104 protein-coding genes (2 of these 104 cut by a window edge) are annotated in these 114,862 nt (G+C 72.6%); 56 read left to right on the top strand and 48 right to left on the bottom strand.

Annotated elements, in window-relative coordinates; all coding sequences use genetic code 11:
• The 4 genes from ISU07_RS02145 to mctP form a co-directional block, all read left to right on the top strand.
• A protein-coding gene (locus ISU07_RS02145) for a PadR family transcriptional regulator (RefSeq protein ID WP_194705094.1) crosses the window boundary here: on the top strand, positions 1–101 show its 3' end. It extends 676 nt beyond the left edge of the window; the window shows 101 of its 777 coding nt (coding positions 677–777); the start codon falls outside the window, past its left edge; it ends in the stop codon at positions 99–101.
• Positions 101–583: a DUF1707 SHOCT-like domain-containing protein gene (locus ISU07_RS02140; RefSeq protein WP_194705093.1), complete on the top strand. Its 483-nt coding sequence runs from the start codon at positions 101–103 to the stop codon at positions 581–583. The genes ISU07_RS02145 and ISU07_RS02140 overlap by 1 nt, the downstream gene beginning before the upstream one ends.
• A 130-nt stretch (positions 584–713) precedes the next feature.
• A complete protein-coding gene (locus tag ISU07_RS02135) occupies positions 714–1,028 on the top strand; it encodes a DUF3311 domain-containing protein (protein ID WP_228521084.1) in 315 nt (104 codons plus the stop codon).
• Positions 1,025–2,674, top strand: a complete 1,650-nt coding sequence (gene mctP / locus ISU07_RS02130) for a monocarboxylate uptake permease MctP (protein ID WP_194705092.1) — start codon at positions 1,025–1,027, stop codon at positions 2,672–2,674. The genes ISU07_RS02135 and mctP overlap by 4 nt, the downstream gene beginning before the upstream one ends.
• A 110-nt stretch (positions 2,675–2,784) precedes the next feature.
• On the opposite strand, the gene ISU07_RS02125 is transcribed toward mctP, so the two are convergent.
• Complete coding sequence (locus ISU07_RS02125) at positions 2,785–3,699, bottom strand: GNAT family N-acetyltransferase (RefSeq protein WP_194705091.1); 915 nt, start codon at positions 3,697–3,699, stop codon at positions 2,785–2,787.
• Between the two features lie 124 nt (positions 3,700–3,823).
• Positions 3,824–4,447 carry a YceI family protein gene (locus ISU07_RS02120; protein ID WP_194705090.1) on the bottom strand — a complete coding sequence of 208 codons (624 nt, stop codon included), beginning with the start codon at positions 4,445–4,447 and terminating at the stop codon, positions 3,824–3,826.
• Between the two features lie 122 nt (positions 4,448–4,569).
• On the opposite strand from ISU07_RS02120, the gene ISU07_RS02115 reads away from it, so the two are divergent.
• On the top strand, positions 4,570–6,489 hold the full coding sequence (locus ISU07_RS02115; RefSeq protein ID WP_194705089.1) for a penicillin-binding transpeptidase domain-containing protein: 1,920 nt from the start codon (positions 4,570–4,572) through the stop codon (positions 6,487–6,489).
• A 93-nt stretch (positions 6,490–6,582) separates the two neighbouring features.
• Here the strand turns inward: ISU07_RS02115 and ISU07_RS02110 are convergent, their stop codons facing one another.
• Positions 6,583–8,685 (bottom strand): elongation factor G-like protein EF-G2, encoded by a 2,103-nt coding sequence (locus ISU07_RS02110; RefSeq protein WP_194705088.1) that lies wholly within the window; start codon positions 8,683–8,685, stop codon positions 6,583–6,585.
• A 380-nt stretch (positions 8,686–9,065) separates the two neighbouring features.
• Here ISU07_RS02110 and ISU07_RS02105 point away from each other — a divergent pair, with 380 nt between their 5' ends.
• Positions 9,066–10,535, top strand: a complete 1,470-nt coding sequence (locus tag ISU07_RS02105; protein ID WP_194705087.1) for an NAD-dependent succinate-semialdehyde dehydrogenase — start codon at positions 9,066–9,068, stop codon at positions 10,533–10,535.
• Between the two features lie 18 nt (positions 10,536–10,553).
• Positions 10,554–11,567, top strand: a complete 1,014-nt coding sequence (locus tag ISU07_RS02100) for a DUF2332 domain-containing protein (protein ID WP_194705086.1) — start codon at positions 10,554–10,556, stop codon at positions 11,565–11,567.
• Here ISU07_RS02100 and ISU07_RS02095 read toward each other — a convergent pair.
• The 6 genes from ISU07_RS02095 to ISU07_RS02070 form a co-directional block, all read right to left on the bottom strand.
• A complete protein-coding gene (locus tag ISU07_RS02095) occupies positions 11,558–12,811 on the bottom strand; it encodes a low temperature requirement protein A (RefSeq protein WP_323742373.1) in 1,254 nt (417 codons plus the stop codon). The genes ISU07_RS02100 and ISU07_RS02095 overlap by 10 nt on opposite strands.
• Before the next feature lie 20 nt (positions 12,812–12,831).
• Positions 12,832–13,710, bottom strand: a complete 879-nt coding sequence (locus ISU07_RS02090; RefSeq protein WP_194705085.1) for a helix-turn-helix transcriptional regulator — start codon at positions 13,708–13,710, stop codon at positions 12,832–12,834.
• Between the two features lie 227 nt (positions 13,711–13,937).
• Positions 13,938–14,486, bottom strand: a complete 549-nt coding sequence (locus ISU07_RS02085) for a maleylpyruvate isomerase family mycothiol-dependent enzyme (RefSeq protein WP_194705084.1) — start codon at positions 14,484–14,486, stop codon at positions 13,938–13,940.
• Positions 14,483–15,463 carry a sigma-70 family RNA polymerase sigma factor gene (locus ISU07_RS02080; RefSeq protein ID WP_323742372.1) on the bottom strand — a complete coding sequence of 327 codons (981 nt, stop codon included), beginning with the start codon at positions 15,461–15,463 and terminating at the stop codon, positions 14,483–14,485. The genes ISU07_RS02085 and ISU07_RS02080 overlap by 4 nt, the downstream gene beginning before the upstream one ends.
• Before the next feature lie 172 nt (positions 15,464–15,635).
• A complete protein-coding gene (locus ISU07_RS02075) occupies positions 15,636–17,189 on the bottom strand; it encodes a glycerol-3-phosphate dehydrogenase/oxidase (protein ID WP_194705082.1) in 1,554 nt (517 codons plus the stop codon).
• Positions 17,186–17,791: a TetR/AcrR family transcriptional regulator gene (locus ISU07_RS02070; protein ID WP_194705081.1), complete on the bottom strand. Its 606-nt coding sequence runs from the start codon at positions 17,789–17,791 to the stop codon at positions 17,186–17,188. The genes ISU07_RS02075 and ISU07_RS02070 overlap by 4 nt, the downstream gene beginning before the upstream one ends.
• A 17-nt stretch (positions 17,792–17,808) precedes the next feature.
• Here ISU07_RS02070 and ISU07_RS02065 point away from each other — a divergent pair, with 17 nt between their 5' ends.
• Positions 17,809–19,419 carry an FAD-binding oxidoreductase gene (locus ISU07_RS02065; protein ID WP_228521083.1) on the top strand — a complete coding sequence of 537 codons (1,611 nt, stop codon included), beginning with the start codon at positions 17,809–17,811 and terminating at the stop codon, positions 19,417–19,419.
• 188 nt (positions 19,420–19,607) lie between these two features.
• Positions 19,608–20,981, top strand: coding sequence for a GH1 family beta-glucosidase (locus tag ISU07_RS02060; protein ID WP_194705080.1), 1,374 nt, complete (start codon positions 19,608–19,610; stop codon positions 20,979–20,981).
• A gap of 115 nt (positions 20,982–21,096) precedes the next feature.
• Here the strand turns inward: ISU07_RS02060 and ISU07_RS02055 are convergent, their stop codons facing one another.
• On the bottom strand, positions 21,097–21,831 hold the full coding sequence (locus tag ISU07_RS02055; protein WP_194705079.1) for a sulfotransferase: 735 nt from the start codon (positions 21,829–21,831) through the stop codon (positions 21,097–21,099).
• Positions 21,832–21,969: 138 nt separating this feature from the next.
• Here ISU07_RS02055 and ISU07_RS02050 point away from each other — a divergent pair, with 138 nt between their 5' ends.
• The 4 genes from ISU07_RS02050 to ISU07_RS02035 are packed head-to-tail and all read left to right on the top strand — an operon-like array spanning position 21,970 to position 27,262.
• A complete protein-coding gene (locus ISU07_RS02050) occupies positions 21,970–23,631 on the top strand; it encodes a glycosyltransferase (protein WP_194705078.1) in 1,662 nt (553 codons plus the stop codon).
• An 11-nt stretch (positions 23,632–23,642) separates the two neighbouring features.
• Positions 23,643–24,734 carry a sulfotransferase family protein gene (locus ISU07_RS02045; RefSeq protein ID WP_194705077.1) on the top strand — a complete coding sequence of 364 codons (1,092 nt, stop codon included), beginning with the start codon at positions 23,643–23,645 and terminating at the stop codon, positions 24,732–24,734.
• Between the two features lie 4 nt (positions 24,735–24,738).
• The gene (locus ISU07_RS02040) at positions 24,739–25,668 is read left to right on the top strand and encodes a hypothetical protein (protein ID WP_194705076.1); all 930 of its coding nucleotides are present in this window, start codon (positions 24,739–24,741) and stop codon (positions 25,666–25,668) included.
• On the top strand, positions 25,661–27,262 hold the full coding sequence (locus tag ISU07_RS02035) for a glycosyltransferase (protein WP_194705075.1): 1,602 nt from the start codon (positions 25,661–25,663) through the stop codon (positions 27,260–27,262). Before ISU07_RS02040 ends, ISU07_RS02035 begins: the two co-directional genes overlap by 8 nt.
• 109 nt (positions 27,263–27,371) lie before the next feature.
• On the opposite strand, the gene ISU07_RS02030 is transcribed toward ISU07_RS02035, so the two are convergent.
• Together ISU07_RS02030 and ISU07_RS02025 are read right to left on the bottom strand one after the other, a co-directional pair.
• A complete protein-coding gene (locus ISU07_RS02030; RefSeq protein ID WP_194705074.1) occupies positions 27,372–28,685 on the bottom strand; it encodes a UDP-glucose dehydrogenase family protein in 1,314 nt (437 codons plus the stop codon).
• Between the two features lie 9 nt (positions 28,686–28,694).
• Positions 28,695–29,837 carry a MalY/PatB family protein gene (locus ISU07_RS02025; protein ID WP_194705073.1) on the bottom strand — a complete coding sequence of 381 codons (1,143 nt, stop codon included), beginning with the start codon at positions 29,835–29,837 and terminating at the stop codon, positions 28,695–28,697.
• A 130-nt stretch (positions 29,838–29,967) separates the two neighbouring features.
• Between ISU07_RS02025 and ISU07_RS02020 the strand changes: the two genes are divergently transcribed.
• Positions 29,968–30,864: a hypothetical protein gene (locus ISU07_RS02020; protein ID WP_194705072.1), complete on the top strand. Its 897-nt coding sequence runs from the start codon at positions 29,968–29,970 to the stop codon at positions 30,862–30,864.
• 135 nt (positions 30,865–30,999) lie between these two features.
• Here ISU07_RS02020 and ISU07_RS02015 read toward each other — a convergent pair whose 3' ends face one another.
• Complete coding sequence (locus tag ISU07_RS02015; RefSeq protein WP_323742371.1) at positions 31,000–31,803, bottom strand: alpha/beta hydrolase; 804 nt, start codon at positions 31,801–31,803, stop codon at positions 31,000–31,002.
• A 33-nt stretch (positions 31,804–31,836) separates the two neighbouring features.
• On the bottom strand, positions 31,837–33,861 hold the full coding sequence (locus ISU07_RS02010; RefSeq protein ID WP_323742370.1) for an NADPH-dependent 2,4-dienoyl-CoA reductase: 2,025 nt from the start codon (positions 33,859–33,861) through the stop codon (positions 31,837–31,839).
• 93 nt (positions 33,862–33,954) lie between these two features.
• Here ISU07_RS02010 and ISU07_RS02005 point away from each other — a divergent pair, with 93 nt between their 5' ends.
• Genes ISU07_RS02005 through ISU07_RS01980 form a run of 6 tightly spaced genes read left to right on the top strand, consistent with a single transcriptional unit; the run spans position 33,955 to position 38,345 of the window.
• The gene (locus ISU07_RS02005; protein ID WP_194705069.1) at positions 33,955–34,416 is read left to right on the top strand and encodes a DUF4396 domain-containing protein; all 462 of its coding nucleotides are present in this window, start codon (positions 33,955–33,957) and stop codon (positions 34,414–34,416) included.
• 35 nt (positions 34,417–34,451) lie between these two features.
• A complete protein-coding gene (locus ISU07_RS02000) occupies positions 34,452–35,351 on the top strand; it encodes an ABC transporter substrate-binding protein (RefSeq protein WP_194705068.1) in 900 nt (299 codons plus the stop codon).
• Between the two features lie 3 nt (positions 35,352–35,354).
• Positions 35,355–36,215 carry an amino acid ABC transporter permease gene (locus ISU07_RS01995; RefSeq protein ID WP_194705067.1) on the top strand — a complete coding sequence of 287 codons (861 nt, stop codon included), beginning with the start codon at positions 35,355–35,357 and terminating at the stop codon, positions 36,213–36,215.
• Positions 36,212–36,949, top strand: coding sequence for an amino acid ABC transporter ATP-binding protein (locus tag ISU07_RS01990; protein WP_194705066.1), 738 nt, complete (start codon positions 36,212–36,214; stop codon positions 36,947–36,949). Before ISU07_RS01995 ends, ISU07_RS01990 begins: the two co-directional genes overlap by 4 nt.
• Entirely contained in the window at positions 36,946–38,103 is a 1,158-nt protein-coding gene (locus ISU07_RS01985) for a CaiB/BaiF CoA transferase family protein (protein ID WP_194705065.1), read from the top strand. The genes ISU07_RS01990 and ISU07_RS01985 overlap by 4 nt, the downstream gene beginning before the upstream one ends.
• 47 nt (positions 38,104–38,150) lie before the next feature.
• Positions 38,151–38,345: a CsbD family protein gene (locus tag ISU07_RS01980; protein ID WP_194705064.1), complete on the top strand. Its 195-nt coding sequence runs from the start codon at positions 38,151–38,153 to the stop codon at positions 38,343–38,345.
• Between the two features lie 62 nt (positions 38,346–38,407).
• Here ISU07_RS01980 and ISU07_RS01975 read toward each other — a convergent pair whose 3' ends face one another.
• The 4 genes from ISU07_RS01975 to ISU07_RS01960 all read right to left on the bottom strand — a co-directional run bounded on the left by ISU07_RS01975 (position 38,408) and on the right by ISU07_RS01960 (position 44,891).
• The gene (locus ISU07_RS01975) at positions 38,408–38,929 is read right to left on the bottom strand and encodes a hypothetical protein (RefSeq protein WP_194705063.1); all 522 of its coding nucleotides are present in this window, start codon (positions 38,927–38,929) and stop codon (positions 38,408–38,410) included.
• A 106-nt stretch (positions 38,930–39,035) separates the two neighbouring features.
• Entirely contained in the window at positions 39,036–41,381 is a 2,346-nt protein-coding gene (locus ISU07_RS01970) for an outer membrane protein assembly factor BamB family protein (protein WP_194705062.1), read from the bottom strand.
• 87 nt (positions 41,382–41,468) lie between these two features.
• Positions 41,469–44,039 carry an nSTAND1 domain-containing NTPase gene (locus ISU07_RS01965; RefSeq protein ID WP_194705061.1) on the bottom strand — a complete coding sequence of 857 codons (2,571 nt, stop codon included), beginning with the start codon at positions 44,037–44,039 and terminating at the stop codon, positions 41,469–41,471.
• Positions 44,040–44,153: 114 nt separating this feature from the next.
• Positions 44,154–44,891, bottom strand: a complete 738-nt coding sequence (locus tag ISU07_RS01960; RefSeq protein ID WP_194705060.1) for a MerR family transcriptional regulator — start codon at positions 44,889–44,891, stop codon at positions 44,154–44,156.
• A gap of 27 nt (positions 44,892–44,918) precedes the next feature.
• On the opposite strand from ISU07_RS01960, the gene ISU07_RS01955 reads away from it, so the two are divergent.
• A complete protein-coding gene (locus tag ISU07_RS01955) occupies positions 44,919–46,142 on the top strand; it encodes an acetyl-CoA C-acetyltransferase (protein ID WP_194705059.1) in 1,224 nt (407 codons plus the stop codon).
• Between the two features lie 131 nt (positions 46,143–46,273).
• On the top strand, positions 46,274–48,505 hold the full coding sequence (locus ISU07_RS01950; RefSeq protein WP_194705058.1) for a 3-hydroxyacyl-CoA dehydrogenase NAD-binding domain-containing protein: 2,232 nt from the start codon (positions 46,274–46,276) through the stop codon (positions 48,503–48,505).
• Between the two features lie 3 nt (positions 48,506–48,508).
• On the opposite strand, the gene ISU07_RS01945 is transcribed toward ISU07_RS01950, so the two are convergent.
• On the bottom strand, positions 48,509–49,135 hold the full coding sequence (locus ISU07_RS01945; RefSeq protein ID WP_194705057.1) for a TetR/AcrR family transcriptional regulator: 627 nt from the start codon (positions 49,133–49,135) through the stop codon (positions 48,509–48,511).
• Positions 49,136–49,224: 89 nt separating this feature from the next.
• Here ISU07_RS01945 and ISU07_RS01940 point away from each other — a divergent pair, with 89 nt between their 5' ends.
• The 7 genes from ISU07_RS01940 (at position 49,225) to ISU07_RS01910 (ending at position 55,769) form a co-directional block, all read left to right on the top strand.
• A complete protein-coding gene (locus ISU07_RS01940; RefSeq protein WP_194705056.1) occupies positions 49,225–49,635 on the top strand; it encodes an SgcJ/EcaC family oxidoreductase in 411 nt (136 codons plus the stop codon).
• 73 nt (positions 49,636–49,708) lie between these two features.
• Positions 49,709–50,416 carry an ABC transporter ATP-binding protein gene (locus tag ISU07_RS01935; protein WP_194705055.1) on the top strand — a complete coding sequence of 236 codons (708 nt, stop codon included), beginning with the start codon at positions 49,709–49,711 and terminating at the stop codon, positions 50,414–50,416.
• Entirely contained in the window at positions 50,391–51,953 is a 1,563-nt protein-coding gene (locus ISU07_RS01930) for a hypothetical protein (RefSeq protein ID WP_194705054.1), read from the top strand. The genes ISU07_RS01935 and ISU07_RS01930 overlap by 26 nt, the downstream gene beginning before the upstream one ends.
• 114 nt (positions 51,954–52,067) lie before the next feature.
• Positions 52,068–53,315 carry an acyl-CoA dehydrogenase family protein gene (locus tag ISU07_RS01925; RefSeq protein WP_194705053.1) on the top strand — a complete coding sequence of 416 codons (1,248 nt, stop codon included), beginning with the start codon at positions 52,068–52,070 and terminating at the stop codon, positions 53,313–53,315.
• A complete protein-coding gene (locus ISU07_RS01920; protein ID WP_194705052.1) occupies positions 53,312–54,067 on the top strand; it encodes an SDR family NAD(P)-dependent oxidoreductase in 756 nt (251 codons plus the stop codon). Before ISU07_RS01925 ends, ISU07_RS01920 begins: the two co-directional genes overlap by 4 nt.
• Complete coding sequence (locus ISU07_RS01915; protein ID WP_194705051.1) at positions 54,064–55,140, top strand: phosphotransferase family protein; 1,077 nt, start codon at positions 54,064–54,066, stop codon at positions 55,138–55,140. The genes ISU07_RS01920 and ISU07_RS01915 overlap by 4 nt, the downstream gene beginning before the upstream one ends.
• Positions 55,141–55,142: 2 nt before the next feature.
• A complete protein-coding gene (locus ISU07_RS01910; protein ID WP_194705050.1) occupies positions 55,143–55,769 on the top strand; it encodes a histidine phosphatase family protein in 627 nt (208 codons plus the stop codon).
• Positions 55,770–55,781: 12 nt separating this feature from the next.
• Here ISU07_RS01910 and ISU07_RS01905 read toward each other — a convergent pair whose 3' ends face one another.
• Together ISU07_RS01905 and ISU07_RS01900 are read right to left on the bottom strand one after the other, a co-directional pair.
• A complete protein-coding gene (locus ISU07_RS01905; protein ID WP_194705049.1) occupies positions 55,782–57,425 on the bottom strand; it encodes a hypothetical protein in 1,644 nt (547 codons plus the stop codon).
• A gap of 83 nt (positions 57,426–57,508) precedes the next feature.
• Positions 57,509–58,000, bottom strand: a complete 492-nt coding sequence (locus tag ISU07_RS01900) for a TadE/TadG family type IV pilus assembly protein (RefSeq protein WP_194705048.1) — start codon at positions 57,998–58,000, stop codon at positions 57,509–57,511.
• 213 nt (positions 58,001–58,213) lie between these two features.
• On the opposite strand from ISU07_RS01900, the gene ISU07_RS01895 reads away from it, so the two are divergent.
• The 7 genes from ISU07_RS01895 (at position 58,214) to ISU07_RS01865 (ending at position 67,283) form a co-directional block, all read left to right on the top strand.
• Positions 58,214–58,855 carry a TetR/AcrR family transcriptional regulator gene (locus ISU07_RS01895; RefSeq protein WP_323742369.1) on the top strand — a complete coding sequence of 214 codons (642 nt, stop codon included), beginning with the start codon at positions 58,214–58,216 and terminating at the stop codon, positions 58,853–58,855.
• Positions 58,852–59,640, top strand: a complete 789-nt coding sequence (locus ISU07_RS01890) for a TIGR03084 family metal-binding protein (protein WP_194705047.1) — start codon at positions 58,852–58,854, stop codon at positions 59,638–59,640. Before ISU07_RS01895 ends, ISU07_RS01890 begins: the two co-directional genes overlap by 4 nt.
• Positions 59,633–61,354: an acyclic terpene utilization AtuA family protein gene (locus ISU07_RS01885; protein WP_323742368.1), complete on the top strand. Its 1,722-nt coding sequence runs from the start codon at positions 59,633–59,635 to the stop codon at positions 61,352–61,354. The genes ISU07_RS01890 and ISU07_RS01885 overlap by 8 nt, the downstream gene beginning before the upstream one ends.
• On the top strand, positions 61,351–62,469 hold the full coding sequence (locus ISU07_RS01880) for an acyl-CoA dehydrogenase family protein (RefSeq protein ID WP_194705045.1): 1,119 nt from the start codon (positions 61,351–61,353) through the stop codon (positions 62,467–62,469). The genes ISU07_RS01885 and ISU07_RS01880 overlap by 4 nt, the downstream gene beginning before the upstream one ends.
• Positions 62,470–62,629: 160 nt before the next feature.
• Positions 62,630–64,231 (top strand): acyl-CoA carboxylase subunit beta, encoded by a 1,602-nt coding sequence (locus tag ISU07_RS01875; protein ID WP_194705044.1) that lies wholly within the window; start codon positions 62,630–62,632, stop codon positions 64,229–64,231.
• The gene (locus ISU07_RS01870) at positions 64,228–66,126 is read left to right on the top strand and encodes an acetyl/propionyl/methylcrotonyl-CoA carboxylase subunit alpha (RefSeq protein ID WP_323742367.1); all 1,899 of its coding nucleotides are present in this window, start codon (positions 64,228–64,230) and stop codon (positions 66,124–66,126) included. Before ISU07_RS01875 ends, ISU07_RS01870 begins: the two co-directional genes overlap by 4 nt.
• A complete protein-coding gene (locus ISU07_RS01865; protein ID WP_194705043.1) occupies positions 66,123–67,283 on the top strand; it encodes an acyl-CoA dehydrogenase family protein in 1,161 nt (386 codons plus the stop codon). The genes ISU07_RS01870 and ISU07_RS01865 overlap by 4 nt, the downstream gene beginning before the upstream one ends.
• A gap of 85 nt (positions 67,284–67,368) precedes the next feature.
• Here ISU07_RS01865 and ISU07_RS01860 read toward each other — a convergent pair whose 3' ends face one another.
• The 9 genes from ISU07_RS01860 to ISU07_RS01820 form a co-directional block, all read right to left on the bottom strand.
• Complete coding sequence (locus ISU07_RS01860) at positions 67,369–68,163, bottom strand: MBL fold metallo-hydrolase (protein ID WP_194705042.1); 795 nt, start codon at positions 68,161–68,163, stop codon at positions 67,369–67,371.
• An 8-nt stretch (positions 68,164–68,171) separates the two neighbouring features.
• On the bottom strand, positions 68,172–68,729 hold the full coding sequence (locus ISU07_RS01855; RefSeq protein WP_194705041.1) for a protein-L-isoaspartate O-methyltransferase family protein: 558 nt from the start codon (positions 68,727–68,729) through the stop codon (positions 68,172–68,174).
• A 4-nt stretch (positions 68,730–68,733) separates the two neighbouring features.
• Positions 68,734–69,543, bottom strand: coding sequence for an aldo/keto reductase (locus ISU07_RS01850; RefSeq protein WP_194705040.1), 810 nt, complete (start codon positions 69,541–69,543; stop codon positions 68,734–68,736).
• Positions 69,544–69,602: 59 nt separating this feature from the next.
• Positions 69,603–70,427 carry a DUF1295 domain-containing protein gene (locus tag ISU07_RS01845; RefSeq protein WP_323742366.1) on the bottom strand — a complete coding sequence of 275 codons (825 nt, stop codon included), beginning with the start codon at positions 70,425–70,427 and terminating at the stop codon, positions 69,603–69,605.
• Positions 70,424–71,677: an SAM-dependent methyltransferase gene (locus ISU07_RS01840; protein ID WP_194705039.1), complete on the bottom strand. Its 1,254-nt coding sequence runs from the start codon at positions 71,675–71,677 to the stop codon at positions 70,424–70,426. Before ISU07_RS01840 ends, ISU07_RS01845 begins: the two co-directional genes overlap by 4 nt.
• Entirely contained in the window at positions 71,674–73,779 is a 2,106-nt protein-coding gene (locus ISU07_RS01835; protein WP_194705038.1) for an FAD-dependent oxidoreductase, read from the bottom strand. The genes ISU07_RS01840 and ISU07_RS01835 overlap by 4 nt, the downstream gene beginning before the upstream one ends.
• Positions 73,779–74,498 carry an anti-sigma factor gene (locus ISU07_RS01830; protein ID WP_194705037.1) on the bottom strand — a complete coding sequence of 240 codons (720 nt, stop codon included), beginning with the start codon at positions 74,496–74,498 and terminating at the stop codon, positions 73,779–73,781. Before ISU07_RS01830 ends, ISU07_RS01835 begins: the two co-directional genes overlap by 1 nt.
• Entirely contained in the window at positions 74,491–75,114 is a 624-nt protein-coding gene (sigK, locus tag ISU07_RS01825) for an ECF RNA polymerase sigma factor SigK (RefSeq protein WP_194705036.1), read from the bottom strand. Before sigK ends, ISU07_RS01830 begins: the two co-directional genes overlap by 8 nt.
• A 161-nt stretch (positions 75,115–75,275) precedes the next feature.
• Complete coding sequence (locus ISU07_RS01820; RefSeq protein ID WP_194705035.1) at positions 75,276–75,689, bottom strand: nuclear transport factor 2 family protein; 414 nt, start codon at positions 75,687–75,689, stop codon at positions 75,276–75,278.
• 66 nt (positions 75,690–75,755) lie between these two features.
• On the opposite strand from ISU07_RS01820, the gene ISU07_RS01815 reads away from it, so the two are divergent.
• The 3 genes from ISU07_RS01815 to ISU07_RS01805 all read left to right on the top strand — a co-directional run bounded on the left by ISU07_RS01815 (position 75,756) and on the right by ISU07_RS01805 (position 79,236).
• Complete coding sequence (locus ISU07_RS01815) at positions 75,756–76,199, top strand: MarR family winged helix-turn-helix transcriptional regulator (RefSeq protein ID WP_194705034.1); 444 nt, start codon at positions 75,756–75,758, stop codon at positions 76,197–76,199.
• Positions 76,200–76,227: 28 nt separating this feature from the next.
• Positions 76,228–76,974: an enoyl-CoA hydratase-related protein gene (locus ISU07_RS01810; protein ID WP_194705033.1), complete on the top strand. Its 747-nt coding sequence runs from the start codon at positions 76,228–76,230 to the stop codon at positions 76,972–76,974.
• Between the two features lie 93 nt (positions 76,975–77,067).
• On the top strand, positions 77,068–79,236 hold the full coding sequence (locus tag ISU07_RS01805) for a HelD family protein (RefSeq protein WP_194705032.1): 2,169 nt from the start codon (positions 77,068–77,070) through the stop codon (positions 79,234–79,236).
• A gap of 82 nt (positions 79,237–79,318) precedes the next feature.
• Here the strand turns inward: ISU07_RS01805 and ISU07_RS01800 are convergent, their stop codons facing one another.
• Positions 79,319–80,212, bottom strand: coding sequence for a hypothetical protein (locus tag ISU07_RS01800; RefSeq protein WP_194705031.1), 894 nt, complete (start codon positions 80,210–80,212; stop codon positions 79,319–79,321).
• A gap of 368 nt (positions 80,213–80,580) precedes the next feature.
• Between ISU07_RS01800 and ISU07_RS01795 the strand changes: the two genes are divergently transcribed.
• From ISU07_RS01795 to ISU07_RS01780, 4 genes are all read left to right on the top strand, one after another.
• Positions 80,581–82,497 carry an anthranilate synthase family protein gene (locus ISU07_RS01795; protein ID WP_194705030.1) on the top strand — a complete coding sequence of 639 codons (1,917 nt, stop codon included), beginning with the start codon at positions 80,581–80,583 and terminating at the stop codon, positions 82,495–82,497.
• A 67-nt stretch (positions 82,498–82,564) separates the two neighbouring features.
• On the top strand, positions 82,565–84,298 hold the full coding sequence (locus ISU07_RS01790; protein ID WP_194705029.1) for a sulfatase-like hydrolase/transferase: 1,734 nt from the start codon (positions 82,565–82,567) through the stop codon (positions 84,296–84,298).
• Between the two features lie 4 nt (positions 84,299–84,302).
• Complete coding sequence (locus ISU07_RS01785) at positions 84,303–84,884, top strand: anthranilate synthase component II (protein WP_323742365.1); 582 nt, start codon at positions 84,303–84,305, stop codon at positions 84,882–84,884.
• On the top strand, positions 84,881–86,164 hold the full coding sequence (locus ISU07_RS01780; protein WP_194705028.1) for an anthranilate synthase component I family protein: 1,284 nt from the start codon (positions 84,881–84,883) through the stop codon (positions 86,162–86,164). The genes ISU07_RS01785 and ISU07_RS01780 overlap by 4 nt, the downstream gene beginning before the upstream one ends.
• A 61-nt stretch (positions 86,165–86,225) precedes the next feature.
• Here the strand turns inward: ISU07_RS01780 and ISU07_RS01775 are convergent, their stop codons facing one another.
• From ISU07_RS01775 to ISU07_RS01740, 8 genes are all read right to left on the bottom strand, one after another.
• Entirely contained in the window at positions 86,226–86,852 is a 627-nt protein-coding gene (locus tag ISU07_RS01775) for an ABC transporter substrate-binding protein (RefSeq protein ID WP_194705027.1), read from the bottom strand.
• Between the two features lie 81 nt (positions 86,853–86,933).
• Positions 86,934–88,424: a HAMP domain-containing sensor histidine kinase gene (locus ISU07_RS01770; RefSeq protein WP_323742364.1), complete on the bottom strand. Its 1,491-nt coding sequence runs from the start codon at positions 88,422–88,424 to the stop codon at positions 86,934–86,936.
• Positions 88,421–89,134, bottom strand: coding sequence for a response regulator transcription factor (locus tag ISU07_RS01765; protein ID WP_194705026.1), 714 nt, complete (start codon positions 89,132–89,134; stop codon positions 88,421–88,423). Before ISU07_RS01765 ends, ISU07_RS01770 begins: the two co-directional genes overlap by 4 nt.
• Positions 89,135–89,189: 55 nt before the next feature.
• Positions 89,190–90,050, bottom strand: coding sequence for a LysR family transcriptional regulator (locus ISU07_RS01760; protein ID WP_194705025.1), 861 nt, complete (start codon positions 90,048–90,050; stop codon positions 89,190–89,192).
• 1,212 nt (positions 90,051–91,262) lie between these two features.
• Positions 91,263–92,126 (bottom strand): fructosamine kinase family protein, encoded by an 864-nt coding sequence (locus tag ISU07_RS01755; RefSeq protein WP_194705024.1) that lies wholly within the window; start codon positions 92,124–92,126, stop codon positions 91,263–91,265.
• Positions 92,123–92,617: a low molecular weight protein-tyrosine-phosphatase gene (locus ISU07_RS01750; RefSeq protein ID WP_194705023.1), complete on the bottom strand. Its 495-nt coding sequence runs from the start codon at positions 92,615–92,617 to the stop codon at positions 92,123–92,125. Before ISU07_RS01750 ends, ISU07_RS01755 begins: the two co-directional genes overlap by 4 nt.
• Positions 92,614–93,000 (bottom strand): phage holin family protein, encoded by a 387-nt coding sequence (locus tag ISU07_RS01745; protein WP_194705686.1) that lies wholly within the window; start codon positions 92,998–93,000, stop codon positions 92,614–92,616. The genes ISU07_RS01750 and ISU07_RS01745 overlap by 4 nt, the downstream gene beginning before the upstream one ends.
• A gap of 18 nt (positions 93,001–93,018) precedes the next feature.
• Positions 93,019–93,732 carry a GntR family transcriptional regulator gene (locus tag ISU07_RS01740; RefSeq protein ID WP_194705022.1) on the bottom strand — a complete coding sequence of 238 codons (714 nt, stop codon included), beginning with the start codon at positions 93,730–93,732 and terminating at the stop codon, positions 93,019–93,021.
• 79 nt (positions 93,733–93,811) lie between these two features.
• Here ISU07_RS01740 and ISU07_RS01735 point away from each other — a divergent pair, with 79 nt between their 5' ends.
• From ISU07_RS01735 to ISU07_RS01720, 4 genes are all read left to right on the top strand, one after another.
• Complete coding sequence (locus tag ISU07_RS01735; RefSeq protein ID WP_323742363.1) at positions 93,812–94,747, top strand: dimethylarginine dimethylaminohydrolase family protein; 936 nt, start codon at positions 93,812–93,814, stop codon at positions 94,745–94,747.
• A 10-nt stretch (positions 94,748–94,757) separates the two neighbouring features.
• Entirely contained in the window at positions 94,758–95,309 is a 552-nt protein-coding gene (locus ISU07_RS01730; RefSeq protein WP_194705020.1) for a VanZ family protein, read from the top strand.
• A gap of 82 nt (positions 95,310–95,391) precedes the next feature.
• Complete coding sequence (gene hisC / locus ISU07_RS01725; RefSeq protein ID WP_194705019.1) at positions 95,392–96,477, top strand: histidinol-phosphate transaminase; 1,086 nt, start codon at positions 95,392–95,394, stop codon at positions 96,475–96,477.
• 31 nt (positions 96,478–96,508) lie between these two features.
• Entirely contained in the window at positions 96,509–97,456 is a 948-nt protein-coding gene (locus tag ISU07_RS01720) for a glutathione S-transferase family protein (protein WP_194705018.1), read from the top strand.
• Here ISU07_RS01720 and ISU07_RS01715 read toward each other — a convergent pair.
• Together ISU07_RS01715 and ISU07_RS01710 are read right to left on the bottom strand one after the other, a co-directional pair.
• Positions 97,443–97,817, bottom strand: a complete 375-nt coding sequence (locus tag ISU07_RS01715; protein WP_194705017.1) for a DUF3054 domain-containing protein — start codon at positions 97,815–97,817, stop codon at positions 97,443–97,445. The genes ISU07_RS01720 and ISU07_RS01715 overlap by 14 nt on opposite strands.
• Positions 97,817–99,109: a family 43 glycosylhydrolase gene (locus tag ISU07_RS01710; protein ID WP_194705016.1), complete on the bottom strand. Its 1,293-nt coding sequence runs from the start codon at positions 99,107–99,109 to the stop codon at positions 97,817–97,819. The genes ISU07_RS01715 and ISU07_RS01710 overlap by 1 nt, the downstream gene beginning before the upstream one ends.
• A gap of 19 nt (positions 99,110–99,128) precedes the next feature.
• On the opposite strand from ISU07_RS01710, the gene ISU07_RS01705 reads away from it, so the two are divergent.
• On the top strand, positions 99,129–100,058 hold the full coding sequence (locus ISU07_RS01705; RefSeq protein WP_194705015.1) for a cation diffusion facilitator family transporter: 930 nt from the start codon (positions 99,129–99,131) through the stop codon (positions 100,056–100,058).
• 45 nt (positions 100,059–100,103) lie between these two features.
• Here ISU07_RS01705 and ISU07_RS01700 read toward each other — a convergent pair whose 3' ends face one another.
• Positions 100,104–100,970: an alpha/beta hydrolase family protein gene (locus tag ISU07_RS01700; protein WP_194705014.1), complete on the bottom strand. Its 867-nt coding sequence runs from the start codon at positions 100,968–100,970 to the stop codon at positions 100,104–100,106.
• Positions 100,971–101,018: 48 nt separating this feature from the next.
• Here ISU07_RS01700 and ISU07_RS01695 point away from each other — a divergent pair, with 48 nt between their 5' ends.
• From ISU07_RS01695 to ISU07_RS01680, 4 genes are all read left to right on the top strand, one after another.
• Positions 101,019–101,591, top strand: a complete 573-nt coding sequence (locus ISU07_RS01695) for a TetR/AcrR family transcriptional regulator (protein WP_194705013.1) — start codon at positions 101,019–101,021, stop codon at positions 101,589–101,591.
• 253 nt (positions 101,592–101,844) lie between these two features.
• Positions 101,845–102,999 (top strand): pyruvate dehydrogenase (acetyl-transferring) E1 component subunit alpha, encoded by a 1,155-nt coding sequence (gene pdhA, locus ISU07_RS01690; RefSeq protein WP_228521198.1) that lies wholly within the window; start codon positions 101,845–101,847, stop codon positions 102,997–102,999.
• A gap of 1 nt (position 103,000) precedes the next feature.
• Positions 103,001–103,978 carry an alpha-ketoacid dehydrogenase subunit beta gene (locus tag ISU07_RS01685; RefSeq protein WP_194705011.1) on the top strand — a complete coding sequence of 326 codons (978 nt, stop codon included), beginning with the start codon at positions 103,001–103,003 and terminating at the stop codon, positions 103,976–103,978.
• 17 nt (positions 103,979–103,995) lie between these two features.
• On the top strand, positions 103,996–105,429 hold the full coding sequence (locus ISU07_RS01680) for a dihydrolipoamide acetyltransferase family protein (RefSeq protein ID WP_194705010.1): 1,434 nt from the start codon (positions 103,996–103,998) through the stop codon (positions 105,427–105,429).
• 16 nt (positions 105,430–105,445) lie between these two features.
• Here the strand turns inward: ISU07_RS01680 and ISU07_RS01675 are convergent, their stop codons facing one another.
• The 4 genes from ISU07_RS01675 to ISU07_RS01660 form a co-directional block, all read right to left on the bottom strand.
• On the bottom strand, positions 105,446–106,933 hold the full coding sequence (locus tag ISU07_RS01675) for a carboxyl transferase domain-containing protein (RefSeq protein ID WP_194705009.1): 1,488 nt from the start codon (positions 106,931–106,933) through the stop codon (positions 105,446–105,448).
• A 39-nt stretch (positions 106,934–106,972) separates the two neighbouring features.
• A complete protein-coding gene (locus ISU07_RS01670; protein WP_194705008.1) occupies positions 106,973–107,956 on the bottom strand; it encodes an NAD-dependent epimerase/dehydratase family protein in 984 nt (327 codons plus the stop codon).
• A gap of 87 nt (positions 107,957–108,043) precedes the next feature.
• Positions 108,044–109,513, bottom strand: a complete 1,470-nt coding sequence (locus ISU07_RS01665; RefSeq protein ID WP_194705007.1) for a M1 family metallopeptidase — start codon at positions 109,511–109,513, stop codon at positions 108,044–108,046.
• Positions 109,510–110,067, bottom strand: a complete 558-nt coding sequence (locus tag ISU07_RS01660) for an RNA polymerase sigma factor (protein WP_194705006.1) — start codon at positions 110,065–110,067, stop codon at positions 109,510–109,512. Before ISU07_RS01660 ends, ISU07_RS01665 begins: the two co-directional genes overlap by 4 nt.
• Before the next feature lie 42 nt (positions 110,068–110,109).
• On the opposite strand from ISU07_RS01660, the gene ISU07_RS01655 reads away from it, so the two are divergent.
• A complete protein-coding gene (locus tag ISU07_RS01655) occupies positions 110,110–111,579 on the top strand; it encodes a protein kinase domain-containing protein (protein WP_194705005.1) in 1,470 nt (489 codons plus the stop codon).
• Here the strand turns inward: ISU07_RS01655 and ISU07_RS01650 are convergent.
• The gene (locus ISU07_RS01650) at positions 111,510–112,220 is read right to left on the bottom strand and encodes a hypothetical protein (protein ID WP_194705004.1); all 711 of its coding nucleotides are present in this window, start codon (positions 112,218–112,220) and stop codon (positions 111,510–111,512) included. The two genes, ISU07_RS01655 and ISU07_RS01650, sit on opposite strands and share 70 nt — an antisense overlap.
• 108 nt (positions 112,221–112,328) lie before the next feature.
• On the opposite strand from ISU07_RS01650, the gene ISU07_RS24625 reads away from it, so the two are divergent.
• Both ISU07_RS24625 and ISU07_RS01640 read left to right on the top strand, forming a co-directional pair.
• Complete coding sequence (locus ISU07_RS24625; protein ID WP_194705003.1) at positions 112,329–113,444, top strand: sensor histidine kinase; 1,116 nt, start codon at positions 112,329–112,331, stop codon at positions 113,442–113,444.
• Positions 113,441–114,109 (top strand): response regulator transcription factor, encoded by a 669-nt coding sequence (locus ISU07_RS01640; protein WP_323742362.1) that lies wholly within the window; start codon positions 113,441–113,443, stop codon positions 114,107–114,109. The genes ISU07_RS24625 and ISU07_RS01640 overlap by 4 nt, the downstream gene beginning before the upstream one ends.
• On the opposite strand, the gene ISU07_RS01635 is transcribed toward ISU07_RS01640, so the two are convergent.
• Positions 114,096–114,782: a hypothetical protein gene (locus ISU07_RS01635; protein WP_194705002.1), complete on the bottom strand. Its 687-nt coding sequence runs from the start codon at positions 114,780–114,782 to the stop codon at positions 114,096–114,098. The genes ISU07_RS01640 and ISU07_RS01635 overlap by 14 nt on opposite strands.
• Before the next feature lie 59 nt (positions 114,783–114,841).
• Here ISU07_RS01635 and paaN point away from each other — a divergent pair, with 59 nt between their 5' ends.
• Positions 114,842–114,862: the 5' end (the start) of a phenylacetic acid degradation protein PaaN gene (gene paaN / locus ISU07_RS01630; RefSeq protein WP_194705001.1), read on the top strand. It continues 1,662 nt past the right edge of the window; 21 of the gene's 1,683 nt are visible here — the first part of the coding sequence; it begins with the start codon at positions 114,842–114,844; its stop codon lies off the right edge, out of view.

The following is a 114,862-nucleotide window of genomic DNA, read 5'->3' as shown; positions in this document are numbered from 1 at the left end:
CCGAGGGCGACGACCGGAGCCCGTACGACGACCCGTCGGCGGACCCGATGGTCGAGGGCGAGGAGGACGACTACCAGGGGATGGACGGAGGAGAGCGCTGATGCCCGAGATCAGGATCGGTGACGCCGACCGGACGGCCGCGGCCGAGGAGCTCGGCGAGCACTTCGCGCAGGGTCGGCTGACGGCCGACGAGCACCAGGAGCGACTGGACCGGGTGATGTCCGCGAGGACGGCCTCGGAGCTGACGCCCCTGTTCGCGGACCTGCCCGGCAGCCGCTACCGGGCCCAGCGCGCGTACGCCACGGCGGACCGCCCGGGAGTGGGGAGCGACCGCCCGCGTGGCGGACGCCCGTACCCGGGCCCGCCCTTCGGCCGCCCGCCGTTCGGTCGCCCGCTCGTCACGCGGGGACGTGGCTGGTTCGGGACCTTGCCCTTTCCCCTGAGGCTGCTGCTCGTCCTGATCGTCGCGGCCGTCGTCGTGACGCACCTGCCGTTGATCCTCATCGGCCTGGTCGTCTGGTTCGTGCTGGCGCGCCTCGGCCACGGTCGCCGCCACGACCGCTGGTCGAGGAGGGCCGCGTAGCGGCCCGTCACGAGACCCCGCACCCGGTCGGCGTACCTCTCGCGGGGTCTCGTGACGCGACGTCGTCGCTCCTCGACCTGTGGCGGAGGTGTGAGTAGCCTCACTCGGGCAACCGACTCGGAGGTTTCCCTTGAGTGACTCACGCCCGCCCGCTTCTCCGTCCAGGGGCCAAACACGGGGCCGATCACGGGGCCACACACGGGGCCTGTGGATCGCGATCGTCGTCATCCTGGTCCCGGCGATTGTCATCCCGCTGTGGGTCCCGCTGTACGACAAGGTCGACCCGCGGCTCAACGGCTGGCCGTTCTTCTTCTGGTTCCAGATGGCGATGATCCTGTTCGCCACGTCCTGCACGGTGGTCGCGTTCACGCTGTCGCGGATCGCCGACCGCAAGGACCGTGAGGCCCGCGGCGCGTCTGCCGGCCAGGGGCGGGTGGGCGAGTGAACGCCGTCGCGGTCAGCGTCTTCGTCTTCCTGTTCCTGCTCGTCACCGTGCTGGGCTTCGCCGCGGCCCGTTGGCGCAAGGCCAAGACCCTCGACAACCTCGACGAGTGGGGCCTGGGCGGCCGCGGGTTCGGGTCGTTCATCGCCTGGTTCCTGATCGGCGGCGACCTCTACACGGCGTACACGTTCGTGGCCGTGCCCGCGACCCTGTACGCCGGCAGCGCGGTCGGCTTCTTCGCGGTGCCGTACACGATCGTGGCGTACCCGATCATCTTCCTGTTCCTGCCGAAGCTCTGGTCGGTCTCGCACCGCCACGGGTACGTCACGCCGGCCGACTTCGTGAACGGCCGCTACGACAGCAAGCCTCTTGCGCTGGCGATCGCGGTCACCGGCATCCTCGCGACGATGCCCTACATCGCCCTGCAGCTGGTGGGCATCCAGGTCGTCCTCGACGTGATGGGGATGGGCCAGGACAGCGGCAGCTGGTTCGTCAAGGACATCCCGCTGTTCGTCGCGTTCGCGGTGCTCGCGGCCTACACCTACTCCAGCGGCCTCCGCGCCCCGGCGCTGATCGCGTTCGTCAAGGACATCCTGATCTACGTCGTGATCCTCGTCGCGGTGCTGTACCTGCCCTCGAAGCTCGGTGGCTGGGGCCACATCTTCGACGCCGCCCAGACGTCCTTCGACGGCTTCAACAAGGAGAACGCCGACGCGATCGCGGCCGGGCAGGTGCCGGGCAAGGCGATGATGCCGCCGCCGGTGGCGCAGTGGGCCTACGCCTCGCTGGCCCTCGGGTCGGCGCTGGCCCTCTTCATGTACCCCCACTCGGTCACCGCCGTGCTGTCCACCAAGAACCGCTCGGTGATCCGCCGCAACGCCGCGCTGCTCCCGGCGTACTCCTTCCTGCTCGGCCTCCTCGCCCTCCTCGGCTTCGTGGCCATCGCCGCCGGCGTCTCGGTCGGCGACCCGCCGAACCCCCAGCTGGCGATCCCGCAGCTGTTCGAGAACGAGTTCCCGTCCTGGTTCGCCGGCGTCGCGTTCGCGGCCATCGCCATCGGGGCGCTGGTGCCGGCGGCGATCATGTCGATCGCGGCGGCGAACCTCTGGACCCGCAACATCTACAAGGCGTTCATCAAGCGCGACGCGACCGACGCGCAGGAGGCCAAGCAGAGCAAGGTGGCGTCACTGGTGGTCAAGTTCGGTGCGCTGGTGTTCGTGCTGGCGTTCTCCAAGCAGTACGCCATCAACCTCCAGCTGCTCGGCGGGGTCTGGATCCTGCAGACGATGCCGGCGATCGTGGTCGGGCTCTACACGAGATGGTTCCACCGATGGGCGCTGCTCGCCGGCTGGGCGGTCGGCATGCTCTACGGCACGAAGCTCGCCTACGACGTGCCGCTGCCGGGCGACCCGACCTCGCACTTCGGCGGCCCGCTGACCCTCATCCCCGGCGCGGAGACCACGAAGATCTACATCGCCGCGCTGGCGTTGGTCGCCAACCTCGTCGTGGCCGTGGTGCTGTCGCTGGTGCTCCGCGCGATGAAGGTGCCCGAAGGTACGGACCAGACCAAGCCCGACGACTACTGGGCCGACCTCGGCGACGAGGACGTGGAGCCCGAGCTCGACCCGTACGCCGAGCCCCACCGCTGAGCCGCTGGTCGAGGAGGGACGAAGTCCCGTCACGAGACCCGGTGAGACGACCACGGACCTCTCGCCGGGTCTCGTGACAGGCGCTGGCGCGCCTTCCTCGACCAGCGGAACTACAGCGAGATCCCTCGGTTCACCCAGGTGTCGCTGACGACCATGCCGACCTTCTCGTAGAGGCTCAGCGCGCCCGTCCGCGAGTCGGTGGAGAGGCCGGAGCGCGGGGCGCCGTGCTGCCGGCCCTGCTCGAAGGCGTCGACGAGCAGGGCCTGGGCGAGGCCCCGGCCGCGCTGGTCCTTGCGGACGGCGAGCCGCTCGACGTACGCCTCGGTCAGCTCGCCGCTGGCCCCGTCCTCGGCCATCACCAGCGAGGCCGTGCCGACCACCTCGCCGCTCGGGTCGGAGACCACCCGCAGCATCCACGGCTCGTGCCCGGGGCGCCGGACGACGGTGGCGATGAAGTCCTCGAACGGCTCCCGGTCGCGGACCGACCACTCGAGGAAGGCGTCCTCGACGACGTTCCAGACGGCCTCGTGGTCGTCGGGCGTCGCGGCCCGGATCTCGTAGCCGTCCGGCACGTCGCGGTGCGGGATGGTGGCGCCCGCCGGCACCTGGAGCACCCACGAGGTCCAGCGCACGCCGTACCCGAGCTTCTCCAGCAGCCGGTCGCCGTCCGAGCCCTGGGGGACCGGGCCGCCGATCGCGGTGTACCCGTGCTCGCGGGCGGCGCCCTCCATCCAGCGGGCGAGGGCGGTGCCGATGCCCCGGCGGCGGTACTCCGGGTGCACGCCGACCTCGCCCCGGTTGGCGCCGATCAGCTCGCCGAACGCGACGAGCCGGTCGCCGTCGTACACACCCATCGTCATGCTCGCGAAGTCGAAGCTGGGCCGTGCCCAGTCGGCCTCGAAGTCGGCGCGCTCGACGTCGACCCGGCCGATGTCGTGCTGCTGTTGGGCGGCCGCGACCGCGAAGACGGCGTCCAGGGCCTCGACGGTGTACGGCGCGGCGGTCAGGCCGTCGGGAAGATCCATGCGCGCATTGAACACAGCGCCGCCGAGGAGGTGCACGCGAAATACGACCCCACGTACGACGACGCCCCGCCCGGGGTCACCGGTCGGGGCGTCGTGCTGAGGCGGCGGTTCACCGCACGAGGGCTCAGGCCTCGACGGCAGCGTTCTGGATCGCGCTGATGTCGAACTCGAGCTTGATGCGGTCGGAGACGAGCACGCCGCCGGTCTCGAGCGCGGCGTTCCAGGTCAGACCCCAGTCCTTGCGGTTGATGGCGGTGCTGCCCTCGAACCCGACGCGCAGGTTGCCGAAGGGGTCACGGGCCGAGCCGGTCTGCTCGAACTCGATCGTGACGGGCTTGGTGGTGCCCTTGATGGTCAGGTCGCCGGTGATGACCCAGGTGGTCTGGTCGGCGCGCTCCACCTCGGTGGACACGAAGCTGATCTGCGGGTGGGCCTCGACCTCGAAGAAGTCGGCCGAGGTCAGGTGGCCGTTGCGCTGGTCGTTGCCGGTGTCGACGCTCGTGGCGTCGATGGTCACCTCGACCTTGCTGTTGGCGGGGTTCTGGGTGTCGACGTGGGCGGTGCCGGAGAACTCCTTGAACTGGCCGCGCACGGTGGTCACCATCGCGTGCCGGGCGCTGAAGCCCAGGCGGGTGTGGGTGACGTCCAGCGTGTAGTCGCCGGTGATGTCCTCGATCGTCTGGGTGGCCTGCTCGAAGTCGGCCTCGGTGCCGGCGGGGGCGGTCTTGGTGCGCGAGAAAATGCTCATCGGGTTGCTCATCTCCTGGTGGTTTAGTCCAACTTTCAATGACTGTAACCGGACCACAGTCCTATTTCTTCCGGACGTGTCTGTGGGCTGGGTCACAAGGCGTCGTTTGGTAGACAGGCGGCATGCGACGCGCCCGCCCGGTCCTGGCCGCCGCGGCCCTCCTGCTCGTCACCGGCTGCACCTCGGACGACTCGAGCGGTCCGGGCGACGTGTCCGGGGGCGAGGACGGAGCCTCGCCGGAGGCCGCGGCCCAGGTGTACGCCGACGCACTCGCGTCCGGGGACTTCGCCGACGTCTCCTTCGGGGACGGCGACGACCCGGCGGCCGTGGGGGAGGAGTACGCCACGACCGTCAAGGGCCTGGGCGAGCTGGAACCGACGGTGTCGGTCGCGGACGTGAGCGAGCAGGCCGGTGCCGAGACGCCGACGGCGACCGCGACCTTCGACTGGACGTGGCCGATCGGCCCGGACGGCTGGCAGTACTCCTCGCAGGCCACGCTGACCGAGCTCGACGACGAGTGGCAGGCCACCTGGGACGTCGCCACGATCGAGCCGTCGCTGAGCCCCACGGTCACCCTGGACCTGGTCAGCCTCGGGTCGAGGCGCGGGGACATCCTCGGCGCCGGCGGGCTGGCGCTGGTGACCAACCGGCCGGTCGTCCGGATCGGCATCGATCGGTCCAAGGTGGCCGCGGACAAGGCGGTCGCCGACGCGCGGGCGGTGGCGCGGCTGGTGGACATCGACGTGGCGACGTACGCGAAACGGGTGAAGGCGTCAGGGCCGCTGGCGTTCGTGGAGGCGATCGTCTACCGCCAGGACGAGGTGCCGCGCGGGGTGCTGCACGCGATGCGCGGCATCAAGGGGGGCGCGGTGATCGCCGCCGAGCTCCCGCTCGCCCCGACCAAGGGCTTCGCGGCGGCGATCCTCGGGTCGGTGGGCGAGGTGACCGCCGAGATGATCTCCGAGCACCCCGACCTCTACTCGATCGGCGACGTCGCCGGGCTGTCCGGGCTGCAGGCGCGGTACGACGAGCAGCTGCGCGGCACGCCCGGCCAGGAGGTCAACGCGGTCGGCTCGGACGGCAAGACGCGCGAGATCTTCCGTGTCGACGCGGTCGACGGGCAGCCGCTCCAGCTGACCCTGGACACCGACCTCGAGATCGCGGCGGAGCAGGCGTTGGCGGGCGTTGGGCCGGCGTCGGCGCTGGTGGCGATCCGGCCGTCGACCGGCGAGATCCTGGCCGCGGCGAACGGTCCCGGCAACGCGGGCGCCAACTACGCGACGTACGGGCAGTACGCGCCGGGGTCCACGTTCAAGCAGGTGACCTCGCTGGCGCTGCTGCGCGCGGGCGTCTCGCCGAGCACGGTCGTGCCCTGCACGTCGTCGGTGGTGGTCGACGGCAAGCGGTTCGAGAACTACGACGACTACCCGGCCTCGGCGCTCGGCAACATCCCGCTGCGCACGGCGCTGGCCAACTCGTGCAACACCGCGTTCATCTCCCAGCGCGGCAAGCTCGGCCAGGACTCGCTCGTGGAGGCCGCCGCCTCGCTCGGCATGGGTGTGGACCACGACCTCGGCTTCCCGGCGTACTTCGGCAACGTGGTGCCGCCCGCCGGCGAGACCGAGAAGGCCGCGGACATGATCGGCCAGGGCAAGGTCCTCGCCTCCCCGATGGTGATGGCCACGGTGATCGCGTCCATCCAGGCCGGCAAGCTCGTCGTGCCGTCGCTGGTGACCTCGGTGACCTCACCGGCTCCCGAGGGCGTGTCCGGTCCCGGGCCGGCCGAGGCCGAGGCGCTCCGGTCGATGCTGCGCGGCGTGGTCACCGGCGGCAGCGGCTCGTTCCTCCTCGACGTCCCCGGGCCCCCGGTGATCGCCAAGACGGGTACGGCCGAGTTCGACCAGGGCGGCTCCATCAACACCCACGCCTGGATGGTCGCCGCCCAGGGCGACCTCGCCGTCGCCGTGTTCGTGGACGTCGGTACGTCGGGCTCGGGTACCGCCGGCCCGATCCTGGAGGAGTTCCTGCGGGCCGCTTCCTGACATGTAACGCGGTGTTAGGTGTACTTCCCACGCGTTAGAACGCGTGGGAAGACGGTCTAACACCGCGTTACATGTGACCTCGCGCGCCGAGACCTACGACCGCTCGCGGGGCTCGATGGTGCGCGCCACGTCCTCGGGCATGGGTTCGTAGTGGGCGAAGGTACGGGTGAAGGAGCCGGCGCCGTGGGTGGCGGAGCGGAGGTCGACGGCGTACCGGACCAGCTCGGTCTGCGGTACCTCGGCCTTGATGACGGTGCGGTCCTCGCCGACCTTGTCGGTGCCGAGCAGCCGGCCGCGGCGCGAGGACAGGTCGCTCATGATCGTGCCGACCAGGTCGTCGGGGACGATCACCGAGACGGTGTCGAGCGGCTCGAGCATGGTCACCGTCGTCGCCGCGCCGGCCTCGCGCAGCGCCAGCCCGCCGGCCATCTGGAAGGCCATGTCGGAGGAGTCGACCGCGTGGGCCTTGCCGTCGAACAGCGTCACCCGCAGGTCGACCATCGGGTAGCCGTTGCGGACCCCGCGCTCCATCTGGGCGCGCACGCCCTTCTCGACCGAGGGGATGAAGTTGCGGGGTACGGCGCCGCCGACGACCTTGTCGACGAACTCGAACCCGCCGCCCTCCGGCAGCGGCTCGACCTCGATGTCGCACACGGCGTACTGGCCGTGGCCGCCGGACTGCTTGACGTGCCGGCCGTGCCCCTTGGCCGGGCCGGAGAACGTCTCGCGCAGGGACACCACGAACGGCACCTGGTCGACGTGCACCGAGTACCGCTCGGCCAGCCGCTCCATGATCACCTCGCCGTGGGCCTCGCCCATGCACCAGATGACGAGCTGGTGCGTCTCGCCGTTGTTCTCGACGCGGATGCTCGGGTCCTCGGCGGCCAGCCGGCTCAGGGCCTGCGACAGCTTGTCCTCGTCGGCCTTGCTGGACGCCACGATGGCGATCGGCAGCAGCGGCTCGGGCATCGACCAGGGGCGCAGCACGCGTGCGTCGTCGCAGGACGAGAGCGTGTCGCCGGTCTCCGCGCGGGTCAGCCGGCCGATGGCGCAGAGGTCGCCGGCGACGACGGCGTCGGCGGGCACCAGGGTGCGGCCGAAGGGGTACGACAGGGCGCCGATCTTCTCGTCCTCGTCGTGGTCCTCGTGGCCCTGCTCGGCGCCGAAGAACGACGTGAAGTGTCCGGACACGTGCACCTGCTGCTCGGCGGTGAGGGTGCCGGAGAAGACGCGGACCAGGCTGAGCCGGCCGACGTACGGGTCGCTCGTGGTCTTCACGATCTCCGCGACGAGCACGCCCTTGGGGTCGCACTCGATCCCCTCGGCGGCGGCGCCGGCGGGAGTGAACACGTCGGGCGACGGGTGCTCGGACGGGGACGGGAAGCCGTCGACGGCGAGGTCCAGCAGCTCCGCGCAGCCGACGCCGGTCTGCGAGCAGACCGGGACGACGGGGAAGAACGTCGCCCGCGCGACCGCGGTCTCGAGGTCCTCGATCAGCACCTCCGAGGAGATCTCCTCGCCGCCGAGGTACCGGTCCATCAGCGTCTCGTCCTCGGACTCCTCGATGATCCCCTCGATGAGGGAGCCGCGCAGGTCGTCGTACCTGCCCTCACCCGCGGAGATCAGCCCGGTGACGGACGTGACCTCGTCGCCCGAGCGTTCGGGGACGTACAGCGGCATCACCTTGTCGCCGAACGCCGCCTGCGCCTGGGCCAGCACGCCGTCGTAGTCGGCGCGCGACTGGTCGAGCTTGGTGATGACGACCGCGCGCGGCATGCCGACGTCGGCGCACTCGCGCCACAGCGCGCGGGTGCCGTCGTCGACGCCGTCGTTGGCCGCGATCACGAAGAGCGCGCAGTCCGCGGCCCGCAGCCCGGCGCGTACGTCGCCCACGAAGTCGGCGTACCCGGGGGTGTCGACCAGGTTGATCTTGGTCTCGCGGTGCACGACCGGCGCCACCGCGAGCGAGATCGAGCGGCCGTGCTTCTCCTCGGCGTCGTCGAAGTCGCAGACGGTGGTGCCGTCACGCACCGAACCGGCTCGGGGGATGGCCCCGGCTGAGGCGAGCAGCGTCTCCACCAAGGTGGTCTTGCCCGAGCCTCCCGGCCCGACGAGCACCACGTTGCGGATCCGGTCCGGGCTGCTCGCCCCCAGATCCTGTCCGGCTGGTCTCCGCGCGTTTCCCTTGTCGGCCATGTGGACCACCTCCGCTTCCGACCCAACCCCTCGGCGCGGCCGTTCGCAAGAGTGTCTTCGGTGGTCGAGCCGGGCGGGCCCCTGGGCGAGCCCGTGTCGAGACCCGTCGCCGGGATCTCGACACGGCCATGCGCGCCCCGTCGCTGCGCTCCGGGCAGCGCCGCCGGCTCGATCTTCATCCGGCATCTCGTCCGAGCTCGCAGGCTCGCTCGTCCGAGGGGATGAAGAACCCCTCGCAGCATGGGGTCTGCGAGGGGTCCGACGGTCCGAGAGCAAAGTCGTTGCTGGGCCCTCGAAGCTCCGCGCGAGAAGGTTCCCAGGGCGTCCAGCGACGCGGGCCCTGTTTCCACGAACTTGCCGGTAGTGCCAGGATTTCTTGCATGTCCGGTCTAGATCTGCTGCCGCCCGAGCACCGCCTCCTCTTCATCGGAGGGTCCTGGCGCGAGGCCAACAGCGGCGCCACCTTCGCCGTCCGCGACCCCGCCGACGGATCGGTCATCACCGAGGTCGCCGACGGCGACGTCAACGACGCCGTCGACGCGCTCGACGCGGCCGTCGCCGTCCAGGACGAGTGGGCGCGTACGGCGCCCCGTGAGCGCGGCGAGATCCTGCGGCGGGCCTTCGAGGCGATCACCGCCCGGGCCGACGACTTCGCCGAGCTGATGAGCCTGGAGATGGGGAAGACCGTCAAGGAGGCCAAGGGCGAGGTCGCCTACGGCGCGGAGTTCTTCCGGTGGTTCTCCGAGGAGGCGGTGCGCATCCACGGCCGCTGGATGCAGAACCCCGCCGGCGGCAGCCGGCTGCTGACGATCAAGAAGCCGGTCGGCCCGTGCCTGTTCATCACGCCCTGGAACTTCCCGCTGGCGATGGGCACCCGCAAGATCGGCCCGGCCATCGCGGCCGGCTGCACGATGGTGGTCAAGCCCGCCGAGCTCACGCCGCTGACGATGCTGGCGCTGGCCGCAACGCTCGAGGAGGCCGGGCTCCCGGCCGGCGTCCTCAACATCGTCACGACCTCGGACTCCAAGAGCCTGAGCAAGGCGCTGATGGCCGACGACCGGCTGCGCAAGGTGAGCTTCACCGGCTCCACGACGGTCGGCAAGGTGATCATCCGGCAGTCGGCCGACGAGCTCCAGCGGGTCTCGATGGAGCTGGGCGGCAACGCGCCGTTCATCGTGTTCGAGGACGCCGACGTCGACGCGGCCGTCGAGGGCGCGATGATCGCGAAGATGCGCAACATGGGGGAGGCGTGCACCGCCGCCAACCGCTTCCTCGTGCACGAGTCGGTCGCCGACGAGTTCGCCGACAAGCTCGGCGCGCGCATGGGCGCGCTGGTCGTCGGCCGCGGCCAGACCGAGGGGGTCGACGTCGGCCCGCTCATCGACCAGAACGCCGTCGACTCGGTCAGCCAGCTGGTCACCGACGCCGTGCACGACGGCGCCCGCGTCGTCGTCGGCGGCACGCCGATGGACGGACCGGACCACTCGGGCGGCACGTTCTACCCGCCCACCGTGCTGGTCGACGTACCCGCCGAGGCGGAGATCGTGAAGCAGGAGATCTTCGGGCCGGTCGCCCCGATCACCACGTTCGCCGACGAGGACGAGGCGATCACACGGGCCAACGACACCGAGTACGGCCTGGCGTCGTACGTCTTCACCCGCGACCTGTCCCGCACGATCCGGGTGGCAGAGCGGCTCCAGTTCGGCATGGTCGGCGTCAACTCCGGCCTGATCTCCAACGCCGCCGCGCCGTTCGGGGGCGTGAAGGCCAGCGGGTTCGGTCGCGAGGGCAGCTTCGAGGGCATCGACGAGTACCTCGACACCACGTACGTCGCCCTGCCGGCCACCTAGGAGAGCCCGCCCGGTCAGGTGGAGATCTTCGGGGACACGGCCACGGTCTACCGCGACTTCGCGCGCGAGGCCGTCGGGTCGCCGTGCTTCGAGGCGTGGGCCGACGGCGTCGCCGACGACCCCGAGGTGCTCGCCTGGCTGCAGACGCTCCCGCCCCGCAAGCGGCAGGCGAACCTGGTGTTCGCGGCGGCGCGCTGGCACGGCGTCCCCGCCCCCGGTCCGTACGCCGGCCTGCGCGACGCCCTGCTCGGCGACGACGGCACGATCCGGGGGACGATCCTCGAGCGGTCCACCCAGACCAACGAGGTCGGCCGCCTCGCCTGCCTGGAGCGGGCCTTCGCGATGATCCGGAACAACAAGCCCGGCCACACCGTCGCCCTGCTGGAGGTGGGTGCGAGCGCGGGCCTGTGCCTGTTCCCCGACCGCTACTCCTACCGATGGCACCTGCCGGGCGGCGGGACCATCGAGACCGACATCGAGTCCGACATGGACGCGCCGCTGCTGGAGTGCCGGATCACCTCGGGCGAACCGACGGGGGCGGTCCTGGCACCGGTGACCTGGCGGGCCGGCATCGACCTCTCGCCGGTCGACGTCACCGACGACGAGGCGGTGCGCTGGCTCCAGACGCTGGTCTGGCCCGAGCAGGAGGAGCGTCGCGAGCGGCTCCGGGCCGCCGTGGAGATCGCGCGCAGCCACCCGCCGTACCTCGTGCGGGGCGACCTCTTCGAGGAGCTGCCGGCCCTGATGGCGCAGGCGCCGGTGCAGGCGACGCTGATCGTGTTCCACTCCGCCGTGATCGCCTACCTCGAGGCCGCCGACCGTGAGCGGTTCGCGTCGATGATGGCCGGGCTGGTGGCCGACGGTGAATGCCACTGGGTCAGCAACGAGGGCCCGCGGGTGCTGCCGGGACTCGTGCCCGAGGGGGTGGACGTACCGTTCGGCCGGTTCGTGATGGCGATCGACGGCCGGCCGGTCGCGCTGACGCACGGCCACGGCGCCGAGGCGGACTGGTTGGCCGACCCCTACCGGTGAGGGAGCTGCGGGAGCGCCGCCAGCACCTCGGCGTTGTGGCGGTGTCCGGCGATCTCGTACCCGACCACCGAGACCCACGGGGACAGCGAGAGCACGAGGAGGCTGACGGGCAGGGACGCGCCCGCAGCCGAGAGCGCGACCGATGCCGCCATCACCGCCGCCGTCATGCCGATCAGCCACAGGTGCAGCCGGTCGATGGTGCGCGTCAAGACGCTGTAGAGGCCGAAGACCAAGGCGAAGAAGATGCCCAACGGGACCGCCACACTCAGCAGGGTGGCGGTGGCGGTCAGCGTCGAGTGGTGCTCCAGGGCGAACGCCGCGGCGTGCAGGCCGGCTCCGACGGCGACCACGGCGCCGAACAACGGGATGTGGCCGTAGCCCCAGCCGAACACCCGCGACCGGTAGGCGTGCAGCAGGTCTCCGCTCGGGATGACGAAGTAGATCCACCACATGCCGAACGGCAGCGCGACGCCGGCCAGCCCGAGCAGCGCGGCGTCGAACGTCCAGCCGGTGACGGTGATCAGTGCGCCCAGCGCGGCGGTGGTGCCGAGCAGGCCCTCGCCGAGGGCGATGATCACCATCAGCCCGTACCGCTCGGCGATGTGGTGGGGGTGCCAGGGGGTGCCGCCGCGCACGTGCTCGGCGACGAACGGACCGACGAGCTCGATGACCACCAGCACCACCACGCACGCGAACGTCGCCCCGACGCTGAGGTCGAGGAACAGCAGACCCACCCAGCCGAGCTGGGACACGGTGAGCGTGACGATGAAGATCTTGCAGATCTCGCGCCGCTCGGGGTCCTGGTAGGAGGCCCGCGCCCACTGCGCGAGCATCGGCACCCGCATCACGACGTACCCGAGCACCATCACGCTGTTGTCGAGGTGGTCGCCCTCCTTCAGCGACTCGAACATGTCGTGCACGCCGAGGGCCAGCACGAGCACGCCGACCATCTGGACCATCGTGGTGACGCGGTAGAGCCAGTCGTCGGTGTCGTACGCCGAGGCGAACCACGAGAAGTTGATCCACGCCCACGACACCGCGAACGCCGCGAAGCAGAACCCGATGACGCCGTCCACGACGTGGTCCTCGACGAGGAAGTGCGCCAGCTCGTCGGCCGCCGTCCCGAACGCGACGACGAACGACAGGTCGAACAGCAGCTCCAGCGGGGTCGACGCGCGGCCTCGTTCGTGCGGGTCACGCCCCGCCATGGTGACCGCGGTGTGCCGCAGCGGCGTCTCGCTCACGGGAGCGATGGTAGGAGGAGTCAGGCGCCCAACGCGGTCGCGAGCTCGCCCCGCGAGCGGATGCCGAGCTTGCGGTAGACGTGGGACAGGTGCCACTCGACCGCCTTCACCGACACGCCGAGCAGGTCGGCGATCTCCCGGTTGCGCATCCCGTCCCGGGCCAGCACGGCGACGCGGCGCTGGGTCTGGGTCAGGGTGTCGGCGGCCTCGGCCTCGCCCGGCTTGTGGCCGAGCCGCTCCAGCAGCCGCGCGGCGCGGCCCCAGAGTGGCCAGAGCTGCTCGCGGAACGCGAACGACTCCACCGACACCAGCAGCCGGGTGGCCTCCTCGATGCGCTGCTCGCGGTCGGGGTCGGCCGCGCCGCTGAGCACCAGCAGCCCGGCGAGGTCGGTGTCGATCTGCGCGCGCAGCCGGGCGGCCGGCTGTCCGTCGAGCAGCGTCTTGGCGGAGCGGAGGACGGCGATCCGCTCGGTCGAGTCGGCGACGACCGCGAGGCCCCGGAGGGCCAGCGCCTCGCCGTACGGCGACCCGGCGGCGCGGGCGGCCGCGACCTGGTGCACGGCCATGGTCCTTGCCTTGGCGACCTCGCCGGTGCGCACCAGCGCGAGCGCCAGCGCGCTGCGCCACGGCACGTCCTCGGGGTCCTCCTTGTCGCCCATCGCGGCACCGGCGGCCTCGTACCTGGCGATCGCGATGTCGGCGTCCCCGAGCGCGGCCAGCACGTCGCCGAGCGTCTGGTTGGCGACGCCGCCGACCCGTCCGGTGCGGTGCTGCCACGGCACGACCTCGTCGGTGAGGGCCCGCGCCTGCGCGACCTCCCCGCGCGCCAGCCGGCACTCGACGAGGGTGGCCACCACGAGCGGCGCGGTGTCTCCGAGGTCGGCCAGCGAGCGCGCCAAGGGAGCAAGGGTGTCCAACGCGGACGTCACCTGACCCGCACGCGCATGCGTGCGCCCCAACGTCAGGAGATTGAACTCAGTGCCCCCCGGCAAGCCCGCGACCAGAAAATCTGGTGCGTGCATGCGCTCAAGATAGGGACCACGGGGCGCTAGGGGGAGGGGTTCGCCGGAAACTTGTCCCGATTGTGGATCCGGGAGGCGGTCGTCTGGTCGTCTGGTCGTCCCGGTCACGACCGGCCGAGGAACCCCAGGAGCACGTCGGAGGAGCCGGCGGCCGCCGTCGTCCGGCGCGGGAACGCGAACCGGTCCGGCCGGTCCTCGGGCAGCACGACCGCGTGCGCCACCGGCATCAGCGCCCGGGCCAGGTCCTCGGGGATGTCACGGCCGGCACCCGTCGCCTGGGCGACGTCCCACCCGTGCACGGTGATCTCCAGGGCCGCCGCGGTCACGATCAGCGGCGAGGGAGCAGGGCGGTCGCCGACGTACACCCGTGGCGGCATCCGTCCGCTCCACACGCCGACCAGGGCGCAGGCCTTGGTCTGCAGCGCCGCCACGTCGCCACCCGGACGGCGGGGCACCTCGACGCGGAGCGAGCCGCCGGACGCCTCGAGGAACGCGTCCAGGCCGTCGTCCATGTGCGCGAGCAGGTCCGCGAGGCTCCACCCCGCGCAGGGCGACGGGCCGGTGCGGTCCGGTCCGACGGTCGTGAGCGACTCCCGGGTGTAGGCCAGGGACCGCTCGAGCAGCTGCAGCGCGTGGTGGAGGTCGGGGCTCACCGGCCCGCGGCGCCGGTGGGCGCCGCGTCCGCCGGGAGCCTGGCGGGCAGCCCGAAGGTCTCGAAGAGGTCCTTCTCGAAGAACGCCGCGACGTGCCGCACCCGGTCGCCGTCGAGGTCGAGGACCTGGAGGTGGAAGGGCGTGAAGTCGCCGTCCGAGCCGCGCATGTAGAGGCCGAACGCCGGCTGCCCGTTGGCCGTCGTCGGCAGCATCACCATGTCGTGGACGCCGCCCGGGCACTGGGTGTCGATGAGGTTGCCGATGTTGCGGTCGCCGACGTACCAGCCGGTGAACGGCGGCATCTCCCACACCGCGTCCTGCTTGAGCAGCGCGACGATCCCGTCGATGTCCTTGGCCCAGAACGCCGCGACGTACTTGTCCAGCAGCACCTTCTGCTCGGCGGTCAGGTCGAGGCTGACGGTGTCCGGGTCGGGCTGCTTCTCGGCCATCGCGGCGTGCGCGCGCTGCAGGGCGGAGTTGACCGCGGCGACGGTCGTGTCGAGGGCCTCGGCGACCTCGGCGGCCGACCAGCGCAGCACGTCGCGCAGGATCAGCACGGCCCGCTGCTTGGCCGGCAGGTGCTGGAGCGCGGCGACGAACGCGAGCCGGATGGTGTCCTTCTCGGCGACCACGACGGCCGCGTCGGGGACCGGCTGCAGCCACGGGATCTCGTGGTCGAGCTCGAGGGCGTCGCCGGCCATCTGGTCCTCGGTGCCCAGCCCGGCGGGCAGCGGACGGCGGGGCCGGCCCTCGAGGTTGGTCAGGCAGACGTTGGTGGCGATCCGGTAGAGCCACGTGCGCACCGACGAGCGCCCCTGGAAGGTGTCCTGGGACTTCCAGGCGCGGATCAGCGTCTCCTGGACCAGGTCCTCGGCCTCGTGTACCGAGCCGCTCATCCGGTAGCAGTGCGCGAGCAGCTCGCGCTGGTACCTCTCGGTGAGGGCCGGGAAGTCGTCGAGCTCGGTACTGGTGCTCACCCGAGGCCTTTCGCTCGTACGGTGGTCGGTCACGGTCATGCGCGCCTCCTCAGTGTGCCGTCCGAGTGCAGACCGGCCAACCGTTCGGAACTCATCGAAGGTCGCCGCCGTCGGGATAGTCCGGTGTGAATGGGCTGTCCCAGGGCCGGTTCGACGACCCAAACGCACCGGACTATCCCGGGACGGCGGCGGAGAAGGCGAGGGCGCGAAGGGCGAGGGGCTCGGCGAGGGGGCGGTCGGCGGGGACGAGGGCGACGCGGGTACGCCGCTCCAACAGGTCGTCGACGTCGGCGGCCCCCTCGTGGGTCACCCCGAAGACGAGCTCGGCCAGCGTGACGGGGACGTGCGCGGCGGCCGGGGCCAGCAGCTCGCCGTCGGACAGGCCGGTCACCTCGCGGGCGTTCTGCATCACGAGCGGTGCGTCGGTGCCGAAGCGGCGCACCAGGCGCGGGTCGGCGTCCACGGCGGCGAGCGCGGCCCGGTCGCCGGCGCCGGCGAGCGGGAGCCGGTGGGTGCGGCACGGGCGGGGTGCCTCACCGGCGGCCACGAGCACCGCGTCGACGGCGTCCTGGGCCATCCGGCGGTAGGTCGTCAGCTTGCCGCCGACCACGGTCACCACGCCGTCCTCGCCGGTGAGCACCGCGTGCCTGCGGGAGAGGTCCGAGGTGCTGCCGCCCGGGTCGTCGGGGTGGGCGTCCAGCAGTGGCCGGAGCCCCGCGAACGCCCCGGCCACGTCTGCTCGTGAGAGCGGGTGGGCGAGCGTCGCCGAGACGGTGTCGAGCAGGAACCCGATCTCGGGCTCGGTGGGCTCGGGCACGTCGGGCACGGGTCCGTCGACGGGCTCGTCGGTGAGGCCGACGTACACGGTCCCGTCCGGCTGGGGCAGGGCCATCACGAACCGGCTGGTGCTGCCGGGGACCGGAGCGGTGATGCAGACCCGCAGGCCCGGCAGGGACCCGTCGCGCAGCACGACGTGGGTGCCGCGGCTCGGGCGCAGGCGGACGTCGGCCAGCTCGCCGGCCCAGACGCCGGTGGCGTTGACGACCATCCGCGCGGCGATCTCGGTCTCCGCGCCGGTGAGCTCGTCGCGCAGTGCCACCCGGCCCCCTCCGGCGGACAGCACGCGCGCGTGCGTGCGCACGTGCGCGCCGTGGGCCGCCGCCGTGCGCGCGATGGTGACGACCAGGCGGGCGTCGTCCTCGAGCTGGCCGTCCCAGCCGAGGATGCCGCCCCGGAGCCCGCTCACCCGGAGCGCGGGCGCGAGGCTCAGGGCCTCGGTGGCCGAGACCCGGCGGGGGCGCGGCAGCGTCTCGCGACGCGTGCGGGTCCCGAGACGCAGCAGGTCGCCGGCCGCGAAGCCGGCGCGGGTGACCGCGGCCTGGAGGTGCCCGACCGAGTCGTGCAACGGCACCAGCATCGGCAGGGCGTGGGTGAGGTGCGGGGCGGTCGTCTCCATCAGGATGCGGCGCTCGACCGCGCTCTCGTGGGCGACGCCGACCTGGCCGTGGGCGAGGTACCGCAGGCCGCCGTGCACCAGCTTCGACGACCATCGAGAGGTGCCGAACGCCAGGTCGTGCGCATCCACCGCGAGCACCGACAGCCCCCGGCTGGCCGCGTCGAGCGCGACGCCGGCGCCGGTCACGCCGAGGCCGGCGACCACCAGGTCGACCTGCCGGGGGAGTCCCTCGATGCCCGGGGTGATGGTCGTGGGGGTCGAGGCGCTCATCGCTGGATCGCCCGCGCCAGGACCTGCCGGAGCTCGTCGTCGAGCTGCTCCTCCGAGGCGTGCTCGTCGACCATCGTGTGCGCCGACAGCACGAACCCGTGGGTGGCGAGCAGCAGAGCCCGCGCCAGCACGTCGGGGTCGCCGTCGCGGACCTGCCCGATCAGCTGCCCCTGACGCAGCTGGTCGGCGAGCAGGTCGAGGATGGCCTGCTGGGACCGGCCCCGGCGGGACAGCAGGTACGGCAGCAGCAGCTCGGCGTCCAGCTCGACGATCCGCACGAACAGCTCGTTGTCGCGCAGCGCCCGCACCGCCCGCACCCCGGTGCCGACGATGCGCTCGACGCTGCCGGCCGGGTCGGGGACGTCGGCCGCTTCGGCGACGACCGCGGACCACTCACGCGTCATCAGGTCGCCGAGCAGCTGGGACATGTCGGACCAGGTGCGGTAGATCGTCATCCGGGAGACCCCGGCCCGGCGGGCCACCTCGGTGAGGGTCGTCCGCCGCCAGCCGACGTCGAGGATGCAGTCGCGCGCCGCGTCCAGGTAGGCGTCGCGCGAGGAGGCGACCTCGTCGGGCCGAACGGTGTGACGAAGTGACGTCATGTGTCACACTGTAACGCATGACGCTCGAGATGCACCCCCTTCGCTGGGGCGACCCGGCTCACGCGACCGCGCTGCCCGACGGGGCTCGCGCCCTCGTCGAGGCGGTGTTCGGGCCGGCGCCGGCGACGTCCGCTCACGACGCCACGTCGGAGACCGAGCTCCCGGGCGCGCTACCGCCCCCTGGTCTCTCCGCGAGCCTGCTGTCGTCCCTGGCCGAGGTCGTCGGCGAGCAGCACGTGCGCACCGACGACGAGATCCGCCGCCTGCGCACCCGCGGCAAGTCGACCGCGGACCTCCTCCGAGCCCGTGCGGGTGACCTCGACGACGCCCCCGACGCCGTGGTCCGGCCGGGCAGCCACGACGAGGTCGCCGAGGTGCTGAGGCTGGCGGGCAGCCACCGCGTCGCGGTCGTGCCGTTCGGCGGGGGCACCTGCGTGACCGGCGGGCTGGCCGCCCGCCGCGAGGGCTTCGCCGGCGTGGTCAGCCTCGACCTCGGCCGGCTCGACTCCCTCGTCGACGTCGACCGCACCTCGATGACCGCCACCCTCCAGCCCGGCCTGCGCGGCCCCCGGGCCGAGGCGCTGCTCGCCGAGCACGGGCTGACCATCGGCCACTTCCCACAGTCGTTCGAGCACGCCTCGATCGGCGGGTTCGCCGCGACGCGGTCGAGCGGGCAGGCGTCGGCCGGCTACGGCCGCTTCGACGCCCTCGTCGTCGGCCTGACCGTGGCCACCCCGACGGGCACGCTGCGCCTCGGTACCGCTCCCGCCAACGCCGCCGGCCCCGACCTGCGCCAGCTCGTCCTCGGCTCGGAGGGCGCGTTCGGCGTCATCACGGAGGTGAAGGTCCGCGTGCGGGCCGTCCCCGAGGTGAAGGTGTACGACGGGTGGCGCTGGGCCTCGTTCGGCGACGGGCTCGCGGCCGTCCGGGCCCTTGCCCAGTCCGGCCTGCGGCCGACGGTGCTCAGGCTCTCCGACGAGGCGGAGTCCGCGGTCAACCTGGCCGACCCCGACTCGATCGGCGGGGGTGCCGGAGGGTGCCTGATGATCGTCGGCTACGAGGGCGCGGCCGGCCGCGTCGACGCCGAGCGCGCCGCCGCGACCGCGCTGCTCGAGGGCCTCGGCGGCACCAACGCCGGCGAGGAGCCGGGCCGCGCGTGGGAGCACGGCCGGTTCGCCGCGCCGTACCTGCGCGACTCCCTGCTCGACCTCGGCGTGCTCGTCGAGACGCTCGAGACCGCGACGTTCTGGTCCGGGGTGGACCGCCTGTACGCCGACGTGAAGGCCGCCCTCGAGCGCGTCCTCGGCGACGGGGGCGCACCGGTGCTGGTGCTGTGCCACGTCTCGCACGTGTACGAGACGGGCTGCTCGCTGTACTTCACCGTCGCCGCGCGGCAGGCCGGCGACCCGGTCGAGCAGTGGCTCGCGGCCAAGACGGCGGCCAGCGACGCGATCGTGGCCGCCGGCGCCACCATCACCCACCACCACGCCGTCGGCACCGACCACCAGCCGTGGCTGAGCGACGAGATCGGCGAGGTGGGCGTGCGGGTGCTGCGCGCGGTGAAGGCGGAGCTGGACCCGGCCGGAGTGCTCAACCCCGGTGTCCTCGTGCCTCTCGACGGCGCCTGAGGACGCGACCCAGCACACTTACGTGACGGTTGGCGGACCGCGCAGCGTACGAAATAGTAGGCAAAGGTTTGCAGGTTCCACCGTTCGGACAGCGGGGCACCACCCGTTCGGGCCAGTCCGGGCCACCGATCGGGGGAGTTGGCGTTCCGCCGCGCGCCGCGGGACCATCCGCCAGAATGTTGGCCACCATGAGCGTGCCGACCGGAGGGGCTTTCCCTCAGCTGCCCCCGGGATTCCGCTTCGGCACGAGCACCGCGGCGTACCAGATCGAGGGCGCCGCGGGTGAGGACGGCCGCGGCCCGAGCATCTGGGACACGTTCAGCCACGCACCCGGCCGGGTGAAGGACGGCGCCACCGGCGACGTCGCCTGCGACCACTACCACCGGTACGCCGAGGACATCGCGCTGATGCGCGACCTGGGGGTCGGCGGGTACCGGTTCTCGATCTCCTGGCCACGCGTGCTGCCCAAGGGCCGGGGCACGCCGAACCAGCAGGGGCTGGACTTCTACGACCGCCTGCTCGACGGCCTGCTGGAGGCCGGCATCGCGCCGATGGTCACGCTGTACCACTGGGACCTGCCCCAGGCGCTCGAGGACGACGGCGGCTGGCTGAACCGCGACACGGTCGAGGCGTTCGCCGAGTACGCCGCGCTGGTCGGTGAGCGGTACGCCGACCGCGTCGAGCACTGGGTCCCCGTCAACGAGCCGAACGTCGCGACGTTCAACGGCTACGCCCTCGGCCAGCACGCTCCCGGCCGCAAGCTGATGTTCGACGCCTTCCCGGTCGCCCACCACCTGCTGCTCGGGCACGGCCGCGCGGCCATCGAGCTGCGCCGGGCCGGCGCCGAGAGCGTGGGCTGCGCCAACAACCACTCACCGATGTGGCCGGCCTCCGACGACCCGGCCGACGTCGGCATCACCAAGCTCTTCGACGCGCTCTGGAACGGCCTGTTCACCGAGGCGATGCTGCTCGGCAGGTACCCGCGCGACATCATGCCGCTGCTCGAGGACGCCATCCAGGACGGCGACATGGTGACGATCCGGCAGCCCGTCGACTTCTACGGCGTCAACTACTACAACCCGCTCCGGGTCGCGGCGAACCTCGACGAGGAGGACGAGAACCCCTTCGAGTTCGTCGACCTGGTCGGCTACGACAAGACCGACTTCGGCTGGCCGGTCGTCCCCGACTCCCTGCGCGAGTGGCTGATCATCCTGCGCGCACGGTACCGCGCCGCGCTGCCGCCGATCATGATCACCGAGTCCGGCTGCTCCTACGGCATGGGCCCGGACGCCGACGGCGTGGTCGACGACCAGCCGCGCATCGACTACCTCGACTCCCACCTGCGCGCCGTCGCCACCGCGATCGCGCAGGGCGTCGACGTGCGCGGCTACTACACGTGGTCGCTGATGGACAACTTCGAGTGGGCCGAGGGCTTCTCCCAGCGCTTCGGCCTGGTGCACGTCGACTACGACACCCTCGAGCGCACGCCCAAGCGGTCCTTCCAGTGGTTCGCCGAGATGATCAAGGCCCAGGGCCACGCGGCGGAGCAGGCCACGGGCTAGCGGTGCTATCCAGGTCTGCCGGTTTCAGCGCGATCGCGCCGGTTCGGCACCTTCTCGATCCGGAAATCTGCCATTTCGGCGCGATCGCGCGATAACTGGCACCGACGACGGCCAGTCAGACCGAGTGCTTGCGCTCCATGGTCGCCCGTACCTCGGCGTCGTCGTACTCCTCCCCGAGCCACGCGAACATCGGGGCGAGGACCGAGGGATCGGCGACGTAGTCGTCGAAGTGGACGCGGTACGCCGCGTCGCCGAGGCGGTCGGCGGTCTCCAGGAGGCGGCGCTCGATGTCGGCGAGGTGGGCGGACTTGTCGTCGCCCTTGGCCCACCACTTCGACTTGAGCACGTCGGCGTGGTCGCGGGTGTTGACCAGGAACCGGGCGCCGGGGAACACCTCGCGCAGCCACGCGACGTACGCGTCGAGGTCGTCGTGGCGCCACCACCGGATCTCCTTGAACCCCGTGACGCGGGTGTCCGGCTTGGGCCGCAGCAGGGTGTCCACCGCGAGCCGGCGGGTGTCGGCGATCGACAGGGCGGGCGGGAAGTCACCGATGCCGTAGAACGCGTCGGTCTTGCGGCGCACCCGGTCGATGGGCCAGTAGGAGGACCGCTCCACACACGTGCGGTGGAAGTCGAAGAGGAACCGCAGGGCGTCGTCGTTCTCGCCGCGGATGAGGTACCCCGGGATCGTGTTCAGCAGGCCCATCAACAGGGTCGAACCGGACCGCCCGTAGGTCATCACGAACACGTACGACAGCTCGCCCATCCAGTGATCCGGGCCGTCGCGCAGCTGCTTGACCCTGGCCCTGAGCCGCGCCACCTCGGCCCGCAGCTCGTCGACCTCGGACATGGCGCGAGTCTAGGGGCGGGGGCCTAGGTGGGTGGGCCGCGCGCCCGTGTGCCGTAGCCTCGACGGGAGGACTAGGCTGCCGGACCGAGGAGGCGGCCCCGACCACACTGGACACCGCCGGCCGAACGGGTGGAGGCAATGACGAGCTCGCAGCCGCGGGTACGCCGCAACGAGTGGGGCTCCCTGCTCGTGCCTCCCCTCGGCCAGTGGGAGCCGCACCTCAGCGTCAGCCTGGTCATGCCGGCGTACGGCGCCCACCAGACGCTCCCCTACGTCCTCGCCGGCCTCGCGGTGCAGTCCTACCCCAGCCACCTCATGGAGCTGATCGTCGTCGACGACGGTGCCAACGCCGGGCAGCCGCCGCTGGAGCTGCCCGAGGTCCGGCCCGACAACGCGCGCATCATCCGCGTCGAGCAGGGCTGGGGCCGGGCCAACGCCTGCCACACCGGCGCGATCGCCGCCGAGGGCGACGTCATCCACTGGCTCGACGCCGACATGCTGCCCGAGCGCGAGCACGTCGAGGCGCAGCTGCGCTGGCACCACGAGATCGACTACGGCGTCGTGCTGGGCCACAAGTGGTTCGTCGACCCGCAGCCGCTGTACGACGTGACGCCGGCCGGCGTCCGCGACGCGGTCGCCGAGGGCCGCCTGGGCGACTACTTCGTCGGCCAGGAGAAGGACCTGCACGACTGGGTCGAGCGGTGGTACGCCCGGTTCGACGACCTGCGCACCATCGGCCCGCGCGCGCTGCGCATGCACGTCGGCGCGACCGCGTCCCTGACCCGCGACCTGTACCTCTCCTCGGGCGGCATGGACACCTCGCTCCGCCTCGGCGAGGACATCGCGCTGGGCTACCGGCTCGGCGAGGCCGGCGCGGTCTTCATCCCCGACCGCGAGGCGAAGTCCTGGCACCTCGGCCGCACCAACGTGATGAAGCGCCGCGACGAGGTCAACGACTACAACGACGTCTTCCTCTCCGACCGGCTGCCCGAGCTGCGCAACAAGCGGCGGGCCGGGCGGCTCTACTCCGTGCCGTACCTCGAGGTCGTCCTCGACACCCGCGGCCTGGACTTCCACCCGGTCATCGCCACGGTCGACGCCGTCCTCAACAGCACCCTCCCGGACCTCGGCGTGGTCCTGGTCGGGCCGTGGAGCCAGCTCGGTGACGAACGGTGCAACCCCCTCGACGACCCGATGCTCGACACGCGGCTGGTCTACGAGTCGTACGTCGGGGACCCGCGCGTGCACCTGGTCGAGGAGCTCCCCGAGGGCCGGTGCGCGGCGATGTTCCGGATGACGCTCGAGAACGCCGACTGGGCGCCGACCCACAAGACGGTCGCCCGCCTGCTCAACAACCTGGAGCGCAGCCACCACGGTCTCCGCCTCGTGCGGATGCCCGACGGCTCGGTCGCCCGGATCGAGCGCACCGCCGCGATGGCCCGCGCGCACCGCGTCATCAAGTCCGGGGAGTTCCTGGACGACGTGCTCGACGAGCTGTTCGGCGCGTTCACGTTCGAGGCGGCGGAGGTCGGGTTCTGGCCGTGCCAGGAGGTGCACCGTCCGCGGCTGCAGGGCACCGCCGGGAAGGCCGAGGACCCGCGAGCGGCGTGGGACTACGACGACGTCCCGCTCGCGCCGGGGGCGCCCGACGGCAACGACCGCGAGGACGACGAGGCGGAGCCGGCCGAGGCCCCGGCCGCGAAGCCGGCCGCGACGGCATCCGCGACGGCGCCCGGGCCCCGGTCCCGGCCGACCGGCTCCCTCGGCGCCAGGCTGGCCTCGCTGCTGGGGCGCCGGTGACGGGGCCGGCCATGGACCCGGCAAAGGACGGAGCCACCGACCCCGCGCCGGAGCCCGGCGTGCTCGCCGTCCCGCCCAAGCGCCGCGTCGTGTTCGTCGTCGGCTCGGGTCGCAGCGGCACCTCGACGATGTCCGGGGCGCTGCAGACGCTGGGGATGCACGTGCCGCAGCCCGAGGTGGTCGCCGACGAGACGAACCCCAAGGGCTTCGGCGAGCCGCAGTGGGTCGTCGACCTGCACACCGAGCTGCTCCAGCGCTGCAACGTCGCGGTCTCCGACGCCCGCCCGGCCGCCTGGTTCGAGGCCGGCAAGCTGGCCAACCTCGAACGGCTGCGCACGCGGCTGCACACCTGGCTCGAGGAGCAGTTCGCCGAGGCGCCGGAGCTGGTGGTCAAGGACCCGCGGCTGGCGTGGTTCCTCGGGCTCTGGCGGTCCGCGGCGCTGCGGTGCGAGGCCACCCCGGCGTACGTCACGATGCTCCGCCCGGTGACCGAGGTGGTCGGCAGCAAGCAGCGCTACTACTCCACCCGCTTCGGCGAGACCGACCGCACGGCGGCGTGGGTGAACATGATGCTGCACACCGAGCGCGCGACCCGGGGCTCGCAGCGGGCGTTCGTGCGGTACGAGGATCTGCTCACCGACTGGACGATCCCGCTGTTCGGCATCGGCCAGCGCTTCGACCTGTTCGCGGTGAAGTCCGCGTCCGCCAACGACATCCGCCGGGTGCACCAGTTCATCGACCCGGACCTCCGCCGCGTCCAGCTCACCTGGGACGACATCGACGTGCCGGCCCGCCTGCGCGACATCGCCGAGGAGACCTGGGCCGCCCTCGACAAGCTGGCCGACGACGGCGGCGACCGGCCCGACGTGCACGCCAGGCTCGACGAGATGCGGGCGGCGTACGCCTCCTTCTACGAGGAGGCCGAGGCGATCGCGTCGTCGAGCTCCCTGGCCGCGCGCCGCGAGGGGTACGCCGACGGCGCGGCCGGCCGCCCGCCGCTCGGAGAGGGGCGGGGAGCGGACCTGATCCCGCACGGCCTGCGCGCGCTGGTGCCGGCGTCCGCGCGACGCGGCATCCGCAGGGCCATCGGCCGGGAGCGCTGACCCCTTGGCGCGCCCCGACATCCCTTGCCTGGAGGGATATCCCGAGTACGACGTCCGCTGGGCGTGGCACGACGGGCCGCTGACCCCCGGGCTCACGTGCGTGTTCCGGGTGAAGAACGAGGCCCGCAACCTGCCCTGGGTGCTGCCCCCGATGTTCGAGGCGGTGCAGCACGTGGTGCTCGTCGACAACGAGTCCGACGACGGCACCGCCGAGGTGGCCCGTGAGGTCGCGGCCTCGGTCGGAGCGAGCGACCGGTTCACGCTGGCGACGTACCCGTTCCGCGTCAGCCGGGCCGGCACGGAGCACCTCACGACCCCGCCGAAGTCCGTGCACTCCCTGACGCACTTCTACAACTGGTCGTTCGCGCACGTGCGGACGACCTACTCCATGAAGTGGGACGGCGACATGGTGCTGACCCGCGAGGGCGTCGCGTACCTCGCGGACCTCTCCTGGCAGCTGGAGGACTCCGGCGCGGTCGTCGCCATCCCGCGGCACCCGCTGTCCATCGTCAGCGACTCCGAGGCGTGGCTGGACCTCGGCTACAAGTTCCTCGAACCGTGGGTCTACCCGATGGGGCCGGAGTTCACGTTCGTGAAGGCCTTCGAGTGGGAGGTGCGGGAGTTCCCCGACAGCTCCGAGCGGATCGTGGCGCCGGAGGGGTTGTGCGTGGAGCTGAAGTGGCTGGACGCGGACGAGTTCGCGCACTGGAGCACGGCCGGCGACTTCGACCGCGCGAGGGCGCCGCGCAAGGCGCGTGAGTGGGACGTGTACACCGCGATCGCGGCCGGCCGCGCCGAGGAGGTGCCGGGCCTGGTGCGCATCGAGGCACCGTCCGGGGTGCACGTGATCGACCACGTCGCGAACTCCTGGCTGCCGCGGGCCGAGCGGCCGTTGGTCCGCCGGCTGCCGTCGTGGGCTCCCGTCGATGTCTGACCCGTCGTCGTACCCGGACGCCGTCCGGTCGTTCCTGGACCAGCCGGGCGACCACCTGGTGCTGACGTCCGCCTCGGGTGTGGGTGACTCGGGCAAGTACCAGCGGGTGCTGGTCGTGGTCGCCGACCGGGCGGCGCTGCGGGCGGTGGTCCTCCCGCACGCCGTCCGGACGCCGGCCGTCGCGGTCTGGATCGCGGACCTGGACGCCGCCCCCGGCCTGGTGGCGCGGCCGGAGTGGCCGGCGATGAAGGCGTTCCGGTCACAGCCGGTGGGCGACGGGTACCTCGTCGTGGCCCGGTTCGAGCAGGGGGTCCGCGTCGCCAACGTCGTGCGCGAGCTGGGGCGGCTCTCGGTGTGGCCGGCCGTCGGGAGCGCCGCCGGGCTGGTCGTCGACGACGGGTCCGGCCCCGTCGTGTCGGTCGCCGAGCGCGACGTCCCTCCCGACGTCGTGCTCGCCGCGGACGGACCCCTCGCCGAGCACCACGTGACCGGCCGGGTGCCGATCCGGGTGGGTCGGGACCTCGTCGGCCCGTACGACGAGCGGGTCTACAACCCCATCGGCTTCGAGGCGGTGACGGACGGCCCGGTCGTCGAGCTCGCCTCGCTGCGCGGGGAGCGTGTCACCGAGGCGGTGGTGCGCTCGCTGCGACCCGCGGCCGGTGTGACGGGTCGCATCGAGGAGCCGGGGGACGCGGCGCGGGCGGCGGTCCTCTCGATGGCCGGCGTCCCGGTCGTGCTGGACGACTCCGAGGTACGGGTGGACCTCGCCGACCCGCTGGCGCGCGAGGAGCACTCGGTCCGGCAGCGCCGCATCGCGCACGCGACGTGGTCGACGGCTTCCTGGCGACGGCGGACCGCCGCGCGGATCGGCGTACGGGTCGCGGCCGAGCCCTCGGTGAGCGTCGTCCTGGCCACCCGGCGTCCGGAGATGCTCGCGTTCGCGCTGCGGCAGGTACGCCGGCAGCGTGGCGTCGACCTGCAGCTGGTGCTGGCCGCGCACGGCTTCGAGCCCGACCCGGACGTCGTGCGCGCGCACGGGCCCGAGCAGGTCGTGGTGCGACCCCAGGACTCCTCGGTGCTGTTCGGCGACGTGCTGAACGCCGGCGTCCGGGCCGCCGACGGGGACCTGGTGCTGAAGATGGACGACGACGACTGGTACGGCCGCGACTTCGTCGCCGACCTGCTCCTGGCCCGCTCCTACTCCGGCGCCGAGATGGTCGGCGCCCCGGCGGAGTTCCACTACCTGGTCGAGAAGGACGTCACCGTCAGGCGCGGGCACAAGGCCGAGCTGTACGCGCCGTTCGTCGCCGGCGGCACGATGATGGTCGAGCGCGGCCTGCTCCGGTCCGTCGGCGGCTTCCGGTCGGTACGCCGCTTCGTCGACGCCCAGCTCATCGCGGCCGTGCAGCGCGCCGGCGCCGCGACGTACCGCACCCACGGCCTCGGCTACCTGCTCCGCCGCAACGCCTCTGGTCACACCTGGCAGGTCGACGACGACTACCTGCTGGACCCGTCACGCGTCGCCGAGATCCGGCCCGGCTTCTCCCCCAGCCGCCTGCTCGAGGTCGACGACGACGATCGCCCCCGCCCGTGAATGGTGGTCGAGCCGGGCGAGCGCCAGCGAGCCCGTGTCGAGACCCGGTGACCAGGGTCTCGACACGCTCGGCCGTGGCCGGCCTCACGGCGCGACCACCATGGGCGGGTCAGTGGCGGCCGAGGCCCCGGGCGGTCCAGCCGGCGGCGCGCCAGGCGTTGAGGTCGAGGATGTTGCGGCCGTCGAGGAGCTGCTTGCGGGCGACGACGGCGGAGACGGCGTCGATGTCGACCTCGCGGAACACCGGCCACTCGGTCATGTGCAGGACGAGGTCGGCGTCGCGGCAGGCCTCGACCGGGTCGTCGGCGTAGCCCATCGTCGGGAACATCTCGACGGCGGTCGCGCCCGCCTTGGGGTCGTGGATGGTGACCTTCGCGCCGCGCAGGTGCAGCTGGCCGGCGATCGTCAGGGCGGGTGAGTCGCGGACGTCGTCGGTGCCGGGCTTGAACGCCGCGCCCCACACCGCGATGCGGGCGCCGAGCAGGCGGCCGCCGATCATCGCCTTGGCGATCTGGAGGGCGCGGTCGCGCTGGTGCTGGTTGATGGCGTCGACCTGGCCGAGCAGGGTCATCAGGTGGTCGACGCCGAGCTCGCCGGCGCGGTGCTGGAACGCGCGGAGGTCCTTCGGCAGGCAGCCGCCGCCGAACCCGACGCCGGAGCCGAGCATCTTGCGACCGATGCGGTCGTCGTAGCCGATCGCGTCGGCCAGGGCGACGACGTCGGCCCCCGCGGCCTCGCACACCTCGGCGACCGCGTTGATGAAGGAGATCTTGGTGGCCAGGAACGAGTTGGCGGTGACCTTCACCAGCTCGGCCGTCGCGTAGTCCGTCACGACGACGGGCATGCCGTGGTCGATCACCGGGGCGAAGAACTCGCGGAGCCGCTTCTCGGTGGTCTCCGAGCGCACGCCGAAGACGATGCGGTCCGGGCGGAGGGTGTCGTCGACGGCGTGGGCCTCGCGCAGGAACTCGGGGTTCCAGGCCAGGTCCGACTCCACCCCCTCAGGGGTCAGGAAGTCGAGGATGTCGGCCATCCGCTCCGCGGTGCCGACCGGGACGGTCGACTTGCCGACCAGGATCGCCGAGCCGGTGAGGTGCGGGGCGAGGTGCGTCACGGCGTACTCGACCTGGCTGGTGTCCGCGCCCAGGCCGTCGCGCGCCTGAGGGGTGCCGAGGCACAGGAAGTGGATCTCGCCGAACTGCCCGGCCTCCTCGTAGGAGTCGGTGAACCGCAGCCGGCCGGACTCCACGTGCCGGGCCAGCATCTCCGAGAGCCCCGGCTCGTAGACCGGAGCGATCCCCTGGCGGAGCAGCTCCAGCTTCGCCGGGTCGACCTCCAGGCCCAGCACGTCGTACCCGAGCTCGGCCATGCACGCGGCATGGGTGGTCCCGAGGTAGCCGCACCCGATGGTCGTCGTTCTCACGGACCCAGCCTAAGGAGTGGGCGCCTGGATGCTCGCAGCGAGGCGGTCCACGATGGTGGTGAGCCGCTCGGGTGACGTGGCGAGGTTCAGCCGCGCGTGCCCGGGGAGGCCGGGCTGGAAGCTCTGGCCGGGTGCGAGGCGGAGCCCCAGCGCGAGCGCCGGCCCGGCGAGGTCGTCCACGCCGTAGGCACGCAGGTCGATCCACGGCAGGTACGTCGCCTCGAGCGGCCGCATCCGCGCCTGCGGCAGGCGCTCGGCGAGCAGCTTGCCCAGCAGGGTCCGCTGCTGGTCGAGCCGGTCCACGAGGTCGGCGACCCACGGGTCGCCGTCGGTGTAGGCCGCGACGGCCGCCAGCATCCCGAGCGGCGAGTACAGGTTGTTCATCGGCAGCGGCACGGTCCGCAGCCGTTCCTGCTCGGCCGGGTCCAGCACGACCACCAGCGCCGCATGCAGCCCCGGGGTGTTGAAGGCCTTCGAGGGGCTGGTGACGAGGACGGCGGTGGGGTCGACCGAGAGGTACGGCGTGAACGTGGCACCCGGGAGGACGAGCGGCGCGTGGATCTCGTCGACGACGACGCGCACGCCGTACCGGGCGGTCAGGTCGCGCACCGACTCGAGCTCCGGCCGGGTCCACACGCGGCCGAGCGGGTTGTGCGGGCTGCAGAGGACCAGCGTCCGGGCGCCGCCGGCGAACGCACCCTCCAGGCCCTCGAGGTCGAGGCCGGCCGTGGCGGCGTCGGGGTCGGTGAGGACCGGCACCAGCTCACGGCCGGCCACCGCGACGACCTCGCGGAACGGCGGGTAGCACGGCAACGGCACCACGACCGGGCCCGGCGGGCAGAGCACGTCCAGGGCCAGGTGGATGCCCCCGATCACGTCGCCGGTGACGACGGTCGCCTTCTCCGGCGGCGACCAGCCCCAGTGCCGGCCGGCGAACGCCGAGAACGCCGCGCCGAGGCCGAGGTCGTCGTTCGGCGGGTACCCGGTGACGCCGCGGCGTACGGCGTCGACCAGGACGTCGCGGACGACCGGCGCGGGGGCGAAGTCCATCTCGGCGACGTACGCCGGGATCACGCCCGGTGCGACCGAGCCCCACTTCTGCGGCAGCGCGGCGCGCGCCTCGTCGTCGCTGAGGTCGCGGATCAGGCTCACCCGGGCACGCTACTGGCAGGCCACGGGCGCGGCCTCCGGGGCGAACCGAAGGCGGCCCGGGAGCGTCTCTATGAGAGACTGGCGGGCGATCGATCGGCCTTGAATGCGAACTCAGGAGGTGCTCGGACACATGAGTGTCCAGCCACACCGCGCCACCGCCGACCCCGCTCCGGACACGGACCGGGGCACGCTGCCCATCACGTTCGCGCTGGTCGGCGTGCAGAAGGCCGCGACGAGCACGATCGCCTTCTACCTGCTGCGCCACCGCCACGTCGCCCGCGGCGAGCGCAAGGAGCGGCACTTCTTCGACAAGGACTTCCTGGACTGGGAGAATCCCGACTACTCGGCGTACCACTCCCCGCGCCGCACGGAGCGCCAGAAGATCGCCGGCGACTACACCCCGGCGTACCTCTTCTGGCCCGGCGCCCTGCAGCGCATGCACGCCTACGACCCGGACATGAAGCTCATCGCCAGCTTCCGCGACCCCATCGAGCGGGCGTTCTCGCAGTGGCAGATGGACTACGCCCGGCACGAGGGGTTCCCGCAGTTCGCGCAGGCGATCGCGCAGGACACCTTCGACGCCGTGCCCGACCGGGTGCCGGAGGGCTGGCAGCCCGGCGACCTGCGCAAGCGCGCCCTGGTCGCGCGTGGCCTCTACGGCTCCCAGCTCGAGCGCGCCTTCGAGATCTACCCCGACCGCTCGCGCTGGCTGCTCCTCGACTTCGTCGACGTGGTGACCGACCGGGACACCCTGCTCGACACGCTGACCGACTTCCTCGAGATCGGGAAGTTCGTCGACCCGCCGGCGCCGCAGGCCAAGAACGCCAGCCCCGACGTCGACGCCCGCCCGCCGATGGCCGACGACGTGCTCCGGCTCGCCGAGCGCTTCGCGCCCGACCTGCCCCTGTTCGAGAAGCTCTCCGGCATCGACACCTCGCGCTGGGCGACGTCCCGCATCCTCGCCGGCACCCTCGACCCCGCCGAGCTGGCCGAGAAGCTGGCCAAGAAGGCCGGCCTGCTGAAGTAGCCGTCCCCGACGCCGGCCGGGGGGGGGTGGGCTCGGGGTGCCGATTTCCGCGCGATCGCGCCCGTATGACAGGTTTCGCGGCCGGAGATCTGCAGTATCCGCGCGATCGCGCGATTGCTGGCACCGACGCAGCAGTCACAGATGCGCCCCGAGGAACGCGAGCTCTTGGCCGGCCAGCCGGCGCCAGTAGGCCAGCTCGTGGTCGCCGGGCTCGATGCCGCCGGCGGGAGGTACGTCGAAGCCGGCGCGGTAGTCGCGGGTGACCGGGGCGAAGGGGTCGCCGTCCCCGCAGTCGACGCGGACCGCGACGCCGTCGAGGTCGGACTGCCGGCCCAGCACGGTGTTGGCCGCGAGGTCGGCCGCGTCGTCGAACGCGCCGGGGGCCGAGTCGGCGTACTCGTGCCACAGCGCGGGGCTCATCGCCGCCACGGCCGCGACGCGTGACGGCCCGAGGACGCCGCCGAGGTGCAGCGCGCCGTACCCGCCCATCGACCACCCCAGGAACCCGAGCCGCCCGGTGTCCAGCCCGTGGCGCGACAGCAGGGGCAGCAGCTCGTCGACCACCATCGCGGCCGGGTCGTCGCCGTCCGCTCGGGCGTGCCAGTAGGCCTCGCCGCCGTCGATGCCGGCCAGCGCGTACGGCGGGGTCCCGAGCCCGACGGCCCGGGCGAGGTACCGGTCCAGCGCGAGGTAGTCGCTGCTGAACGCCGACGCGTGGTCGTTGCCGCGACCGTGCAGCACCACGACGACGGGGAGGCCCCGCCGCCGGCCGGGTGGCCAGGCGATGGTCCAGCCGCAGCGCAGCCCTCCCCGGGCCTGCGACGTGAGCACGCCGCTCAGCCGCCGGCCCGGAGCCACCGACGGCACGTCCGGCAGCGACCCGCACGACGTGCACGCCAGGCCGACCCCAGCGAGGAGCGCGCGCCGGGTGACCTCCACGCCCGTGGGACGCACCCGACCGGGCGGGAGTTGTCAGAGGCTGGCGGCGACCCGGGTGCCCTGCTCGATGGCCCGCTTGGCGTCGAGCTCGGCCGCCACGTCGGCACCGCCGATGAGCCAGCGACCCTCGGTGTTCCCGGTCGACACCAGGTCGTCGTACAGCCCGCGCACCGACTCCTGCCCCGCGCAGAGGACGACCGTGTCGACCTCGTAGGTGACGGGTGCTCCGTCCACGGTCACGTGCAGGCCGTCGTCGTCGACGCGGTCGTACGTCACGCCGCTGACGAGCCGGACGCCGGCCTGCTTGAGCACCGCCCGGTGCGCCCAGCCGGAGGTCTTGCCGAGGGCGATCCCGATCGGGGTGCTCTTGCGCTGGAGCAGGGTCACCTCGCGCGCGGGCGTGCGCGGCTTCGGCTCGGTCAGCCCGCCGGCGTACAGCGCGGGGTCGCCGACGCCCCAGTGCGCCATCCACTCGTCGAGGCCGTCGGCCGGGTCGTGCACCAGGAAGTGCGCGACGTCCACGCCGATGCCACCGGCACCGACGACCGCGACCCGGCGTCCCGGCACGACGCGGCCGCTGAGCACGTCGGCGTACGACGCCACGCTCGGGTGGTCGATCCCCTCCAGGCCCGGGAGCCGTGGCACGACGCCGGTGGCGACGATGACGTCGTCGAACAGCGCCAGGTCGGTGACCGACGCCTCGGTCCCGAGCCGGACCGTCACGCCGAGCACCTCGAGCCTGCGCGCGTAGTAGCGCAGCGTCTCGGCGAAGTCCTCCTTGCCGGGCACGGCCATGGCCAGCCGGAACTGGCCGCCGATCGCGTCGGACCTCTCGAACAGGGTGACGGCGAAGCCGCGCTCGGCCGCGGACACCGCCGCGGCCAGGCCCGCCGGCCCGGCGCCCACGACCGCGACCCGCGCCGGGGCGGCGGGGACCGAGGGGAGCGGGAGCAGCACCAGCGACGTCTCCCGGCCGGCCCGGGGGTTGACCAAGCAGGTGGCGTGCTGGTTGGAGAACACGTGGTCCAGGCAGGCCTGGTTGCAGGCGATGCAGGTGTTGATCTCGTCGGCGCGGTCCTCGGCGGCCTTCCGGACGAAGTCGGGGTCGGCGAGCAGCGGCCGGGCCATCGACACCAGGTCAGCGCCGCAGGAGGCGATGATCTCCTCGGCCATCTCGGGGGAGTTGATCCGGTTCGACGCGCAGACGGGCACCGACACCTCGGCCTTGAGCCGTGCGGTCAGCGACCGCCAGGCGCCGGGCGGCACCTGGGTGATGATCGTCGGCACCCGCGCCTCGTGCCAGCCGATGCCGGTGTTCAGCACCGTGACACCCGCCTCCTCGAGCAGGTGCGCGAGCTCGACGACCTCCTCCCAGGTCTGGCCGTCCTCGACCAGGTCGATCAGCGAGATCCGGTAGACGATCGGGAACCCCTCGGGCACGACCTCCCGTGAGCGCCGGACGACCTCGACGGCGAACCGCATCCGGTTGCGCGCCGAGCCGCCCCAGTGGTCGGTGCGGTCGTTGGTGCGCGCGGCGAGGAACTGGTTGACCAGGTAGCCCTCGGAGCCCATGATCTCGACCCCGTCGTACCCCGCCTTCCGCGCCAGCGCCACCGACCGGGCGAACGCCGTCGCCGTGTCGTCGACCCCCTTGGTCGACAAGGCGCTCGGGCGGAACGGCGTGATGGGCGACTTCTTCGCCGACGCGCTGACGCTGAACGGGTGGTAGGCGTAGCGCCCCGCGTGCAGCACCTGCATCGCGATCGCGCCGCCCTCGGCGTGCACGGCGTCGGTCAGGTCGCGGTGCCGCATCGCCTGCAGTCGCGTCGTCATCTCCGCGGCGAAGGGCTTGAGCCAGCCCCGCTTGGTCGGCGCGTACCCGCCCGTGATGATCAGCCCGACCCCGCCGCGGGCACGCTCGGCGGCGTACGCCGTGAGCTTCGGCAGGTCCCACGGGTGGTCCTCGAGCCCGGTGTGCATCGACCCCATGACGACCCGGTTGCGCAGCGTCAGGTCGCCGAGGGTCACGGGCTCCAGCAGGTGCGGGTACCGGCTCACGCGGTCAGTCGACCCTACTCGCCGGTAACAGGCAAGGTGAGACCGCTCACGCGGCATTGATCCGATACCCCCGGGGGGTATATGGTGACGACCATGACCGCTTCCTGGAAGACCGCCGTCAGCGCGACGCTCCACTGCCTCACCGGCTGCGCCATCGGCGAGGTGCTGGGCATGGTGCTGGCCACCTGGTGGGGCTGGTCCACCGTGCCGAGCCTGGTCCTGGCGATCGTGCTGGCGTTCTTCTTCGGCTACCTGCTCACCTTCTCGTCCGTACGCCGCGCGGGCCTCGGCGTCGGCGCGGCCGTGAGCACCGCGCTGGCCGCCGACACGGTCTCGATCCTGACCATGGAGGTCGTCGACAACGCGTTCCTGGTGCTGGTGCCCGGGGCGATGGCGGCGACGCTCAGCAGCGCGCTGTTCTGGTGGACCCTGGCCGCGGCCCTCGCCATCGCCTTCGTGGTCACCGTCCCGGTCAACCACTGGATGATCGGGCGCGGCAAGGGCCACGCGGTCGTGCACGAGCTGCACGGCAGCGACCACCACGCGCATCACTGACCCGAAAGTCAGCAAGCCAGGTCTACTATGCGCGCATGCGACTGCGCCGTCTGGCTCTCGGGATGGCCCCTCTCCTGTTCCTCTCCCTCGGCTGCGCCCCCGTGGACAGCAGCACCTCGACCGGGTCCGACGAGGGGTCGCCCTCGGCGACGACGTCGGAGTCCACCGCGGCGGATCCGGCGGCCTGTGCGGCCGGCGCGGTCCGGACCCCCGGCACCCTGACGATCGGCACCGACTCCCCGGCGTACGACCCGTGGTTCGCCAAGAACGACCCGACCAACGGCGAGGGCTTCGAGTCCGCGGTCGCCTACGCGGTGGCCGAGAAGCTCGGCTTCACCGGCGACCAGGTGCAGTGGACCAAGGTGCCGTTCAACTCGTCGTACGCGCCGGGCAAGCAGGGCAAGTTCGACTTCGACATCAACCAGATCTCGATCACGGCCCAGCGGGCGCAGGTCGTGGACTTCTCCGACGGCTACTACGCCGCTGCGCAGGCCGTGGTCACCCTGAAGGGCTCGCCCGCGGACGGGGCCACCACCCTGGCGGAGCTGAAGGGCCTCAAGATCGGCGCCCAGACGGGCACGACCTCGCTGACCGCGATCCGCGACCTGATCCAGCCCGACTCCGACCCCGTGGTGTTCAAGGACACGACCGGTGCGACGCAGGCGCTCCAGCACGGCCAGGTGGACGCGATCCTCGTCGACCTGCCCACGGCCTTCTACATCGTGGCGGCGGAGCTCTCCAAGGGCACGATCGTCGGCCAGTTCCAGCCTGAGAGCGGCAAGCAGGAGGAGTTCGGGATGCTCTTCGAGAAGGGGTCCCCGCTCGTGGAGTGCGTCAACGAGGCGCTCGCCGCCCTGCGGGAGGACGGCACCCTCGACGCGATCGAGCAGCGGTGGCTCAGCCAGGTGGCGAACGTCCCCGAGCTGACCCCGTAGCGGATGCCCCCGACCGAGGCCGACTGGACGCCGAGCGCGCGCCAGGTCGAGCGGGACGCGCTGCGGCGACGGCTCCGGCTGCGGTCGGGGACCATCGCCACGGTCGCCACGGTCGTGGTGATCGGGCTGCTCGTCCTCGGGGTGACGTCCTCGCCGGGCTGGCCGCGCGTCAAGGAGTTCTTCTTCTCGTGGGAGGACGCGAAGGCGGCGTTCCCCGACGTGCTGAAGGGCTTCGGCAAGAACGTCCTGCTCTTCCTGATCGCCGAGCCGCTGATCCTGCTCCTCGGTGCCGCGGTGGCCGTGGTGCGGTCGACGACGTCGGCCGCCATGTTCCCGGTGCGGCTGCTGGCGGTCTTCTACACCGACCTCTTCCGCGGGGTGCCGACGATCCTGGTGGTCGTGCTGGCCGGCTTCGGCATCCCGGCCCTCCAGCTCCAGGGCGTCACCACCGACACGTTCTGGCTGGGCTGCGGCGCGCTGGTCCTGTCGTACGGCGCGTACGTCGCGGAGGTCTTCCGCTCCGGCATCGACTCGATCCACCCGTCGCAGGTCGCCAGCGCCGACGCGCTGGGGCTCTCGCACGGCCAGGCGATGCGCTACGTCGTCCTCCCCCAGGCGACCCGGCGGGTCGTGCCCCCGTTGCTCAACGACTTCGTGTCGCTGCAGAAGGACACCGCGCTGCTGTCGTCGATCTTCGTGTTCGACGCGCTGTTCACGGCGCAGGACTACGCGTCGTACAACTTCAACTACACCCCGATCGTCGTGGTGGCGGCGCTGTTCGTGGCGCTGACCATCCCGTTGGCCCGGTTCACCGACTGGCTGGGCCGGCGGATGATGCGGCGTGAGCGAGCGGGGGCCCGGTGACCGAGGTCCTGCGCACCGAGAACGTCCGCAAGGCCTACGGCGACAAGGTCGTGCTCCGCGACATCGACCTGGTCGTCGAGCCGCACGACGTGGTCTGCCTCATCGGGTCGTCGGGCTCCGGCAAGTCCACGCTGCTGCGCTGCCTCGACCTGCTGGAGGACATCGACGACGGCGCGATCTTCTTCGAGGGGCAGGAGATCTCCGACCCGCGGGTCGACGCGCGCGCCGTACGCCGCCGGATGGGCATCGTCTTCCAGGCCTACAACCTGTTCCCGCACCTGACCGTGCTCGACAACCTCACCCTGGCGCCGCGCAAGGCGCACGGCGTGGACCGTGCGACGGCCGAGGCCAAGTCGATGGAGCTGCTCACGGCGTTCGGGCTCGCGGACAAGGCGCGCGAGCACCCGGACCGGCTCTCCGGCGGCCAGCAGCAGCGGGTCGCGATGGCGCGGGCGATGGCGACGGACCCTGCTCTGCTCCTGCTCGACGAGATCACCGCCGCCCTCGACCCCGAGCTCACCGGCGAGGTGCTGGAGATCATCCGGCGGCTGGCGGGGGAGGGTACGACGATGGTGCTGGCCACCCACGAGATGACGTTCGCCCGCGACGTGGCGACCACCGTGTGCTTCCTGCACGACGGCGCGATCCTCGAGCAGGGACCACCCGCCCAGATCTTCGGCGACCCGCGCGAGGAGCGGACCCGGCAGTTCCTGCGGCGGGTGCTCCAGCCGTGACGGTCGAGCTGGGGCGGGGTACCGGGCCGCTGCGCGGCGTGCGCGTCGTGGAGCTCGCCGGCATCGGTCCCGGGCCGCACGCCTGCATGGCGCTGGCCGACCTCGGCGCCGACGTCATCCGCGTGGACCGGCCCGGCGGTCAGTTCGGCTCCGGTGGCGAGCACGACTTCCTGACCCGGGGGAGGCCGAGCGTCGCCCTCGACCTCAAGCACCCCGAGGCCGTCGCCACGGTCCTCACGCTGGTGGAGTCGGCCGACGTGCTCGTCGAGGGGCTGCGGCCCGGCGTCACCGAGCGGCTCGGCCTCGGGCCGGACGCGTGCCTGGCCCGCAACCCGCGCTTGGTCTACGGGCGGATGACCGGCTGGGGGCAGACCGGGCCGCTGGCGCAGACGGCCGGCCACGACCTCACGTACCTGGCGGTCGGCGGCTCGCTGTACGGCTGGGGCCAGGACCCGGCCCGCCCGCACTTCCCGGCCAACGTCGTCGGCGACTTCGGCGGCGGCTCGACGTACCTGGTCGTCGGCGTCCTGGCCGCCCTGCTGGAGGCCCGTACCTCGGGGCAGGGCCAGGTCGTGGACGCGGCCATCGTCGAGGGGGTCGCGCACCTCAACGCCATGTACGCCGCGCACCTCGCGGGCGGCCTCGCCCAGGACCGCCGCGACGTGAACCTGCTCGGCGGCGGCGCGCCGTACTACGACGTGTACGAGACCGCCGACGGCCGCCACCTCGCCATCGGCGCCCTGGAGCCCCAGTTCTACGAGGCGCTCGTCGACGGGCTGGGCATCCGCGAGACGGCGCCGGACCGCAACGACGTCGCGGCCTGGCCGGCGCTGCGCGAGCTCATCGCCGAGACCGTGCGTGGCCGCCCGCTCGCAGAGTGGGCCGAGGTCTTCGACGGCACCGACGCGTGTGCGGCACCCGTGCTGACGATGGCCGAGGCGGCCGAGCACCCGCACCTCGTCGAGCGGGCGGTGTACGCCGACCGCGGGATCGGCCAGGAACCGTCCCCGGCCCCGCGGTTCTCACGTACCTCGCCCACGCTCGGTACGCCGCCGCCCGGTGGCCCCGGCCAGCACACCCGCGAGGCTCTCACGGCCTGGGGCATCGAGGACGTCGAGTCCCTGATCGCCTCCGGCGCCGCCGTCCAGGTCTAACCCGAGAGGGTGGGGTGCCTCACCCCGCCTGGTGCGAAGGTGGCGGCATGGGAATCGACGACAAGATCGAGAACAAGGCCGAAGAGGCCAAGGGCAAGGTCAAGGAGACGGTCGGTGACGCCACCGACAACGAGAGCCTCGAGGCCGAGGGCCGCGGCGACCAGGCCGAGGCCAACGCCAAGCAGGCCGGCGAGCACGTCAAGGACGCGGTCGACGACGTGAAGGACGCCTTCAAGAAGTAGTCACCGACGCGAACGAACCCGGGGGGATCTCCCCGGGCTCGTTCGCGTGGCACGCGGAGCAGTCATGGCCCCTCGAGACCGAAGAGGCTGCAGACGGCGCCGGGTCCGGCGACCCACTCGTCGATGGCGGCCCCGGCGCTCTCCATGAGCAGGCCGGTCTCCAGGTCGATGACCTGCATGCCGGCCGCGTGCAGCACGACGCCGGCGTGCGGCAGGGTGACCGTGCGGTAGTTGCCACGGCCGAAGAGCGTGCCCGCCACGAAGTCGAAGGTGACGATACGGGTGCCCTGGAAGACGTACTGCTCACCGGTGGACAGGTTCTCGAAGATGCCGGTGAAGTTCACGTTGCGGGACTCCTGGAGCAGGGTGCCGTCGTCGTCGTAGGTGTCGTGGATGTTGCGGACGATGTCGAACCCGAGCCCGATCTCGCTGCCGTCGGCACAGGTGGCGACGACCGCGTCGGCCGGTGCGAAGTGGACCTCCGACCGGGTGTTGGTGACCGAGGCTGAGGCGCTGCCGGCGACCAGGGTGGCGGCCGCGACGGTGCCGGTCACGAGGAGGGTGCGAGCAAGAGTGCTGAACATGTGCGAAGCCTTTCGAGTCCTGCAGCGGCCCGGTGCCGCGCGGCTCTGACGCTGGTGCACCGCGGTCGCGTGTCAGTCGCACGCCGGCCGCGCGTCGGTCGCAGGCTCACGGGCACGTGGGTGCGACCGGCTCGCCGGGGAGGATCACCGCGGACTCCTCGCGTGTGAACCGGGTGTTGGCCGCCCGGCAGGCGGCAGCGACCCAGCTCTCGGGGTCGGTGCTGATCTCGCGGGGCGCGCCGGACTCCGTGTACATCGCCAGCCGCGTTCCCCGGAACGCGAGGAGGCCCCAGCCGAGGTGGTCGACGACCGGTCGGCCGTACGGACGCCAGGTGGCGGTGTCGAACAACGTGGTGTCTCCGTCGGTCCCCATCACGGCGAGCACCTCGGAGTCCGGGCCGAAGGCGAGATCGAGGACGAAGCCGGCCGTCACGACCCGTTCGGGCGCGACCGGCACGAGCGTGGTGGAGTCGAGGAAGTAGAGGCGACCCGACAGCGAGCCCAGCACCAGCGTCGACCCGTCGGCCGTCCACACCACCCGGCGCAGTCCATCGGCGTCGTCGAGCACGGTGGTCGCCAGGGTCTCCCCGGTCGTCGCGTCGGCCACGACCGCCTGCTCCCCGCGGAGCACGACGACCCGGTCCCCGTCGGGTGCGAACTCCCCGAGGGAGCGGCCTGCCTCCGGGTACGCCGGCCCGCCGGCCGTGCGGGTCCACTCCTCACGCCCGGTGGCGGCGTCGTACACGCCGTAGCCGCGGACGCCGACCACGAGCAGCCGCTCGTGGTCGGCGTCGAGCATCGCTCCGGAGGGGAGCCACGGCACCCGGACCACCCGGGCGATGCGGCCGGTGTCGGTGGCCCAGAGCACGACGCGTCCGTGGTCCTCCACCAGGCCCGAGAAGTCCGGACGGAACTCCTCGATCGCGCCGCTGGCGAGAACGCCGTCACCGGACAGGCTCACCGCTCCGACCTGGCAGGTGCACTGCGGCACAGGCAGGTCGTCGAACAGGTCACGGCCCGAGGCCAGGTCGACCAGTCGCGCCGGGTTGGGCCGGTCGTCGTACTGCGGGGTGTAGACCGCGAGCCTGCCCGAGTCGTCGGCGTCCCCGACGCCGAGCGTGGACCGGCCCGCCAGCGTGCGCAGCAAGGCGCTGCGACCGACGAGGTCGAGTGCGACCGCGGTGCCGTCCCGGCCGGCGACCCAGAGGAGGTCGCCGTCGCTGCCGGCGGTCCCCGAGCCCATGAGGACGCCCGAGCCGGCGGTGATCGTCCGGAGCAGGCTCATGTCCCGGGCGTCGCGAAGCTCGAGGACCTCGTCGCGCAGCACCGCGATCTCGTGGGTGTGCGGGACCCAGCGCACCTCGAGCGCCTCGCCCGGAACATCGACCGCCGGGGCCACCGGCTGCCAGGTGGCCGTCCGGCGGAGCTGCAGCGACGACGTCGTCGTCCCGTCGTGCGTCTGCACCGTCCGCGTGACGACGGTGCGGTGGTCCGGGCTGACGCCGCCCACCGTGCCGGGCCGGTGCCGGCGGTCACCGGTCAGGACGTCGACGACGTCGGTGCTGCCGTCGAACCGCGACACGGCGACCGTCGTCGCGCCCAGGGCCACGGTGAAGGGCAGGTGGTCGCCGAGGTCGACCGCGCGCAGCACCGCCCCGGTGCCCGGGCGGACCACATAGCCGAGTCGTCCCGTGCCGACGAGGACCTCGGCCGCGCCGACCTGCGGGGCGAAGTCGTCGACACCGCCGTCGGCTCGCGCGTCGACGTCACGGAGGTCGGCCCAGGTGACCGAGCGCTGCTCCGCACCCGACGACGTGTCCAGGACGACCATCGCCGGTGTGCTGTCCGCATCAGGGGTCGTCAAGACGGGCGCCGCCACCCACCGGCCCCCGGGGTCGACCACCGGCCGGCCCCACTGCGCGCTGCCCGGTGAGGTGGCGTGCCAGCGCTCGGCACCGGTTTCGGCGTCGACGGCGTACAGCCTGTCGCCGTTGTCGGTCAGGAACACGGTCCGGCCGTCGGGGCTCGTCGCGATGCGCAGGAAGCGCACGGGCACCCGGAACCGCGTGACGACCTCGGGCGTCCGCGTCAGCAGGGTGAGCAGGGCGCCGTACGTCTCCGGGCTCTGCTCCCGCCGGACCGCCTCGACGGCCATCAGCAACCCCAGCTCCGGCCGGTCGGCGTTGAGCGCATCGGCGGCGAGCCGGCGGGCGTCAGCCGCGACGGCGGCCCGATGCGCATCCTGCGCCGACCGCTCGGCGCGGCCGCGCGCCAGGAACGCCAGCAGCCCGGCCGTGACCGCGAGCACCAGGAACACGACGGCCACCACGAGCAGCCACCGGAGCCGGCGGTTCTGCCGTGCGGTGGCGGCGGCCCGGGCACGGACCTCGCGCTCGGTGGCCTCGACCGCCTCGTGGCTCGCACCGAGGAATGCCCGTTCCGTCGCGGTCACCTCGTCGGGCCGGGTGTCCGCGACCTCCTGCGCGGAGAGCAGGCGGGTGCCCGCCCACAGCAGTGCCGGGTCATGGGACTCACTGGCCTAATCGGACGCTGCCCGCGCCAGGCGGAGCTGGACCGACCGGCTTGCTGCGTCGTCGGTCATCCAGCCGCGCAGGCGCGGCCACTCCCGGAACAGCGCCTCGTGGGCGACCTCGACATGACCGTCGTCCACGGTCACCAGCCGCGCTGCGACGAGGCGGTCGACGACCTGTCTCGACCCGGGTCGGGACAGTGCCTCGAGCTCCGCGAGCGGCACCCGGCGCCGGGTCACGGTGCCTGCCTCGCCCGGACCGGCCAGCCGCAGCAGCAGCGCGCGTGCCGTGGTCTGCTCCTCGGGCGAGAACCGCGCCCACACCTCCTCGGCCAGCCGGCCGATGGCGCCGGCGATGCCGCCGGTCCGCACGTACGCGGCGTAGGTGAGCAGGTCGTCCGCCCGCCGCTCCCAGAGCTGGGTCAGGGCGACCGACAGCAGCGGCAGCAGTCCGGGCTCGGAGCCGGCGTCGCTGACGAGTGTCTGGGCCAGGCCGTCCTCCAGCCGCAGGCCGGCGCGGGTGGCGGGCCGCACCACCGCCCGCTCGACCTCGGCGGGGGTCGGCGAGCCGACGAGCACCGTGCTGTCTGCCATCAGGGCCGCCAGCTCGGGATGCTCGGCGGCCTGGGCGACGTAGTCCGCCCGGACCGCGACGACCACCGTCGTGGACGACCGCGGGTCCCGCACGAGGTCGGCGAGGGTGTCGACGAAGGCCGCACGCTCGCCCGGGTCCTCGCACGTCGTCCACAGCTCCTCGAGCTGGTCGACGACGAGCAGGGTGCGCGCCGGGGTCTCCCGCCCGGCTGACCCGTCGCCGGACGGCCTCTCGTCCAGCCCGTCGAGCATCCGGGCGAGCACGTCGCCGACGTCCACGCGAGGGGTGCCGAGCGCGCGCCGCGCGAGCTCCTTCATGGGATGCCGGCCTGGCCGCATCACCACCCGCCCCCATCCGCCGCTGCCGGGCAGCACGTCGTCCGCCAGGCCGGCCAGGACGCCGGCGTGCAGGGCCGAGGACTTCCCGCTGCCGGACGCGCCGACCAGCGCGACGAACCGGGACGAGCCGACGTGGGCGATCAGCTCGGCCACGAGCCGCTCGCGGCCGGCGTACCACGGGGCGTCGTCGACGCCGTACGACGCGAGTCCGCGCCACGGGCAGGTACCGGAGGACACCAGCCGCTCCGGCGTCTCGGCCAGCGTGACGATCCCCTCGGCCACCTCGGCTCGCGCCGACGCGAGCCGCGCCCGGGAGACCCCGGCGACGTCGACGGCCTCCTCGATCCGGTGCGTCGCCGCCTTCCGGGCGATCCGCATCGCCTCCAGGTGGACCCGCCCCGGCCACCCCGGGCCGTTGGCCAGGACCTCCGCGGTCACGTCGGCGGCCTGCGCCGCACCGACGTACGTCGCCACGACCAGCCGGACCGCCTCGTCGGGGAGCGCAGCCAGGTCGACCACCGACGCCGCCTCCGGGACCGGGGTGCCGGAGGCGGCGAGCACCACCATCAGGGCCCTCGGCGGCCGGGGAGGCAGATGTTGGTCGGCGACGAGCAGCCACGGCCGCCCGTCGTCCTCCGGTGGTGGTCCTGGGGCGGATCCGGTGTCGGGGCCGGCGAGGACGACCCCGAACCCGTCGTGGGCGACCTCCTCGCCCAGGGCCGCGGCAAGCCGGCGGGCCCCTGCGCCTGCCGGGCCGCGCAGCACGACGGTCGCGGGCGCGCCCGCGAGAGTGCGCCGCCAGGCGTCGCGCAGCAGCGAGAGCTCGGCATCCCGTCCCACCATCGGGGTGCTGTCGCGCAGCCCCTCGGGCAGGGCGACCCGGCCGATGGGCAGCAGTCCGGGATCCTGGGCGAGCACCCGGGCGTGCAGGTCCCGCAGCTCCGGTCCGGGGTCGACGCCGAGCTCGTCGGCCAGCACGGCGCGGGCCCGGTCGAAGGTCGTCAGCGCCTCGGCCTGCCCGCCCGAGCGGTAGTGCGCCAGCATCAACAGCGCCCACAGGCGTTCGCGGAGCGGCTGCTCGCCGACCATCCGCTCCAGGTCCGGCACCACCGTGGCGGCCCGGTCGAGGGCGAGCGCCGCCTCGATCCTGGCCTCGACGGCGGCCTGCCGGAGGTTGCCGAGCCGGCCGGCCTCGGCCTGACCGAAGGCCGTGTGCTCGCAGCCGGCGTACGCCGGGCCGCGCCAGAGCTGGAGCGCGTCACGGCCGGCGTCGAGCGCCGCCTCGGGCCGTCCCCCGGCGAGCGCCTCGCCGGCGAGCCGGCACAGCTCGACGAAGCGGCCGGCGTCGGTGTCGAGCGGGGACACGGCCAGTCGATAGCCGGGACCGTCGGTCACGATGAGGCTGGCGTCCCCGTGCCGGTCGGGCTCCAGGCGGTTGCGCAGCCGCAGCACGTAGGTCTGCAGCGCCTTGGCGGCCGACCGGGGCGGGTCCTCGCCCCACAGGGAGTCGATGAGGTCGGGGACCGGCACGACCTGCCCGGCGTGGGCCACCAGGTGGGCCAGCAGCGTCCGTTCCTTGGCCCCGGCGATGTCGACGGCGACCCCGTCGACATTCACCTTCAGCGGCCCGAGGACGAGGACGTCCACCTGGGCACGATACGGCGGCGCGACCATGGCTCTCTCCGGGTGCTTCGGGCGGTACAGACCACCCTGCCCGCGCCCGGTCGCAGGTGGGTCGCGCCCCGGTCGCGGGGCCCCTCGTCAGCGCTCGCCGGTGCGGCGGGCGATGCCCTCGCGCTTGGCGTCGTCCATGGCCACCTCGTACGCCGTCACCAGCGACGCCACGGAGAGCGGCTTGAGCCGCTCCAGCACCTCGCGCAGTGCCTGCGGCGGTGCGCCGGACTCCTTGTACGCCGGCCAGACCAGCTTCCTGAACACCGCGTAGAGCTCCTCGGCGATCGCGCGGCCGTGCGCCGCGTACACCTCCGCCGCGGCCCTCGCCGCCTCCGGTGGGAAGCCGAGGTCGAGCAGGCCCAGCCCGACGGAGAGGTGGGACACGGCGACCCGGTAGCGGCCGCCGGTGGCCGCGCTGACGATGCCGAGCGTGACGAGGGTGGCGAGCTCGTCGTCGTCGAGCGGGCGTCCCGCTCGCTTGTCGAGCTCGGTCTTGGTCAGCTGCACCGGCGGCTCCGCCTGCCAGGGCGCGAGCATCGTGCGGTGCAGTGCGATGTCCTCCGGCGTGGCGGTGCCGGGGATGCCCGCGACGTACTTCTCGATCGCCGCGAGCGTGAACCCGTGGCTCTGCAGCTCCTGCACCAGCTCGAGCCGGGCGACGTGGTCGGCGGAGTAGAAGCCGGACCGGCCGCGCCGGATCGGCGGCGGCACCAGGCCGCGCGAGGTGTAGAAGCGGACGTTGCGCACGCTCATCCCGACGCGGTCGGTCAGCTCGTCCAGCGTGAGGAGTGTGACCGCGTCCACAGGGCTGCCCGTGTCCACCATGACAGTAAGAGTGTCACAATCGGCCCTATGACAAGAGCAGGGGCCGAAGCATTCGTGTACGACCACCTGAGGACGCCGCGCGGCAAGGGCAAGACCGTCGGCGCGCTCCACGAGGTGAAGCCCATCGACCTGATCGTGGGAGTGCTCGACGAGCTCAAGACGCGCAACCCGACGCTGGATCCCGGACGGGTCGACGACATCGTCCTCGGCGTCGTCTCGCCGCTCGGCGAGCAGGGCGGCGACATCGCCAAGACGGCGGCGCTGGCGTCCGGGTTCCCCGAGACCGTCGCCGGCGTGCAGCTCAACCGCTTCTGCGCCAGCGGTCTGGAGGCCGTCAACCAGGCCGCGGCCCGCGTGCGCTCCGGCTTCGAGGACCTGATCCTCGCCGGCGGCGTGGAGTCGATGAGCCGGGTGCCGATGGGCTCCGACGGCGGCGCGTGGGCGGCCGACCCGGCCACCGCGCTGCGCACCGGCTTCGTGCCGCAGGGCATCGGCGCCGACCTGATCGCCACGCTCGAGGGCTGGACGCGGTCGGACGTCGACGCGTACGCCGCTGAGTCGCACCATCGCGCCGCGAAGGCGTGGGCCAACGGCTACTTCGCCGACGCCGTCGTCCCCGTCCGCGACATCAACGGCGTCACCGTGCTCGACCACGACGAGCTGATCCGCCCCGACACGAGCCCCGAGGGCCTGGCCGGCCTCAAGCCGTCGTTCGCCGACATCGGCCGCGACGCGGGCTTCGACGACGTGGCGCTCGAGAAGTACCACTGGGTCGAGAAGATCGACCACGTCCACCACGCCGGCAACTCGTCCGGCATCGTCGACGGCGCCGCGATCATGGCCATCGGGTCCGAGCAGGTCGGCAGCGACCTGGGCCTCACGCCGCGCGCGCGCATCGTCTCGGTCGCCGTCTCCGGCGCCGACCCGACGATCATGCTGACCGGCCCCGCCCCCGCCGCCCGCAAGGCGCTGGCCAAGGCCGGGCTCGAGGTCTCCGACATCGACCTGTGGGAGATGAACGAGGCGTTCGCCGCCGTCGCCATGCGCTTCATGAAGGACATGGGCATCACCCACGAGGTCACCAACGTCAACGGCGGCGCCATCGCCATGGGCCACCCGCTCGGGGCCACCGGCGCGATGATCCTCGGCACCCTGATCGACGAGCTCGTCCGCCGCGACCAGCGCCGCGGCCTCGCCACGCTCTGCGTCGGCGGAGGCATGGGCATTGCGACGGTCGTGGAGGTCGTCTGAGCGAGGCACGAGCTCAGCGCCCGACCACTTCCGTCGCAATATCGGTGGTCGAGCAGCGCTACCGCGCGTGTCGAGACCCGGTGAGACGAGAAGCAGCCGCAACCCAGACGCCGTACGAAGGAAGCAGCCAGATGACCAGCACCGCCGAGACGCAGACCGCCGTCCGCTACGACAAGGACGCCGACGGCATCGTCACCCTGACCCTGGACGACCCGAACGCAAGCGCCAAGACCATGAACCAGGCGTACCGCGACGGCATGCACGCCGCGGTCGACCGGCTGTACGACGAGCTGGCCGCGGACCCCGACTCCGTCACCGGCGTGGTCGTGACCAGCGCCAAGAAGACCTTCTTCGCCGGCGGCAACCTGTCCTTGATGATCCAGGCCAAGCCGGAGGACGCGCCGCGCTTCTTCGCCGAGGTCGAGGCCATGAAGGCCGACCTGCGCCGGCTGGAGAAGCTGCCCAAGCCGGTCGCGGCCGCGATCAACGGGGCGGCACTCGGCGGCGGGTACGAGATCACGCTCGCCTGCAACCACCGGATCGTCGTCGACGACCCGAAGGCGGAGGTCGGGCTGCCCGAGGCCTCGCTCGGCCTGCTGCCCGGGGGCGGCGGCGTCACCCGCGTGACCCGCCTGCTCGGCATCCAGTCCGCGCTGATGGACGTGCTGCTCCAGGGCACCCGCTTCAAGCCCGCCGACGCCCTGAAGAAGGGCCTGGTGCACCAGGTCGTCGCCACTCGCGACGAGCTGGTGCCGGCCGCGAAGGCGTGGGTGCTCGAGCACCGCGACGACGTCGAGGCCGCGCAGAACCCGTGGGACCGGCCGGGGTACAAGATGCCCGGCGGCACGCCGAAGTCCCCCGCGCTGGCGGCGTTCCTGCCGGCCTTCCCGGCCCTGCTCCGCCAGCAGACCAAGGGCGCCGACTACCCCTCCCAGCGGGCCATCCTGTCCGCGTCGGTCGAGGGGGCGATGGTCGACTTCGACACCGCGTCGCGGATCGAGTCGCGGTACCTCACGAGCCTGATCGTGGGCCAGAACGCCAAGAACATGATCCAGGCGTTCTTCTTCGACCTCCAGGCCATCAACGCCGGCAAGCTCCGCCCGCAGGGCTTCGAGACGTTCCGCGCCACCAAGGTCGCGGTCCTCGGCGCCGGGATGATGGGCGCCGGCATCGCCTACTCCTGCGCCCGCTCGGGCATGGAGGTCGTGCTCAAGGACGTCTCGGCCGAGTCCGCCGTGCGCGGCAAGGCGTACTCCGAGAAGGTGCTCGACAAGGCCATCGCCCGCGGGAGGTCCACCGAGGAGAAGAAGGCCGAGCTCCTTGCGCGGATCACCCCGACCGCGGACCCGGCCGACCTGACGGGCTGCGACCTGGTCATCGAGGCGGTCTTCGAGGACCCGAGCCTGAAGCACCAGGTCTTCGCCGAGGTGGCGCCGTACGTGAACGCCGACGCTCTGCTGTGCTCCAACACCTCGACGCTGCCCATCACCGAGCTGGCGACGGGCGTCGACCGGCCGGCCGACTTCATCGGCCTGCACTTCTTCAGCCCCGTCGACAAGATGCCGCTGGTCGAGATCATCAAGGGCAAGGAGACGTCGGACGCCGCGCTCGCGAAGGCGTACGACGTCGTGCAGCAGATCCGCAAGACCCCGATCGTCGTCAACGATAGCCGTGGCTTCTACACGTCGCGGGTCATCGGGTTCATGGTCAACGAGGGCCTGGCCCTGCTCGCCGAGGGCGTCCACCCGATGTCGGTGGAGCGGGCGGCGACGCAGTCCGGCTACCCCGTCGGTCCGCTGCAGCTCTCCGACGAGCTGAACATGGAGCTGATGCTCAAGATCGGCAAGGCGACCGCCGACGCCGCCGCACGCGACGGTCTCGACTACACCGAGCACCCGGGCAGTGCCGTGGTGAAGCACATGGTCGAGATCGGCCGCCCGTCGCGGCTCAAGGGGGCCGGGTTCTACGAGTACGACGAGAACGGCGCGCGCACGCGGATCTGGCCCGGGCTGGTCGAGGAGTACCCGACCGCCGCCGAGCAGATCCCGTTCCAGGACGTGAAGGACCGCATGCTCTTCCTGGAGGCGCTCGAGACCGCCAAGTGCTTCGAGGAGGGCGTGCTCACTTCGTCCGCGGCGGCGAACATCGGCTCGATCATGGGCATCGGCTTCCCGCCCAACACGGGTGGCGCCGCGCAGTTCATGACCGGCTACGAGGCCCGAGGAGAGGGCCAGTCCGGCGACATCGGGCTCCAGGCGTTCGTGAAGCGCGCCGAGGAGCTGGCCGAGACGTACGGCGAGCGCTTCCGGCCGACGGCGTACCTGCGTGACCTCGCCGCCTCGGGAGGCACGTTCCCGGCCTGACGGTCAGGACAGCAGGCGCTCGACGAGGGTGTCGCCCCACCACCGCTCGACCTCGTCGGGCGTCCACCCGCGCTCGCCGGTGGCGATGTCGAAGGCCTCCATCGAGCAGGTGAACGAGTACGCGTCGAGGCCGTGCTGGAGGTCGACCCCGCGTCGCCAGGCCCGCTTCGGCCACGTCTCGAAGACGGAACGCCGCTGCGCGTCGCCGCGGCCGCGTCCCTCGACGTACGCCGCCTGGAGGTCGGGCTCCTGACGGCGGCCCTCGACCAGGACGCGGAGCACGTCGCCGTGCCGCTCGAAGAGGCGCCGGTCGTACCCGACGAACGCGCGCAGCTGGGCGGCCGGGTCGCCGGCGCCGGCCTCGAGCTCGGCCATCCCCTGGGCCACGCCCGCCCTGGCGTCCCCCTCGTCGATGAGCGACGAGGCCAGTCCCGCCTTGCTGCCGTAGACGGCGTACACGGTGGCCTCCGAGACGCCGGCGGCGGACGCGACGGACCGGACGCTCGTCCGTGCCCAGCCGGACTCGAGGAACCGCGTGCGGGCCGCCTGAGCGATGAGGGACCGGGTCCGCTCGGCCTGCTCCTCCCGGAGCGTCGAGCGGTACGGACGCGACGTCGGGTTCTCCGGCACGAGACCACTGTACAGGTTCGCTGACCGCCGCTATATTGACTGAGCCATACTCAATCAATCATGCAACACTCACCGAAGGAGCCTCACCAATGACCGTCACCACCCACCCCGTGACCGCCGCGGACGTCGTCGCCCGCGAGATGCTGGCCCGCCTCGAGGACGCCTGGAACCGCGCCGACGGCGCCGCCTTCGGCGCCGCGTTCACCGACGACGCGTCGTTCGTCAACGTGCGGGGCGAGCTGCACGTCGGCGCCGCGGCCATCGGGGGCGGGCACGCCGGCATCTTCGCCACCATCTACGCCGGCAGCACGAACCGCATGGAGCTGGTCGAGGCGAGGTACGCCGGGGACGCCGTCGTGGCCACCTCGCGGCACACCCTCGAGGTCCCGGCCGGGCCGCTCGCCGGCACGCACCGGGCCACCTCGACGTCCGTGCTGGCGCCGCAGGACGGGGAGTGGCGGTTCGTGGCGTCCCACAACACGCTCGTCGCGGAGCGCTGAGTCGGCGTCGTACCCCAGGCCGAAGTTCGACGAACCGCAGACCTTTCGGCCGTTCCCCGGCAGAATTCTCCGGGTGAGCGAGCCGGTCGTCGACATCCGCAGCCTCCACGTGCGCTTCGGCGAGGTGGAGGCGGTTGCGGGCATCGACGTGCAGGCGTACGCCGGCCAGGCCACCGCGCTGCTCGGGCGCAACGGCGCCGGGAAGTCCACCACCATGCGGGTGCTCGCGGGCCTCATCCCGCCGACGGCGGGCACCGTCGTCGTCGACGGTCTCGACATGCGCAAGGACACCTTGGCGATCAAGCGGATCAGCGGGTACTGCCCCGACGTGGGCGGCCTGATCCCGCGGGCCACGCCGTGGGAGCACCTCCAGCTGTCGGCCCGGCTGCGCCGGCTCGAGGACTGGGAGGACCGCGCCCGCGACCTGCTCGAGCGGTTCGAGCTGGGCGACGTCGCGCACCGCATCACCGGCGGGTTCAGCCACGGCATGGGCCGGCGCCTCAGCGTCGTCCTGGCCTCGCTGCACCAGCCCAAGCTGCTGCTGCTCGACGAGCCCTTCGACGGCGTCGACCCGATCGGGGTGGACGCGACCATGGACGTCGTCGCGGACGCCCGGGCCCGCGGCGCGTGCATCCTGATCTCCACCCACCTGCGCGAGCTGGCCATCCAGGCCTGCACCGACGTGCTCGTCCTGCGCGGCGGCTCGCGTGTGGCGTCCGTGGAGTCCGCGGAGATGGCCGGTGAGGAGGGGGCCCGTGCCTACCGGGCTCTCCTCGACTAGCACGGCCACGGCCGCCTCGCCCCGCCTCGGGCCGGTGACGTCGGCGCGTCGTGCGGTCGCCGACGTCGGTCACCTGGCGCGCTTCCGCGCGGGCACCGTACGCCGCCGCGCCGCTGTGCCCTGGACGATCGCGATCATGGTGGGGCTGACCCTCGCCGCCTGCACGCTCCCGATGACCTTCCCCGGCGCCCGTACGTCGACACGGGCCGCCGAGGTGCTCGTCCTGACGCCGACCGCGTTCGCGGGCTTCCTGCTGCTCGCGATCATCTCCGCGGTCGCCTCCGGCGGTGGCCGCGAGCTGATCTCGCGGGAGCAGGCCGTCGCGTTCCCGGTGAGTCCCACCACGGACCACCTGGGCGCCCTGCTGCTGGCACCGCTCAACATCGCCTGGCTGCTCCAGGCCTGGACGCTGCTCGGCACGATGGCCTACGGGCTGCCCGTCCACCTGGTGCCCGCCGCCGCCCTGTCCGTGCTGCTCTGGCTGGCGGCCTGCACGGCGCTCGCCCAGATCGTCGCGTGGACGATGGAGGCGATCCGCCGACAGCCGCACGGCATCGGCATGGTCCGCGCGATCACCGGGGTGTTCGCGCTGGCCGGCCTCGCGCTGCAGCTGAGCGGGCGCCTCGGCGAGATGCTCGACCACGTCCCGACGGTCTGGATCGTCGCCCGGTCGACCATCGGCTTCGAGTGGCGCTGGGCGGAGGGCGTCGCCGTCGAGCTGGTCATCCTGGTGGCCGCCGTGGTCATCGGCGCCGTGCCCGCGCACCTCGCCGCGCGTCGGATGCCCCGCGACGAGGCACGCGTCGAGAGCGGCCAGTTCAGTGCCCGCCGCCTGCCCGGCTCGGTCTTCGCGATGCTGGTGCGCACCGACCGCAGCTCGGTCTGGCGCTCGGTCCCGATGCGCCGCGGCATCGCCGTGCTGGCCGTCGGCCCGGGGCTCGTCGCGATCGCCGGTGACCTGGACTGGCCGATGATGACGATCCTGCCCGGCCTGGTGGCCTCCGGTGGCGCGCTGCTGTTCGGCGTCAACGCCTGGTGCCTCGACGGCCGCGGCCTGCTGTGGCGGGAGAACCTGCCGGCGCGGCCCGGCCAGGTCTTCGGCGCCCGCGCGTACGTCCTGGCCGAGTTCCTGGTCGCCGCGTCACTGGCCACCATCCTGCTCGCGTCGCTGCGGGCCGGCGTGCCCACGTCGTACGAGCTCTCCGCCCTCGTCTGCCTGCTGCTGGTCGTGACCGTCCAGGTGGTCGGCGCGGCGCTGCGCTGGTCGGCCCAGCGACCGTTCCCGGTCGACATGCGCTCGGCGCGTGCCACCCCGGCCCCGCCGATCGTGATGGTCGGGTACTCCACCCGGCTGGCCGTCTCCACCACCTTGACCGGCTTGGTGTTCTCCGGCCTCGCCCACATCCCCGAGTGGCGGGTGTCGGTGCTGGCCGCCGTCCCGTTCCTGATCTGGTCGACCTGGCGCCTCTCCCGCACCGCCGGCGTCTGGCTCGACCCCGTCGAGCGATCGCGGGTCGTGATGGCGGTCGCGGCGTAGGTCCGGTCGGGCAGGGATACCCGCTCGGCCGGGTATCCCTGACGTTCGGCGTCGTTGCAACGACGCCAATGCGGCAGGAACGACGCCACAGTTCGCCCCACTAGTCTGCGACGCATGGACTTCTCGCCGTCCCCTCGAGCCGCCGAGCTGACCGAGCGGGTGCGCACGTTCATGCGCGAAGAGATCGCGCCGGTCGAGCCGCAGTACCACCGCGACCTCGCGGCCGCGCGCGAGCAGGGCACCCAGTGGACGCCGCTGCCGGTGCTGGAGGACCTCAAGGCGAAGGCCCGCGCGCAGGGCCTGTGGAACCTCTTCCTGCCGAAGGAGCACGCGGGCGAGTACGCCGCGCGGTTCGGCACCGACGGGGGCGAGGGCCTGAGCAACGTCGACTACGCGCCGCTGGCCGAGCAGATGGGCCGGTCCGCGATCGCGTCCCTCGTCTTCAACTGCAACGCCCCGGACACGGGGAACATGGAGGTGCTGCTGCGCTACGGCTCCGAGCAGCAGCGCAAGGAGTGGCTCGAGCCGCTGCTCGAGGGCCGGATCCGGTCGGCGTTCACGATGACCGAGCCGGACGTCGCCTCCTCCGACGCGACCACCATGGAGGCCACCTGCGTCGTCGACGGCGACGAGATGGTCGTCAACGGGCGCAAGTGGTGGTCGACCGGCGTCGGGCACCCGGACTGCCGGATCTTCGTGTTCATGGGCGTCACCGATCCCGACGCCGACCGGCACCAGCGGCACTCCATGGTGCTCGTACCCCGCGACGCCGCGGGGGTGAAGGTGGAGCGGCTGCTGTCCACGATGGGCTACCAGGACGAGCCGATCGGGCACGGCGAGGTGTCGTTCACCGACGTCCGCGTACCTCTCGGCAACGTCATCTCCGGGCCCGGGCAGGGCTTCGCGATCGCCCAGGGCCGGCTCGGCCCCGGCCGGATCCACCACTGCATGCGGCTCATCGGGCTGTCCGAGCTGGCCCTCGAGCTCGCCATCGCGCGCGGCACCAGCCGCACGGCGTTCGGCAAGCGGCTGGTCGACCTCGGCGGCAACCGGGAGCGCATCGCCGACGCCCGCATCGCCATCGACCAGGCCCGGCTGCTCGTCCTGAACGCCGCGTGGAAGCTCGACCAGGGCGGCCCGATGAACGCGCTCTCCGAGGTCAGCCAGATCAAGGTCGCCGTCCCGAACGTCGCCCAGCAGGTCATCGACTTCGCCATCCAGGTCCACGGTGGCGCCGGCATGTCAGACGACTTCCCGCTGGCGATGGCGTTCGTGAACGCCCGTACCCTGCGCCTCGCCGACGGCCCGGACGAGGTGCACCGCGGCATGGTCGCCCGGATCGAGCTCGGCAAGCACTCGTGACCCGGGTCCTCGTCACCGGCGCCGCCTCGGGCCTCGGCGCCGCCCTCACGCGCGCCTGGCGGGCCCGCGGCGACGAGGTGCTGGCCACCGACCGGACCGTCGACGGCGTCGACCTCGCGCTGGACGTGACGAGCGACGAGGACTGGGCGCTCGCCCTCCAGCAAGTGCTCACGCAGTGGGGCGGCCTCGACGTCCTGGTCAACAACGCGGGTGTCGCCGGAGGCGGCCGCCTGGACGTGGCGACCCTCGAGGAGTGGCGCTGGATCACCGAGATCAACCTGTTCGGCGTGGTCCGCGGCACCCGTACCTTCGTGCCGATGTTCAAGACCCAGCGCTCGGGCCACATCGTCAACGTCGCCTCGCTGGCCGGCCTCGTGCACCCCGCCGGCATGGCGTCGTACAACGCCGTCAAGGCCGCAGTCGTGGCGCTGACCGAGACGACGGGCCACGAGCTGGCGCCGTACGGCGTCACCGCGAGCGTGGTGTGCCCGTCGTACTTCCGCACCAACCTGCTCGCGTCGATGCAGGGCGCCGACACCGTGATCGCCGGCGTCGTGGAGCACCTCGTCGAGTCCGCGCCCTTCACCGCCGACGACATCGCGGCGTCGGTGATCGCCGGGATCGACCGGGGCGAGGAGCTGATCATCCCCGACTACGTCGCCCAGTCCGCGTGGGACCAGAAGCAGCGCAACCGGGAGCTGTACGACCAGGTGATGCGGGCCCAGGCCGCGAAGCTGGACCGGATCACGTGAGCACCCGCGACGAGAGCCGCCCGGTCCGCGACGAGGACGCCTTCGACGTCGAGGCGGTCGCCGCCTGGCTGCGCGAGCACGCACCGGGCTACGAGCTCCCCGGCACTCCCGAGGTGCGGCAGTTCCCGGGCGGCGCCTCGAACCTGACCTACCTCCTGAGCTACCCCGGGCGCGACCTCATCCTGAGAAGGCCGCCCGTGGGCGCCAAGGCCAAGAGTGCCCACGACATGGGCCGCGAGCACGACATCCAGGCCGCGCTGGCACCGGTCTTCCCGTACGTCGCCACCATGGTCGGCCTCTGCCGCGACGAGTCGGTGATCGGGTCGGACTTCTACGTGATGGAGCGGCTCGAGGGCACGATCCCCCGGCGGCACCTGGGCTTCGACAGCACCCCCGACCAGACGTCGGAGCTCTGCGGTCGGGCGTGGGACGTGCTGGCCGAGCTGCACGCCGTCGACGTGGACGCCATCTCGGCACTGGCCGCCCTGAACCGCGGCGAGGGGTACGTGCGCCGGCAGGTGACCGGGTGGACCGACCGGCTGGCGCGGGCGCGCACCGACGACCTCGGCGACTGGTCGCCCGTGACCGGCTGGCTCGACGAGCACCAGCCCGCCGACGTGCGCCAGTGCCTGATCCACAACGACTACCGCTTCGACAACCTCGTGCTCTCCGGGACCGAGCCGCGAGAGGTCACCGGCGTGCTCGACTGGGAGATGGCGACCGTGGGCGACCCGTTGATGGACCTCGGCGGCGCGCTGGCCTACTGGGTGCAGGCCGACGACGACGAGTGGTTCCGCCAGTTCTGCCGGCAGCCCTCCGACGCCCCCGGCATGTGGACGCGCCGGGAGATCGTCGAGCGGTACGCCGACCGCAGCGGCCTGACGGTCACGCCCGAGCAGTGGCGGTTCTACGAGGTCTTCGGCATCTTCCGGCTGGCCGTGATCGCGCAGCAGATCTGGTACCGCTACGCGATGGGACAGACGCACAACGAGGCGTACGCCGTGTTCGGCCCGGCGGTCGGGTACCTCGAGCAGCGCTGCCGCCGACTGGTCGCGGCCCACGGGGTGTCCTGACCGTGGGCCAGATCGTCATCGTCCGGCACGGGCAGGCGTCCTACGGCGCGGCCGACTACGACGTGCTGTCGCCGCTGGGGGAGAAGCAGGCGGCGCGGACCGGTGAGCTCCTGGCCGACCTGCGACCGGACGCCCTCCTGCACGGGGCGATGAAGCGGCAGCAGCGCACCGCCGAGGTGATGGCCGACGCGGCCGGCTGGTCCGTCGTGCCCCGGCTCGACGACGGCTGGGACGAGATGGACCACCTCGCCGTCCTGGACGCGCAGCCGAAGCACTTCGAGGGCGAGCCGGACGAGCGGCAGTTCCAGGCCTGGTTCGAGCGGGCTACAGCGCGCTGGCTCTCCGGCGAGCACGACGGTGACTACCGCGAGTCGTGGCCGGTCTTCGCCGAGCGGGTGCTCGGTGCGCTCGACCGCGTGGGTGAGGGGACCACCGTCGTGACCACCTCCGGCGGTCCGGTCGCGGTCGTCGTCGCCACGCTGCTGGAGTCGCCCGCGGCGTACCAACGGATCGCCCCGGTCGCCGTCAACGCCGCCGTCACCCGCGTGGTGACCGGCTCCCGCGGTCGCACGCTCGTCTCCTTCAACGAGCACACGCACCTGACCGGGGACCTGCTCACCTACCGCTGAGCGCGGCGGGGTCTACTGGCGCAGCACCGGGACCGAGCAGTGCGGCTTGCTCAGGGCGATGACGTCGGCGCCGGCGATCCGGACTCCGGCGAGGTTCGCAAGCGGCTGCACGACCCCGGCGTCGAGGTTGTTGACCAGCGGCGTGACCACGGCGGAGACGGCGGCGTTCAGGATCGTGTCGATCGTGGTGGTCGGCAGGGTGACGGGGAGGCCGAGGAGGGTTGCCGTCACGGTCAGCCCGCTGCGGGTGACCGAGCCCGCGGCGAGGGAGAGGTTGCCCGACCCGGCGGAGTACGCCGTGTCCCACTGCTGCGAGGGCACGGTGACGGTGGTCGAGTGGACCTGGCCGGCGGCCGAGGCGGCCGAGACCTTCACGTCGACGCCGATCGCGAACGAGACGAGGCCCAGGCCCAGCGACGGCACCGCGATCTTGCCGGTGACCGAGAGCGGCACGGTGAGGTCGGCGGCCAGCAGTCCGCTGGTGGACGCGACGGTGATGCTGTGGGCACTGGTCGGCGCGGACGAGTACGGGTTCGCGCAGGTGACCTGCGTGAGGTGGGCCGCGGCGTTGGCCAGCGACATCGACAGGCCCACCGGCTTGCCCGTCGGCGAGCCGACCGTCACCCCCGTGCCCACCGTGGCCAGGTTGACGTCGTTGAACGTGCCTCCCACGGTGGCGGTCACCTGGGACGTGGTCGCCTCGCGCATCGGCGACGGGTTGGCGCGCGAGCAGACCAGCTGCGGGGCCTCGATGATCGACAGGCTCGAGGTCGACGACACCAGGTTGGGCACGTTCGTGGACAGGTTCGGCACCGTCACGGCGTGGCTGCCGTTGAACAGGAGGGCCGACCCGGCGATCAGGTCGATCGCGTTGACCGTCGCCTCGACCCCACGCGTGGTCGCGGTGTCCGCCTGGAGGACCTTGCCGACGTCGACGTTGCCGAGCGAGGCCACCGACACCGCCAGCTGGTTGAGCACCGTGGCATCGGCGGTGTTCCCGCCGGTCTGCAGCGCCTGGGCCGTGGCGAGGTACAGGTTCTTCATCGACACCGTCGAGCCGGCCAGCTGGGTCACGGTCCCGATGCCGAGCTTGGCGGCCAGGTCGGTGAGCGACACGTTCGCGTCGAGCAGGCCGGTGTACCCCACTACTCCGAGGTCGAGGCTGCTGTTGACCTGCCCGAGCACCGAGCTGAGCAGCGCCGACTGGCCGGACCTCACCGCGGCGGCGTACGAGCCGAGCATGAAGCAGGCCGTCGAGTCCGCCATCGCGACCGCCGAGCGCACCACCGTCCCCTGCCCGTTCCGGAACGCGAAGGACACCGACGTGCTGGCCGTGACCCGCACGGCGGTGGGGACGGTCGCGCCGGTCGTCGCGGTGAACGTGCCCGTGGTCGTGCTGAACGTGCCGAGCTGGGCGGTCACGGTGGGCGCGCTGCCGTACGTCGTGTGGTTGCGCGCGACGCTCTGCTCCCGGGCCTGCGCCCAGAGGGGGTCGGCCTGGATCACCTGGGTCTGCCGGCCGTCGATCTGCCGGGCGAGGTCGAGGGACACGACATCGGCCAGCGACTGCATGTCGACCCGCCCGACCCGCAGCTGGCCGAGGTCCACGCCCATGGCGGCGGCGCCCATCAGCACCGACATGAGCAGGGCGACCATCGGGATGATCGCGCCCCGCTCGTCCCGGCGCCTGTCCCGGCGCCTGTCCCTGTGCCTGTCCCGTCGTCCCCCGAGCACGGCCCTCACCCGACCTGCGCGACGGCGGTGTAGGAGAGCGAGTTCGGGAGCACCAGCCCGACGCCCGGGACCTCGGGGACCAGCGGGTGGTTCTGGTAGTCGTAGGTGATCTGGACGCTCATGCACGACGCCAGCGCGTTGTTGACGCACGTCGCCGGGCTGACCGTGCAGGACCCGACCGCGACACCGTCGCGCCGCAGCGTGCCGGTCGTGGCGTTGGTGGCGATGGCGCACTGCACGCCGTACCCGCCCAGCGCGTCGTTGACCCCGGACACCGCGTCGGTGACCTTCTGGCTCTGCGTCGGGTACGCCGACACGGCGGCCGCCCGGGCGCCCTCGGTCGCTCCCTGGCTCAGCGCCTGCCGGAAGCTGAGCATGTAGCCGTAGGCCACGATCCCGAACACGAGCAGGAGCAGCAGCGGTGCCATCAGCGCGAACTCGACGGCCGCCGAACCGGTGTCGCGCCGGCGGCGGGGGGAGGTCGTCGGATGGGGCATGGGGGGCCGTTCCCTTTCCTTCGGTCCCCCCACAAGTGGGTAAAGCGGCGAACCCCCTCGCCGAGAGGATGCTAGGCGCGACGCCGGGGGCCGTCGGCCGCTTCGGTGGCGATTGACACGAACGGGCTATACCAGTCAACCGGGTGACAGCAGGGGTTGCGGCGGGCGGCGGGCTGGCCCGAGCAAGAAACAAGCAGGCTTGACTGTTTGTTCGTGCGCCGCGACGATGGCGTCGTGCCGCCGTCCACCGTTCGCGTCCCGCAGGAGGAGCGCACCCGCGCCATGCGCGCGCGGCTGATGGAGGCGACGGTCGAGCTGCTGGTGGAGCGCGGGTTCGCCGGCACGTCGACGACGCTGGTGTCCGGGCGGGCGGGAGTGTCGCGGGGGGCGCAGCTGCACCACTTCCCGACCAAGAACGACCTGGTGGTGGCCGCCGTCGAGCACGTCACCGACGTGCGGGGTGCCGAGCTGGCCGCGGCCGCGGAGCGCGGACTGCCGCGCGGTGACCGGCGTACCCGCGCCGTCCTCGAGCTGCTCGCCGACCACTTCACCTCGCCGGTGTTCACCGCGGCGCTGGAGCTCTGGGTCGCGGCCCGCACCGACGAGTCGCTACGGGCGGCCGTCGTGCCGCTGGAGCAGCGGGTCGGCCGGCAGACGCACCGGATGACCGTCGAGCTGCTCGGGGCCGACGAGTCGCGGACCGGCGTGCGCGAGCTGGTGCAGGCCACGCTGGACCTGGTGCGTGGGCTCGGGCTGGCCGACACGATCACCGACGACACCGACCGGCGCAGGCGGATCCTGGACCGCTGGGCGGCCGCTCTCGACCAGGCGCTGGCGCCAGGGTCGGCCTCGTGAACGCCCTCCTGGAGGGCGTGCTGGCCGACCTCGCCGCCGAGGGCGCCGCGCTGGAGGCCCTGGTCGCCGACCTGGACGAGGCGTCCTGGCGACTACCGACGCCGGCCGAGGGCTGGGACGTGGCCACCCAGATCGCGCATCTCGCCTGGACCGACGAGGCGGCGCTGGCAGCCGCAACCGACAAGGAGGCGTGGGACGCGCTGGTGCTCGAGGCGCTGACCGACCCCGACGGCGCCGTCGACGCGGCCGCGCTGGCGGGCGGCGCCGTACCTCCCGGCGAGCTGCTGGCCCGGTGGCGCTCGAGCCGCGCGGCGCTGGCGGCCGCGCTGCGGGCGCTGCCCGAGGGGCAGAAGATGCCGTGGTACGGGCCGCCCATGTCGCCGGCCTCGATGGCCACCGCGCGGTTCATGGAGACGTGGGCGCACGGGCTCGACGTGCACGCCGCGCTCGGAGTCGCCCCGGCCGTGACCGACCGGGTCCGGCACGTCGCGCACCTCGGCGTGCGGACCCGCCGCTTCTCGTTCGGGGCCCGCGGGCTCGAGCCTCCGGCGCAGGAGCCGCGCGTCTCGCTGACCGCGCCGTCGGGCGAGGTGTGGACGTGGGGGCGGGAGGACGCGGCGGAGACCGTGACCGGCCCGGCGTACGACTTCTGCCTCCTCGTCACCCAGCGGGTGCACCGGGCCGACACCGAACTGGTGGCGGTCGGTGCGGGTGCCGATGCGTGGCTGGACGTCGCGCAGGCGTTCGCGGGGCCGCCGGGTGGGGGGCGGGCGTCTCGTGGCTGAGGCACTGAGGGTCGGGAACTGCTCCGGCTTCTACGGCGACCGGCTCTCGGCGATGCGGGAGATGCTGGAAGGCGGGTCGCTGGACGTGCTCACCGGCGACTACCTGGCCGAGCTGACGATGCTCATCCTCGGCCGCGACCAGCTGAAGGACCCGTCGCTGGGGTACGCCCGGACGTTCGTGCGTCAGCTCGAGGACTGCCTCGGGCTGGCCCTCGAACGCGGGGTCAGGATCGTGTCGAACGCCGGCGGGCTCAATCCCGCCGGCCTCGCGGCGCGCATCGGCGAGGTCGCGTCCGGGTTGGGCCTGTCGCCGTCGGTGGCGTACGTCGACGGCGACGACGTGCGGGCGCTCGGCTTCGAGGGCGCGCTGACCGCCAACGCGTACCTCGGCGGCTGGGGCATCGCGGCCGCGCTGGCGGAGGGTGCCGACGTCTTGGTGACCGGCCGCGTCACCGACGCCTCCCTCGTCGTCGGCCCGGCGGCGGCGCACTTCGGCTGGGCCCCGGACGCCTACGACGCGCTCGCCGGTGCCGTGGTCGCCGGTCACGTGCTCGAGTGCGGCTGCCAGGCCACGGGCGGCAACTTCTCCGGGTTCCGCGAGATCCCGCACCCGACGCTGCCGATGGGGTTCCCGCTGGCCGAGATCGCCGCGGACGGGTCGTCGGTCGTCACCAAGCACGACGGCACCGGTGGGATGGTGTCGGTCGACACAGTCACGGCCCAGCTGATGTACGAGGTGCAGAGCACGACGTACCTGAACCCCGACGTCACCACCGACCTCACCTCGATCCGCCTCGCGGCCGACGGACCCGACCGCGTGCGCGTCTCGGGCGTGCGTGGGTCGGCACCCCCGGAGCGGCTGAAGGTCGGCGTCAACGAGCTGGGTGGCTACCGCAACGTCGTCGAGCTCGTGCTCACCGGCCTGGACATCAAGGAGAAGGCCGTCTGGGTGCGCGCCCAGCTCGGGCAGCGGGTGCGCCCGCAGTCGATCGCGACCGCGCTCGGTCCGCTCCCGCGCGAGGACGCGGACCGGGAGGAGGACGCCTCGACGCTGCTGCGCATCACGGTGCAGGACGAGTCCGCCGACGTCGTCGGCCGGGCCTTCTCGTCGGCCGCGGTCGAGCTGGCGCTGGCGTCGTACCCGGGCTTCACCATGACCGCACCCCCCGGTTCCGGCACGCCGTTCGGGGTCTACCGCGCCGAGTACGTCGACCGGTCGGCGGTGCGGCACACCGTCCACCACGCCGACGGCCGCGTGTCGCTGGTCGAGGAAGGCGCGCTAGCGCCTGTCACGAGACCCGGTGAGAGGTCTGAGGTCACGTCACCGGGTCTCGCGACGGTTGCCAGCGCGCCCTCCTCGACGAGCGGGAAGCGAGTCCCGCTCGGCACGTTCGTGCACGCCCGGTCCGGGGACAAGGGCGGCGACGCGAACCTGGGGCTGTGGGTGGCGCACGACGGGTCGACGTCGTACGACGCGCGCGTGGCCTGGCTCCTCGCGACGGTGACGCCGGACTTCCTGCGCGAGCTGCTGCCGGAGACCCGCGAGCTCGACGTCGAGGTCCACGCACTGCCCAACCTGGGGGGTGTGAACGTCGTGGTGCACGGGCTGCTCGGCCGAGGCGTGGCCGCGTCGACGCGCTTCGACCCCCAGGCCAAGGGCCTGGGCGAGTGGGCGCGGTCGCGGCACGTCGAGATCCCCGAGGTCCTGCTGTGAACGCCCTCCGCGAGACCGCGGCCGAGTTCGTTCGGCGCGAGGTGGCGCCGTACCTCCAGGACTGGGAGGACGCCGGCCAGGTGCCGCGGTCACTGCACCTGGCCGCTGCCAAGCAGGGTCTGCTCGGCGTCTCGTTCCCCGAGTCCGTGGGCGGTGAGGGCGGCGACCTGCTCGACTCGATCGCGGTGATGGAGGGCATGCTCGAGTCCGGCGCGTCGAGCGGGCTGCTGGCCGCGCTGTTCACCGGCGGTATCGCGCTGCCCCACATCGCCGCGTCCGGGAACACCGACCTCGTCGACCGCTTCGTGCGACCGACCCTCGCGGGCGAGAAGATCGGCGCCCTCGCGATCACCGAGCCCGACGGCGGGTCCGACGTCGCGGCGATCCGGACAACAGCGCGGCTCGACGGCGATGCGTACGTCGTGGACGGCACCAAGACCTTCATCACCAGCGGCGCGCGAGCGGACTTCGTGACGCTGGCCGTGCGCACCGGCGGCCCGGGCGCCCGTGGGCTGTCGCTGCTCGTCGTCGAGAAGGGCACACCCGGCTTCACCGTCGACCGGACGCTGGCCAAGATGGGCTGGCACTGCTCGGACACCGCCGAGCTCGGCCTCGCCGGCTGCCGGGTGCCGGTGGCGAACCTGGTCGGCGCCGAGGGCTCCGGGTTCGCGCAGATCGCCGAGCAGTTCGTGGTCGAGCGGATCGCGCTGGCCGTGCACGGCTACGGCATCGCCGCCCGGTCGCTGGCCCTCACCGCGGCGTACGTGCGTGAGAGGTCGACGTTCGGCCGTCCCCTGAACGACCGGCAGGTGGTCCGGCACCGGCTCGTCGAGATGCACCGCCAGGTCGAGGTGGCGCGGACCTACGTGCACGCCGTCGCCGCCCGGCACGTCGCCGGCGAGGACGTCGTCGCGGCCGCCTGCCTGGCCAAGCAGACGGCCGTCGAGACCGCGGTCGCGGTCACCGACATGGCCGTCCAGCTGCACGGGGGCACGGGGTACCTGCACGGCACCGAGGTCGAGCGGCATTATCGCGACGCCCGCATCCTGCCCATCGGCGGCGGTGCCACCGAGGTGCTCATCGACCTGGCCGCCCGACTGTTGGGGTACGCATGAACGGCCGAGTTGCGCCTCCGGCACGTCCGAGTTGCGCCTGCGGAACGCTCGAGTTGCGCGTGAAGTCCGCCCGGTCGGCGTACCGGAGGCGCAACTCGCCGGTGCCGGAGGCGCAACTCGCCGGTACCGGGGGCGCAACTCGACCTGGGGAGGGGCGGAGATGAGCAACCGCGAGTCGATGCTGGAGAAGATCGCCGACCTCGAGGCCGAGGTGGCCAAGGCCGTGGCCGGGGGCGGGGAGAAGTACGTCGACCGGCACCACGCCCGGGGCAGGCTGCTGCCCCGCGAGCGGATCGAGCTGCTGGTCGACGAGGGGTCGGCGTTCCTCGAGCTGTCGCCGCTGGCGGGCTGGGGCTCGGACTTCCACGTCGGGGCCTCCCTGGTGACGGGCATCGGCGTGGTCGAGGGCGTCGAGTGCCTCATCACCGCCAACGACCCGACGGTCAAGGGCGGCGCCAGCAACCCGTGGACGGTGAAGAAGGCCTTCCGGGCCGCGCAGATCGCCGAGGAGAACAACCTGCCCACGATCTCGCTGGTCGAGTCGGGTGGCGCGGACCTGCCGACCCAGAAGGAGATCTTCATCCCGGGCGGCAAGCTGTTCCGCGACCTGACGCGCGCGTCGGCGCGGCGGCAGCCGACGATCGCGCTGGTGTTCGGCAACTCGACGGCCGGTGGGGCGTACGTGCCGGGCATGAGCGACTACACCGTCATGGTGAAGGAGCAGGCCAAGGTGTTCCTGGGCGGCCCGCCGCTGGTGAAGATGGCGACCGGAGAGGAGTCCGACGACGAGTCGCTCGGCGGCGCCGAGATGCACGCGCGGGTCTCCGGGCTCGCCGACTACCTCGCCCAGGACGAGCTCGACGCGATCCGGATCGGCCGGCGGATCGTGGCCCGGCTCAACTGGAGGAAGGCGGTTCGGTCACCGGGTCACGTGACGGGACTTCGTCCCTCCTCGGCCAACGGCTGGGCAGAGCCCGACGAGGATCCCGAAGGGCTGCTCGACCTCATCCCGGCCGACCTCAAGGAGCCGTTCGACCCGCGCGAGGTGATCGTCCGCATCTGCGACGGCACGGGGCCTGGCAACGGCCGGCCGTTCGACGAGTTCAAGCCGCTCTACGGCACCTCGCTGGTCACCGGCTGGGCGAAGCTGCACGGCCGCCCGATCGGGATCCTCGCCAACGCGCAGGGCGTGCTGTTCAGCGAGGAGGCGCAGAAGGCGACCCAGTTCATCCAGCTGGCCAACCAGGTCGACGTACCCCTGCTCTTCCTGCACAACACCACCGGCTACATGGTCGGCGCCGAGTACGAGCAGGGCGGGATCATCAAGCACGGCGCCCAGATGATCAACGCGGTCAGCAACTCCCAGGTCCCGCACCTCAGCGTGATCATGGGCGCGTCGTACGGCGCCGGGAACTACGGCATGAACGGCCGCGCGTACGATCCGCGCTTCCTCTTCACCTGGCCGTCGGCCAAGTCCGCGGTGATGGGCCCGGCACAGCTCGCCGGCGTCCTGTCGATCGTCGCGCGGGCGGCCGCGGAGGCGCGGGGACAGGCGTACGACGAGGAGGGCGACGCGGGCATGCGGGCCTTCGTCGAGCAGTCGGTCGAGGAGCAGTCGCTGCCGTTCTTCCTCAGCGGGATGCTGTACGACGACGGCGTCATCGACCCCCGGGACACCCGCACGGTGCTGGCCATCTGCCTGTCGGTCATCGAGAACGCGCCGATCGAGGGCGCCAGGGGTTACGGGGTGTTCCGGACGTGATCTCGACAAGCTCGATCAGCAGACTGCTCGTGGCCAACCGGGCCGAGATCGCCTCACGCGTCTTCCGTACCTGCCGTCGCCTGGGCATCGAGACCGTCGCGGTGCACTCCGACGCCGACTCGGGGCTGCCGTACGTCCGCGAGGCCGACGTCGCCGTCCGGCTGCCGGGGTCGTCCCCGGCCGACACCTACCTGCGCGGCGACCTGCTCGTCGACGCGGCGCTGAGGTCGGGAGCCGACGCCGTGCACCCGGGGTACGGGTTCCTCTCCGAGAACGCCGCCTTCGCCCGTGCCGTCGAAGATGCCGGTCTGACATGGGTCGGTCCCACGCCGGAGTCGATCGAGGCGATGGGCTCGAAGATCCGCGCCAAGGAGATCATGCGGGCCGCCGGCGTGCCGGTCCTCGAGGCGCCGCCCGTCCCCACCGAGGGGGACTTCCCTCTGCTGGTCAAGGCGTCCGCGGGTGGCGGCGGGCGTGGCATGCGGGTCGTGCGCTCGCTCGAGCAGCTGCCGTGGGAGATCGGCCTGGCCGAGAAGGAGGCGCTGTCGGCGTTCGGCGACGGCACCCTGCTGGTCGAGCCGTACGTCGAGCGCGGACGTCACGTCGAGGTCCAGGTCTTCGGGAGCACGGTCCTCGGCGAACGCGACTGCTCGATCCAGCGGCGGCACCAGAAGGTGGTCGAGGAGGCGCCCGCTCCGAACCTGCCCGACGAGGTGCGATCGACGCTCCACGAGGCCGCTCGCCGGGCAGCGGACGCCATCGACTACCGCGGGGCCGGCACCGTGGAGTTCCTCTACGACCCGGGCTCGGCGAGGTTCTGGTTCCTGGAGATGAACACCCGTCTCCAGGTCGAGCACCCCGTCACCGAGCTGGTGCACGGCGTGGACCTGGTGGCGATGCAGCTCGGCGAGGGTCTCGACACGCCGCTCGTCCCTCGCGGCGGCTCGACCACCGAGGGACGGGGGCACGCCATCGAGGTCCGCCTGTACGCCGAGGACCCGGCCGCCGACCACCAGCCGCAGTCCGGGGTGCTGACCCGCTTCGAGATCCCGGAGGGCGAGGGGATCCGGGTGGATGCGGGCTACGAGTCCGGCTCGACCGTCTCCACCTTCTACGACGCGATGCTGGCCAAGGTGATCTGCCACGCACCGGATCGTGCGACCGCCGCCCGCAAGCTCGCCGACACCCTCGCGCGGGCCCGGATCCACGGCGTCACGACCAACCGGGACCAGCTGGTCGCGGTGCTGCGGTCGGAGGAGTTCCTGGCGGGGGAGGTGTCGACCGGGTTCCTCTCCGAGGGTCTCGTGACGGGACTTCGTCCCTCCTCGACCAGCGTGGAGCACGGCGTGGCGGCCGCGATCGCTCTCGCCGAGAAGGCCGGGGCCGAGCGGACCGTGCAGCGCGGCGTCCCGGTGGGCTGGCGCAACGTGCGCAGCCAGCCCCAACGTGTCGAGTTCACCGACGGGACGGTCGTGGAGTGGTGGGACCGTCACCCGTCGGTCGTCGCGGCGAGCCCCGCGAGCGTGACGCTCGAGACCGACGGCGTCCGGACGACGTACGACGTCACCATCAACGGTGACCCAGGACGTGAGTGGGTCGACGTGGACGGGCCGACGGGTCACGCACGGCTGACCAGGAAGCCCCGGTTCACCGACCCGGCCGACGCGCTGGCGAGCGGCAGCCTGCTGGCGCCGATGCCCGGGACGGTCGTCAGCGTGGCCGTCGAGCAGGGGGCGGCCGTGACGGCCGGGCAGCCGGTGCTGGTGCTCGAGGCGATGAAGATGCAGCACACCGTGGCCGCGCCGTACGACGGCGTCGTCACCACGATCGACGTACACAGGGGACAACAGGTGGCAGCGGGCGAGGTCCTGGCTGTCGTGGAGGAGAGCGCATGACGAGCTTCACCGAGTCCGAGGAACGCCAGGAGCTGCGCAGGCAGGTGGCGCGGCTGGCGTCCAAGTACGGCCGCGAGTACTTCACCGAGAAGGCGCGCAGCGGCGGCAAGACCACCGACCTGTGGCTGGAGATCGGGAAGAACGGCTACCTCGGGATCAACCTGCCGGAGGAGTACGGCGGCGGGGGCGGCGGCATCGGCGACATCGCGGCGGTCTGCGAGGAGCTCGCCGCGCAGGGGTGCCCGCTGCTGATGATGGTCGTCAGCCCGGCGATCTGCGGGACGGTGATCGCGAGGTACGGGACCGAGGAGCAGAAGCAGCGCTGGCTGCCCGGGATCGCGGACGGCACGGGCACGATGGCCTTCGCGATCACCGAGCCGGACGCCGGCACCAACTCCCACAACATCACCACGACGGCCCGGCGGGACGGCGACGAGTGGCTGCTGACCGGACGCAAGATCTACATCTCCGGCGTCGACGAGGCCGACAACGTCCTGGTCGTGGCGAGGACGGAGGACGCGCGGACCGGCAAGCTCAAGCCCTGCCTGTTCGTGGTTCCGACCGACGCCGAGGGCTTCGAGGCCAAGCCCATCCCGATGGAGATCGTCAGCCCGGAGAAGCAGTTCCAGGTGTTCATCGACGACGTCCGGCTCCCCGACGACGCGCTCGTCGGTGACGAGGACGCCGGGCTCGTGCAGCTGTTCGCCGGCCTCAACCCCGAGCGGATCATGGCGGCGTCGTTCTCGACCGGCCTGGCGCGGTTCGCGATCGACAAGGCGGCGGCGTACGCCAAGGAGCGCACGGTCTTCCAGGGCCCCATCGGCTCGCACCAGGCCATCGCCCACCCGCTCGCCCAGTCGAAGATCGAGACCGAGCTGGCCCGGCTGATGACGCAGAAGGCCGCCGCCCTCTACGACGCCGGCGACGACCTGGGTGCCGGGGAGGCGGCCAACATGGCCAAGTACGCCGCCGCGGAGGCTGCCTGCGACGCCGCCGACCGCGCGGTGCAGGCGCACGGGGGCAACGGGATCACGCAGGAGTACGGCATGGCGGGCCTCCTCGTCGCCACCCGCGCCGGCCGCATCGCGCCGGTCAGCCGGGAGATGATCCTCAACTTCGTGGCCATGCACTCCCTCGGTCTCCCGAAGTCGTACTGAGGAGAACCCCCCCGATTCGTCAGCAGGTCGACCGCGACGAGCACCCGCAGGATCGCTGACGAATCGGGGGCGAGGGCGAGCCGACTCAGGGCAGCGCGACGAACGCCTCGGTGAGGTGCGCGGTGGCCAGGGAGGCACCACGCCGCCGCGCCTCGGCGTACATCCGCTCCCGCGACGCGGTGGCGGCGACGGGGTCGTCCTCCGCGGCGTACGCGACGGACGGCGCGACGAGCTGGACGGCGTGCACCAGCAGGTCGCCGGTGAGCAGGAGGGTCTCGGACCCGGACGTCAGCCACACCGACTGGTGGCCGACCGTGTGTCCCGGGGTCGGCTCGAGGTCGATGCCCGGTCGCAGCGACACGGGTCCGTCGACCTGACGTAGCAGGCCGAAGGAACGCAGCGGGTCGACCGTCGCCTCGACGATCGCGCGCTCGTCGGCGACGGCCGCGACCTCGGCGGCCTGGATGACGTGCTCGGCGTTGCCGAACATCGGCAGACCGGCTCGGCCCAGCACCCAGCCGACGTGGTCCTCGTGCAGGTGCGTGAGCACGACGGTGCCGACCTCCGAGGCCCCGATGCCCAGCGCGGTCAGCTTCTCGGGGAGCTCGCCGGGACCGGGTGCCCAGGCGGCGGCAGGGCTCGCGGACGAGCCGACGCCGAGGTCGACGATGGTGACGTGGTCGTCCGGACCGATGACCACGAACGCGCGGAACGGCAGCACCCACGCCCCGTCGACACCGTCCGGCCCGAACGCCATGGGGTCGAGCGCCCGGGCCGCCGCCCAGTCGTCCTCGCTCGCGCCGGGGAAGGCCTCGCGGTTCGTGGTGTCGATCGGCCCGGCCGCGTCGACGAGCGCGTGCACGGCGAACGAGCCGACCATCGCGGCGTTCATACGAGCGGCACGAACCGGTAGGAACCGTGATGGCTCTCGCGTACCTCGCCGCCGGACGTCGTCACGAGGGTCATCGTGCCGCGTACCGGGATCACCAGGCGACCCCCGTCGGCCAGCTGGTCGACCAGCGCCTGCGGGAGCGACGCCGGCTGGGCGGAGACGAGGATCCGGTCGTACGGCGCGTGGTCGGGCAACCCGAGCACGCCCGGCGTCGCCCGGCGGATCGACGCCCAGGGCTGGCCGGTCGCGGCGAGGTTGGCCGACCCGAACTCCACCAGCGCCGGCACGATCTCCACGCCGGTCACCGAGCCCGTCGGCCCGACCAGGTGCGCCAGCAGCGCGGTCGTCCACCCCGAGCCGGAGCCGACGTCGAGCACCCGCTGACCGGGCCGGACGTCCAGCAGGCGGAGCATGTCGGCCACCGTGCGCGGCTGGGAGTTCGTCTGCCCGTCGCCGATGGGCAGCGGTCCGTCGTACCCGGCCCGGCGCCGTTCTCCCTCGGGCAGGAAGCCCTCGCGCGGCCAAGCGGCGAACGCCGCCTCGACGGCATCCACGGGGTCAGCGCCGCGTGCCCGATCGCCGGCCGAGCCCGTCGAGAGCGGACATGTGCTCGTCGGTCAGCTCGAACCCGCCGACGTCGGCGTTGGCCCGCACGCGCTCCGCCTGCGAGGACCGCGGGATGACGACGATGCCGTGCTGCACGTGCCAGCGGACGACCACCTGCGCCGGCGTGCGGTCGAGCTCCTCGGCGATGCCGGTGACGACGGGGTGGGAGAGCACGCCGCCCTTCAGCGCGCTGTAGCCCTCGAGCACGACACCGCGCGCCTGGTGGCCCTCCACCACGGCCGGGTCGTGCAGCTGAGGTCGCCACTCGATCTGGTTCACGGCCGGGGTCACGTCGGTGGCCGTCGCGACGTGGTCGATCTGCTCGCCGGAGAAGTTGGAGACGCCGATGTCCCGGGCCGTGCCGGCGGCCTGGGCCTTCACGAAGCTCTCCCACACCGCGGCGTTGCGCCGGTCGTCGACGGGCGCGTGCACCAGCCACAGGTCGACGTGGTCGACGCCGAGCGCCTCGAGGCTGCGGCCCAGCACGTCGAGCTCGGGGCGGCCGGAGCGCGGGTTGTACTTCGTGGTCACGAACACCTCGTCCCGCGGCACGCCGCTGTCGGTCAGGGCCCGCCCGACCTCGAGCTCGTTGCCGTACATCGTCGCGGTGTCCAGGTGCCGGTAGCCCGCCTCGAGCGCGACCAGGCAGGCGTCGTAGCACTCGTCACCCTTGAGCTGCCAGGTGCCGAACCCCACGAGCGGGAAGTCGCCGCCGCCGCGCAGGGCGACGGTCTCGGCCGGGATGTCTACCGAGGAGCTCATCCTCCGACCCTAGTCATCTCGGTGACGGGCATGCCCACCGACGATGCCGGCGTCCGAGGTCAGCCCCGCCTCGGCGGCAGCGGCACGAACATCGAGGTGCGCGCGGCGTACTCCGGGTAGCCCGGCCGCTGCAGCATCGTCTGCTCCAGCAGGCGCGCGCCGGTGGCGAAGGCGAGGAAGTAGGTCATCGCGACCGGCGCGACGACCGTCAGCAGCGCAGGCAGCCAGCCGGACGAGAGCGCCGCGGCGACCCAGAGCCCCCACCACACGCACGCGTCGCCGAAGTAGTTCGGGTGCCGGGTGTAGCGCCACAGACCCGTGTCGAGCACCTGCGGCCGCTGGTCCCTGGGCGTCGAGCGGTACGTCGCGAGTTGGGCGTCCCCGACGGACTCGAAGACCAGGCCCACCACCCAGAGCGCGACGCCCAGCCACACGAGCCACGCCCACCGCACCTCGGTGACCGCCGCGGCCATCAGCGGCAGCGAGACCAGCCAGACGGCCAGGCCCTGCACCACGAACACCTTGCGCACCGCGACCGCGAAGCCTTCCGGCGTGGTGACGGGCGCGCCGAGCAGCTTCTCGTACCTCGGGTCCTCGCCGTGCCCGCGCGACCGCCGGCCGATGTGCCACGCCAGCCGGCCGCCCCACACGGAGACCAGCGCCGCGAGCAGCCAGCCGCGCCACGCGTCGCCGTCGGACACGAGCGGACCGACGACGGCGCAGACGACGGCGGCGGCCACCAGCGCCAGGCCCCAGGTGACGTCGACGACCGACACCCGGCGGGCGCGGCGCGCCGCGACGGCGGTCAGCACCATGGCCAGGGCCACCAGGACGAGCACGGTCCCGGCCAGGACGACGACGTCCACCGGCCGGGCCGTCGTCACCGCTCGAGCACGATCTGCTCGACGTCCAGGTAGCCGGACGCGAAGCCGGCGCGGGAGTACTCCAGGTAGAAGTGCCACATCCGCAGGAACGTCTCGTCGAAGCCCAGCCCGACCACGCGGTCGTGGTTCGCCCGGAAGGCGGCGTCCCAGCGGCGCAGCGTCTCGGCGTAGTGGTGGCCGAACGACAGGCGGTCGGTGATGCGCAGCGTGGTGTGCCGGCGGGTGACCTCCTCGATCGCCTCGACCGAGGGCAGGAAGCCCCCCGGGAAGATGTACTTGTTGATCCACGTGTGCGTGTTCCGGGTCGCCAGCATCCGGTCGTGCGGCATCAGGATCGCCTGGAGGCCGACCCGGCCGCCCGGGGCGAGCACGCGGTCGAGGATGCGGAAGTACTCCGGCCAGAACTCGTGCCCGACCGCCTCGATCATCTCGATGGAGGCGACGGCGTCGTACGCCGCGTCCTCCTCGATGGCGCGGTAGTCGCGCAGCTCGATGTCGACCCGGTCGGCCACGCCGGCCTCAGCCACCCGCCTCCGGGCGAGCTCGAGCTGCTCGACCGACAGCGTCACGCTGCGTACGCGGGCGCCCCGGCGGGCGGCGCGGATGGCGAGCTCGCCCCAGCCGGTGCCGATCTCCAGAAGCCGCGTCTCCGGGCCGACGCCGATGCGGTCCAGCAGTCGTTCGACCTTGCGGGCCTGCGCTGTGCCGAGGTCCTCGGTCTGCATGGCCGTCGGGTCGAACAGCGCCGAGGAGTAGCAGAGCGAGCCGTCGAGGAACGTCTCGAACAGGTCGTTGGACAGGTCGTAGTGGTGCGCGATGTTGTCGCGGCTGTTGTCGCGAGTGCTGCGCAGGGTGTGCGGCGACCGTGGCACGACCAGGGCGCGGGCCCGTTGCAGGGCCGGCGGCACCAGCGTGGGCAGCTCGGCGCAGAGCACGGTGAGGAAACCACCCAGGTCCTCGGCGTCCCAGGCGCCGGTGAGGTAGGCCTCGCCGAACCCGATGAGACCGAGGCGGCCGAGCCGTGCGAAGAACTCCTCGGGACGGTGCACCGTCATGGCGGGGCCGCCCTGGCCCAGGACCTGGGAGGAGCCGTCGCTCCGCTCGATGCGGACGGTGACGGGCAACCGTCGTACGGCTCCGGTGAACAGCCGCCGGGCCACGACGGCCGACACCGCGGCCCGCGCGCCGGACGGCACGGTGGCGAGATCGGGCCACGTCCGGAGGTCGGCGCGGCTCTGGGTGATGGTCATGAGACTCCTGGCTGGTGGTGATGGGGACGCGGCTGCACGCGCAGGCGTCGCGCCCACAGCCACACACCGTGCATTCGGATCAGGAAGGCGCCGCGGATGCCTGCCGGCGCGGCCCGCCAGGCGACGAGGCGGTCGGCGGTGCGGGTGCCGGAGAGCCGCGCGCTGAACCGCGCGCCCTCGTCGGTGCGCAGGGTGATGGCCACGTCGAGGTGTTCGCCGGGCACGCGCGCGGCGATCTCGTAGGTCCCGTCGACGCCGTGGAACGGTGAGACGTACATCGCCTTGTCCGTGCGCGCGCGGCCCTGCGCGTCCGGGTGCACGAGGTACGCGTGCCGGTCGCCGTAGGTGTTGTGCACCTCGAGGATCGTCCCGGCGGGACGGCCGTCGCCGTCGAAGCACCAGAACACGCTGATGGGGTTGAAGCAGTGGCCGAACGCCCGCGGGTGCGCGGCCATCAGGATCCGGCCCGGTCCCTGCCGGGTCGTCAGGTCGATCTCGTGGCGCGCGAGGAACGCCGTGACGTTGCCGCGCAGGGTTGCGTGCGGCCAGCCGAGGTGGTCGCGCGCCTCGAAGCTGCCCAGGACGCCGGCCAGCGCCCCGTGGTCCGGGAGGTCGTCGAGGTCGACCAGCCAGGTGTACGAGTGGTGGGTGAAGCTGCGCGTGAACGGCTTGCGGCGGGTGTGGGTGATGGTCGTGCGGTAGACCGCTCCACCGCTGGTCGAGGAGGGACGAAGTCCCGTCACGAGACCCCGCGAGAGGTCGGCGGCCGTCTCACCGGGTCTCGTGACAGGCGCTAGCGCGCCTTCCTCGACCAGCGGGTGCCAGTGGATACCCAGCCGCTCCGCGGCCGTCAGCCCCGAACGAGCACCGTCCTCGTGGAACCCCCAGCCGTGGTAGGCCCCCGCGAACGCGACCCGGTCGGTGTCGCACTCGGGCAGCCGGGCCTGGGCGGCCACGGACTCCGGGGTGTAGAGCGGGTGGGCGTACTCGCGGCGCTCGATGACCGTGCTCGGGTCGACGAGGTCCTCGCCGCCGAGGGTGACGAGGTACGGCGTGGTCGTCGGCAGCCGCATCAGCCGGGTCAGGTCGTAGGTGACGGTCACCCGGCCGCGGTCGCCCGCGACGCGGCGGAAGTTCCAGGAGGCGCGGGCCCGCCGGGCGCGCGGCAGCAGCGACGCGTCGGTGTGCAGCAGCGCCGGGTTGGCGGAGTACGGCAGGGCGGACAGCACCTCGCGCTGCGCCGCGGTCGGCTCGGCCAGCAGGGCCAGTGCCTGGTCGGGGTGGGTGGCGACGACCACCGCGTCGTAGGTCTCCGCGCGACCGTTGCCGTCCACGACCACGACGCCGTCGGGCGTCTCGAGCAGCGAGGTCACCTTGGTGCCGAGCCGCAGGTCGTCGACCCGCGCCCCGATCCGGTCGACGTACTGACGCGACCCACCCACCACGGTGCGCCACTGCGGCGAGCCGAAGACGCCGAGCATCCCGTGGTGGTCGAGGAACGTGAACAGGTACCGCGCGGGGTAGTCCAGGGCGATGTCGGGGTCGCAGGACCAGACGGCGGCGACGACGGGCTCCATGAAGTGGCGGGCGAAGTACGCCGAGAAGTCGTGCTCCTCCAGGAAGTCGCGCAGGGTGACGTCACGGGCCTCGTCGGTGGCGGAGGCGGCCAGCAGCCGCCGGGCCGCTCGGTGGAAGCGCGGGACCTCGCCGAGCATCCGCAGGTACGCCGGCCTGGCCAGGTTGCGCCAGGTCGGGAACAGGCCGGCGACGCCGAGTGCCCCGGCCCACTCGAGCCCGGTCGCGTCGTCGCGGGTCGACATCGACATCTCGCTGGGCTGGGTGGCCACGCCGAGCTCGGCGAAGATCCGCAGCAGGGTCGGGTACGTGCGCGCGTTGTGCACGATGAACCCCGTGTCGATGGCGAGCACGCCGTCCGCCGACTCCACGTCGTGGGTGTCGGCGTGCCCGCCGAGGCGGTCGTCGGCCTCGTAGAGCGTGACGCGTACGCCGGGCGAGGACGTGGCGACGTACGCCGCCGTCAGCCCGGCGACGCCCGAGCCGACGACGGCGACACGCCGCGGCTGGTTGACGGGTGGAGCCATCAAGCGGCCCCGAAGTCGATGAGCGCCACGACGTCCGTGGGCTGCTCCGACCCGCCCGCCGGCTCCAGGCTGATCCCGGCACCGATCGCGTCGTCGGAGTCACCCGACAGCAGCACCGTCGTCCTGTCGGCCGGCATCAGCCCGGCCGAGACCATCTCGTCCGCCGGGCTCTGCAGCCACAGCTGGTAGACCTTGCCGTCCGGCGCGGCCGGCATGTCCTCGGTGACCAGGACGGCCTTGTGCTCGCTGGCCGACCGCACGACGGTGGCCTTGGCGCCGTTGTCGAGGGTCTGGCTGAAGCGCTGGGCGTCGGGCGCCCGGAGCACCCGGTCGGTCGCGCTCAGCGTGGTGGACGTGTCGTCCCGCCACGGCTGCCAGACGGTCGCGCCGACCCCGATGATCCCGAGGACGACGGCCGCCACCAGAGCGGGAAACCACCTCCGGCGGGCGACCGGTGCCTCCTCACGGGGAGCCGACCGGTCCTCCACGACCGGCGGCAGGGGGCGGACGCGGGAGATGCCGGCGAGCACCTGGGCGCGCAGCTCGGGCGGCGGTGCGGTCTGCACGTCGTCGGCGAGCGCGGCCGTGGCCTCGCGGACGCTGGCCACCTCGGCCTGGCAGTCCGGGCACGTCGCCAGGTGTCGCTCGAAGCCGGCGCGCTCGAGGTCGTCGACCGCGTCGACGGCATAAGCGCCCGACAGCGCATGGATGTCACTCATGCCGCTCACCTCCTACTCCCAGTGCGTCGCGCAACCGGATCAGTCCGTCTCGGATGCGTGTCTTGGCCGTGCCGACCGGCAGGTCGAGCATCGAGGCCACCTCGGTGTGCGTGTACCCGCCGTAGTAGGCCAACGCGATGGCCTCCCGCTGCACGACCGTGAGCCCCGCGAGGGCCGAGCGGACCCGGCGCGCCTCCATCCGGGTCTCGACCGCGTCGGCGGTGCTGTCGTGCTCCACCTGGTTCGTCGTGTCGTGGTACGTCGTGTCCCGCCGGCTGGAGGCCTCCGCCGACCGCACCCGGTCGACCGCCTTGCGGTGCACGATCGTCATCAGCCAGGAGATCGCGCTGCCCTTGGCCTGGTCGAACCGGCTGGCGGACTTCCACACCTCGAGGTACGCCTCCTGGGTGACCTCCTGGGCCTGGGCCGGGTCGCGCACCACCCGCAGCGCCAGGCCGTAGATCCGCGAGGAGGTCGCGTCGTACAGCTGGGCGAACGCCGCCTCGTCGCCGCGCGCGCTGCTCCGGAGCAGGCCCCCGAGGTCGGGACGCGATGCCGCCGAGCCGCCCGCTTCGGGCTCGGGTACCGCGCCGAGGTGGCGCGCGCTGGGATCCACGTCGCGATCCTTTCGTCCCAGGCCCGCTCGGGGGTACCCCCGAGCGGGTCATCGGCGGGCGTGTCGGCACGCCCAGAAGACAAGTCGGAAGTGGTTCGGCGCCGGGGTCGGTGACGGATTGGTGACGGATTGCTGACGGCCAGCGGTCTGGTCGGGTGGGCCTACGCGCCGTCGAGATAGGGCGAGGTGTACGCCGCTCGCCACTCCGGTGCCTCGAACGAGTCCGTGACGTGGATCGTCTCCCGCTCGACCAGGTCACCGCGGTACTCCAGGACGGCCACGCACGGGCGACCGACGCCGCCGTCGTAGCTGATCCGGCCGAACCCGACCCACACGTCGCCGTCGCCGACGATCCGGGTGGGTCGCAGCCGCACGTTCGCCGGGTACCTCCCGCGCCACTCGCGGATCGTGGCCAGGCCCTCGAACCGCTCGCGGCTCTGCGGGAACTCGAGCACCGCGTCCGGGTGGTAGACCTCGTGCTCGGCGGCGAGATCGACGCCGACGACCTCCAGGTGGCGGCGTACCTCGGCGGCCCGACGCTCTCGCGCTGCGGTGGTGTGGTGGGTCGTGGTCATGGCGGAAACTCCTCAGGTATCCTGTTGTTCAGGGAACTTGAACAAATACTAAGGAAGCCTGAAGACATGTCAACCCCCTCCCGCCGGTTGCGCGAGCCCGAGGTCAACACGACCTATCTGCTCGGTCGGGCGCACAAGCTGCTCAACCAGCGGATCCAGGAGGCGGTGGCCGCCGCCGGTCACCCCATCCGGCCCGCGCACTCCGCCGTGTTCGTGAACATCGACCGGGCCGGCAGCCGGCTCACGCAGCTGGCCGAGCGCGCGGCCATGTCGCCGCAGGCGATGGGCGAGCTCGTCGACGACCTCGTGCGGCGCGGGTACCTCGAGCGGGTCCCCGACCCGGCCGACCGCCGTGCGAAGCTGATCGTGCTCACGGACCTGGGGTACGACGCCCTGCAGGCGGCCTTCGACACGATCCTCGACATCGAGGCCGAGCTGGTCGCCGAGCTGGGGGCCGGCGGTCTGGCGACGATGCAGCGCGCGCTGCGGCGGCTGGCCGAGGAGGACTGATCTCCCGGCCTTTGGGAGGATGCCCGCCATGACGGAGCTCGTGCGCTACGTGGTCGAGGGGCCGCTCGCCACCATCACGCTGGACAGCCAGCACAACCGCAACGCGTTGAGCCGCCGGCTCGTCACCGAGCTCGTTGCCGCGCTGGAGGCAGCCAACGCCGACCCCGACGTGCGCGTGGTCGCGCTGACGGCGGCCGGGCCGACGTTCTGCTCCGGCGCCGACCTCTCCGAGGCGACCGGCGAGGGGATGGAGGAGGGAGCCCGGCGGATCGTGGCCCTCCAGCGGCTGCTGCTCACGATGAGCAAGCCCGTCGTGACCCGCGTGCACGGCGCCGTGCGGGCCGGTGGGATCGGGATCGTCGCGTCCTCCGACGTCGTGGTGGCGGCCGACGACGCGACGTTCGCCCTGACCGAGGTCAAGCTGGGCCTGGCCGCCGCGATCATCTCGCTGACCGTCCACGCGCGGATGACCCCGCGGTCGGCCGCGCTGACCACCCTGGGCGGGGCGGTGTTCACCGGCGAGCAGGCGGCGGCGTACGGCCTGGTCACACGCGCGGTCCCTGCTGTCGGCCTGACCCCGACGGTGACGGAGATCTGCCTGGAGCTCGCGTCCGGGTCGCCGCAGGGGCTCCGCGAGTCGAAGGCGATCCTCAACCGCGACCTGGTCGAGCGCATCGACGCGCGGGGGGACGAGATGGCGGCGCTCAGCGCCCGGCTGTTCGCCTCCGAGGAGGCGCGGGAGGCCATGACGGCGTTCCTGAACCGCAAGAAATAGGTGTCCGGTGCGCCTCAGCGAGTAAAGTTGAGGACTTGTCTGCTCGCGGTCGGGGTGGGCGACACGGGGACGCATCGGGTGAGGGGTCAGGGTTTGTCGGAAGAGCTGCTGGCGCGGGAGATCGCGGGAGAGCAGGAGTTCGTCGACCGGGTGTACGTGCAGCTGGAGAAGTCGGCCCGGGCCGCCCAGCAGCTCGCCCGCGAGGGCTTCGACCGCGGCAAGCTCGGCCACGAGGGCGGGCTCGTCGAGCGCGACGCGATGGTCTTCCAGGCCGCGAAGCGGATCGCGCAGCTGGACGCCGCCCACGAGGGGCTGGTGTTCGGCCGGCTCGACGTGCGCCCCGAGCTCAGTCCCGAGCCGAGGTACGTCGGTCGCATCGGCCTGCGCGACGACAACCACGACTCCCTGCTGATCGACTGGCGGGCGCCGGCCGCGGCCGTGTTCTACCAGGCGACGGCGGCGGACCCGAAGAACGTCGTGCGCCGCCGGGTGCTGCGCAGCTCGGGGCCGACCGTCGTGTCGGTCGAGGACGAGCTGCTCGACGCCGAGGCCGGCACCGACCTGCCGATCGTCGGTGAGGGCGCGCTGATGGCGCAGCTGTCCCGCGCGCGTGATCGGTCCATGCACTCGATCGTGGCCACCATCCAGGCCGAGCAGGACCTGGCGATCCGGGCCCCGTCGAAGGGGGTCGTCTCGATCTCGGGCGGGCCGGGCACGGGCAAGACGGTCGTCGCGCTGCACCGAGCGGCGTACCTGCTCTACACCGACCGCCGCCGGTACGAGTCGGGTGGCGTGCTGGTGGTCGGTCCTTCGGGCGTCTTCATGCGCTACATCGAGCGCGTGCTCCCGTCGCTCGGCGAGACCGCGGTCGCACTGCGCTCGCTGGGCGAGGTCGTCGACGGCATCCGGGCGACGCGGCACGACGAGCCGGCGGTGGCGGACGTCAAGGGCTCGGCCCGGATGGCCGAGCTGATGCGGCGTACCTCCCGCCAGCAGGCGCCCGGTGCGCCCCGCGAGTTCCGGATCTTCTGGCGCGACGACGTGATCGTGCTGGACCCGGGCCGGCTGGGCCAGCTGCGCCGCCAGCTGATGGGCCAGGGCCGGCGCAACCGGCAGATCCCGCGCGTCGCCTCCTCCCTGCTGGACCTGATGTGGCGGCAGGTGCGCGGCGAGCGCGGGCGTGACCGCGGGCGCGAGGCGTTCAACGACGACATGCTCGGCAACCAGGGCTTCGTGGACTTCGTCGTCGAGTGGTGGCCGCCGCTGGACGCACCGACCGTGCTGGGCTGGCTGCGCGACCCGGAGTTCCTGGCGCGGGTCGCCGAGGGCGTGCTGTCCGAGGAGGACCAGCGGCTGCTGACCAAGTCGTGGGCCTCCGACCTGCCGGCGTCGGTGGAGGACGTGCCGCTGCTCGACGAGCTGCGCTACGCCCTGGGCGACGTACCGGCCCGCACGGAGGAGGACCACGAGCTCGACGACTTCCTCGGTGGCGATGTGCAGGAGCTGACCTCGGCGGTGGAGCGCGAGTACGGCTCGGGCGGCCGCGCGTGGACCCCGCCGACCCACAGCATCGAGGACGACCCGTTCGCCCACGTGCTCATCGACGAGGCCCAGGACCTGACGCCGATGCAGTGGCGGATGGTCGGCCGCCGCGGCCGGACTGCCTCCTGGACGATCGTCGGCGACCCGGCGCAGTCGTCGTGGCCGGTGCCGTCCGAGGCGGCCCTCGCTCGCGCCGCCGCGCTGGAGGGCAAGGAGCTGCACGAGTTCCACCTGTCGACCAACTACCGGAACTCCTCGGAGATCTACGAGTACGCCGCGGCGTACGCCGGTCGCGCCGGCCTCGACGCCGACCTCCCCACGGCCGTCCGCTCGACCGGGGTCCCGCCGCGCGAGGTACCCGTCACCGGCGACCTGGCGGCGGCGACGCGTGCCGCCGTGGCGGAGATGGCCGCGGAGGTCTCCGGCACCGTCGGCATCGTGGTGCCGGCCGCCCGCCGTTCGGACGTCAACGCCTGGCTGGCCTCGTGGCCGGAGTTCGCCTCCGATGCCCGCGGGGCTCGTGCGGCCATCGACTCCTCGGTCGCCCCCTCCGGCGAGGACCGCATCGTCGTCCTCACCGGCCTCGACACCAAGGGCCTGGAGTTCGACGGCATCGTCGTCGTCCGCCCCCAGGAGATCGAGGCGGAGTCGGTCACCGGCTCCGCCACCTTGTACGTCGTCCTCACCCGCGCCACCCAGCTCCTCACGGTCCTGACCTGACGCTTTTCCGGGATAGTCCGGTGTGTTTGGGTCGTGCCCGACGGCCCGCGGCGACCCATTCACACCGGACTACCCCGGAACTTCAGGTGCGCCACAGCTGGTCGGCGCGGCCGATCCGGTGGAGGTAGGCGTCGAGGGGCTCGGGCGGCGTGCGCCACGGAGGAGTCTCGAGGGTCCAGGCGCGTGACTCGGGCGGGAGGAACTTCGCACGGGCGCGGGCGTGGTGCATCCGGGCGGCGATGAACTGGCGGCGTCCGAGCTCTCCGCCGACGACCTCGAAGGTCTCGATGCCGTGGTCGCGGAAGCGCTCCTCGCGCTCCACGTCCTCGCGGTGACGCTTGCCGTCCTTGTGGTCCTCACCTTGGTACTCGCCGGCGAGTCCTGCGACGGGGTCGAACAGGTCCGGGATCCCGATCAACCTCCCGTCGAGGTCGTAGACCTCGCGGTTGCACAGGGGCTGTGGCAGGTCGGCGTCCAGCTTCCACACCAGAAGCATCCGGAACTCTTGGGGAGACCTGCACTCGTCGTGCGCGAGGGCGACGGCCATGCGCGCGTGAGGTACGCCCGTCCAGGCGTGTCGCTGGGCGACGTACAGGGCGAACAGGTGTCGAGAGGTGAGCCGGGCGGCGGCGGTCATCGAGATCGCATTGGCCGCCTCACGGACACTCGGCCGCCGGCGTACCTCGTCGAACAGGGCTCGCTGGATCGTCGCGACCGGTATGCCATCGACCACGGACCACTCGGTCGGTGCGAGCTGCTCCTGGGTCATGGTGAACCGCGGATCGGCGTTGAGCTTGGTGTGCGAGTTCAGCGGTACGGGCAGCTCGATCGTCCCGCCTTCGGACGTCCCGTCGAAGAACGTCGCACCGTGCCAACGCAACGCGCCCCACGCCGTCACGGCGCCGTACCCCTGGATCCGCCCCGCCTGCTCGAGGATCCGTTGCTCCACGATCGAGCCGTCCACGTCCACGCGCACGTACTTCCCAGGTGATGTCTGCCGCCAGCTCGGTCCGCGCGCCTGACCACGCGTCGGACCCGTTGTTCCCGTCGGGTCGACCCGCACCGGGGCCACGAGCCCGCTGGGGCGTTCGCACCACGGGTCCCACCGATGAGCCATGCCTTCTCATGCGCCGAGACGCTCGCGCCGAACCGCCCTCTCCCGTCACCTGTGGAAACAGGAACCGGAACGCGACCTGTGAATGAGATGTGGGCTCCGCGCCGTCGGGATAGTCCGGTGCGTTTGGGTCGTGAAAGGGCGTCCGTGACAGCCCATTCACACCGGACTACCCCGCCAGGACCCGGGACGAGACCTCCACCGCAGGAAGGCGGAAGTAGGGTCTGGCCATGTCGGAGGTCCACGTGAGCGGTGCCCGGGAAGCCATCGAGGCGCTCCGGGGGCACGAGGCGTGGGCGATCATCCGGCGGTCGACGCGGGCGGGGGACCGGGACACGGTCGGGCTGGTCGGGGGGACGCGGCGGGTCGTCGAGTCGATCCTGGACGTCGAGCTCGAGACCGGTGTCCCGGAGAGCGACCACATCGCCGACCGGCTGCTCGCGATCCCCTTCCGCCAGGTGCGGGAGCGGGGGTTCGAGGCGCACGACGACGGTACGCCGCTGGTCGTCGTGGACGTCGCGTCCGAGCGGGAGTTCTCCGTCGCCGAGGTGATCGAGGCGATCGACGACGTCCCCGTCGTGCTGAGCGACCGCGGCGGGTTCGACATCGACGACACGGAGTACGCCAAGCTCGTCGAGACCGTCATCAAGGACGAGATCGGCCAGGGCGAGGGCGCGAACCTGGTCATCGGCCGGCACTACCGCGCGACGATCGAGGACTGGGGTGCCGACAAGGCGCTCGCGGTCTTCAAGCGGCTGCTCGAGCGCGAGCGCGGCGCGTACTGGACCTTCGTCTTCTTCACCGGCGACCGGTACCTCATCGGCGCCAGCCCCGAGCGCCACGTGACGGTCCACGGCGGCGACGTGCGCATGAACCCCATCAGCGGCACCTTCCGCCTGGGAGGCGAAGGGCCGCTCAAGCCCCGCCTCCTCGACTTCCTCCACGACGAGAAGGAGATCTACGAGCTCTTCATGGTCGTCGACGAGGAGCTGAAGATGATGTGCGACATCTGCACCGAGGGCGGCCAGGTGCTCGGGCCGTTCCTCAAGCCGATGAGCCGCCTCATCCACACCGAGTACCTCCTCGCCGGCCGCACGACGAGAGACCCGCGCGAGGTCTTGCGGGACACCATGTACGCCGCCACGGTGACGGGCTCGCCGGTGGAGAACGCCTGCCGGCTGATCAAGCAGTACGAGACCGAGGGCCGGGCGTACTACGGCGCCGCGCTCGCCATCCTCGGCCGCGACGACGCGGGCGAGCCCGTCGTCGACAGCCCGATCGTCATCCGTACCGCCGACGTCGACCTGGACGGACGGCTCACCGTGACCGCCGGGGCCACGCTGGTGCGCGACTCCGACCCGGCGTACGAGGTCGCGGAGACCCACGCCAAGGCGGCCGGCATCCTGGGCGCCTTCGGGCTCGTCGCACCTCCCGAGGCGCCCGACGTGAACGTCGCCGAGCTGGTCAACGACGAGGACGTCCTCCTCGCGCTGAACGCCCGCAACCGGCGACTGAGCAGGTTCTGGCTGACCGACCAGCAGGGCACGCCCCCCGACCCCCGGCTCCGGGGGAAGCACGTCGTGGTCCTCGACGGCGAGGACGACTTCGTCAAGATGCTGCGCCACGTCCTCGGCGTGCTCGGGATGACCAGCAGCGTGATCCGGCACGACGAGTACGACGCGGCGACGCACGACCCCGTCCTCGACGCCGCCGACCTCGTGATCGTCGGTCCCGGCCCGGGTGACCCCCGCGACGCCGACGACCCGAAGATGGCCGTGCTGCGGGGTGTCGTCGCCCGCCTGATGGAGCGCGAGCAGCCGTTCCTCGCCGTCTGCCTCGGCCACCAGGCGCTGTGCCACCACCTCGGCCTCGACCTCGGCTTCAAGGACATCGTGTTCCAGGGCACGCAGTCGCCGGTCGAGATCGACGGCCGCACCGAGCGGGTCGGCTTCTACAACACCTTCGTCGCTCGACAGGGCGATCGCGCGGTCCCCGACGGGGTCGAGGTGCAGGCGGACCCCGAGACCGGGGACGTCCACCTCGTGCGCGGGCCGCACTACCGCGGCATCCAGTTCCACGCGGAGTCGATCCTCACCGAGCACGGCTACGACCTGGTGCACGACCTCGTCCGCGACCTGGTGTCCTGACGGAAACGGGGCGTTGGACCGCCTCGTCAGACTTGGTACCAGGACAGCCGGACCTCGGGGGGACCAGATGCATCGCGCGTGGATCGCCGCGGTGGCCGTCGTGACGACCGCCCTGCTCGCGGCCGCCTGCGGCGCACCCGTCGTCGATGCCCGCGAGGCTCCTGAGCGACAGGGAGTCGCCCGGTCGGCCGTGCACCAGGCCGTGCCGCCCCGCCGTCCCAACATCGTCTTCGTGCTGATGGACGACTTCTCCATGGATCTGCTGGGCACCATGCGCAGCGCCCGGTACATGACACGGCACGGGGCGTCATACGACAACGCCTTCGTCGTCGACTCGCTCTGCTGCGTGTCGCGCAGCGCGACGTTCACCGGCCAGTACCCGCACCAGACCGGGGTGCTGACCAACACCTCGAACCTGCCGAACCGGCAGGGCCCGATGGGCGGCTGGCGTGGCTTCGCCCGCTACGGCAACCAGGCGCGGACGTTCGCGGTCCGGCTGCAACGAGCGGGCTACCTCACGGGATACGTCGGCAAGTACCTGAACGGCTACGAGGTCAACGCCCGCGACCAGGCCCTGCCCCCGACGCCACCCGGCTGGTCGGACTTCCGCGCGATCTTCGGCACGGCCTACGACGGGTGGGACTTCCAGGGCCTGCGGCCCGCACCGAAGGGCACCAGCGTCCTGCGCAGCTGGCCCGCGCCACCCGCCACCGCGTCCCGCAAGAAGAAGGACCACGCGTACGCCGGCACCGTCATCGGCCACCTGGCCATGAGGTTCCTGCGGGCCCGGCGCAGCGACGCACGGCCCTACTTCCTCGAGGTCGCGCCGTACGCCCCGCACGGCCGCGTCGACGGCCGCCCGTCGTACGCCGACGAGTCGCTGTTCCCGCCGGCGTACCGCGACCAGCCCGGCGGCACGCACAGGCACGGTGACTGCGGCCTGGTCGCCTGCCGACGCCTGACCACGAAGGGCCTGCCCGGGTTCGGCGACCGCCGGGCCGACAACCGCCCGGACTTCCGCGACGGTCGCCGGGCGCCGCAGTGGAACAAGCATCCCCTGGCGCTCACCCGGTCGCAGGCCCAGACCAACCTGCGCGACCGCGCCCGGATGGCCCAGTCGGTCGACCGGATGGTGATGCGGATCCTGCGGATGGTGGACGAGAACACCTACGTCGTGCTGACCTCCGACAACGGTTTCCACCTCGGCCAGCTCGGCCTGCTGCGCGGCAAGGGCACGGCCTACGACACCGACACCCACGTGCCCGTCCTCGTCGTCGGCCCCGGTGTGGTGCCCGGCGCCCGCGACACGATGGTCAGCAACATCGACTGGGCGCCGACCTTCGAGGCCCTCGCGGGCCTGGGCTCCCCGGCGTACCGCTCGGGCACCTCCCTCGTCCCTACCTTCGGCGACCCGAGCGCGCAGGTCGCCGACTACGTGTACTTCGAGCACACGTTCTCCAGGTCCCGGCCGGGCGCCGACCCGGACCGGCCCTTCACCGGCGGCGGCCTCAACGTCATCCCGTCGTACGTCGCGGTGCGCAGCCGCACCGCCCTCCTGGTCCGCAACGACCTCGACCCTCGGTGGGGACACCACCGGTACGCCTACGAGCTGTACGACTACACCGGCCAGCGCGGCCGGGCCTGGGAACGCGCCAACGTGTACGACGACCCGGCGCACGCCGGGGTGGTGACCACGCTGCTGTCGAAGCTGGACCAGTGGGACATGTGTGCCGGCCTGCGCGGCGCGGACCCGGTGCCCGAGTCGTGCCGCACGCTCACGGTGGAGCCGCCGCTAGGTTGAGCCGGTGCCCGTGCCGGACGTCCCCCCGGATGTCGTCGTGGTCGACCACCACGACTCCTACACGTGGAACCTCGTCCACCTCCTCGCGTCCGTGACCGGCGTGCTCCCGCGCGTCGTCGAGCACGACGAGGTGACGCCGGCCGAGGTGCTGGCGCACGAGTACGTCGTGCTGTCGCCCGGCCCCGGCACCCCCGACGAACCGCGCGACTTCGCCGTCGGCCGCGAGGTGCTGCGCGCCGGGACGCGGCCGGTGCTGGGCGTCTGCCTCGGCATGCAGGGCCTGGTGACGGCGTACGGCGGTGTGGTCGACCGCGTCGAGCCCGCGCACGGCGACCTGACCCTCGTGCACCACGACGGGCTCGGCGTCTTCGCCGGCGTGCCCCAGGACTTCACGGCGGTCCGCTACCACTCGCTCGCCGCCCTCGAGGTGCCCGACGAGCTCGTCGTCACCGCCCGCGGAGAGGACGGGACCGTCATGGGAGTGCGGCACTCGACGCTCCCGCTGGAGGGCGTCCAGTTCCACCCCGAGTCGGTCCTCAGCGAGCACGGCGCCCTGCTGGTCGCGAACTTCCTGGGTCTGGCATGACGGAGCCGGCGATCGACGACGTGGAGACCTTCTTCGCCGAGGTCGCGGCCCGGCACCGGCGCTGCTTCTGGCTCGACGGCGGCGGGGCTCGCGAGTGGTCGGGCCGACGGTCGATGGTCGGCTGGCTCGACGAGGACGAGGTCTCGCTGACGTTCCACGCGGACGTGCGGGAGGTACGCCGCCACGTGGGCGGCCGCGTCGAAGTGGTCGGGACCGACGTGTTCGAGGTGCTCGAGACCGAGCTAGCGGAGGGGCCCGAGGACGCGCAGTGGTTCGGGTACCTCGGGTACGCCGCCCGCCCCGACCTCGCCCCCGCCCGCCCGGACCCCGACCTCCCCGACGCCGTCTGGATGCGCTCCAGCCACCTGCGGTTCTTCGACCACGAGCTCGCCATTGGTCACAAACGCCACCCTGAAAGCGTTTACATGCGGCGATTGGTCCCAAACGCCATCTCCGACGAGCCCCCACCTGAGTACTCCGACGCCTTCGACCGGGTCCAGGAGCACCTGCGGGCGGGCAACTCCTACGAGGTCAACCTGACGTACCGGACCGAGACGGCCAGCGACCTCGAGCCGGTGGCGGCGTACCTGCGGCTGCGCGCGGTCAACCCGGCGCCGTACGCCGGGTACCTCCAGCACGACGTCCCCGGGCACCGGGCGTGGCTGCTGAGCTCGTCGCCGGAGCGGTACGCGCTGGTCACCGCGGACCGCGTGCTTGAGACCAAGCCGATCAAGGGCACGACCGCGCGCGGCGCGGACGCCGAGGAGGACGACGCGGCGCGGGCGAGGCTGGCCAGCGACCCCAAGTTCCGCAGCGAGAACCTGATGATCGTCGACCTGCTCCGCAACGACCTGTCGATGGTCTGCGACCCCGGCACGGTCGAGGTGCCGGTCCTGATGGACGTGGAGTCCTACCCGAGCGTCCACCAGCTCGTCTCCACCGTCCGCGGCCGGCTGTCCGACGGCGTCACGACGGTGGCCGCGCTGCGCGCGCTCTTCCCCGCCGGTTCGATGACCGGCGCGCCGAAGGTGCGCACCATGGCGATCATCGACGAGGTCGAGGCGACGCCGCGGGGCGTGTACGCCGGGGCGTTCGGCTGGCTCGCTGCCGACGGCCGCGCCGACCTCGGCGTGGTCATCCGGTCGCTGACGACCGACGGCGAGGGCGTCTACCGCCTCGGCACCGGCGGCGGCATCACGGTGCGGTCGGACGTCGAGGAGGAGTACGCCGAGTCCCGCTGGAAGGCGGCCCGGCTGCTGGCCGCCTTGGAGCACTCGTAGAGACGCACCGACGGCGCCGTCTGTGGGGAGACGGCGCCGTCGGCAGCTGGGTCGATCGGTGTTACAGACCCAGGTTCAGCGCGGCCAGGATCTGGTTCAGCAGCGTGTTCAGCTGACCGAGCAGGCCGGCCAGCGGTCCGCCGTCCAGCAGACCGGTGACGGCGCACAGCAGGTTGCCGAGCAGGTTGCCGGCGCCCGTCGCGGCCACGATGTCCAGCACGACCTTGTCCAGGTGGACCTGGAGACCGAGCAGGTCGAGGTCGAGCGGCGCCAGCACGAGGTGCAGGATGTCGCACGACATCGCGGCGGCCGAGGCGCTGCGCAGACCGGAGAGTCCCTGGCCGTCGATCGACTTGACCTTCAGGGTGCGCAGCGTCGTGAACGTCTCCTTCGAGCCGTCCGTTGCGGTGATGACGCCGGACACGACGCCCTTCACCCACTGCTTGCCGTCGGCCGTCTTGAACTTCAGCGGCGTGAACGAGCCCGTCACCGCGCGGCCGTCCGCGGTGCTGCCCTTGATGGTCGACGTGAGCGTGCCGTTCGCCGTCTTCGCCACGGCGCCGCGCTCGGCGACTCCGCTTCCGCTCGCGGTGGCCGCGCCACCGGTGAGCAGGGCTCCGACGAAGGTGACCGCCAGGACCACCATGGTCGCGACTGGGCGCTTGAGCGTCCGGATGAATGCAGGCATGCGTAAGGAACTCCCTCCCGACCGGCGCATGGGGATGGTCGAATCCACCCCTCCCAAGACGCGCACGGCCGTGTCTCGACGCTAGGTGGCCGGAGGGGATGTCGTATCACCCCGAGGGGTAGCACTACGCATACGTTCCGTCGGTACGCCGCCGGGTGCCCGGGCCGCCGGGTGCTCGGGCCCGCCGGGGAGCCAGAGGGTGAAGCGGGCGCCGCCGCTCGGTGCCCGGCCGGCCTGGACCGCGCCGGCGTGCCGGGACACGACCTGGTGCACAATCGCCAGGCCCAGTCCCGAGCCGGGCATCGAGCGGGACTCGCGCGAGCGGTAGAAGCGCTCGAACACGTGGGGCAGGTCGGCGGGGTCGATGCCGGGGCCCTCGTCGTCCACCGTGAGCACGCCGTTGGCGAGGCGGACGGTGACGGTGCTGCCCGCCGGGCTCCACTTGGCCGCGTTGTCGAGCAGGTTCGTCACCGCACGCTCGACCGCGCCGGTCTCGCCCACCACCCACCACGGCAGCGTCACGACGTCCAGCTGGGTACGCGGCGCGCGCAGCCGCACCCGCCCGACCGCACGGTCCACGACCTCGGCCAGGTCGAAGGTCTCGACCACGTGCGTGAGCGGTTCGTCACGCGCGAGCTCGACCAGGTCGCCGACCAGCGTGGAGAGCTCCTCGAGCTGGGCGCGTACGTCGCCGAGCAGCTCCTCGCGCTGCTCGGTCGGCAGACCGCCCGTCGTGTCGGCCTGGGTGAGCAGGTCCAGGTTGGTGCGTAGCGAGGTGAGCGGGGTGCGCAGCTCGTGGCCGGCGTCGGCCACCAGCCGGCGCTGGCGGTCCCGCGACGCCGAGAGCGCGACCAGCATGGCGTTGAACGCCGTCGCCAGCCGCGCGATCTCGTCGTCGCCCTCCACCGGCAGCGGGGTCAGGTCCTCGGTCCGGGCGATCTGCTCGACGGCGCTGGTCAGGCGTCGTACGGGACGCAGCCCGTTGCGGGCCACGCCCCACCCGGCCGCGGCGGCGCCGATCACGCCGGCGAGACCGAACAGCAGCATCACCGCGCCGAGTCGCTTCAGCACGGTCTCCTGGGGCGACAGCGACTGGGCGAGGATGAGGGCCATGTCCTGGTCCTGGTACGGGACGGCGGCCACGCGGTAGTGGATGGTGCCCGCGTTGATGGTCCGGATGCTCTGGGTGCTCTTGCCCGCCGCGACGTCCAGCTCGGGAGCCCCCAAAGGGATGCCCGGTCCCGCGTCGACCGTCAGGATGCGGCCCGCGGCGTCGACGAACCCCACGCGGACGTCGGCGGCGCCGAACCATGCCGACGGGATCCGGTCCTGGGTGGCGTTCGTCAGGAGGTTGGTCTCGGCGGCCTTCTTGGCCCGGTCCAGCAGGGAGTCGTCCAGCGAGGCCTGCATCTGCAGGCGCACCGTGAGGAACACCGCCAGCGCGACCAGCGCGACCGCGAGACCGACGGCCATCGTGGTGAGCAGGATGACCCGGCTCGCCAGGGACCGGCGGTAGTGCCAGCCCGACTGGGGCCAGAGCCCGCCGGTCGCGGAGGCCGGGGGGAGGCTCACGTCTCCTTGAGGACGTAGCCGACCCCGCGCACGGTGTGGATCAGCCGGGACTCGCCCTCGGCCTCGGTCTTGCGGCGCAGGTAGCCGACGTACACCTCGAGCGAGTTCGCCGTCGTGGGGAAGTCGTAGCCCCAGACCTCCTCGAGGATGAACGACCGCTCGAGCACCCGTCGCGGCCGCCTCATGAACATCTCCAGCAGCGTGAACTCGGTGCGCGTCAGCGGGATCTCGCGGTCCTTCCGGTGCACCTCGCGCGTGCCGAGGTCCATCGTCACGTCGGAGAAGGTCAGCACCTCGGCGGCGCCGTCCTCGGCCGGCACGGCCCGCCGCAGCAGCGCGCGCAACCGGGCCAGCAGCTCCTGGAGGGCGAAGGGCTTGGTCAGGTAGTCGTCCGCGCCGGCGTCCAGTCCCTCGACCCGGTCGCCGACGGCGTCGCGCGCGGTGAGCACGAGGATGGGTACGTCGTTGCGGGCGGTACGCAGCGCCCGTGTCGCCTCGATCCCGTCGAGCCGCGGCATCATCACGTCCATGATCACCACGTCGGGGTCGGCCGCGCCGATGCCGGCCAGCGCCTCGGCGCCGTCGGTCGCCAGCGCGACCTCGTAGCCGTTGAACTCCAGCGACCGCCGCAGGGACTCGCGCACGGCCTTGTCGTCGTCGACGACCAGGACGCGCGGCTTCGCGCCGGCGTCACCGGTCGTCGTGCTCATGGGCTCCATGATGCCGCTCTTCCCTGAGCCGAGCCTGAAAGACGGTGCCGACGGGTCACGACAGGCCGAGCGCCGACCGTACGTCGCCCGCGACGGCGAGCAGGCCGGCTCGCGGCCGGCGCGGCAGCACGAGGTCCAGGCGCAGCCGGTACCTCCACGGGAGCGGCCGCACCCGGTCGCCGGCCACCTTCCACGTCGGCGCGCGCGTCGCCGACCGTGGCACCACCGCGGGGCAGCCGCGCAGCCGCGCCGTGGCGAGCGCCGCCGGGATCGTCGCGGCCCGGCGGGGCTTCGCGCCGGCCGCGGCCAGTGACTGGCGGATCCGCGGCGACCCCGCGTCGTACGACGCGAACACCACCTGGGTGCCGCGGAACGGCAGGGACCCGCGAGCGGGGAGCCGCACGCCCCTCGGGAGGACCACGACCAGCTCGTCGCCGCCGATGCGATGGGTCCGCAGCGAGCGGGGGAGCTCGGTCTGGTCGGCGATCGCGACCACGGCCGCGTCCAGCGTCGCCTCGTCGAGCCAGGCGATGAGGCGGTCGCCGTGGTCGACGACCTGGTCGATGCCGTCCAGGGCCGCGTCCACCACGGGCAGCACGAGCTCGGCCAGGCTCGCGATCGTGCCGACGCGCGGCCACCGGCTGGCGGCGGCCGACCGCGCCGCCTCGAACGCCCCGTCGAGGTGACCGAGGATGTGGTCCGCCTGCCGCGCCAGCTCGGCGCCGGCCGGCGTCGGGCGGGCGCCCTGGGTGTCGCGGTCGAAGAGGCGTACGCCGACCCGCCGCTCGAGCCGGGCCAGTCGCTGGCTCGCGGAGGGTTGGCTCACCTGGAGCCGGCGGGCCGCCGAGCCCACGGATCCGGCGCCGGCCACCGCCAGCACCAGCCGCAGGTCGTCGGCATCGGGCAACGAGGTCATAGGGGCAGCCTATGACCGGTTGCGAGGTGTCGCCGGCTACCGGGAGAAGGGCGACGGCGGAAGCCTGGAGGCATGACCGCACGTACCTCGGCCGTCCGGATCCTGGTCGGCATCGGCATCACCGACCTCGCCTTCCGGGTCGCGCAGGTGGCCGTGCCGCTGGTGGTGCTGGCGGGCACGGGGTCCGCCGCCGCCACCGGGCTGGTCGCCGGCGCTTCCGGTGTCCCGGTGCTGCTGTCCCCCTGGTGGACGCGCCGGCTGCGGCAGCGGGTCCGCGGTGGCCGGTCGCTCGCCCTCTGCTACCTCGGCGAGGCCGCCGCTCTCGCGAGCGTGGCAGCGGCGGCCGGCCTCGGGCTGCTGTCCGTGCCGCTGCTCCTGGTCGCCGGCCTGGCCCTCGGCTGCGCGGAGGCGCTGAGCGGGCCGGGCCGGGACGCCCTGGTCGCGGACCTCGGCGACCGGATCGGCGCGGACTCCGCCCTGACCCTGCTGACGACCCGCGACTTCTTCCGCCGGGTGAGCATGGTGGCCGGTCCGGCGGCGGGTGGGCTCGGCGTCGCCACCGGGCACGGCGTCTGGCTGCTCTGGGCCGAGGTGGCGACGATCCTGGTGTCCGCCCTGCTGGCCCTGCCGGTACCCCCGGCCAGCACTCCTCCCGAGGGAGCCGGGTCCGGCATCTGGCGCACGGTCCGGCACCGACGGGAGGTGCTGCTCGGCTGGGTCGTGCGCGGCACGGGCTGTGCGCTGTGGTTCGGCTTCACGCTGGGCCTGTCGCTGATGGGGGCCGAGCACGGGCGCGCCGGGGTGTACCTGGCGGCCGGCATGACGGCGTACGGCCTCGGCTCGGTCCTCGGCACGCTCGGCGTGGTCTGGCTGCTCCGCGTGCTCCCCGTGCTTCCCGCGATCTGCGCCGCGTGGCTGGTCACCGGCGGCTGCTGGGCGGTGATCGGCCTGTGGCCGACGGTGCCGGTCGTCGTCGGGGCCGGGTTCGTGTCCGGGCTGGGCGTCGTGGTGGGCAACGCCGGCGTGACGGCCACGATCACCCGGACCTCGGCCGGCGCCGAGCGGCGTACCCTCCTCGCCGGCCAGAGCGTCGTCGTGAACGCCGCCAGCTCCCTGGGCCTGCTCGCGGGCGGGCCGGTCCTGGCCGTGGCGGGTGCGGCGCCGACGTTGGTGCTGACCGGGGCGCTGACGGCCCTGGTGTCCCTCGGCGTCCTAGGCGTAGCGCGCCGCGACGGCGCCGGCCCGCGCGCCGTACCCGCCCCCGAACAGGCACGCGTGCACGAGCAGCGGGAACAGCTGGTGCACGCCGACGCGGTCCTGCCAGTCCTCGGCCAGCGGTGAGACCTCCTCGTAGGCGTCGACCACGCGCGGCAGGTGCGGGAGCCCGAAGAGGGCCAGCATGGCCAGGTCGGTCTCGCGGTGGCCGCCGTATGCCGCGGGGTCGATGACCCAGACGCGCTGCTCGGTGCCCCAGAGCACGTTGCCGTTCCAGAGGTCCCCGTGCAGGCGCGCCGGCGTCTCCTCGGGCACCAGGTCGGCCAGCCGGCCGACGACGGCCTCGACCTGTGAGGCCGCGTCGGGGCTGATGCGGCCGCGGTCGGTGGCCAGCTTGAGGTACGGCAGGACGCGCCGCTGACCGTAGAACTCGGCCCACGTCGGTGCCGACTTGTTGAGCAGGGGCAGGCGCGCGATGTAGCCGTCGCGCTCGGCGCCGTACGTCGCGGCGCCGGCCCGGTGCGTCGCGGCGAGAGCGCGCCCGAAGCCGATGGCCGCGTCGGCCGACGGCCGCCCCGGCTCGACCCAGCGCAGGATCAGGCAGCCGTCGTCGTGGGCCAGCACCTCGGGGACGGCCACCGCGCCGTCGCCGGCGGAGCCGAGCCAGCCCAGCCCGTCGGCCTCCGCGGTGAAGAAGCCGTCGGGGGCGTTGTTGAGGGTCTTCATCAGCGCGGTCGTGCCGTCGGAGAGCCGCAGCTTGGTGGCGACGCAGACGTCGCCGCCCGCGACCGGCGCGGTGGCGACCACGGCCGCGCCGAGGAGCTCCTCGGCGTGCCGGGCGACGAGGGGCTGCCGCGTCATGAGTGCCCGAGCCGGCTGGCGATCGCGGCCACGAGGGTCGCCGAAGTCCGCTCGACCATCGACAACACCTCCTCGAACCCGGCGTCCCCACCGTAGTACGGGTCCGGTACGTCGCCACCGCGTGCGACCGGATCGAAGGCGCGGAAGAGCATCACCCTGGGTGAGACGCCGCCGAGGTCCTCGAGGTTGTCCCGGTCCATGGCGAGGACCAGGTCGACGTCGTCGGCCGTGCCCGCGGCGTACTGGCGGGCCCGGTGCCGGCTCGGGTCGTAGCCGGCCGCCGACAGCGTTGCGGCCGCCCGGCGGTCCATCCGGTTGCCCACGTGCCAGCCGCCGGTGCCGCTGCTGGTGACCTCGACGACGTCGCCGAGGCCGGCCTCGGCGAGGCGCTCCTCGAGGACGACGTGCGCCATCGGCGAGCGGCAGATGTTGCCGAGGCAGACCAGCTCGACGCGGTACCGGCCGGGCTCGCGGGGGGACGGAGGCGTCACTTGCCGTCGATGACCTGGTTGACGCCCCAGGTGACGATCGTGATCACGACGGCGCCGCCCAGAGCGGTCATGAACCCGTCGACGTGGAAGCCGATGTCGAACGTGTCCGAGAGCCAGGCGGTGAGCTGGAGCATGAACGCGTTGATCACCACGAGGAACAGCCCGATCGTGATGATCACCAGCGGCAGGGACAGCAGCGTGAGCACGGGTTTCACGATCGCCGTCACCACGCCGAGGATCAGGGCCACGAGCAGCAGCGGCAGCAGCTTCTCCTGCAGCTCGGCCTGGCCGTGGGAGGGCCCGTTGAACCGGATGCCGTCGAACAACCAGGCCGCGACGGCCAGCGCGACGGCGTTGGTGACCAGCCAGGTGACGAACCGCATGAATCCCACGCGGGAAGACTACTGATCCGGCTGCAGGTCCAGCCGTTCCAGGATCGCCGCCTCGCCGTCGGCCAGGTGCCGCTCGAGCTCGGCCTCGGCGCCGGCGACGTCGCCGGCCTCGAGCAGCTCGACGAGCAGGGCGTGGGCCGCCACCTGGTCGCTGGCGTTGCGCCGGGCGCGCTCGACCTGGGCCAGCGCGAGCCGCAGCTCGGCGTGCACCGACGCCGCCATCGCGACCAGCCGGGGTGAGCCGGTGAGGCCGACGAAGGACAGGTGGATGGCCAGGTGCCGGCGGTTGAGCTCCTCGTACGACGCGTCGCCGGCCACCGCCGCGGCGTACTCCTCGAGCGAGGTCCGCACGGCCTTGCGGTCGCCGTCCTCGGCGTCCGGCCAGCTGCGCACCCCGGCGAGCTCGAGCACCCGGCGGGCGCGGGCGACGTCGCCGACGGACTCGGGGTCGGGCGTGGCGACGGAGACGCCGCGGTGCGGCTCGCGGGTGGCCAGCCCCTCGGCGACGAGGACGGTCAGGGCCTCGCGGACGGTCGGCCGCGAGACGCCGAGCGACTCGGCGAGGGCGACCTCGCGCAGCGGCGTACCGGACTCCAGATCGCCCTCGAAGACCGCTCGCCGCAGCTCCTCGACGACCCGGTCGACGGTCGAGGTCTGCTCGACGCTGGCGAGCGAGCCGAAGGGCGTGTCGCTCGTCGTGCCGATGGTCTGGGCCCCCGTCATGGACACAGTGTCTGACAACTTTCGGTCTCGCGGACATCCATGTGCCACACTCTGGTTTGTCAGGTTGTCAGACAATCACGTGGAGGTGTTCTTGGTGGAGCTGTCGTGGGGTCGTCGCTACGTGATGGTGCGTCCCGACCATTTCCGGGTCGACTACCAGATCAACCCGTTCATGGACCTCTCCCAGCAGCCGGATCCCGCCCTGACCCGCGAGCAGTGGGACGGCCTGGTCGCCGCGATGCGCGCCGCCGGCGCCGGGGTAGAGGTGATCGAGCAGCGCGGGGACGCCCCGGACATGGTCTACGCGATGAACCTCGGCTTCGTCGTCGAACGCCCCGAGGGCCCACTCGTGTCGTCGTCGGCCGGTCACGCGGTGATGTCGCACATGAGGTACGCCGAGCGCCGGATGGAGACCTCCACGGCCGCCGCCTGGTTCGCCGGCCGCGGCTTCTCGGTGTCCTACGTCGGCCGCGAGGGCATCGGCGCGCACCTCGAGGCGGGCGACGCCTTCGCGTGGGGGGACGCGCTGGTCGTCGGGTACGGCCCGCGCACCGACGAGCTCGGCCTCAAGGCGCTGGCCACCGAGCTGTCCGTCCGGGTCCGGGGCCTGCGCATCACGCACCCGGGCATGTACCACCTCGACCTCGCCTTCTGCCCGCTCGACGACCGGCGCGCGATCGTCTGCCCGTCGGCGTTCGACGAGGAGTCGGCCGCGGCGCTGCTGGCCCTGGTGCCGGAGCCGCTCGTCATCACCGAGGAGGAGGCGCTGACCACGTTCGCCGCCAACTCGATCGTGGTCGGCTCGACGGTCCTGATGCCCGCGACCGCCGACGGGTCGAACGCCCGCATCGTCGCCCGGCTCGAGGAGTGGGGCTTCACCGTCGCCCAGCTCGACCTCTCCCAGTTCCACCTCGGGGGCGGCTCGATCCGCTGCCTGACCAACCCCATCGACGTCCGCCTCGGCCGCGACCTCCCCCTCCTCCCTTCCGGCGAGGTCGTGCTACCCCGCCAGTAACCTCGCCGCCATGGCACCGGCGGGCGGCATCGACGTGATGCTGCTCCTGATCGGGGCGTCGGGAGTGGTGTTCGGGCTGCTCGGACTGGGGCTGCGCAGGAGCGTCGGGCCGGTGACGGCGTTCGCGGTCGCGGGGTTCTTGTGGTCGCTGGCGATCATCGCGGTCCTCACCCTGCTGCCGACCGACCCGGACGTCGGGATCGTGCCGGCCGAGGGGCGCTCGACCAGCTGCTCGATGGACTACGGCGGCCCGGCGCCGGACGGGTTCTGGGTCTTCGCCGCCGGCCAGCGGCTGCTGAACACCGTGCTGTTCGTCCCCGCCGGCGCCCTGCTCGTGCTCGCGGCGAGCCGGTGGCGCATCGGGTGGGTGGTGGTGCCGCTCGGACTGGTCGGCCTGGCGGCGTACTCCGTCGCCATCGAGCTCATCCAGCTCGAGCTGGCGCGCATCGACCGGGCTTGCGACGTGACGGACGTGGTCGACAACGTCTCCGGCGCCGGCATCGGGGTGGTCGTCGGGCTGGTGCTGGTGCTGGTGTTCAGGCCCTGGCGCCACCGGCGCTGACCCCGCAGGTCGAGGAAGGCGCCCTGGTTGCTGCGCAACCTCCTCGACCAGCGGTGGAGCACGGAGAACTAGCCTGCAGGGCATGACGAGCAGCCCCCAGCCGCGCGCCGCGGTGAGCCAGATCCCGCCGTACGTCGCGGGCAAGCCGCCGGTGCCGCGGCCGGACCTGACGACCTACAAGCTGTCGTCCAACGAGAACCCGTACCCGCCCCTGCCGGGCGTGGTGGAGGCGGCGTGCGGGGCCGTGCAGACGATGAACCGCTACCCCGACATGGGCAACACCGCGCTGTACGACGCGCTGTCGGCCAAGCTCGGCGTGCCGACCGACCACCTCGCGCTGGCGACCGGGTCGGTGGCGCTGATCTACCAGCTGGTGCAGGCGTTCTGCGACCCCGACGACGAGGTCGTGTTTGCGTGGCGGTCCTTCGAGGCCTACCCGATCGCGGTCACCGCGGCCGCCGCCCGCATGGTCCGCGTGCCGGTCCTCGCCGACGGCCGGCACGACCTGGACGCGATGGCCGCGGCGATCACCGAGCGCACCAAGGTCGTGCTCGTGTGCACGCCCAACAACCCCACCGGCCCGGCCGTCACCCAGGCCGAGCTCGACGCGTTCCTGGCCAAGGTGCCGCCGCACGTGCTGGTCGTGGTCGACGAGGCGTACGTCGAGTTCGTGCGGATGACCGACCCGGTCGACGGCGTCGCGACGTACTCGGCCCACGACAACGTGCTGCTCACCCGCACGTTCTCGAAGGCCTACGGGCTGGCCGGGTTCCGCGTCGGGTACGCCGTCGGCCCGGCGCCCCTGGCCGGCGCGCTGCGCGCGGTCTCGCTCCCGTTCGGCGTCTCGGCGGTCGCGCAGGCCGCGGCCGTGGCCAGCCTCGAACGCGAGCCCGAGCTGCTCGAGCGCGTCGAGGCGCTGGTCAAGGAGCGCGACCGCGTCGTCACCGGGCTCGCCGAGGCCGGCTGGACGGTCCCGGAGCCGCAGGGCAACTTCGTCTGGTTCGAGCTCGGCGAGCGCACCCTGGAGTTCGCGCAGGCCGCCGACGAGGTCGGCATCGTGGTCCGGCCGTTCGCCGGCGAGGGCGCCCGCGTGACGATCGCCGAGGACGAGGCGAACGACCGCCTGGTCACCCTCGTGGGGGAGTGGGTGACCGGCTCACGCGGGTAGCGTCGAGGTTCGGACCATCTCGGGAGGACCCATGGCCCCGGCATCGGCACAGGCGTACGTCGAGGACGACTCGTTCGAGCGCGACACCGACTACATCCCCGACCGCATCACCCGCGACGGCCGGGACGGCTGGCAGGTACGGCCGGACACCTACCGGCTGGTCGCCGCCAAGGCGTGCCCGTGGGCGACGCGGTCGATCATCGTGCGGCAGCTGCTCGGCCTGCAGGACGTCATCTCCCTGGGCCTGGCCGCGCCCGTCCACGACGAGCGCAGCTGGACCTTCGACCTCGACCTCGGCGCGAAGGACCCGGTCCTCGGCATCCACTTCCTCAAGGACGCCTACGAGCGCCGCTTCCCGGCGTACGACAAGGGCGTCACGGTGCCCGCGATGGTCGACGTCGCGTCCGGCCAGGTCGTCACCAACGACTTCCCCCAGATCACCCACGACCTCTTCTTCGAGTGGCAGGACTTCCACCGCGACGACGCGCCCGACCTGTGGCCGGACGACGTCCGTGACGAGATGGAGGAGGTGATGCAGCGCGTGTACGACGACGTCAACAACGGCGTCTACCGCTGCGGGTTCGCCGGGTCGCAGTCGTCCTACGAGGAGGCGTACGACCGGCTGTTCGCCGCCCTCGACTGGCTGGAGGAGCGGCTCGCCGGCCGGCGGTACCTGATGGGCGCGACCATCACCGAGGCCGACGTCCGCCTGTTCACCACGCTGGCCCGGTTCGACGCGGTGTACCACGGGCACTTCAAGTGCAACCGCAACAAGCTGACCGAGATGCCGGCGCTGTGGGGCTACGCGCGCGACCTCTTCCAGACCCCCGGGTTCGGCGACAACACCAACTTCGCGCAGATCAAGCAGCACTACTACCGCGTGCACGAGGACATCAACCCGACCGGCATCGTGCCGAAGGGCCCGGACCCGGCCGGCTGGCGCACGCCGCACGGTCGTGAGGCGCTCAGCTCCTCCTGAACGGCCGTGTCCACCGCCGGACGCGAGCGACGAACCGCCAGCCCAGGAACAGCACGCCCAGCACGACCGTCGCGACGACCACGAACGACGCCGCCGTGCCCGCGTCCGTCAGCCGGCGGAGCACCATGCCGACCGCCAGCGTCAGCAGCCACACCCGGATCCCGGCTCGGTTGCTGCGCGGGTCGTCGTGGGCGAACGCCGCGAGCCCCAGCCCCACCGCCGCACCGGCCAGGAAGGGCCACGCCGTCCGGGCGACGCCGACCAGGGTCAGACCCTCGTCGTGGCTGGAGCGGCCGACGACGGCGAACAGCAGGACCACCGCGGCATCCGCAGCGATCGCAGTCGCCCAGGCGCGGTTCATCAGGTACCGCCCGACGTGGGCACCGACGTGGGGACGGAGGTGGGCACCGACGTGGGGACGGAGGTCGGGACGGACGTCGGCGGGGAGGTCGGTGCCGAGGTGGACGACGTCGGCGACCCGGTCACCGTCGGTGTGGGCGTCGGTGTGGGCGTCGGGGGAGGTGGCGGCGGGAGGAGCCCGGCGACCCAGCCGCCGAGGTAGGGCCGGCCGGCCGCGGACCAGATGATGTTCACGCCGTACAGCGCCCGCACCCCGCGCCGCTTCTTGGGGTGGTCCTTGTTCCAGTCCGGCGGGCACGGGTACTGCTCGCGGTAGCAGGTCCAGGCGTGGAAGTAGAGCTGCGTGGAGCCGTCGCGGCGGCGGACGACGTCCGCGCCGCCCGGCCCGCACAGGTTGTTCGCCGTCGACAGCAGCAGCTTGGGCGTCGCGCGCGACCAGTCGCGGAAGTCGGGCGACTTGCGCCAGAACGTCCGGTACCCGCATCGCCCGAACCAGCCGACGGACGTGAACATCACCCACTTGGTGCCCTGCTGGGTGATGACGGGGTTCTCCTCGATGCCCTCGTTGGAGGTCAGGAGCATGCTCGTCTGGCCCTGCTGGATCCGGCGCCCGCGCTGGGACAGCTTGACGAGACGGATCGAGGACGGCTGGCCCAGGGTGCGGTAGACGAGGAAGCGCTGGCCGTTGTTGCCCGTGAACGCCGAGGGGTCGATGACCCCGACCGTGCTGGACTCGATGCCCGTCACGCGCGTCGGCGGGGTGTCGCCGGCGCGCGGGACGCCCGGCACGACCGGGCACACGAGGGGCGCGTTGCCGACGGGCGTGTAGGGGCCGAACGCCTTCTTCGAGACCGCCACGCCGATGCAGCGGGAGTTGATGTCGGCGCCGGGGATCGGTGCGGCGAAGTACATCAGCCAGCCGCCCGGCGCGCGCTGGATGTCGGGGGCCCACAGCTCCGCGGACGTCGCCCAGCTCGGGCGGCGGGTGAGGGCCGGCGTACCGATGACGTGGAAGTACACCGAGCCCGGCTGGGCGCGGGCGATGTTGAGGTTGGGAGCGGTGGCGGCTCCGACGAGGCCGACGCGGGCGTCGACGACGGTGGGGTCGGCGAACGCGCGCGACCAGAGCAGGGGGGCCGGGATGCCGAACGTGCGCTTCTGGGCCGCCTGCTGCACGGCGCCGGCCGGATCGCCGTCGCCCGCGACGAGCGGGACGAGGAGCGCGAGCGCCCCCAGGACGGCCACCAGGGGGATCGATGCGGTCTTGAGCCAGGTCCGAGGCGGTCGAGACATGCGCTCTAGTCTGACAAGCGTGGGCGCTGGGCACGGACACGGGCATGCCGCCGGGCGTGCCGCGGACCGGAGCCGGCTGCGTCTGGTCCTGACCATCACCGGGGTCGTGCTGGTCGTCGAGCTGGTGGGTGCGTGGCTGGCCTCGTCGCTGGCCCTGCTGGCCGACGCGGGTCATCTCGCCACCGACGCAGCGGCCGTCGTGGTGGCCCTCGGGGCGTCCTACATGGCCGCGCGTCCGGGCGGTCCGCGGTCGACGTTCGGCTACCACCGCGCCGAGATCCTGGCCGCGCTGGCCAACGCGCTGGTGCTGCTCGTGGTGTGCGGCTACCTCGCGTACGCCGGCATCGACCGGCTCCGCCACCCCGGCTCGGTCGAGGTCGACGCGGGGCTGCTGATCGCGTTCGCCGCCGTGGGCCTGCTGGCGAACGCCGTGTCGCTGACCGTGCTCACCCGCTCCGAGACGGGCTCGCTCAACCTGCGAGCCACGGCCCTCGAGGTGACCGCGGACCTGGTCGGTTCGTGCACCGCGCTGGCCGCGGGCGTCGTGATCGCGCTGACCGACTGGGTGCACGCCGACGCCATCGCCTCCCTGCTGATCGCGCTGCTGATCCTCCCGCGGTCGTGGACGTTGCTGCGGGAGTCCGCCACCGTGCTGCTCGAGCAGGCGCCGGCCGGCCTCGACCTCGAGGACGTACGCCGCCACGTCGCCGAGATGCCGGGCGTCGTGGAGGTGCACGACCTGCACGCCTGGACCATCACCAGCGGCATCCCCAGTCTCTCCGCCCACGTGACGGTCACCGACGAGGCGCTGGCCGAGCACGGCGTCGGCGGCATCCTCGACCGCCTCTGCGAGTGCGTCGCCTCCCACTTCGACGTCCAGCACGCGACGTTCCAGGTGGAGCCCGTCTCCCACCGCGCCCACGAGGACCTCGGGGAGATGCACGCCTGAGTCCCGCCTGGCGGTTTCACCGGTCGGCCGGGGAAACCGGCAGCGTCACCTCGCCAGGTATGGCAGGACCAGCTCGTCCCAGAGGTCCTGGTGGCGGGCACGGAAGAAGCCGTGGTGGCCCATGCGGGGCACCTCGAGCTGGGCCGGCGAGTACCGCTGACGGACCTGGTCGGCGTTCACGAACCGGTCGTGGAGGTCGGCGATGCTGGCGTCGCTCATCAGCTCGTCGTCGGTGAACGACAGGACCGTCATCGGCGCGGTCACCGAGGCGAACCGGTCGGCGGCGTTCGGGACGTCGACGCCGAGGTAGTCCGCGTGCAGGCACCAGCGGCCCCACTGCCGCATCACACCGGCGGGCACGTTGTCGAGGATGCGCAGCGACCGGCCGGGGTAGTAGCCGGCGGCTCGCGTCGCGAGCGGCGCGATGACGTGCCACAACAGGGGAGCGCGCCACTTGATGCCCGGGGAGTTCAGCCGCCAGTAGCCGGTGCCGGACGCGACGGTGACGACCCGCGCCAGCCGCGAGTGGTCGAGGAACGGCACGGCCTGGCCACCGAGGCTGTGGCCGACCCAGGAGACCGGCAGGTCGCCGGCCTCCGCCAGCGCGTGGTCCAGGGCGTCGGCCATGTCGCCGAACCAGCGCAGCACGTCCGCGTCCTCGGCCTTCATCGCCGCCACCGACTCCGTGCCGCGCAGGTCGAAGGTGAGCGTCCGGAGGCCCTGGGTGGCCAGCCAGGTGGCGAACGCCGCGTAGTACGACGCGGGCGTCGCCATCGCCGGACCGACCACCACGACGCCGACCGGGTCGACGCCGGTCGGCTCGAACCACGTGCCGGCCAGCTCGCGGCCGTCGTCGGCGGTGATGGTCACGGGTGCGCGCCGTACGTCGTTATGACGACCGTCATAGAGCATGCCGAGGAGACTATGACAACTGTCTTAGACCTGGCAAGATGGCGTGCTGTGACCCCCGACAACAGGCACGACACCCGGCGCCGGATGATCCACGGCGCCGCCCGCGCCATCGGCACCCGCGGCGTCGGCGCGATGAGCCTGCGCGACCTGGCCAAGGAGGCCGGCGTGCCGCTGGGGTCGACGTACCACCACTTCCCCGGCGGCAAGGCCCAGCTCGCGGAGGAGGCGGTGACCAGCACCGGCCGGCAGGTGGCCCGGCTCGTCGACTCGGCGCGCGAGCAGGGCATCGACGGGGCGATCGAGGCCTTCACCCGCGTGTGGCGCGAGCTGCTCGTCGAGACCGACTTCCGGACCGGCTGCCCCGTGCTCGCCGTGGCCACGGGCGACGACCCGGTCCTGACCGAGACCGCCCGCGGCATCTTCGCCTCCTGGCAGGAGCTGATGACCGCGGGGCTGGTGGAGGCGGGTGTCCCGCAGGGCCGCGCCCCCGGCCTGGCCCGGATGATCGTGGCGTCCCTGGAGGGTGCCGTCGCGGTGAGCCGCGCCGAGCGCTCGCTGGAGCCGCTGGACCAGGTCACCGAGGAGCTCGTGGCGCTGGTGCGGGCGGCCCGGGATCGCTGACCAACGCACCCCCAGCAGGACTACTGACCCCGTATCTGGGGGTAGGAGTCCTGCTGCGGGTGCGTTAGTCAGCACCCCGACCGGATTCGCCCGCGCGTACCGAGCCCCGGTAACTTAGGGGGCACGCGGTGTGGTGCCGGTCACAAGCTGGGCCAGGCCGCGACGCGCACGCAGACGCCTCACGCGGTGACCCCGCGGGCGGCAGGTGAAGAGTGAGGAGTCGTTCGTGACCCATGCAGGTTTCGGCCCCGATCTGGCGGAGGTCTTCGGACCGGGCCAGCACGGCAGGCCACATGACGGGGGCCCCGAGCTCGTCCAGCTGTTGACCCCCGAGGGTGAGCGGGTCAGCCACCCGGAGTTCTCCTTCGGCGACGGGATGTCGGCCGAGGACGAGGCGGAGATGATCCGCGGCTTCTTCCGCGACATGACGCTGACCCGCCGCATCGACACCGAGGCCACCGCGCTCCAGCGCCACGGCGAGCTGGGCATCTGGGCCCAGCTGCTCGGCCAGGAGGCCGCGCAGATCGGTGCCGGCCGTGCGCTGCGCCCGCAGGACTACGTCTTCCCGACCTACCGCGAGCACGGCGTCGCGTGGTGCAAGGGCGTCGACCCGCTCGAGCTGCTCGGGCTGTACCGCGGCGTGGACCAGGGCTCCTGGGACCCCGCGAAGTACAACTTCCACCTCTACACGATCGTCATCGGCGCGCAGACCCTGCACGCGACCGGCTACGCCATGGGCATGCAGCGCGACGGCGTCGTCGGCACCGGGGACCCCGACCGTGACGCCGCGGTGATCGCCCACTTCGGCGACGGCGCCTCCTCGCAGGGCGACGTCAACGAGGCCTTCATCTTCGCGGCGTCCTACAACGCCCCGGTCGTCTTCTTCTGCCAGAACAACCAGTGGGCGATCTCCGAGCCCATCGAGCGGCAGACCCGGATCCCGCTCTACCAGAGGGCTCTCGGCTTCGGCTTCCCCGGCGTCCGCGTCGACGGCAACGACGTGCTCGCGACCTACGCGGTCACCCAGGCCGCGCTGAACCGCGCCCGCGACGGCCAGGGGCCGACGTTCGTGGAGGCCTACACCTACCGCATGGGCGCGCACACCACGACCGACGACCCCACGCGTTACCGCCTCTCCGACGACGTCGAGCGCTGGCGCCTCAAGGACCCCATCGAGCGGGTGAAGGCCTACCTCCAGCGCAACGGGCTGGCCGACCAGGACTTCTTCGACGCGATCGCCGGCGAGGCCGACGACCTCGGCGCCCGGCTCCGCGCCGGCGTGCAGGAGCTCGCCGACCCGTCGCCGCTGAGCGTGTTCGACCACGTGTACGCCGAGATGACGCCGGAGCTGCAGGAGCAGCGGGACGGCTACGCGGCGTACCTCGACTCGTTCGAAGGGGCTCACTGAGATGTCGAAGATCACCCTGGCCAAGGGCCTCAACATGGGCCTGCGCAAGGCCATGGAGGACGACCCGAAGGTCCTCGTGATGGGCGAGGACGTCGGCAAGCTCGGCGGCGTCTTCCGCATCACCGACGGCCTGCAGAAGGACTTCGGCGAGGACCGCGTCATCGACTCGCCGCTGGCCGAGTCCGGCATCGTCGGCACCGCGGTCGGCCTGGCGCTGCGCGGCTACCGCCCCGTCGTGGAGATCCAGTTCGACGGCTTCGTCTATCCGGCGTACGACCAGATCGTCTGCCAGGTCGCCAAGATGCGGTTCCGCTCGATGGGCAAGATCGACATGCCGATCGTGATCCGCATCCCGTTCGGCGGCGGCATCGGCGCGGTCGAGCACCACAGCGAGTCGCCGGAGGCGCAGTTCGCGCACACCCCGGGGATCAAGGTGGTCGCCTGCTCCAACCCGATCGACGGCTACTGGATGATCCAGCAGGCCATCGCCTGCAACGACCCGGTGATCTTCCTCGAGCCGAAGCGGCAGTACCACGCGGACAAGGCCGACCTCGACGAGGGCGCCACGCCCGACCCGCTGTTCCGGTCCCGCGTCGTGCGCCGCGGCTCCGACGCGACCCTGCTCGCCTACGGCCCGACGGTGAAGACCGCGCTCAAGGCGGCCGAGGCGGCGTCCGGTGAGGGCCGGTCGCTCGAGGTCATCGACCTGCGCACGCTGAGCCCGCTGGACATGGCGCCGGTCTACGAGTCCGTACGCCGCACCGGCCACGCCGTCGTCGTGCACGAGGCCCACGTCAACCTGGGGCTCGGCTCCGAGGTCGCGGCCCGGATCAGCGAGGAGTGCTTCTACTCCCTGGAGGCGCCGGTGCTGCGGGTCGGCGGGTTCGACACGCCGTACCCGCCCTCGCGCATCGAGGAGGAGTGGCTCCCGGACCTCGACCGGGTGCTCGACGCCGTCGACCGTTCGCTCGCCTTCTAGCCCCCCGAAGGATCCAGATGCCCGACTACAAGCTGCCCGACGTCGGCGAGGGCCTCACCGAGGCCGAGATCGTCACCTGGAAGGTCAAGGTCGGCGACGTGATCGCCGTCAACGACATCGTCGTGGAGATCGAGACCGCCAAGTCGCTGGTGGAGCTGCCGAGCCCGTACGCCGGCACGGTCACCGCGCTGCTCGTCAACGAGGGCGAGACGGTCGACGTGGGCACGCCGATCATCTCGGTCGGTGACGCCTCCGAGGCGCCGGCCGAGGCGCCCGCCGAGCCCGCGCCCGTCGGCGCCTCGCCGGACATCGACCTCTCCAACCCGGCCGCGTCCGGCGGCGGCGAGGGCGAGAGCCTGGTCGGCCGCAACAAGGCCGAGCGAGAGGCGACCCGCCGGCCGCGCCGGGCGATGTCGCCGGCCGTGGAGTCGACGCACCAGCAGGTGCAGGCGTCGTTCGAGCCGGGCGAGAAGACCGTGCCCGTGCCCGTCGAGACCGACGAGCCGGCCGTCCCGGCCTACACCCCGGCCGCCGAGGCGCCCGCCGCCTCGAACGGCGACGTGCGCACGCTGGCCAAGCCGCCGGTCCGCAAGCTGGCCAAGGACCTCGGAGTCGACCTGCGCTCGCTGGTCGGCTCGGGCGAGGGCGGCGTGGTGACGCGGTCCGACGTGGAGACCGCCGCTTCCGACTCCGCCCCGCTGGTCGAGGAGGGCCGTCAGGGCCCGTCACGAGACCCGGGCGCTCGCGAGACGCGCGAGCCGATCAAGGGCGTCCGCAAGATGATGGGGCAGGCGATGGTGCAGTCCGCCTTCTCCGCCCCGCACGTCACCGAGTGGGTCACCCTCGACGTCACGCGCACGATGGACTTCGTCGAGCGGCTGAAGACGCGGCGCGAGTTCCGCGAGGTACGCGTGTCGCCGCTGCTGGTGCTCGCGCGGGCCTGCCTGCTGGCGATGCGCCGTACTCCCGAGATCAACTCCTGGTGGGACGAGGCCGCCCAGGAGGTCGTGTTCAAGAGCTACGTGAACCTCGGCATCGCCGCGGCCACCACGCGCGGCCTGGTGGTCCCGAACGTCAAGGACGCCCAGGACCTCTCGCTGCTCGACCTCGCGGCCGCGCTCAACGAGCTCACCGCGACGGCCCGCGACGGGAAGACGCAGCCCGCCGACATGAGCGGCGGCACGTTCACGATCACGAACGTCGGGGTGTTCGGCATCGACTCCGGTACGCCGATCATCAACCCCGGCGAGTCCGCGATCCTGGCCTTCGGCGCGATCAGGAAGCAGCCGTGGGTGGCCAGTGGTCCGGATGGTGACCAGATCGTGGTCCGCCAGGTCACGACGCTGGCGCTGTCCTTCGACCACCGTCACGTCGACGGCGAGAAGGGCTCGCGGTTCCTGGCCGACGTCGCCGCGATCATGGAGGACCCGGCGTCCGCGCTGCTGTACTGAGCGTCCGGCGGCGCGCTCAGACGTACCTCGCCGCACGCTCGGCCGGGGTCGAGGGGCCGCGCTCGATGAGCCCGGCCAGCTCGTGCTGGAGGACGGCTCCGACGCGGGCGCAGAACTCCTCGGGCTCGTCGGCGGCGTCGGGCAGCTCGGCGACGATGCGGTCGACCGTGCCGATGGCGCGCAGGTCGAGGGCGCCGACGTGCTGGGAGCGGGCCATGTCGGCGGCGTGCGACAGGTCGCGGTGCACGATCGCCGAGGCACCTTCGGGCGGGAGCGGGGAGAGCCAGGCGTGCTGGGCGGCGACCACCCGGTCCGCGGGCAGCAGGGCCAGTGCCCCACCGCCCGAGCCCTCGCCGAGCATCAGGCAGAGGGTGGGGGCGCGGAGCGTCACCAGGTCGGCCAGGCAGCGGGCGATCTCGCCGGCCAGCCCGCCGTTCTCGGCGTCGGCCGACAACGCGGCGCCCTGCGTGTCGATCACGGTCACGAGCGGCAGCCCGAGCTCCTCGGCCAGGTGCATGCCGCGCCGGGCCTCGCGCAGCGCCTCCGGTCCCATCGGCCGGTCGTAGGTCTGGCCGCGGCGGTCCTGTCCGAGGAACACGCACGGCACGTCCCCGAACCGCACCAGCGCGATCAGCAGCCCCGGGTCCTGCTCGCCCTGACCCGTGCCGTTGAGCGGGATCGCGTCGGATGCTGCGTAGCGGAGCAGGCGCCGGACGCCGGGCCGGTCCCGCCGCCGCGACCGGATCACCGCGTCCCAGGTGTCCACCTCCGGCACCGGTTCCTCGGGCGGCGCCGGCACGGCCGCGATGCCCTCGCGCGGCGCCATCAGGATGTCGAGCGCGCGGCCGAGCAGGTCCGGTACGTCGGCGGGCGCGACGACCCCGTCGATGATCCCGTGCGCGAAGAGGTTCTCCGCGGTCTGCACGCCCTCGGGGAACGGCTTGCCGTACAGCGCCTCGTACACCCGCGGCCCGAGGAACCCCACCAGCGCGCCCGGTTCGGCCACGGTCACGTGCCCGAGCGACCCCCACGACGCCATCACGCCGCCGGTGGTCGGGTGCCGCAGGTACACCAGGTACGGCAGGCCGGCCTTGCGGTGTGCCGCGACGGCTTCGGAGATCCGCACCATCTGCACGAAGGCGGGCGTGCCCTCCTGCATCCTCGTACCGCCCGACACCGGCCCCGCGAGCAGCGGCAGCCCCTCCCGGGTCGCCCGCTCGATCGACGACACCAGGCGGTCCGCGGCGGCGCGCCCGATCGACCCGGCCAGGAACGCGAACTCGCCCATCAGCACCGCCACCCGCCGGCCGCGCATCAGCCCCTCGCCCGTCAGCACCGACTCGTCGGCGCCGCTGCGCTCCTGGGCGGCGTCCAGCTCGGCGGCGTACGCCGGGTCGACGGCGCCGCGCACGGGTGCGGTGTCCCAGGAGCGCCAGGAGCCCCCGTCGAGCACCAGGTCGATGAGCTCGGCTGCGGACAGGCGGGCTGGAGACGGGTCCGTCACCCAGGTCAGCCTATGGGTGACGCGGTCTCGTGACAGGCGCTAGCGCGCCTTCCTCGACCAGCGGTCGAGGACCTCGGCCTCGCGCTCGCGGGACATCCCGGTGCGCACGGCGTCCGGCGTCTCGCGCACCCAGGCGAGCGTGTCGCGGGCCGTGTCGGCGTACGGCCGCGTGGTCAGCCCCGCGGCCGCGGAGACGTCGAAGCGGTGCGTCATCATCCCGTCGTACTCGGGCCGCGGCAGCCACAGCGGCAGCGCGCCGTCGCCGGCCCACGGCTCGACGCCCTGGTCGGTGAGGAACTCCTGGCCGGGCCACACGACCTCGGGGGAGGCGCCGACACCGATGGCGGTCTGCTCGATGATCTCGCCGACGGGGGAGACCGGGCCGACGCCGTCGTACGCGCCGGTGGTGCCGGCCTCCACGGCCCGCACGACCCACTCGGCGATGTCGCGGGCGTCGATGACCTGCGCACGGTCACCGGGGTCCCCCGGACCCAGCACGCGGCCGCCCTCGGCGAGGCGTTCGGGCCAGTACGTGAACCGGCCACTCGGGTCGCCCGGGCCGACGATCAGGCCGGGGCGGACCACCATCCACCGGTCCACGCCGTCCCTGACCAGCCGTTCGCAGGCGACCTTCATGCCGCCGTACGCCGCGGGGTCCTCGCGCAGGTCCGTGTCCTCGTCGATCGCCTCGACCAGCGGGCTGTCGGGGCCGGGGTCCGGCGTGGACGTGTCGGCGTACACGTTGACCGTCGACGCGAACACCCAGTGCGCGCCGGGCCAGGCCGCGACCGCCTTGCGCACGTGCGACGGGGTCCGCGAGACGTCGACGACCGCGTCGAACTCCTCGGCGGCCAGGTCGTGAGGTACGTCGTCGCCGCGGTCCCACACGACGTGCCTCGCGCCGGACGGCACATCACCCGAACGACCCCTGGTCACGCAGGTGACGTCGTGGCCGCGCGCGACCGCGTCCGCCGCCGTCGCCTTCGAGAGGAACACGCTGCCGCCGAGCACGAGGATGCGCATCCGCCCACAAGACCCGGTCGCCCATCGGCGCGGCAACCCCTTTCCGCTGGGAGCGGAGCCTGGTCCCGAGACGGGCCTCGGCGCTGCTCACCCACCGAAGGTCGGCGACACCTCCGCCAGCAGCCAGCCGTCGAAGAGGTCCTGGAGGTCGGCGCCGGTCTGCTCCTCGACCCAGGGCAGGTACTCGTCGCGGCTCACCGTGCCGTCGGCGTCCGACTCCGGCCACGCCTTGACCATCGCCCAGAACTTCTCGTCGCCGACCCGGCGCCGGATCTCGTCCCACATCAGCGCCGGCCCGTAGTACACCTGGATCTCGCCGAAGGTCTTCGGGTCGTACGCCGCGGGCGGGCCGTTCACCGAGCGCGACTGCTTCTCGTACGCCGCGGCCTGCCGGAGGATCGTCTGCATCGGGATGCCGGTGTTCTCGGACTGCCAGACGAACTGCAGGTACATCGCCATGCCCTCGTTCATCCAGAGGTCGCGCCAGTCGTCCGGGGTGACCCGGTCGCCGTACCACTGGTGCACGATCTCGTGGACGATCGTGTCCTTCTGCGTCGTGTAGTCGGTGTCGCCCAGCGTGATCATCGTCTGGGTCTCCATGCCGCTGTTGGAGTCGACGAGCAGGATGCCGAGCGAGGACCACGGGTAGTCGCCGAGCTTCGACTCGACCCACTCCAGGGCCGTCGGCGTGTACCTCAGGTTCTTCACGTACTTCTTCGGTGTCCCCTTCGGGAACCAGTAGGTGATCGGCACGCCGCTCACCGGCGGCGCGTCGAGCCTGCGGTACTTCCCGAAGGCGACGGTGACGAGGTACGACGAGGTCGTGCTGTCGAGGTGGAACGTGCTCGTGGTGTTGCCGTCGGCCCGGTCGACGCCGACCAGCTCCCCGTTGGCCACCCCGCGCATCGGCGCCGGCACGGTCAGCGTGAAGTCGTAGAACGCCTTGTCCGACGGCTGGTCGTTGACGGCGTACCAGGAGTAGGCGCCGTACGGCTCCTGCATCGTCCACGCCGAGCCGTCGTCGGTCACGGTGAAGCCGGTGGTGCTGAAGTCCGAGCGCGTCGTCGGTGCCTCGACGGGCTGCGGCCGGCCGGAGTAGGCGATGCTCAGCTCGTACTGCCCGTCGGCCGCGAAGGCGCCGCTGACGAGCAGGTTCTTGTCCTGCTGCTCGAACGTGGCGTCCGCGCCGTCGACCTGCACGGCCGACACGACCAGCTGGGGCTCGAGGTCCAGCTGCACCTGGTCGGTGTCGCCGGTCGAGCGGAAGGTCAGCGTCTCGGCGCCGGTCAGTGTGCGGCCGGTCGGGTCCCACGTGAGGTCGAGGCCGTAGTGGAGGGCGTCGACGTCCGGCTCGCCGATGTCGGGGTACACGCTGTCCTCGACCGGCTCGCTGACGGCGGCGTCGTACTCGCCCGCACCCTCAGGTGACGAGGAGCCGCCGCTGACCGACGAGGACGGGTCGGCGGCGGGCGTCGACGAGTCGCTGCTCGTGCACGCCGTCAGTCCGGCCAGCGCGGCCGCGCTCACCAGGGCGGCCGTGTGCCGTCGTACCTTCACTCGTTGCCTCTCAACATCGGCCGGACGATCCTGCGGCCGTGGTGGATCTGCGCCTTGACCGTGCCGAGCGGGGCGCCGACCTGCTGGGCGATCTCGTCGTACGGCAGGCCGTACACGTCGCGCAGCAGCAGCGGCTCGACGTACTGCGGGTGGTCCTCCTCGAGGTTCTCGAGGGCCTCCAGCAGGTCCAGGCGGGTGCCGGCGATGACGCTGGTCGTGCGCGGGTCCGGCTTCTCGAGCGGCAGCACGTCGCTGGCGACGGCCTGGTTCTTGAGGCGGCGGTACGTCGACCGGGCGCTGTTCACCGCGACGACGTGCAGCCAGGTGGTGAACCGGCCGTTCTCGCCCCAGCTGCCGATCTTGGTCGCGACGTTGATCAGCGCCTCCTGGCAGGCGTCCTCGGCGTCGGAGCTGTAGGGCAGCACGCCGCGGCAGATCGCCAGCGTCCGCGGCCGGACCGCGGCGAGCAGGGACTCCAGGGCGTCGCGGTCACCCGCCTTGGCCCGCCGGGCCAGGTCGTCGATCTCATCGGCGCCAGTCACCTGGTCCGTCACGCCCGTGTCCTCCTCGAAGTCCGTGGGAAAGATAATGCCCTGGTGCCCCTACCCACCCGCATCGGTCGCTACGCCGTACGACGGCGCATCGGCTCCGGCGGTTTCGCGACGGTGTGGCTCGGGTACGACGACCAGCTCGACTCCCCGGTCGCGATCAAGGTGCTCGCGGACAACTGGTCCGACGACCACCACGTGAAGCAGCGGTTCGTCGACGAGGGCCGGTTCCTGCGCAAGGTGGAGTCGCCGCACGTCGTCCCGGTGTACGACGCGGGCGAGCTCGACGACGGGCGCCCCTACCTGGTGATGGCGTACGCCGACCAGGGCACCCTCGCCGACCGGCTGGAGACCGGCGGCATGCCGCGCGACGAGGCCCTCGAGGTGGTCCGGCAGGTCGGGCTGGGGCTGTCCGCGCTGCACCAGCTCCAGGTGCTGCACCGCGACATCAAGCCGGCCAACGTGCTGTTCCGCACCGAGGGCACCGGCGACCCGCCGGTCGTGCGGGCCATGGTCGGCGACCTCGGCCTCGGCAAGTCCGTGGACATGTCGTCGCGGCTGACGATGATCGCCGGCACGCCGACGTTCGTGGCCCCCGAGCAGGCACAGGGGGAGCGGCTGGACGCGCGCGCCGACCAGTACTCCCTGGCCGCGCTCGCCTACCTCCTGTTCACCGGCCGCCCGCCGCACCGGCACACCACGCTGGCCGCGGCCGCCAACCCCGGACAGCCGGACCCGATGTCGACGCCCGAGTGGCCGATCCCGCAGCCCGTCGAGGCCGTCGTCCGCCGCGGCCTCGCCGCCGACCGCGAGGACCGGTACCCCGACGTGCTCGCGTTCACGGCGGCGCTGGTCCGTGCGGCCGGCAGCGACGCCGCCCCCGAGGGCGCGCCGCAGGTCCTGCCCCTCGACCCCGAGCGCACCCAGCCGGGTGCACGCCCCTCACCGCTGACCGCTCGTGTTCCGCTGGGCGACCCGACCCCGCCGCCGGTGTCGCGCCGCCGTCGGGTGCTGACGCTCGTCGTCGCGCTCGTGCTGCTCGTCGCGGGTGGCGCCGGCGGGTACGTCGCGTGGCGCAGCGCCGACAGCACCACCACGCTCACCGACTCCAGCAGTGCCCTGAGCGTGACCGTGCCCGACGGCTGGGACGGCGACGCCGCGACCGACGGCTGGCAGCCCCCGGACAGCGACGCGACGTACCCGGCCCTCTCGGTCGGCGCCACCGCCGACTGGGAGTCGTCCGGGGGGCCGGGCGTGTTCGTCGGGATCCTCCCGGGGAACCGGCTGCCCACCCAGGTCCCCCAGCACCCCGAGTGCTCGTCGGCCGAGGACCCGATCGACGACGTCCGCGACGGCGACCGGTCGGTCACGGTGTACTTCGACGGCTGCGACCAGATGACCGTCGTCGAGCGGGTGGTGCGGGTGGCTGCGAACCGGCTGCTCTGGGTTCAGGTGCGCGCGCTGTCGCGGGGCACGGCCGTCTCGGTGCTCGACTCGGTGACCACGTCCGGGCTCTGACCGACCGACCGGCCGAGCCGGCGCCCGGCCAGGCCGAACGCGAAGGCGACCGGCAGCGCCAGGCTGCCCATCGACGTGACCATCTCGATGGCGAACGCCAGCGGGAACGTCAGCGCGAGCAGCCAGCTCGAGGCCCGCGGCCGGAAGCCCCGGCGCAGCAGCGCGATGCCCAGCAGGGACGAGCCCACCAGCGTGAGCAGCAGCGCCGGCAGACCGGCGACGAAGGTGATGGTGAGCAGGGGCTCGGCGGGGTGGGCGCCCCACTGGAGCCAGTAGTCGCCGAAGACCGAGAGGCACGCCCAGACGTACCCGGTCAGCGCGATGCGCCACGCCCACCTCTCAAGGCCGTACGGCGTGCGGTGCCGGCGCACCGCGAAGGCCGCCAGCGTGAACGCCACGAAGACCGGCAGCCAGAGCTTGCCGTAGGTCAGGTACACGACATCGGGGTTCGCCCAGTCCAGCAGCGGTGCCAGCGCCTTGCGGGCGGGGTCGGACCAGGCCGCCGTCAACGGCAGGTCGAGGTCGCCCTTGCCGTCCGCGGTGTTGTGACGGGCGAGTGCGTGGAGCTGCCCCCCGACCAGGCCCACCCAGGACATCACCCAGGCGAAGCGGCCGATCAGGATCTCTCGTTCGTAGGTCATGCTCCGACGCTAGGAACCAGCCGCGGGCGCGTCGTCCACTCCTCGGTGGGACCGATCTCCACCCCTGGGTTGACTGACACCACCCTCCGCCGGACCTACATTCGACGGATGGTCGCGCGAGTCAGCCGCTGGGACGTGCTGCTGCCCGCGGGCATCGCCGCACTCGGCGTCACCGAGATGGCCGTGCTGGACCTCGACGGCTGGGGCTGGGGAGCGCTCCTGGAGGTCGTTGCCTGCGCGCTGCTGGTCGGGCGACGGCACCACCCGCTGGTCTTCGCCACCCTGGCCGAGCTCGTGCTGCTGGTCATCCCGTACGTCGGGCCGCAACTCGATGAGCCGGCCGTTCCCATCCTCGTGCTGGCCGTGTCGATCTACTCCCTCGCCCGCTGGGTGCCCGACCTGCGCGGGCTGGCCGCGCTCGGGCTCGTGCTGCTGATGCTCTTCGGCGACTACGCCTTCGTGGACACGCGCGCCCACGACCTGTCCGACGTGATGTTCGTGCTGTCGCTGGTCGCGCCGCCCTACGTGCTCGGCCGCATCACCCGTCGGCTCGCCCTGCAGAAGGAGATGCTCGAGGAGCACCAGGAGCTGGTGCGCCGCGAGGCGGTGCGCGCCGAGCGGGACCGGATCGCCCGCGAGATGCACGACGTGATCGCGCACTCGATCAGCGCGATGGTCGTGCAGACCTCGGCCGCGCAGGACCTGGTGCGCACCGACCCGGAGCGGGCCGAGCGGGTCCTCGCCGACGTCGCGGACACCGGACGCCAGGCCATCGCCGAGACCGGCCGGCTGCTGCACGTGCTGCGGGACGACCAGGACGAGCTGGGCCTGGCCCCGGCCCCGGGCCTGGCCGACCTGCCAGGGCTGGTCGCCGCCTTCCGGGAGAGCGGCCTCGCCGTGGAGCTCGACCTGCCCGACCCGCTCCCGCACCTGCCCGCCGGCGTCGACGTGTCGGCGTACCGCATCGTGCAGGAGGCCCTCACCAACGCGCTGCGCTACGGCACCGACCGCACCACGTCGCTGCGCGTGGCGGCCACGCCGACGGCGCTGTCGATCGAGGCGACCAACCCCACCGACTCCCCGGCCGGCGGCCGTGCGAGCACCGGCACGGGGCTCGGCCTGCTGGGCATCGCCGAACGCGTGGCGCTGCTCGGCGGCCAGCTCAGCCACGGCGTCCGTGACGGGCGCTTCGTGCTGACGGCGAGCCTGCCGGTGGCGACGTGACCACGGTCGTCGTCGCCGACGACCAGGACCTCGTGCGCTCGGGTCTGGAGATGGTGCTGACGGCGCGCGGCGTCGATGTGCTGGCGTGCGCCGCCGACGGGCGGGAGGCGGTCGACGCGGTCCGCCGCCACCGGCCGGACGTCGCCCTCATGGACATCCGGATGCCGGTGCTCGACGGGATCGCCGCCACGGCCGAGCTCACCGCGTCCGGAGCGCCGACGCGGGTGCTGGTGCTGACGACGTACGACCTCGACACCTACGTGTACCGCGCGCTCCAGGCCGGCGCGGCCGGGTTCCTGCTGAAGGCCACGCCGCCCGACCGGCTGGTCGCCGGGATCGAGACCGTGGCCGCGGGCGAGGCGCTGCTCGCGCCGAGCCTCACGCGCCGGCTCATCGAGGACCACGTGCGCCGGCCCGCGCCGGTCGAGGGCGTGCCGCCGGAGCTGGACGGCCTGACCGAGCGCGAGCGCGAGGTGTTCGGGCTGATCGCGCGCGGGCTCTCGAACGACGACATCGCGCGGCAGCTGGTCGTCTCGGAGGCGACCGTGAAGACCCACGTGAACCGGCTGCTCGCCAAGCTCGGTCATCGCAGCCGGGTGCAGCTGGTCGTGCTGGCCTACGAGATCGGTGTGGTCCGGCCCGGTGAGGCGGTCAGGGGCTCGTGACGGGCTCGAGGGTGCTGGCGAACGCGGAGTAGAGGGCGTCCAGGCCCGGTACGTCCACCTGCCGGCCGACCACCGACATCTCGAGCGTCGCCTCCGACGAGCCGGGTACGGCGAACCAGCGGAAGTAGTTGTAGCGCAGCCGTCCGCCGGAGGTGCGGTAGGTGAACTTGTAGGACTCGTCGGTCTCCGCCAGGGTCGTGACCAGGTCCAGCTCCCGCAGACCGACCTTCTTGGCGGCCACCATCGCCGCAGGGGTGAGCCGGCTGTTGATCATCTTCACCCGGATGCTGTACCCGCCTTCGTCCGGCTCGTCCGCGGGCCGGAAGCGCAGCTCGTCGTACGACGTCCACAACGTGCGCGGGACCGGCTGCCCGGTGTCGACGTCCGAGGCCACCCACCCCTTCGGGACGGGCACCTTCCAGGTCTGCTGGGAGTTGCTCATCCGCAAGGTGCGGAACGTCAGTCCGGCCTCGAGCGGCGGGTAGTCGATGTCCTCGGTGTAGGTCGGCTCGGGCGCCGGCGGGTCGACCGGGACGCTCGGCGACGAGGCGGGCAGCGGCGTGGCGGTTCCCCCGGACGCGGCGCGCGGCTGGCCGAGGTAGCCCACGCCGAGCCCGCCGCCGACGCCCACGAGGGCGGCCAGCAGCCAGACCCCGAGGACCCGTCCGCGCACGGGCACAGGGTAGGGGAGCGAACTTGCCTGGCGGTGGGCCGCCGGGTTGAGTTGCCGCCATGACCACGACGGCCCTCGAC

The sequence above is a fragment of the Nocardioides islandensis genome (assembly GCF_015352455.1).
GTDB lineage: Bacteria > Actinomycetota > Actinomycetes > Propionibacteriales > Nocardioidaceae > Nocardioides > Nocardioides islandensis.
This window is presented reverse-complemented; position numbering and strand designations above follow the sequence as displayed.

What these genes read in the sequence shown, in the direction of transcription:
- ISU07_RS01940 (WP_194705056.1), top strand. Translation starts at nt 49,225, where the DNA reads ATGACCGTCACCACCCACCCCGTGACCGCCGCGGACGTCGTCGCCCGC.
- ISU07_RS01795 (WP_194705030.1), top strand. Translation starts at nt 80,581, where the DNA reads ATGTCGGAGGTCCACGTGAGCGGTGCCCGGGAAGCCATCGAGGCGCTC.
- ISU07_RS01860 (WP_194705042.1), bottom strand. Translation starts at nt 68,163, where the DNA reads ATGGTCGGCTCGTTCGCCGTGCACGCGCTCGTCGACGCGGCCGGGCCG.
- ISU07_RS02020 (WP_194705072.1), top strand. Translation starts at nt 29,968, where the DNA reads ATGAGTGTCCAGCCACACCGCGCCACCGCCGACCCCGCTCCGGACACG.
- ISU07_RS02065 (WP_228521083.1), top strand. Translation starts at nt 17,809, where the DNA reads ATGACGCTCGAGATGCACCCCCTTCGCTGGGGCGACCCGGCTCACGCG.
- ISU07_RS02055 (WP_194705079.1), bottom strand. Translation starts at nt 21,831, where the DNA reads ATGTCCGAGGTCGACGAGCTGCGGGCCGAGGTGGCGCGGCTCAGGGCC.
- ISU07_RS01760 (WP_194705025.1), bottom strand. Translation starts at nt 90,050, where the DNA reads ATGACCTCGTTGCCCGATGCCGACGACCTGCGGCTGGTGCTGGCGGTG.
- ISU07_RS01960 (WP_194705060.1), bottom strand. Translation starts at nt 44,891, where the DNA reads ATGGTGGACACGGGCAGCCCTGTGGACGCGGTCACACTCCTCACGCTG.
- ISU07_RS01720 (WP_194705018.1), top strand. Translation starts at nt 96,509, where the DNA reads ATGGCCCCGGCATCGGCACAGGCGTACGTCGAGGACGACTCGTTCGAG.
- ISU07_RS01790 (WP_194705029.1), top strand. Translation starts at nt 82,565, where the DNA reads ATGCATCGCGCGTGGATCGCCGCGGTGGCCGTCGTGACGACCGCCCTG.
- hisC (WP_194705019.1), top strand. Translation starts at nt 95,392, where the DNA reads ATGACGAGCAGCCCCCAGCCGCGCGCCGCGGTGAGCCAGATCCCGCCG.
- ISU07_RS01710 (WP_194705016.1), bottom strand. Translation starts at nt 99,109, where the DNA reads ATGTCTCGACCGCCTCGGACCTGGCTCAAGACCGCATCGATCCCCCTG.
- ISU07_RS02050 (WP_194705078.1), top strand. Translation starts at nt 21,970, where the DNA reads ATGACGAGCTCGCAGCCGCGGGTACGCCGCAACGAGTGGGGCTCCCTG.
- ISU07_RS01780 (WP_194705028.1), top strand. Translation starts at nt 84,881, where the DNA reads ATGACGGAGCCGGCGATCGACGACGTGGAGACCTTCTTCGCCGAGGTC.
- ISU07_RS02115 (WP_194705089.1), top strand. Translation starts at nt 4,570, where the DNA reads ATGCGACGCGCCCGCCCGGTCCTGGCCGCCGCGGCCCTCCTGCTCGTC.
- ISU07_RS02075 (WP_194705082.1), bottom strand. Translation starts at nt 17,189, where the DNA reads ATGAGCGCCTCGACCCCCACGACCATCACCCCGGGCATCGAGGGACTC.
- ISU07_RS01755 (WP_194705024.1), bottom strand. Translation starts at nt 92,126, where the DNA reads ATGACGCGGCAGCCCCTCGTCGCCCGGCACGCCGAGGAGCTCCTCGGC.
- ISU07_RS02140 (WP_194705093.1), top strand. Translation starts at nt 101, where the DNA reads ATGCCCGAGATCAGGATCGGTGACGCCGACCGGACGGCCGCGGCCGAG.
- ISU07_RS01875 (WP_194705044.1), top strand. Translation starts at nt 62,630, where the DNA reads ATGAGCAACCGCGAGTCGATGCTGGAGAAGATCGCCGACCTCGAGGCC.
- ISU07_RS02125 (WP_194705091.1), bottom strand. Translation starts at nt 3,699, where the DNA reads ATGGATCTTCCCGACGGCCTGACCGCCGCGCCGTACACCGTCGAGGCC.
- ISU07_RS01925 (WP_194705053.1), top strand. Translation starts at nt 52,068, where the DNA reads ATGGACTTCTCGCCGTCCCCTCGAGCCGCCGAGCTGACCGAGCGGGTG.
- ISU07_RS01900 (WP_194705048.1), bottom strand. Translation starts at nt 58,000, where the DNA reads ATGCCCCATCCGACGACCTCCCCCCGCCGCCGGCGCGACACCGGTTCG.
- ISU07_RS01670 (WP_194705008.1), bottom strand. Translation starts at nt 107,956, where the DNA reads ATGCGCATCCTCGTGCTCGGCGGCAGCGTGTTCCTCTCGAAGGCGACG.
- ISU07_RS01980 (WP_194705064.1), top strand. Translation starts at nt 38,151, where the DNA reads ATGGGAATCGACGACAAGATCGAGAACAAGGCCGAAGAGGCCAAGGGC.
- ISU07_RS02060 (WP_194705080.1), top strand. Translation starts at nt 19,608, where the DNA reads ATGAGCGTGCCGACCGGAGGGGCTTTCCCTCAGCTGCCCCCGGGATTC.
- ISU07_RS01865 (WP_194705043.1), top strand. Translation starts at nt 66,123, where the DNA reads ATGACGAGCTTCACCGAGTCCGAGGAACGCCAGGAGCTGCGCAGGCAG.
- ISU07_RS01975 (WP_194705063.1), bottom strand. Translation starts at nt 38,929, where the DNA reads ATGTTCAGCACTCTTGCTCGCACCCTCCTCGTGACCGGCACCGTCGCG.
- ISU07_RS01700 (WP_194705014.1), bottom strand. Translation starts at nt 100,970, where the DNA reads ATGCTCTATGACGGTCGTCATAACGACGTACGGCGCGCACCCGTGACC.
- ISU07_RS02110 (WP_194705088.1), bottom strand. Translation starts at nt 8,685, where the DNA reads ATGGCCGACAAGGGAAACGCGCGGAGACCAGCCGGACAGGATCTGGGG.
- ISU07_RS02120 (WP_194705090.1), bottom strand. Translation starts at nt 4,447, where the DNA reads ATGAGCATTTTCTCGCGCACCAAGACCGCCCCCGCCGGCACCGAGGCC.
- ISU07_RS01835 (WP_194705038.1), bottom strand. Translation starts at nt 73,779, where the DNA reads ATGGCTCCACCCGTCAACCAGCCGCGGCGTGTCGCCGTCGTCGGCTCG.
- ISU07_RS01955 (WP_194705059.1), top strand. Translation starts at nt 44,919, where the DNA reads ATGACAAGAGCAGGGGCCGAAGCATTCGTGTACGACCACCTGAGGACG.
- ISU07_RS01730 (WP_194705020.1), top strand. Translation starts at nt 94,758, where the DNA reads ATGGCACCGGCGGGCGGCATCGACGTGATGCTGCTCCTGATCGGGGCG.
- ISU07_RS01715 (WP_194705017.1), bottom strand. Translation starts at nt 97,817, where the DNA reads ATGAACCGCGCCTGGGCGACTGCGATCGCTGCGGATGCCGCGGTGGTC.
- ISU07_RS01840 (WP_194705039.1), bottom strand. Translation starts at nt 71,677, where the DNA reads ATGACCATCACCCAGAGCCGCGCCGACCTCCGGACGTGGCCCGATCTC.
- ISU07_RS01775 (WP_194705027.1), bottom strand. Translation starts at nt 86,852, where the DNA reads ATGCCTGCATTCATCCGGACGCTCAAGCGCCCAGTCGCGACCATGGTG.
- ISU07_RS02005 (WP_194705069.1), top strand. Translation starts at nt 33,955, where the DNA reads ATGACCGCTTCCTGGAAGACCGCCGTCAGCGCGACGCTCCACTGCCTC.
- ISU07_RS01650 (WP_194705004.1), bottom strand. Translation starts at nt 112,220, where the DNA reads ATGACCTACGAACGAGAGATCCTGATCGGCCGCTTCGCCTGGGTGATG.
- ISU07_RS01950 (WP_194705058.1), top strand. Translation starts at nt 46,274, where the DNA reads ATGACCAGCACCGCCGAGACGCAGACCGCCGTCCGCTACGACAAGGAC.
- ISU07_RS01905 (WP_194705049.1), bottom strand. Translation starts at nt 57,425, where the DNA reads ATGGTCGCCCTGCTCATGTCGGTGCTGATGGGCGCCGCCGCCATGGGC.
- ISU07_RS01810 (WP_194705033.1), top strand. Translation starts at nt 76,228, where the DNA reads ATGACGGAGCTCGTGCGCTACGTGGTCGAGGGGCCGCTCGCCACCATC.
- ISU07_RS02000 (WP_194705068.1), top strand. Translation starts at nt 34,452, where the DNA reads ATGCGACTGCGCCGTCTGGCTCTCGGGATGGCCCCTCTCCTGTTCCTC.
- ISU07_RS02105 (WP_194705087.1), top strand. Translation starts at nt 9,066, where the DNA reads ATGTCCGGTCTAGATCTGCTGCCGCCCGAGCACCGCCTCCTCTTCATC.
- ISU07_RS01815 (WP_194705034.1), top strand. Translation starts at nt 75,756, where the DNA reads ATGTCAACCCCCTCCCGCCGGTTGCGCGAGCCCGAGGTCAACACGACC.
- ISU07_RS01820 (WP_194705035.1), bottom strand. Translation starts at nt 75,689, where the DNA reads ATGACCACGACCCACCACACCACCGCAGCGCGAGAGCGTCGGGCCGCC.
- ISU07_RS02035 (WP_194705075.1), top strand. Translation starts at nt 25,661, where the DNA reads ATGTCTGACCCGTCGTCGTACCCGGACGCCGTCCGGTCGTTCCTGGAC.
- ISU07_RS01765 (WP_194705026.1), bottom strand. Translation starts at nt 89,134, where the DNA reads ATGAGCACGACGACCGGTGACGCCGGCGCGAAGCCGCGCGTCCTGGTC.
- ISU07_RS01740 (WP_194705022.1), bottom strand. Translation starts at nt 93,732, where the DNA reads ATGACGGGGGCCCAGACCATCGGCACGACGAGCGACACGCCCTTCGGC.
- ISU07_RS02045 (WP_194705077.1), top strand. Translation starts at nt 23,643, where the DNA reads ATGGACCCGGCAAAGGACGGAGCCACCGACCCCGCGCCGGAGCCCGGC.
- ISU07_RS01995 (WP_194705067.1), top strand. Translation starts at nt 35,355, where the DNA reads ATGCCCCCGACCGAGGCCGACTGGACGCCGAGCGCGCGCCAGGTCGAG.
- ISU07_RS01850 (WP_194705040.1), bottom strand. Translation starts at nt 69,543, where the DNA reads ATGAGCTCCTCGGTAGACATCCCGGCCGAGACCGTCGCCCTGCGCGGC.
- ISU07_RS01685 (WP_194705011.1), top strand. Translation starts at nt 103,001, where the DNA reads ATGTCGAAGATCACCCTGGCCAAGGGCCTCAACATGGGCCTGCGCAAG.
- ISU07_RS24625 (WP_194705003.1), top strand. Translation starts at nt 112,329, where the DNA reads ATGGTCGCGCGAGTCAGCCGCTGGGACGTGCTGCTGCCCGCGGGCATC.
- ISU07_RS01680 (WP_194705010.1), top strand. Translation starts at nt 103,996, where the DNA reads ATGCCCGACTACAAGCTGCCCGACGTCGGCGAGGGCCTCACCGAGGCC.
- ISU07_RS02070 (WP_194705081.1), bottom strand. Translation starts at nt 17,791, where the DNA reads ATGACGTCACTTCGTCACACCGTTCGGCCCGACGAGGTCGCCTCCTCG.
- ISU07_RS01830 (WP_194705037.1), bottom strand. Translation starts at nt 74,498, where the DNA reads ATGAGTGACATCCATGCGCTGTCGGGCGCTTATGCCGTCGACGCGGTC.
- ISU07_RS01745 (WP_194705686.1), bottom strand. Translation starts at nt 93,000, where the DNA reads ATGCGGTTCGTCACCTGGCTGGTCACCAACGCCGTCGCGCTGGCCGTC.